Origin of the sequence: Pseudomonas sp., assembly GCF_049653025.1 — a bacterium.
Classification (GTDB): Bacteria; Pseudomonadota; Gammaproteobacteria; order Pseudomonadales; family Pseudomonadaceae; genus Aquipseudomonas.
The window spans coordinates 57,672-154,825 of record NZ_JBASFM010000023.1; the positions used below are offsets into that span (position 1 = coordinate 57,672).

General features: G+C 62.0%; 101 protein-coding genes and 2 tRNA genes (1 of these 103 only partly in view). 32 read left to right on the forward strand and 71 right to left on the reverse strand.

Translation table 11 applies throughout. The features are described from left to right. From WBK23_RS18430 to WBK23_RS18450, 5 genes are all read left to right on the forward strand, one after another. Positions 1-305, forward strand: the end of a protein-coding gene (locus WBK23_RS18430) for an amino acid aminotransferase (protein WP_424485380.1). It extends 892 nt beyond the left edge of the window; only the last 305 of its 1,197 coding nucleotides appear in the window; the start codon falls outside the window, past its left edge; its stop codon occupies positions 303-305. A 64-nt stretch (positions 306-369) separates the two neighbouring features. Beyond that, positions 370-445: transfer RNA gene (locus WBK23_RS18435), tRNA-Asn, on the forward strand. A 9-nt stretch (positions 446-454) separates the two neighbouring features. Beyond that, a tRNA-Pro gene (locus WBK23_RS18440) sits at positions 455-531 on the forward strand. A 355-nt stretch (positions 532-886) separates the two neighbouring features. Beyond that, positions 887-1,111, forward strand: a complete 225-nt coding sequence (locus WBK23_RS18445) for a DUF2061 domain-containing protein (RefSeq protein WP_424485381.1) — start codon at positions 887-889, stop codon at positions 1,109-1,111. A 95-nt stretch (positions 1,112-1,206) separates the two neighbouring features. Beyond that, complete coding sequence (locus WBK23_RS18450; RefSeq protein ID WP_424485382.1) at positions 1,207-2,766, forward strand: beta (1-6) glucans synthase; 1,560 nt, start codon at positions 1,207-1,209, stop codon at positions 2,764-2,766. Here the strand turns inward: WBK23_RS18450 and WBK23_RS18455 are convergent, their stop codons facing one another. After that, positions 2,767-3,135, reverse strand: coding sequence for a hypothetical protein (locus WBK23_RS18455; RefSeq protein WP_424485383.1), 369 nt, complete (start codon positions 3,133-3,135; stop codon positions 2,767-2,769). A 103-nt stretch (positions 3,136-3,238) separates the two neighbouring features. Between WBK23_RS18455 and WBK23_RS18460 the strand changes: the two genes are divergently transcribed. From WBK23_RS18460 to WBK23_RS18475, 4 genes are all read left to right on the forward strand, one after another. Beyond that, positions 3,239-3,811, forward strand: a complete 573-nt coding sequence (locus tag WBK23_RS18460) for a hypothetical protein (RefSeq protein ID WP_424485384.1) — start codon at positions 3,239-3,241, stop codon at positions 3,809-3,811. A 168-nt stretch (positions 3,812-3,979) separates the two neighbouring features. Next, complete coding sequence (locus tag WBK23_RS18465; protein WP_424485385.1) at positions 3,980-5,278, forward strand: serine/threonine protein kinase; 1,299 nt, start codon at positions 3,980-3,982, stop codon at positions 5,276-5,278. Positions 5,279-5,288: 10 nt separating this feature from the next. After that, complete coding sequence (locus WBK23_RS18470) at positions 5,289-6,047, forward strand: MlaA family lipoprotein (protein WP_424485475.1); 759 nt, start codon at positions 5,289-5,291, stop codon at positions 6,045-6,047. Positions 6,048-6,121: 74 nt separating this feature from the next. Beyond that, a complete protein-coding gene (locus WBK23_RS18475; protein ID WP_424485386.1) occupies positions 6,122-6,565 on the forward strand; it encodes a MerR family DNA-binding protein in 444 nt (147 codons plus the stop codon). Between the two features lie 6 nt (positions 6,566-6,571). Here the strand turns inward: WBK23_RS18475 and WBK23_RS18480 are convergent, their stop codons facing one another. The 10 genes from WBK23_RS18480 to ccmA all read right to left on the reverse strand — a co-directional run bounded on the left by WBK23_RS18480 (position 6,572) and on the right by ccmA (position 13,899). Continuing rightward, a complete protein-coding gene (locus WBK23_RS18480; RefSeq protein ID WP_424485387.1) occupies positions 6,572-6,895 on the reverse strand; it encodes a hypothetical protein in 324 nt (107 codons plus the stop codon). Beyond that, entirely contained in the window at positions 6,892-8,097 is a 1,206-nt protein-coding gene (gene ccmI / locus WBK23_RS18485; protein WP_424485388.1) for a c-type cytochrome biogenesis protein CcmI, read from the reverse strand. Before ccmI ends, WBK23_RS18480 begins: the two co-directional genes overlap by 4 nt. Continuing rightward, positions 8,097-8,594, reverse strand: a complete 498-nt coding sequence (locus tag WBK23_RS18490; protein ID WP_424485389.1) for a cytochrome c-type biogenesis protein — start codon at positions 8,592-8,594, stop codon at positions 8,097-8,099. Before WBK23_RS18490 ends, ccmI begins: the two co-directional genes overlap by 1 nt. Next, positions 8,591-9,127, reverse strand: coding sequence for a DsbE family thiol:disulfide interchange protein (locus WBK23_RS18495; protein WP_424485390.1), 537 nt, complete (start codon positions 9,125-9,127; stop codon positions 8,591-8,593). Before WBK23_RS18495 ends, WBK23_RS18490 begins: the two co-directional genes overlap by 4 nt. After that, positions 9,124-11,097 (reverse strand): heme lyase CcmF/NrfE family subunit, encoded by a 1,974-nt coding sequence (locus WBK23_RS18500; protein ID WP_424485391.1) that lies wholly within the window; start codon positions 11,095-11,097, stop codon positions 9,124-9,126. Before WBK23_RS18500 ends, WBK23_RS18495 begins: the two co-directional genes overlap by 4 nt. Continuing rightward, positions 11,094-11,582: a cytochrome c maturation protein CcmE gene (ccmE, locus tag WBK23_RS18505; protein WP_424485392.1), complete on the reverse strand. Its 489-nt coding sequence runs from the start codon at positions 11,580-11,582 to the stop codon at positions 11,094-11,096. The genes WBK23_RS18500 and ccmE overlap by 4 nt, the downstream gene beginning before the upstream one ends. After that, positions 11,579-11,755 carry a heme exporter protein CcmD gene (gene ccmD, locus WBK23_RS18510; protein ID WP_424485393.1) on the reverse strand — a complete coding sequence of 59 codons (177 nt, stop codon included), beginning with the start codon at positions 11,753-11,755 and terminating at the stop codon, positions 11,579-11,581. Before ccmD ends, ccmE begins: the two co-directional genes overlap by 4 nt. Continuing rightward, positions 11,755-12,522, reverse strand: a complete 768-nt coding sequence (locus tag WBK23_RS18515; RefSeq protein ID WP_424485476.1) for a heme ABC transporter permease — start codon at positions 12,520-12,522, stop codon at positions 11,755-11,757. The genes ccmD and WBK23_RS18515 overlap by 1 nt, the downstream gene beginning before the upstream one ends. Before the next feature lie 73 nt (positions 12,523-12,595). Beyond that, the gene (ccmB, locus tag WBK23_RS18520) at positions 12,596-13,267 is read right to left on the reverse strand and encodes a heme exporter protein CcmB (protein WP_424485394.1); all 672 of its coding nucleotides are present in this window, start codon (positions 13,265-13,267) and stop codon (positions 12,596-12,598) included. Continuing rightward, a complete protein-coding gene (gene ccmA / locus WBK23_RS18525) occupies positions 13,264-13,899 on the reverse strand; it encodes a cytochrome c biogenesis heme-transporting ATPase CcmA (protein ID WP_424485395.1) in 636 nt (211 codons plus the stop codon). Before ccmA ends, ccmB begins: the two co-directional genes overlap by 4 nt. A gap of 163 nt (positions 13,900-14,062) precedes the next feature. Here ccmA and WBK23_RS18530 point away from each other — a divergent pair, with 163 nt between their 5' ends. Together WBK23_RS18530 and WBK23_RS18535 are read left to right on the forward strand one after the other, a co-directional pair. Further along, positions 14,063-15,610, forward strand: coding sequence for a flagellar hook-length control protein FliK (locus WBK23_RS18530; RefSeq protein ID WP_424485396.1), 1,548 nt, complete (start codon positions 14,063-14,065; stop codon positions 15,608-15,610). Next, entirely contained in the window at positions 15,607-15,933 is a 327-nt protein-coding gene (locus tag WBK23_RS18535) for an EscU/YscU/HrcU family type III secretion system export apparatus switch protein (RefSeq protein WP_424485397.1), read from the forward strand. The genes WBK23_RS18530 and WBK23_RS18535 overlap by 4 nt, the downstream gene beginning before the upstream one ends. A gap of 24 nt (positions 15,934-15,957) precedes the next feature. Here WBK23_RS18535 and WBK23_RS18540 read toward each other — a convergent pair whose 3' ends face one another. The 34 genes from WBK23_RS18540 to putP form a co-directional block, all read right to left on the reverse strand. Then, entirely contained in the window at positions 15,958-16,362 is a 405-nt protein-coding gene (locus WBK23_RS18540; protein ID WP_424485398.1) for a DUF2802 domain-containing protein, read from the reverse strand. A gap of 3 nt (positions 16,363-16,365) precedes the next feature. Further along, a complete protein-coding gene (locus WBK23_RS18545) occupies positions 16,366-16,845 on the reverse strand; it encodes a chemotaxis protein CheW (protein WP_090252131.1) in 480 nt (159 codons plus the stop codon). A gap of 105 nt (positions 16,846-16,950) precedes the next feature. Further along, positions 16,951-17,784: a CheW domain-containing protein gene (locus tag WBK23_RS18550; RefSeq protein WP_424485399.1), complete on the reverse strand. Its 834-nt coding sequence runs from the start codon at positions 17,782-17,784 to the stop codon at positions 16,951-16,953. Between the two features lie 99 nt (positions 17,785-17,883). Continuing rightward, entirely contained in the window at positions 17,884-18,672 is a 789-nt protein-coding gene (locus WBK23_RS18555) for a ParA family protein (RefSeq protein ID WP_424485400.1), read from the reverse strand. A 51-nt stretch (positions 18,673-18,723) separates the two neighbouring features. Next, positions 18,724-19,593: a flagellar motor protein MotD gene (motD, locus tag WBK23_RS18560; RefSeq protein WP_424485401.1), complete on the reverse strand. Its 870-nt coding sequence runs from the start codon at positions 19,591-19,593 to the stop codon at positions 18,724-18,726. Between the two features lie 11 nt (positions 19,594-19,604). Then, entirely contained in the window at positions 19,605-20,345 is a 741-nt protein-coding gene (locus WBK23_RS18565; protein WP_424485402.1) for a flagellar motor protein, read from the reverse strand. Beyond that, positions 20,345-21,454, reverse strand: a complete 1,110-nt coding sequence (locus WBK23_RS18570) for a protein-glutamate methylesterase/protein-glutamine glutaminase (RefSeq protein ID WP_424485403.1) — start codon at positions 21,452-21,454, stop codon at positions 20,345-20,347. Before WBK23_RS18570 ends, WBK23_RS18565 begins: the two co-directional genes overlap by 1 nt. A gap of 43 nt (positions 21,455-21,497) precedes the next feature. Next, the gene (locus tag WBK23_RS18575) at positions 21,498-23,687 is read right to left on the reverse strand and encodes a chemotaxis protein CheA (RefSeq protein WP_424485404.1); all 2,190 of its coding nucleotides are present in this window, start codon (positions 23,685-23,687) and stop codon (positions 21,498-21,500) included. Positions 23,688-23,697: 10 nt separating this feature from the next. Continuing rightward, complete coding sequence (locus WBK23_RS18580; protein ID WP_424485405.1) at positions 23,698-24,486, reverse strand: protein phosphatase CheZ; 789 nt, start codon at positions 24,484-24,486, stop codon at positions 23,698-23,700. A 19-nt stretch (positions 24,487-24,505) separates the two neighbouring features. Then, positions 24,506-24,880 carry a chemotaxis response regulator CheY gene (locus WBK23_RS18585; protein ID WP_090254048.1) on the reverse strand — a complete coding sequence of 125 codons (375 nt, stop codon included), beginning with the start codon at positions 24,878-24,880 and terminating at the stop codon, positions 24,506-24,508. 115 nt (positions 24,881-24,995) lie between these two features. Then, positions 24,996-25,742, reverse strand: a complete 747-nt coding sequence (fliA, locus tag WBK23_RS18590; protein WP_424485406.1) for an RNA polymerase sigma factor FliA — start codon at positions 25,740-25,742, stop codon at positions 24,996-24,998. Then, entirely contained in the window at positions 25,739-26,569 is an 831-nt protein-coding gene (fleN, locus tag WBK23_RS18595; protein WP_424485407.1) for a flagellar synthesis regulator FleN, read from the reverse strand. Before fleN ends, fliA begins: the two co-directional genes overlap by 4 nt. A 78-nt stretch (positions 26,570-26,647) precedes the next feature. Then, on the reverse strand, positions 26,648-27,949 hold the full coding sequence (gene flhF / locus WBK23_RS18600) for a flagellar biosynthesis protein FlhF (protein WP_424485408.1): 1,302 nt from the start codon (positions 27,947-27,949) through the stop codon (positions 26,648-26,650). Between the two features lie 15 nt (positions 27,950-27,964). After that, complete coding sequence (gene flhA, locus WBK23_RS18605) at positions 27,965-30,073, reverse strand: flagellar biosynthesis protein FlhA (RefSeq protein WP_424485409.1); 2,109 nt, start codon at positions 30,071-30,073, stop codon at positions 27,965-27,967. A 136-nt stretch (positions 30,074-30,209) separates the two neighbouring features. After that, entirely contained in the window at positions 30,210-31,346 is a 1,137-nt protein-coding gene (gene flhB / locus WBK23_RS18610; protein ID WP_424485410.1) for a flagellar biosynthesis protein FlhB, read from the reverse strand. Positions 31,347-31,355: 9 nt separating this feature from the next. Beyond that, the gene (gene fliR / locus WBK23_RS18615) at positions 31,356-32,132 is read right to left on the reverse strand and encodes a flagellar biosynthetic protein FliR (protein WP_424485411.1); all 777 of its coding nucleotides are present in this window, start codon (positions 32,130-32,132) and stop codon (positions 31,356-31,358) included. A 1-nt stretch (position 32,133) separates the two neighbouring features. Beyond that, entirely contained in the window at positions 32,134-32,403 is a 270-nt protein-coding gene (gene fliQ / locus WBK23_RS18620; RefSeq protein WP_424485412.1) for a flagellar biosynthesis protein FliQ, read from the reverse strand. A gap of 2 nt (positions 32,404-32,405) precedes the next feature. Continuing rightward, the gene (gene fliP / locus WBK23_RS18625) at positions 32,406-33,191 is read right to left on the reverse strand and encodes a flagellar type III secretion system pore protein FliP (protein WP_424485413.1); all 786 of its coding nucleotides are present in this window, start codon (positions 33,189-33,191) and stop codon (positions 32,406-32,408) included. Beyond that, positions 33,191-33,619 (reverse strand): flagellar biosynthetic protein FliO, encoded by a 429-nt coding sequence (gene fliO / locus WBK23_RS18630; protein ID WP_424485414.1) that lies wholly within the window; start codon positions 33,617-33,619, stop codon positions 33,191-33,193. The genes fliP and fliO overlap by 1 nt, the downstream gene beginning before the upstream one ends. Before the next feature lie 2 nt (positions 33,620-33,621). Beyond that, positions 33,622-34,095 (reverse strand): flagellar motor switch protein FliN, encoded by a 474-nt coding sequence (gene fliN, locus WBK23_RS18635; RefSeq protein WP_424485415.1) that lies wholly within the window; start codon positions 34,093-34,095, stop codon positions 33,622-33,624. 32 nt (positions 34,096-34,127) lie between these two features. Continuing rightward, positions 34,128-35,099, reverse strand: a complete 972-nt coding sequence (fliM, locus tag WBK23_RS18640; RefSeq protein WP_424485416.1) for a flagellar motor switch protein FliM — start codon at positions 35,097-35,099, stop codon at positions 34,128-34,130. 13 nt (positions 35,100-35,112) lie between these two features. Next, the gene (gene fliL / locus WBK23_RS18645; RefSeq protein ID WP_424485417.1) at positions 35,113-35,643 is read right to left on the reverse strand and encodes a flagellar basal body-associated protein FliL; all 531 of its coding nucleotides are present in this window, start codon (positions 35,641-35,643) and stop codon (positions 35,113-35,115) included. A 291-nt stretch (positions 35,644-35,934) separates the two neighbouring features. Beyond that, positions 35,935-37,215 (reverse strand): flagellar hook-length control protein FliK, encoded by a 1,281-nt coding sequence (locus tag WBK23_RS18650; RefSeq protein WP_424485418.1) that lies wholly within the window; start codon positions 37,213-37,215, stop codon positions 35,935-35,937. A gap of 113 nt (positions 37,216-37,328) precedes the next feature. After that, entirely contained in the window at positions 37,329-37,682 is a 354-nt protein-coding gene (locus tag WBK23_RS18655; RefSeq protein WP_424485419.1) for an Hpt domain-containing protein, read from the reverse strand. A gap of 30 nt (positions 37,683-37,712) precedes the next feature. Next, on the reverse strand, positions 37,713-39,407 hold the full coding sequence (locus tag WBK23_RS18660) for a SpoIIE family protein phosphatase (RefSeq protein WP_424485420.1): 1,695 nt from the start codon (positions 39,405-39,407) through the stop codon (positions 37,713-37,715). 16 nt (positions 39,408-39,423) lie between these two features. After that, on the reverse strand, positions 39,424-39,729 hold the full coding sequence (locus WBK23_RS18665) for an STAS domain-containing protein (RefSeq protein ID WP_424485421.1): 306 nt from the start codon (positions 39,727-39,729) through the stop codon (positions 39,424-39,426). A gap of 177 nt (positions 39,730-39,906) precedes the next feature. Further along, a complete protein-coding gene (gene fliJ / locus WBK23_RS18670) occupies positions 39,907-40,359 on the reverse strand; it encodes a flagellar export protein FliJ (RefSeq protein ID WP_424485422.1) in 453 nt (150 codons plus the stop codon). Positions 40,360-40,362: 3 nt separating this feature from the next. Further along, the gene (fliI, locus tag WBK23_RS18675; RefSeq protein WP_424485423.1) at positions 40,363-41,724 is read right to left on the reverse strand and encodes a flagellar protein export ATPase FliI; all 1,362 of its coding nucleotides are present in this window, start codon (positions 41,722-41,724) and stop codon (positions 40,363-40,365) included. Continuing rightward, positions 41,714-42,532: a flagellar assembly protein FliH gene (gene fliH, locus WBK23_RS18680; protein ID WP_424485424.1), complete on the reverse strand. Its 819-nt coding sequence runs from the start codon at positions 42,530-42,532 to the stop codon at positions 41,714-41,716. Before fliH ends, fliI begins: the two co-directional genes overlap by 11 nt. Positions 42,533-42,535: 3 nt before the next feature. Continuing rightward, a complete protein-coding gene (gene fliG, locus WBK23_RS18685) occupies positions 42,536-43,552 on the reverse strand; it encodes a flagellar motor switch protein FliG (RefSeq protein WP_424485425.1) in 1,017 nt (338 codons plus the stop codon). After that, positions 43,545-45,344: a flagellar basal-body MS-ring/collar protein FliF gene (fliF, locus tag WBK23_RS18690; RefSeq protein ID WP_424485426.1), complete on the reverse strand. Its 1,800-nt coding sequence runs from the start codon at positions 45,342-45,344 to the stop codon at positions 43,545-43,547. The genes fliG and fliF overlap by 8 nt, the downstream gene beginning before the upstream one ends. 15 nt (positions 45,345-45,359) lie before the next feature. Beyond that, positions 45,360-45,689 (reverse strand): flagellar hook-basal body complex protein FliE, encoded by a 330-nt coding sequence (gene fliE, locus WBK23_RS18695; RefSeq protein ID WP_424485427.1) that lies wholly within the window; start codon positions 45,687-45,689, stop codon positions 45,360-45,362. A gap of 169 nt (positions 45,690-45,858) precedes the next feature. After that, the gene (locus WBK23_RS18700; protein WP_424485428.1) at positions 45,859-46,080 is read right to left on the reverse strand and encodes a VF530 family DNA-binding protein; all 222 of its coding nucleotides are present in this window, start codon (positions 46,078-46,080) and stop codon (positions 45,859-45,861) included. Between the two features lie 233 nt (positions 46,081-46,313). After that, positions 46,314-47,801 carry a sodium/proline symporter PutP gene (gene putP, locus WBK23_RS18705; RefSeq protein WP_424485429.1) on the reverse strand — a complete coding sequence of 496 codons (1,488 nt, stop codon included), beginning with the start codon at positions 47,799-47,801 and terminating at the stop codon, positions 46,314-46,316. Between the two features lie 489 nt (positions 47,802-48,290). On the opposite strand from putP, the gene WBK23_RS18710 reads away from it, so the two are divergent. Beyond that, positions 48,291-49,151, forward strand: a complete 861-nt coding sequence (locus tag WBK23_RS18710; RefSeq protein ID WP_424485430.1) for an HDOD domain-containing protein — start codon at positions 48,291-48,293, stop codon at positions 49,149-49,151. Here the strand turns inward: WBK23_RS18710 and WBK23_RS18715 are convergent. From WBK23_RS18715 to WBK23_RS18735, 5 genes are all read right to left on the reverse strand, one after another. Then, entirely contained in the window at positions 49,148-49,567 is a 420-nt protein-coding gene (locus WBK23_RS18715; protein ID WP_424485431.1) for a group I truncated hemoglobin, read from the reverse strand. The two genes, WBK23_RS18710 and WBK23_RS18715, sit on opposite strands and share 4 nt — an antisense overlap. Before the next feature lie 2 nt (positions 49,568-49,569). Continuing rightward, on the reverse strand, positions 49,570-50,427 hold the full coding sequence (locus WBK23_RS18720; RefSeq protein ID WP_424485432.1) for a DUF3034 family protein: 858 nt from the start codon (positions 50,425-50,427) through the stop codon (positions 49,570-49,572). Positions 50,428-50,431: 4 nt separating this feature from the next. Further along, the gene (locus WBK23_RS18725; protein WP_424485433.1) at positions 50,432-52,768 is read right to left on the reverse strand and encodes a putative bifunctional diguanylate cyclase/phosphodiesterase; all 2,337 of its coding nucleotides are present in this window, start codon (positions 52,766-52,768) and stop codon (positions 50,432-50,434) included. After that, positions 52,755-53,447 carry a methylamine utilization protein gene (locus WBK23_RS18730; RefSeq protein ID WP_424485434.1) on the reverse strand — a complete coding sequence of 231 codons (693 nt, stop codon included), beginning with the start codon at positions 53,445-53,447 and terminating at the stop codon, positions 52,755-52,757. Before WBK23_RS18730 ends, WBK23_RS18725 begins: the two co-directional genes overlap by 14 nt. Before the next feature lie 176 nt (positions 53,448-53,623). Continuing rightward, positions 53,624-54,376 (reverse strand): AraC family transcriptional regulator, encoded by a 753-nt coding sequence (locus WBK23_RS18735; RefSeq protein WP_424485435.1) that lies wholly within the window; start codon positions 54,374-54,376, stop codon positions 53,624-53,626. 195 nt (positions 54,377-54,571) lie between these two features. Here WBK23_RS18735 and WBK23_RS18740 point away from each other — a divergent pair, with 195 nt between their 5' ends. The 5 genes from WBK23_RS18740 (at position 54,572) to cmoB (ending at position 58,128) form a co-directional block, all read left to right on the forward strand. After that, on the forward strand, positions 54,572-54,967 hold the full coding sequence (locus WBK23_RS18740; protein ID WP_424485436.1) for a protease inhibitor I42 family protein: 396 nt from the start codon (positions 54,572-54,574) through the stop codon (positions 54,965-54,967). 96 nt (positions 54,968-55,063) lie between these two features. After that, positions 55,064-55,705, forward strand: a complete 642-nt coding sequence (locus WBK23_RS18745) for a lysoplasmalogenase (protein ID WP_424485437.1) — start codon at positions 55,064-55,066, stop codon at positions 55,703-55,705. Positions 55,706-55,780: 75 nt separating this feature from the next. Continuing rightward, positions 55,781-56,353, forward strand: a complete 573-nt coding sequence (locus tag WBK23_RS18750; protein ID WP_424485438.1) for a hypothetical protein — start codon at positions 55,781-55,783, stop codon at positions 56,351-56,353. Positions 56,354-56,386: 33 nt separating this feature from the next. Further along, on the forward strand, positions 56,387-57,163 hold the full coding sequence (gene cmoA / locus WBK23_RS18755; RefSeq protein ID WP_424485477.1) for a carboxy-S-adenosyl-L-methionine synthase CmoA: 777 nt from the start codon (positions 56,387-56,389) through the stop codon (positions 57,161-57,163). After that, complete coding sequence (gene cmoB / locus WBK23_RS18760) at positions 57,160-58,128, forward strand: tRNA 5-methoxyuridine(34)/uridine 5-oxyacetic acid(34) synthase CmoB (RefSeq protein WP_424485439.1); 969 nt, start codon at positions 57,160-57,162, stop codon at positions 58,126-58,128. Before cmoA ends, cmoB begins: the two co-directional genes overlap by 4 nt. A gap of 83 nt (positions 58,129-58,211) precedes the next feature. Here the strand turns inward: cmoB and pdxJ are convergent, their stop codons facing one another. The 11 genes from pdxJ to rpoE all read right to left on the reverse strand — a co-directional run bounded on the left by pdxJ (position 58,212) and on the right by rpoE (position 68,278). Continuing rightward, positions 58,212-58,958 carry a pyridoxine 5'-phosphate synthase gene (pdxJ, locus tag WBK23_RS18765; protein ID WP_424485440.1) on the reverse strand — a complete coding sequence of 249 codons (747 nt, stop codon included), beginning with the start codon at positions 58,956-58,958 and terminating at the stop codon, positions 58,212-58,214. Beyond that, a complete protein-coding gene (gene recO / locus WBK23_RS18770; protein WP_424485441.1) occupies positions 58,951-59,649 on the reverse strand; it encodes a DNA repair protein RecO in 699 nt (232 codons plus the stop codon). Before recO ends, pdxJ begins: the two co-directional genes overlap by 8 nt. 62 nt (positions 59,650-59,711) lie before the next feature. Then, positions 59,712-60,614 (reverse strand): GTPase Era, encoded by a 903-nt coding sequence (era, locus tag WBK23_RS18775; protein ID WP_090252025.1) that lies wholly within the window; start codon positions 60,612-60,614, stop codon positions 59,712-59,714. After that, positions 60,607-61,296, reverse strand: a complete 690-nt coding sequence (gene rnc, locus WBK23_RS18780; RefSeq protein WP_424485442.1) for a ribonuclease III — start codon at positions 61,294-61,296, stop codon at positions 60,607-60,609. Before rnc ends, era begins: the two co-directional genes overlap by 8 nt. Then, positions 61,293-61,670: a DUF4845 domain-containing protein gene (locus WBK23_RS18785; protein WP_424485443.1), complete on the reverse strand. Its 378-nt coding sequence runs from the start codon at positions 61,668-61,670 to the stop codon at positions 61,293-61,295. Before WBK23_RS18785 ends, rnc begins: the two co-directional genes overlap by 4 nt. A gap of 104 nt (positions 61,671-61,774) precedes the next feature. Then, positions 61,775-62,629 (reverse strand): signal peptidase I, encoded by an 855-nt coding sequence (gene lepB / locus WBK23_RS18790; protein ID WP_424485444.1) that lies wholly within the window; start codon positions 62,627-62,629, stop codon positions 61,775-61,777. A 6-nt stretch (positions 62,630-62,635) separates the two neighbouring features. Continuing rightward, positions 62,636-64,435 carry a translation elongation factor 4 gene (gene lepA / locus WBK23_RS18795; RefSeq protein ID WP_424485445.1) on the reverse strand — a complete coding sequence of 600 codons (1,800 nt, stop codon included), beginning with the start codon at positions 64,433-64,435 and terminating at the stop codon, positions 62,636-62,638. Positions 64,436-64,583: 148 nt separating this feature from the next. Next, on the reverse strand, positions 64,584-66,014 hold the full coding sequence (locus tag WBK23_RS18800) for a DegQ family serine endoprotease (protein ID WP_424485478.1): 1,431 nt from the start codon (positions 66,012-66,014) through the stop codon (positions 64,584-64,586). 110 nt (positions 66,015-66,124) lie between these two features. Next, positions 66,125-67,063 (reverse strand): MucB/RseB C-terminal domain-containing protein, encoded by a 939-nt coding sequence (locus WBK23_RS18805; RefSeq protein WP_424485446.1) that lies wholly within the window; start codon positions 67,061-67,063, stop codon positions 66,125-66,127. Between the two features lie 8 nt (positions 67,064-67,071). Continuing rightward, complete coding sequence (locus WBK23_RS18810; RefSeq protein WP_424485447.1) at positions 67,072-67,665, reverse strand: sigma-E factor negative regulatory protein; 594 nt, start codon at positions 67,663-67,665, stop codon at positions 67,072-67,074. A gap of 31 nt (positions 67,666-67,696) precedes the next feature. Next, positions 67,697-68,278 (reverse strand): RNA polymerase sigma factor RpoE, encoded by a 582-nt coding sequence (gene rpoE, locus WBK23_RS18815; RefSeq protein ID WP_424485448.1) that lies wholly within the window; start codon positions 68,276-68,278, stop codon positions 67,697-67,699. 369 nt (positions 68,279-68,647) lie between these two features. Here rpoE and nadB point away from each other — a divergent pair, with 369 nt between their 5' ends. Continuing rightward, positions 68,648-70,264: an L-aspartate oxidase gene (nadB, locus tag WBK23_RS18820; protein WP_424485449.1), complete on the forward strand. Its 1,617-nt coding sequence runs from the start codon at positions 68,648-68,650 to the stop codon at positions 70,262-70,264. On the opposite strand, the gene WBK23_RS18825 is transcribed toward nadB, so the two are convergent. After that, positions 70,233-70,685, reverse strand: coding sequence for a protein YgfX (locus WBK23_RS18825; RefSeq protein ID WP_424485450.1), 453 nt, complete (start codon positions 70,683-70,685; stop codon positions 70,233-70,235). The two genes, nadB and WBK23_RS18825, sit on opposite strands and share 32 nt — an antisense overlap. Continuing rightward, a complete protein-coding gene (locus WBK23_RS18830; protein ID WP_424485451.1) occupies positions 70,669-70,923 on the reverse strand; it encodes a succinate dehydrogenase assembly factor 2 in 255 nt (84 codons plus the stop codon). Before WBK23_RS18830 ends, WBK23_RS18825 begins: the two co-directional genes overlap by 17 nt. A 314-nt stretch (positions 70,924-71,237) precedes the next feature. Here WBK23_RS18830 and WBK23_RS18835 point away from each other — a divergent pair, with 314 nt between their 5' ends. The 3 genes from WBK23_RS18835 (at position 71,238) to WBK23_RS18845 (ending at position 74,046) form a co-directional block, all read left to right on the forward strand. Further along, positions 71,238-72,179, forward strand: coding sequence for a YgfZ/GcvT domain-containing protein (locus WBK23_RS18835; protein ID WP_424485452.1), 942 nt, complete (start codon positions 71,238-71,240; stop codon positions 72,177-72,179). 57 nt (positions 72,180-72,236) lie between these two features. After that, the gene (locus WBK23_RS18840) at positions 72,237-73,073 is read left to right on the forward strand and encodes an HDOD domain-containing protein (RefSeq protein WP_424485453.1); all 837 of its coding nucleotides are present in this window, start codon (positions 72,237-72,239) and stop codon (positions 73,071-73,073) included. Between the two features lie 211 nt (positions 73,074-73,284). Then, entirely contained in the window at positions 73,285-74,046 is a 762-nt protein-coding gene (locus WBK23_RS18845) for a substrate-binding periplasmic protein (RefSeq protein WP_424485454.1), read from the forward strand. A gap of 1 nt (position 74,047) precedes the next feature. On the opposite strand, the gene WBK23_RS18850 is transcribed toward WBK23_RS18845, so the two are convergent. Then, complete coding sequence (locus tag WBK23_RS18850) at positions 74,048-75,460, reverse strand: sensor histidine kinase (protein WP_424485479.1); 1,413 nt, start codon at positions 75,458-75,460, stop codon at positions 74,048-74,050. Next, a complete protein-coding gene (locus WBK23_RS18855) occupies positions 75,456-76,127 on the reverse strand; it encodes a response regulator (RefSeq protein ID WP_424485455.1) in 672 nt (223 codons plus the stop codon). Before WBK23_RS18855 ends, WBK23_RS18850 begins: the two co-directional genes overlap by 5 nt. 206 nt (positions 76,128-76,333) lie before the next feature. Between WBK23_RS18855 and WBK23_RS18860 the strand changes: the two genes are divergently transcribed. From WBK23_RS18860 to WBK23_RS18880, 5 genes are all read left to right on the forward strand, one after another. Further along, positions 76,334-77,599 (forward strand): OprD family porin, encoded by a 1,266-nt coding sequence (locus tag WBK23_RS18860; RefSeq protein WP_424485456.1) that lies wholly within the window; start codon positions 76,334-76,336, stop codon positions 77,597-77,599. A 29-nt stretch (positions 77,600-77,628) separates the two neighbouring features. Next, positions 77,629-78,606 carry a Bug family tripartite tricarboxylate transporter substrate binding protein gene (locus tag WBK23_RS18865; RefSeq protein WP_424485457.1) on the forward strand — a complete coding sequence of 326 codons (978 nt, stop codon included), beginning with the start codon at positions 77,629-77,631 and terminating at the stop codon, positions 78,604-78,606. 136 nt (positions 78,607-78,742) lie between these two features. Further along, a complete protein-coding gene (locus WBK23_RS18870) occupies positions 78,743-79,186 on the forward strand; it encodes a tripartite tricarboxylate transporter TctB family protein (RefSeq protein WP_424485458.1) in 444 nt (147 codons plus the stop codon). A gap of 2 nt (positions 79,187-79,188) precedes the next feature. Beyond that, positions 79,189-80,697, forward strand: a complete 1,509-nt coding sequence (locus tag WBK23_RS18875; protein ID WP_424485459.1) for a tripartite tricarboxylate transporter permease — start codon at positions 79,189-79,191, stop codon at positions 80,695-80,697. Further along, a complete protein-coding gene (locus tag WBK23_RS18880) occupies positions 80,690-81,721 on the forward strand; it encodes an AbrB family transcriptional regulator (RefSeq protein ID WP_424485460.1) in 1,032 nt (343 codons plus the stop codon). Before WBK23_RS18875 ends, WBK23_RS18880 begins: the two co-directional genes overlap by 8 nt. A gap of 65 nt (positions 81,722-81,786) precedes the next feature. Here WBK23_RS18880 and ung read toward each other — a convergent pair whose 3' ends face one another. The 3 genes from ung to WBK23_RS18895 form a co-directional block, all read right to left on the reverse strand. Further along, positions 81,787-82,479, reverse strand: coding sequence for a uracil-DNA glycosylase (ung, locus tag WBK23_RS18885; protein WP_424485461.1), 693 nt, complete (start codon positions 82,477-82,479; stop codon positions 81,787-81,789). 252 nt (positions 82,480-82,731) lie between these two features. Continuing rightward, positions 82,732-83,634: a hypothetical protein gene (locus tag WBK23_RS18890; protein WP_424485462.1), complete on the reverse strand. Its 903-nt coding sequence runs from the start codon at positions 83,632-83,634 to the stop codon at positions 82,732-82,734. Between the two features lie 211 nt (positions 83,635-83,845). Further along, entirely contained in the window at positions 83,846-84,727 is an 882-nt protein-coding gene (locus tag WBK23_RS18895) for an AraC family ligand binding domain-containing protein (RefSeq protein WP_424485463.1), read from the reverse strand. 125 nt (positions 84,728-84,852) lie between these two features. Here WBK23_RS18895 and WBK23_RS18900 point away from each other — a divergent pair, with 125 nt between their 5' ends. The 5 genes from WBK23_RS18900 to mmsB all read left to right on the forward strand — a co-directional run bounded on the left by WBK23_RS18900 (position 84,853) and on the right by mmsB (position 90,567). Continuing rightward, positions 84,853-86,346, forward strand: coding sequence for a CoA-acylating methylmalonate-semialdehyde dehydrogenase (locus tag WBK23_RS18900; RefSeq protein ID WP_424485464.1), 1,494 nt, complete (start codon positions 84,853-84,855; stop codon positions 86,344-86,346). Between the two features lie 73 nt (positions 86,347-86,419). Next, entirely contained in the window at positions 86,420-87,586 is a 1,167-nt protein-coding gene (locus WBK23_RS18905) for an isobutyryl-CoA dehydrogenase (RefSeq protein ID WP_424485465.1), read from the forward strand. Between the two features lie 54 nt (positions 87,587-87,640). Next, entirely contained in the window at positions 87,641-88,459 is an 819-nt protein-coding gene (locus WBK23_RS18910) for an enoyl-CoA hydratase (RefSeq protein WP_424485466.1), read from the forward strand. A 61-nt stretch (positions 88,460-88,520) separates the two neighbouring features. Further along, positions 88,521-89,624, forward strand: a complete 1,104-nt coding sequence (locus WBK23_RS18915; protein ID WP_424485467.1) for an enoyl-CoA hydratase/isomerase family protein — start codon at positions 88,521-88,523, stop codon at positions 89,622-89,624. Further along, a complete protein-coding gene (gene mmsB, locus WBK23_RS18920; protein WP_424485480.1) occupies positions 89,605-90,567 on the forward strand; it encodes a 3-hydroxyisobutyrate dehydrogenase in 963 nt (320 codons plus the stop codon). Before WBK23_RS18915 ends, mmsB begins: the two co-directional genes overlap by 20 nt. 60 nt (positions 90,568-90,627) lie before the next feature. Here mmsB and WBK23_RS18925 read toward each other — a convergent pair whose 3' ends face one another. From WBK23_RS18925 to WBK23_RS18935, 3 genes are read right to left on the reverse strand one after another with little or no spacing between them, the layout of a single operon-like run. Then, the gene (locus WBK23_RS18925) at positions 90,628-91,962 is read right to left on the reverse strand and encodes an HlyD family type I secretion periplasmic adaptor subunit (RefSeq protein WP_424485481.1); all 1,335 of its coding nucleotides are present in this window, start codon (positions 91,960-91,962) and stop codon (positions 90,628-90,630) included. Positions 91,963-91,993: 31 nt separating this feature from the next. After that, positions 91,994-94,150, reverse strand: coding sequence for a type I secretion system permease/ATPase (locus tag WBK23_RS18930; protein ID WP_424485468.1), 2,157 nt, complete (start codon positions 94,148-94,150; stop codon positions 91,994-91,996). 33 nt (positions 94,151-94,183) lie between these two features. Then, the gene (locus WBK23_RS18935; protein WP_424485469.1) at positions 94,184-95,527 is read right to left on the reverse strand and encodes a TolC family outer membrane protein; all 1,344 of its coding nucleotides are present in this window, start codon (positions 95,525-95,527) and stop codon (positions 94,184-94,186) included. 312 nt (positions 95,528-95,839) lie between these two features. Between WBK23_RS18935 and WBK23_RS18940 the strand changes: the two genes are divergently transcribed. Further along, positions 95,840-97,154 (forward strand): retention module-containing protein (locus tag WBK23_RS18940; RefSeq protein WP_424485470.1); only part of this gene is annotated, 1,315 nt, incomplete at its 3' end.

Sequence of the window (97,154 nt, forward strand, 5' to 3'; positions counted from 1 at the left end):
GCGTACTTAACAGCCCTGAGCTGCGCGCCATGTGGGAAGCCGAGCTGGGCGAAATGCGCGAGCGCATTCGCGGTATGCGCATGGCCATGGTCGAGCAACTGGCGGCGCTGAACTGCAAACGTGACTTCGGCTTCGTCGCCCAGCAGCGCGGCATGTTCTCCTACTCCGGCCTGACTGCCGAGCAGGTCGAGCGACTGAAGAACGAGTTCGCCATCTATGCCGTCAGCACCGGGCGCATCTGCGTCGCCGCGCTCAATCAGCGCAACCTGCCAGCCGTCACGCAGGCGATTGCAGCCGTCCTCTGAAGCATTGGGGGAGTCGATCAGGTATTGACTTCCCCTTTCTAATCAGTAGGATACGCGCCATCGTTCCGCGATAGCTCAGTCGGTAGAGCAAATGACTGTTAATCATTGGGTCCCTGGTTCGAGTCCAGGTCGCGGAGCCAGTAGTACATCGGGGTATAGCGCAGTCCGGTAGCGCGCCTGCTTTGGGAGCAGGATGTCGGGAGTTCGAATCCCCCTACCCCGACCATTTTTGGTCATTCGTTCAGTGAGTAGAGCAGTTGGTTTTTGAGCCATTGCTCGTAGGTTCGAATACCGCACGCCACACCCTTTCAAGCTCGCTTGAAAGTAAAAAACCCGCCTAGTGCGGGTTTTTTATTGGCTTGCCATCCATGGCAGCAACCCTTCTGGCCATCGCGACGCAACGTTAAAGACTGTTCCAGACAGTTTTTATTGGCTATTTACCCGTTAGCTGCGGCATGGGATCGGCCCACCGCATCAATCATCAAAAGCTATCGAAGCCATTCAAACACAACATTTCGCCAATAACGCTTGAGCGACTAGCCTGCACCTCAATGAAGAACAATTCTCACTCGAGGTGCGCCATGCTCAAGACTGTGACCTTCACCCTGATGCACTTCTGCATCGCCTTCGGCGTCACTTACGCGTTGACCGGCAGCATCGCGGCCAGCGGTCTGGTGGCCGCCATCGAGCCGCTGTGCAACTCGGTGGGTTTCTACTTCCATGAAAAGGTCTGGCAGCGCATTGAAGGCCGCTCGGCATCCGCCGCTGCACGCCCCAAACATGCCTGGCTGCATCACCAAGCATGACGGCTTGATACGCCTGAGCAGGGCGTAAAAACAGCCAGCAGTGTGGCGGGGCAATCCGCTACTATGCGCGGCTCAGCCACCATACGCGTCCGATCATGCCCGCTACTTCTCGCTTCCCTGTTGCCCCTTACGTCTTTGCCTGCCTGCTCGGCCTGCTGGCACTGTTCGGTCTCTGGTATGGCATTGGCCAGCCGGTCGAACTGGCGGATGCCGCCACGCCAACGCACAAGCTGCAGTGCGCGTCCTACACGCCCTTCGACAAGGACCAATCGCCCTTCGACCTGCCGATGCAGCTGCGCCCCGAGCGCATGGAAGCTGACCTCGCGCTGCTCGCCGAGCGCTTCGAGTGCCTGCGCACCTATTCGGTGACCGGCCTGGAAGACCTGCCGAACATGGCCCGCAAGCATGGCCTGAAACTGATAGTCGGGGCCTGGGTCAGCCGCAATCCGGCCGACACGGCGGTTGAGATTGCCGGCCTGGTGAAGATTGCCAACGCCCACCCGGATGTGGTCCAGGCAGTGATCGTCGGCAACGAGGCGCTGCTGCGCAAGGAAGTCACCCCGCAGCAACTGGTGGCCTTGATCGAACAGGTCAAGGCGCAGATCGAGCAGCCGGTGACCTACGCCGATGTCTGGGAGTTCTGGCTCAAACACCCGGAAGTCGCCCCGGCGGTGGACTTCTTGACCATCCACCTGCTGCCCTACTGGGAAGACAACCCTGCCGGCATCGAGACGGCCCTGCATGAAGTCGCCGAGGTGCGCCAGACCTTCGGCAATGCCTATGCGCCCAAGGACATCCTGATCGGCGAAACCGGCTGGCCCAGCGAAGGCCGCCAGCGTGAAACCGCGGTGCCGAGCCTGGTCAACCAAGCCAAGTTCATTCGCGGCTTCGTTGCCATGGCCGAGCAGAATGGCTGGCGTTACAACCTGATCGAAGCCTTCGATCAGCCGTGGAAGCGCGTCAGCGAAGGTGCCGTAGGCGGTTACTGGGGACTGTATGACGCCGACCGCCAGGACAAGTCGATTCTCGCCGGCCCCGTGTCCAATCTGCCGCAGTGGTCCGCCTGGCTGGCCTTCAGCCTGATCCTGGCGGCCGCCACCCTGCTGTTCGCCGGTCGTCCAGCATCCGCCCGCGCCGCCCTCTTGCTGCCGCTGCTGGCGGCGCTGGAGGCTGCCTGTATCGGCCTGTTCAGCGAGCTGAGCCTGGTTACCAGCCGTTTCCTCGGCGAATGGCTATGGGCTGCCGCGCTGCTGGCGTTGAACCTACTGGTGCTGAGTCATGCGGCGTTGTGGCTGAGCAGCCGGAATGGCTGGCGCGCCCGCCTGTTCAACTGGCTGCATAGCCGTGGCGCACTGTGGCTGGCGCTGAGCGGCTTTGCCGGCGCGGTGATGATGCTCGCCCTGGTGGTGGATGCGCGCTACCGCAGCTTCCCCAGCGCCGCCCTGCTGCTGCCAGCGCTGGTCTACCTGTGTCGCCCGGTGGGCGGTTATCGCCGTGAAGTCGCCCTGCTCGCCCTACTGATCGGCGCGTGCATTGCGCCGCAGCTGTACCAGGAAACCCTGAACAACTGGCAGGCCCTGGGTTGGGCGCTGACCAGCGCATTGCTGGTCGCGGCGCTGTGGCGCAGCCTGCGAGTTAAAACGCAGACCGCCTGATCAGGCAGTTTGCGGCGCGCGTACCCAGCGCAGCAGCGCCAGCACCACGGCGAATACGCCCAGGCTGGCGCTGTACAACACCAGCGCCGGCAGACCGAGCAGCAATGCCGGTACCGCCAGGCGCTTGCCCCAGGCACCTGGCAGCACAAACGCCAGCAGTGCACAGATCAAGGAACCCCAAGCCAATACCCGGAAGTGGACCAACCAGCCGAGGCCCGCGCGCACCTGGCAAGCCAGTTGCTCCGGAGCATCGACGCACAGGCCGACCCACTGCGCGCCTTCCATCAACTGGTAACGCAGCGCAAAGCTCAAGGCCAGACACAGGGCGGCGGCGATCAACAGGGCAGTCAGAGGCAGATAGCGGGACATAAGCAGCTCAGGCAGATAAAAAGGCTGCGTAGGATAAGCCGCCCCGCCACGGATAACACCCCCCGAGTCGCCAGCCATAGCCGCTACGGCTAGAATCCCCCGCATGCTTATCCGCCGCCTGATCCTGATCAGCGCGAGCCTGCTCGGCCTCTGGCTGCTGTGGGTGATCGTGCAACCCGTGCCCAGCAGCCTGCCGCCCAGCACACCGCTATCGACCGGCAGCTGGCGCGTGGCCGAGCACAATCTCAGTGCCCTGCAGGATTTTCAGCTGGAAGCGCGGATTCTCGCCCGCGAAGACTACTACCTCGATCGCGGTGCCAAGCTGTCGCCGACCGACCTGGCGCTGGGCTGGGGGCCGATGGCCAACCCCGAGGTGCTGCGTCATATCAGCATCAGCCAGCGCAACCGCTGGTACTTCTGGCGCGCCGAGCAACTGCCCATCGAGCGCCGGCAGATTGAAACCCACAGCGCCAACATGCACCTGATTCCGGCCACCCCTGCAGTGGCACAGACCCTGGCGCAACTCAAGCCTGGCCAGCAGATTCGCCTGCAGGGGCAACTGGTCAGCGTTGAGGGCGACGACGGCTATCGCTGGATCAGCTCGCTCAGCCGCGAAGACACGGGCGACGGCGCCTGCGAGCTGATCTGGGTCGAGCAGCTGGCTGTTATTCCTTAAGCTTGTAAGCAGCCGCCCTGATCAGGCATTCTCACCACAGTTCCATCTTCTCGACGCATTCCGCGAGCCTCAGCGCAAGAGCAATCTTGAGCACTCCAGCCAGGCTGCGTGGTCGAACAGTGCCGCTGAAAACCACCACAGTCCGCTAGCTTCCCAAGAGACATAGCCATGCCGCGCCTCTCCCACCTGCTCGCCCTGTTCAGTTGCTTAGCCATGGCCACACCGCTGAGCGCCGCTGATATCGATGCCAGTAGCTACGGCTACCCATTGAGCAACCCGTTCGAAGCCACCCTGGCGACCACCCCGCCCGAGCTGCGCCCTGAACTGCCGGCTAACGACGCTATCGACCAGGACGATTACCAGATCCGCCTGCGCCCAGACCGCGAATTCAAGCTGCCGGACAACTTCTGGTCGGTGAGCAAGATGCGCTACCGCCTGGCCCAGCAGCCGGGTGAGGCACCGCTGATCTTTATCATCGCCGGCACCGGCGCGCATTACGCCAGCAGCACCCCGGAATACCTGAAGAAGCTGTTCTACGGCGCGGGTTACCACGTGGTGCAGCTGTCTTCGCCGACCAGCTATGACTTCATGGCATCGGCCTCGCGTTTTGCCACCCCCGGCATCAGCCGCGACGACGCCGATGATCTGTACCGCGCCATGCAGGCCGTGCGCGCCCAGCACCCGAAGCTGAAAGTCAGCGAATACCACCTGACCGGCTACAGCCTCGGCGGCTTGCATGCCGCCTTCGTCAGCGAGCTGGACGAAACCCGCCGCAGCTTCAACTTCAAGCGCGTGCTGCTGCTCAACCCGCCAGTCAACCTCTACACCTCGGTCAGCAACCTCGACCGCCTGGTGCAGACCAAGGTCAAGGGCATCGACAACAGCACCACTTTCTATGAGCTGGTGCTGGGCAAGCTGACCCGCTACTTCCAGGAAAAGGGCTACGTCGACATCAATGACGCCCTGCTCTATGACTTCCAGAACTCTGGCGAGCAGCTCAGCGATGAGCAGATGGCCATGCTGATCGGCGCAGCCTTCCGTTTTTCCTCGGCGGATATCGCCTTCACCTCGGACCTGATCAACCGCCGCGGCCTGCTCACCCCGGTGAGCTTCCCGATCAGCGAAAGCACCAGCCTTACGCCCTTCTTCAAGCGCGCCCTGCAGTGCGACTTCGACTGCTACATGAGCGAACAACTGATCCCCATGTGGCGGGCCCGCTATGACGGCGGCAGCCTGGCTCAGCTGATCGACCAGGTCAGCCTGTATGCCCTGGCCGACTACATGAAAAACAGCAGCAAGATCGCCGTGATGCACAACGCCGACGACGTGATCCTCGGCCCAGGCGACCTCGGTTTCCTGCGCCGCACCCTCGGTGACCGCCTGACCGTCTACCCACTCGGTGGCCATTGCGGCAACCTCAATTACCGCGTCAATAGCGACGCCATGCTGGAGTTCTTCCGTGGTTAAGACTTCTCGCATTGCCTTACTACTGGCCCTGGCGCTCGGCAGCAACCTGGCGCAGGCAGAACATGCAACGGATCCCGACGGCTTCAAGCAGCCGTTGCAGCATCTGCAATTCAACCCCGGGCTGGATCAGCGCGAGTTCGAGCGCTCAACCCTCAGCGCGCTGCAGGTCTATGACCCGCTGGAGTCGTGGAACCGACGGGTCTACCACTTCAACTACCGCGCCGATGAATGGGTGTTGTTGCCGATTGTCGATGGCTACCGCTATATCACCCCGAACCTGGTGCAAAGCGGCGTCAGCAATTTCTTCAGCAACCTGGGTGATGTACCCAACCTGGTCAACAGCCTGCTGCAATTCAAGGGCAAGCGCTCGATGCAGACCACTGCGCGCCTGCTACTCAACACCACCATCGGTGTTGCCGGCCTGTGGGACCCGGCTACGCGCATGGGCCTGCCCAAGCAGAAGGAAGACTTCGGCCAGACCCTGGGCTTCTACGGCACCCCGGCCGGGCCTTACCTGATGTTGCCGCTGCTCGGCCCCTCCAACCTGCGCGATACCGGCGGGCTGGTGGTCGATACTGCAGTCAAAAGCCAGGTCAACCTGCTGAACGTTGCCGAAGTCAGCCGCAACCACCCGGAAATCATTCTGCTGGAAGTGGTCGACCAACGCTCCACGGTGAACTTCCGCTACGGCCAGCTCAACACGCCGTTCGAGTACGAGAAGATCCGCTTCGTCTACCACGAGGCGCGCAAGTTGCAGATCGCCGAGTAAACCGACGAGCTTGACCCAAGGGCCGCCCCCAGGTTTTAACCTGGCGCGGCCCTTGTCGATTCTGGAGATGGAATATGCGCGTTGCCCAACTGGCCAAAGCCGCCGCTGTCAGCCCTGAAACCGTGCGTCATTACACCGACCTGGGTTTGCTGCGACCGACCCGCGACCCGGCCAACGGCTATCAGCAATACGCCAGCCGTGACCTGCAACGCCTGCGCTTTATCGCCCGCGCCCGCCGCCTGGGCTTTAGCCTGAAAGACAGCCAACAGATTCTGGCCAGCGCCGACAATGGCCACGCGCCCTGCGGCGAAGTGCGCGACCTGCTGAGCGAGCGTCTGGCCGCTTTACAGGCGCATATCGAGGAATGTCAACGCCTGGCGCTGGTGATGCAAAACGCCTTCGACGACTGGGCCGGCAAGGGCGAATGCGCCCCTGATGGCCAGGCCATCTGCCGTTTGATCGAGGATTTCGAACCGGATATCGAGCGCCGCCCGGCAACGCCCTGCCCCGCTCACTGACAAGTTTTACTGCGCGTAGCGGTGATACAGACCTGGCGGCACGCCGCTGCTGTCCGTCGGCAGCCAGGGCCCGTTCGGGTTGCTGGCCCAACTCCAGCCACTGTTCCAGCGGTAGTAGGTGCGCTCGCGGTAATACAGATCACGCGCACCACCCACCACATAGACGCCCAGCTGGCCGTCCCAGCGGCTTTGCGCTCCAGGCGGCGGGGCAAAGCGTGGATGATTGCTGCTACCGCTCGGCGTGCTGCTCGGCACGCTTAGCGGAGCCTGGGAACAAGCGGCCAGCAGCAACACAGCGCCCAGCAGCAACGGCTTCAGTAGCAGGCTCATTGGGCCTGGCCGTCTGCGCTGTCGATGATCAGTTGCTGCGTCTCGGCCGTATTGCTGGCCAACGGCTGGCTGCTGCCAATCCACTCACCGGTCTTGGCATTGCCACTGCGCGAGATGCGCGCCACCAGTTGCACCTGCTTGAAGCCGGAGATTTTCAGCTGCGGCATCATCGCATCGCTGTCCGACAGGCTGACCTGCGCCGGCAAGTCGGCCACGCTCAAGCGCTTGACCGCCAGCGGCATGGGCGGACCGGACACCGCGCGGGCGAAGATGAATACCGAGTCGCCCGGCTGCACCTTGCCTTGCAACGCCGCCGCCAGCTCGACCTTGACCGTCAGGCCCTGGGCCGTCGCAGCGACCGCTGCCAGGCTGTCAGTCGGCGAGCCGAGGCTGCTGCGCGCCCGGTCGATGCCACTCTGGATCGCCGCACGCGAAGGGTCCTGCTCCGGCAGGAGCGCCACCAGTTGCTCCCAGTGCGCGATGGCCTGAGCAAAGCGGCCATCCTCATAGGCGGCGATACCCAACAGGCCGAGGCTGGTGACTTCCGCCGGATCGGCTTTCAACGCCTCGTCGGTCAGTGCCTGCAACTGCGCGTTCCACTGTTTGTTGCCGGCGAAATACAGCGCCTGCGCCCACTGCCCAAGCAGTTCCGGCTCACGCCCGACGATGCCGACCGCGCGCTCAAAGGCCTGCGCAGCCTCCGGTGCACGCTCCTGCGCCATATAGGTACGGCCGAGGAAGTACCAGCCTTCGGCCGAATCCGGATTGGTCTTGAGCGAAGCTTCCAGGCGCGCCGTCATCTCTTCGATGGTTTTCGGCTGCCCGGCGCTCGCCTGCGCACGCTCGATATCATCCAGCGCGCCCCAGTGCAGGTACAGGCCGCCACCCAGCACGGGCATCAACAGGGCGATCAGCAACGGAATCTTGCTGCCCAGCACTCGCTGCTTTTGACTCTGCGCGCCTTCGGTATCGGCCAGCAGCTCACGGGCGGCCTCATCGCGACCATCCTGCAGCTGCTGCGCGTCCAGCGCACCGGCCGCGTGCTGGCTTTGCAGCTCTTGCAAGCGCTCCTGATACAGGGTGACGTTGAGTGCAGTACGGTCCTCTTCGGCCTGCACCTTGCGCGCACGCAGCACCGGGATCAGCAGAAAAGCCAGGGCTGTCAGCAACAGCAGGCCGGCGCATAACCAGAATTCGATCATCAGTCTTTCTTATCCACAGGCGATTGGTTAGCTGGTTGTTGATCGAGCAGAGCAGCCAGACGCTGCTGTTCATCCGCAGACAGGCCACTGGAGGCAACACTCTGCTTGCCACGACGGCGCAGCACGATGACCCCGAGCATCACGAAACCACCGACCAGCAAGCCAGCCGGGCCGTACCACAGCAACAGGGTGCGCGCCGTGACCGGCGGCTTGTACAGCACGAAATCGCCATAGCGGCTGACCAGAAAATCGATGATCTGCTGGTTGCTTTGCCCTTCTTCCAGCATGCGGAAGATCTGTGCACGCAGGTCCATGGCAATCGGCGCATCGGAATCGGCGATATTCTGGTTCTGGCACTTGGGGCAGCGCAGCTCTTCCACCAGATTGCGATAACGCTCGCGCTCGGCCTCAGTGGAAAACTCGTAGGTGTCGATAGCGGCCTGGGCGGTGCCAAGCACGGCCAGGCCCAATACGGTAGCAATCAGCAGGCGCTTCATGGCTGCACCTCATCGACCAGCTCCTGGTAGCGCGGAGCAAGCTCTTCGCGCCAGACACGCTCATCAATCACGCCGACAAACTTGTGGCGAATGATGCCGTCCTTGTCGATCAGGAAGGTTTCCGGCGCGCCGTACACACCGAGGTCCAAGCCCAGGGTGCCGCGAGCATCATTGATATTCAGCTGGTAAGGGTTATGGAACTCCGTCAGCCACTTCTGCGCGGCGGCGTTGTCGTCCTTGTAGTTGACCCCGTGAATGGTCACGCCGAGCTTGGCCAACTGGTTCAGCACCGGATGCTCGACGCGGCACGCCACGCACCAGGTTGCCCAGACGTTGACCAAGGCCGGCTTGCCCTTGAGGTCCGCGGTGCTGATGGCCTTGCCATCGGCCACCGCCGGCAGGGAAAACTGCGGGAAGGGTTTGCCGATCAGCGCCGAAGGTAATTCCGTCGGATCAAGGAACAGGCCGCGGTAGAGAAACACCGCCACACCGAGAAACAGCACCAGCGGCAATAACAGCAGTAGACGCTTCATGCTTGTGCTCCGGCCATGCCCAGCGCATCACGTACGCGGGTGCGCACCTTCATCCGGTAGCGCTTGTCGGACGCGGAGAGCACGCCGCCCAGGCCCATCAGAATCGCGCCGAACCAGATCCAGCGCACGAACGGTTTGATATGCACACGCACCGCCCAGGCACCGTTTTCCAGCGGCTCGCCGAGGGCGACGAACAGGTCACGGGTCAGCCCGGCATCGATGCCCGCCTCGGTCATCACCGATTGCTGCACGGTGTACAGACGTTTTTCCGGGTGCAGCAGGGCAATCTGCTGACCGTCTTCGAGAATGCGCACGGTGCCTTTGTCCGAGGTGAAGTTCGGCCCTTCGAAGTGTTCCGCGCCTTCGAAGATAAATTGATAACCGCCGATCTCCACCGACTCACCGGGGGCCATGCGCATATCGCGCTCGAAGCTGCCCATGCTGGTAAGAATCACGCCCAAGGCGCACACCGCCATGCCCAGGTGCGCGGTCTGCATGCCCCAGTAGCTGCGGGTAAGACTCGGCAGGCCGCGGAAAAAGCCTTTGTGACGGGTCTTCTCGACGATATCGCGCGCACCGGCCAACACCACCCAAGCCGCCAGCAAGCAAACGCCGAGCACCGCCCAGTTGAAGTCGTCGGCGAGCAGGCTGGCCAGCACGGCCAATACCACACTGCCGATCAACACCGGGGTCAGCATGCGCAGCAACCACTGCACGGGCGTGTCCTTCCAGCGCACGATCACGCCGACCGCGATCATCGCCATCAGCAGGCCCATCAACGGCACAAACAGGGCGTTAAAGTACGGCGGGCCGACTGACAGCTTGGCCCCGGTCATGGCGTCCAACACCAGCGGGTAGAGGGTGCCGAGCAGAATCATCGCCGCCGCCACTACCAGAATCAGGTTGTTCACCAGCAGCAGGGTTTCCCGCGACCACAGGGCAAAGCCGACCTGGCTTTTAACCACCGGCGCGCGAACAGCAAACAGCGCCAGCGAGCTACCGACCACCAGCAACAGGAAGGCCAGGATAAATACGCCGCGCTCAGGGTCGCTGGCGAAGGCATGCACCGAAGTCAGCACGCCGGAACGTACCAGGAAGGTCCCCAGCAGGCTCAGGGAAAACGCGGCAATCGCCAACAACACGGTCCAGCTCTTGAACACGCCACGCTTTTCCGTGACGGCCAGGGAGTGGATCAGCGCGGTGCCGACCAGCCAAGGCATAAAGGAAGCGTTTTCCACCGGGTCCCAGAACCACCAGCCGCCCCAGCCGAGTTCGTAGTAGGCCCACCAGGAGCCCAGCGCGATACCGACACCGAGGAACGCCCAGGCAATGATGGTCCACGGCCGCGACCAGCGCGCCCAGGCAGCATCCAGCTTGCCGCCAAGCAGCGCGGCGATGGCGAAGGCGAAGGCCACGGAGAAGCCGACATAGCCCATATAGAGCATCGGCGGATGAATGATCAGGCCAAAATCCTGCAACAGCGGATTGAGGTCACGGCCATTGGCCGGGGTATCGAACAGCAGGCGCTCGAACGGGTTGGAGGTGATGATCAGAAACAGCAGAAAACCGATGCTGATAATCCCCATCACGCCCAGCACGCGGGCCAGCATCTCTTCCGGCAGCTGGCGCGAGAAGATCGACACGGCAAAAGTCCAGCCGGCCAGAATCAGGCCCCAGAGCAGCAGCGAGCCTTCGTGTGCGCCCCATACGGCGCTGAATTTGAAGTACCAGGGCAGCGCTGTGTTGGAGTTGTTGGCGACATAGGCGACGGTGAAATCGTCGACCATAAAGGCGTAGGTCAGGCAGACAAAGGCGAACAGCATAAAGCTGAACTGGCCCCAGGCCGCCGGCTGCGCCAGGCTCATCCACTGGCGATCGCCGCGCCAGGCACCGATCAGCGGCAGGGTGGCCTGCACCAGCGCCATGCACAGGGCCAGGATCATCGCCAAATGGCCAAGCTCGGGAATCATTGCGCGCTCTCCAGTTTGGACGCCTGCTTGGCCGCTTGGGCGGCGTCGTGTTGCTGCTTCATGCCGCTCTTTTCCAGGGCCTGCATGACTTCCGGCGGCATATAGTTTTCGTCGTGCTTGGCCAGTACTTCATCGGCAATCAGCACGCCGCTGCCATCGAGCTTGCCCATGGCGACGATGCCCTGCCCTTCGCGAAACAGGTCCGGGAGGATGCCGCTGTAGCGGATGGTCACATTCTTGGCACCGTCGGTGACCACGAAATCGGTGTCCAGCGAATCGCTGGAACGCTTTACCGAGCCCTCCACCACCAGGCCACCGGCGCGGATGCGGGTGTCCTGCGGCGCATCGCCATTGGCGATCTGCGTCGGGGTGTAGAACAGGTTGATGTTCTGTTGCAGCGCGCTCAGGGCCAAGGCCACGGCGATACCGACACCCGCGATGATGGCCAGGACGATAAACAGACGCTTTTTGCGCACGGGGTTCACTTCGACTCCTCCCGGCGCAAACGACGCGCCTCGTCTTGCAGATAACGGCGACGCGCCAGGATTGGCAGCGCCACATTCAGCCCCAATACCGCCAGGCTGATGGCATAGCAGGACCACACATAAGGGCCATGCGTGCCCATGGCGAGAAACTCGCTGAACGAGGAAAAACTCATTACGCCTTCTCCCCCTGCGCCTTGACTGCAGCCTTGATCTCGGCCTTGGCCCAGCTGCTGCGGGCCTCGCGCTTGAGCACATCCAGGCGCATGCGCATCAGCAGCACGGCACCAAAGAAGCAGTAGAAGCCCAGCACCATGATCAACAGCGGCATCCACATCTCGAACGGCATGGCCGGTTTCTCAACCACGCTGAAAGTGGCCGGCTGGTGCAGGGTGTTCCACCACTCCACCGAGTATTTGATGATCGGGATATTCACCACGCCAACAATCGCCAGCACCGCGCAGGCCTTGGCGGCGCTGTCGCGGTTAGTGATGGCATTACCCAGGGCAATCACGCCGAAATACAGAAACAGCAGGATCAGCATCGAGGTCAGCCGCGCATCCCACACCCAGTAGGTGCCCCAGGTCGGCTTGCCCCAAACCGCACCGGTGACCAGGGCGATCACGGTCATCCAGGCGCCGATGGGCGCAGCCTGCTGCAGGGCGACATCGGCCAGTTTCATCTTCCACACCAGGCCCACGGTGCCGGCCACCGCCAGCATCACGTAGATCGACTGAGCGAGGAAGGCGGCCGGCACATGGATATAGATGATGCGAAAGCTGTTGCCCTGCTGGTAATCCGGCGGCGCGAACGCCAGGCCCCAAACCAGGCCAATGCTGAGCAACAGCACGGCAGCCGCCGCCAGCCAGGGCAGCCAACGTGTGCTGATCTCATAAAACCACTTGGGCGAGCCCAATTTGTGAAACCACATCCAGTTCATCAGGTTACTCATCAGTGCTAGGGCTGATCCGGGCGCAGGCAGGCACTCGGATCAACCGGCCATTCAGGCTTATTGTCTACTCAGCGACGCTGATCTTCAGACCGGCGGCGATGGCAAAAGGTGTCAAGGTCACCGCCAGTGCGGCGAGGCTGGCCAGCCATAACAGGTGGCCGACCGCCGGCAATCCTTGCAGGCTGGCTTGCAGCGCACCGCTGCCGAGAATCAGCACCGGGATATACAGCGGCAGAATCAGCAGCGCCAGCAGCAGGCCGCCGCGTTTGAGGCCAACGGTCAGCGCCGCGCCCACCGCGCCCAGCAGGCTTAGCACTGGGGTACCGAGCAGCAGCGAGAGCAGCAGCACCGGCAGGCAGCGCCCCGGCAAACCAAGCATCAGCGCCAGCAGCGGGGCCAATAGTACCAAGGCCAGGCCAGAGAACAGCCAGTGTGCCAGCACCTTGGCCAAAACCAGAAGAGCCAGGGGGTGCGGCGAAAGGACCCACTGCTCCAGCGAGCCGTCCTCGAAATCACTGCGAAACAGCCCGTCCAGCGAGAGCAATACGGCCAATAGCGCCGCCACCCACACCAGCCCAGGCGAAAGGCTTTGTAACAACTGCGTCTGCGGACCGACGGCCAGCGGGAACAGCGCAATCACGATGGCGAAGAACACCAGCGGGTTGGCCAATTCGGCCGGGCGACGAAACAGCAGCCGCGCCTCACGGGCCAGCAGCAGGCTAAAGACATTGCTCATGACGGACGCTGCCCCAGATCAAGCTCACGGTAACCGGCCGGTTTGACCGTCAACGTATGGTGGGTGGTCAGCACCACCAGGCCGCCCTGCTCACAGTGCGCCGCCAGATGTTGTTCCAGCTGCGCCACGGCATCTTTATCAAGGGCGGTGAAGGGTTCATCGAGTACCCACAGCTGCGGCCCCGGCAGGTACAAGCGGGCCAACGCCACGCGGCGCTGCTGGCCAGCGGACAGGGTGTGACACGGCACATCCTCGAAACCGCGCAGACCTACCGCTTCCAGCGCCTGCCAGATGGCCGCGCGTTCGGCAGGTTGATGCAAGGCGCAAAGCCAGGTGAGGTTTTCCTCGGCTGTCAGCAAGCCCTTGATGCCGGCAGCGTGACCCATCCATAACAGGGTGCGTGCCAGTTCGGCGCGCTGGGTGGCCAACGGCTGGCCATTGAGGCGAATTTCGCCGGCGCTGGGCTGCATCAACCCGGCGAGCAAACGCAGCAGGCTGGTCTTGCCGCTGCCATTGGGGCCGGCCACCTGCAACATCTCGCCGGGAACCAGACGCAGCTCCAGGCGCTCGAAGAGCATGCGCCAGTCCCGCTCACAGGCGAGCGCCACGGCTTCGAGAAGAGGGCTGGTCAAGGCATCGGCACCTAAGATGGCTGGCAAAAGCTGTTCAAGTCGGCAGAGTCTTGGCCGCTATACTGACGCAAGTGGAATGCGCAGCCGAACCAGACGGGGCGCGATTATACATGCCCAGCCCCGCCTCCCGCAGTGGGCATTTTCGACAGGGTGTAACCCGCCAATGAGCGAAATCAGCAGCCCACGGCCGCTCCCACCGACGCCCTCCAGCAGCCGCCCCAATGCCATGGCGGCCGATCTGGCGGTGAAACTGCTGCAGCCCATGCAAGGCCTGCTGGCCAGTGGCGAAACAGCCAAAGCCGAAGTTATCGCCCTGAAGGAAGTAGCGCAAAGCTTTCAGATGCTGCTCAAAATCACTCTGGATAACGGCCGTCAGACCACCCTTGAAGCCAGCAGCCCACGCCCGCTGGCCCAAGGCACCGCGTTGGCTGTGACCGCGCTCTCGGAAACCCGCCTGGCCCTCGCCGTGCTGGCCGGCGGCGACAAGGCACTAACCAGCCTGGATCTGGAGCAATTGCCTATCGGCACCCTGCTGCAAGGCAAAGTGGTGGCGCGCGAACAACTGGTGCAAGGCAAGGCCCAGCAGCTGATCTACAAGGTCGTGCTGAGCCTGCTCAATACGCCCCTGGCCGGCAGCAAGCTGGCGCTGGAAACCCCGCTGCCCCTACCCCTCGGCAGCCTGCTTAGCGCCCAGGTGCAAGGCAGCCAGGCCTTGAATTTCCTGCCACTGAGCGGCCGCCTCGACCAGCTCGCACTGAGCCAGCAGCTGGGCAGCCAAAGCAACCGCCAAGGCTCGCTGGAGGGCCTGTTCAGCAGCTTGCAGGGCTTACGCAGCGCCCCGGGGGTGAGCGAAGGCCTGCGCACCAGCATCGACAAGCTGTTCAATGCCCTGCCCGACGCAGCCCAGCTGACTACCAGCAAAGGCGTGGCGCAGGCCTTGGAGAACAGCGGCATCCTGCTGGAGAGCAAACTGCTCGGCGGCCAGGGCCATGCCCTGCCCAACGATTTGAAAGCCAACCTGCTGCGCCTGATCACCCAGCTGCTGCCGAACCTGCCCCCAGGCACCCCACTGGCCGCGGCAAGCACGGCCAGCTCGGCACTGGCTCAGGCCATGCCCGCCCTGGCGCGCGACCTGCTTGGCAGCATTGGCAAAGCCAGTAGCCGCCAGCAGGCCTTGAACTTCCCGCTGCCCTCCCGCTTGCTGCAGGCGATGGAAGGCGAAGCCGATCTGGAAGCTCTGCTGAAACTCGCCGCGGCGGCCATCTCGCGCCTACAAACCCATCAGCTCTCCAGCCTGGCACAGAGCCAGGTCGGCCCAGACGGCAACCTGCTGACCACCTGGCAGCTGGAGCTGCCGATGCGCAACCAGCAGGAACTGGTGCCCTTGCAGGTGAAAATCCAGCGCGACGAAAGCAACAAGCCGGGCAAGCAGGAGAAAAAAGAGGTCCTGTGGAAAGTCGAACTGGCCTTCGACCTCGACCCGCTAGGGCCTTTGCAGGTGCAGGCGCAGCTGGCCCACGGCCGTCTGTCGAGCCAGCTGTGGGCCGAACGCAGCAGCACTGTCAGCCTGATCGATGCCGAGCTGGACAACCTGCGCCAACGCCTAAATTCGGCCGGGGTGCAGGTCGGCGACATCAGCTGCAGTCAAGGCACGCCACCGCGCGGCCCGCGTACCAACCTGGAACAACGCTGGGTAGATGAAACCGCATGAAGAAGACCACGCCGCGCCAAGCCATTGCCCTGACCTACGACGGCCAGAGCGCGCCGATACTCAGCGCCAAGGGTGACGACGAACTGGCCGAAGCCATCCTGGCCATCGCCCGCGAATACGAAGTGCCGATCTACGAGAATGCCGAACTGGTGCGCCTGCTGGCGCGGCTGGAGCTGGGCGACGCGATTCCCGAGCAGCTGTATCGCTGCATCGCGGAAATAATTGCCTTTGCCTGGTACCTAAAGGGCAAGTGCCCGGCAGGCAGTGAGCGCGACAACGACATCACGCCACCGCTGCGCCTGCTGGAAGGTCCGGCGCGCTGAGTACTGTTTGAAGGTTTGGGGGAATCAGGAACGCTGCAGCTTGCCCTGCTGCATCTTGCTGACCAGCTCGGCCTCGGCCTTGCTCAGACCACAGGACTGGGTCAGATCATCAACACTTGCGCCCATCCCGGCCAAACGTGCGGCCTGGGTAAACGACAGGCTGCTAGGGTCGCGCTGCTCGATCTGGCTGAGCTTGTCTGGCAGAGGTGCCACCACGCGACGCAGCTCGTGCAGCTCCTCGCCCATCTGCACGCTACCGGTCAGGTAGGCATCCAGACGCCGGCTGAGTTCCTTGAGCCGGCGATCACGCACCGCGTCACGCTCGCCCTGCGCTTGCACGGCATTGCGCAGTTGCCGGGTCAACCAGACACATGTGCCGACCAGCCCCAGACAGACCAGGGCCAGCGCGATCAGCAGCACGTCGAGCATGGCTTAGATGCTCTCCAGATCGGACCACTCTTCTTCGCTCATCATCTTGTCCAGCTCGACCAGAATCAGCAGCTCGCCGTTCTTGTTGCAGACGCCCTGGATAAACTTGGCAGACTCGTCGTTGCCCACGTTCGGCGCGGTTTCAACTTCCGATTGGCGCAGATAAACCACCTCAGCCACGCTGTCGACCAAGATACCCACCACTTGCTTGTCAGCTTCGATAATCACGATACGGGTGTTATCGGTCACCTCAGTGGAGTCCAAACCAAAACGCTGACGCGTGTCGATCACGGTCACCACGTTGCCGCGCAGGTTGATGATGCCCAGCACATAGCTCGGAGCACCCGGCACAGGGGCAATCTCGGTATAACGCAGGACTTCCTGAACCTGCATCACATTGATGCCATAGGTTTCGTTGTCCAGGCGGAACGTTACCCACTGCAGAATCGGATCATCAGAACCTTGTGCAGAACTTTTCTTCATGTCCCTAGCCTCGTCATAAACCGCTCGCGGCGGCGATCGCGGGTGTATACCCCGCTGTCGTTACTATAGTTGCAAAGCCGCACTCATCGCGCCGCTCGGCATTATTCAGTGCACGCGGTTGGCCGCCATGCGTTTTGCCGCGCCGCTGGCGATCAGCTCAGCCAGGGATGCGATATCCAGCAGGGCACACATATGCTCGATAACCGTGCCCGCCAGCCATGGCCGCTGAGTACGCTGGCTGCGCCACTTGACCTCGTTCGGGTCGAGGCGGATCGAGCGACTGACCTGATGCACCGCCAGCCCCCACTCATAGCCCTCAACGGAAATCACATACTGCAGCCCTTCGCGAAAATCATCGCGATAACGATCAGGCATGACCCAGCGCGCGGTATCCAGCACCTTCAGGTTGCCCGCCTGGCACGGCAGTATGCCGAGAAACCAGTCCGGCTGGCCAAATAATGGCGTCAGTTCCTGGCCTTCCAGTGGGTAGATAGAACCCAGGCAAACCAGCGGCACGGCCAGGGTCAGCCCAGCCACATCAAACAGCAGGCACTCGAACGGCCCCTGCGCCCACTCCGGCCGACCCTGCAGCACCGGCTCCGGCACCACCAATACCTGGGGAGCGACGTGCACAGTCTCGACCGGCACCTCGGCTTCGGCCACGTGCACCGGCATCTCGACGCTAACGGCAATATCGGCCAGCGGCATTTCAATAGTCGGCAGCACCAGCGGGCGTGGCGCCAGCTCAATCACCGGTTTTGGTGCGATCGGTGCTGGAATGCTACGGGCATCGCGCACCTGCTCCTCGAGCACGGCGGCCTCGAATTCATCCAGGCTGATGCTATCGGCCAATTCGATTGCAGCATCCTGCAGCAAGCCATCCAGATAGGACTGCAAGGCCAGCTGCGGACGTGTAGCGGTGGCAAGGGGACGACTCATGGACTAATCCGTAAAAACAACCCGTAAAAACAATCTGTACAGACTATCGGCCGCGCCTGCGACAGACTTGAGCCGATATATTCAGCATAGCTGCTCATCTCACGCGACCTGCGCGGCAATCTGTTGCGACAGCAGGTGTTTGAGCAGCGCCCGGTAGGCAATCACCCCACGGCTGTTGTTATCAAACTGTGACGGGGTCAGACCGGCCCGGCTGGCATCGCGCAAACGTGTATCGACCGGAATGTAAGCCGGCCACAGGTGTTCCGGATAGCTGTTGCGCAGCACCCGCAGCGTGCCCATGGACGCCTGCGTACGGCGGTCGAACAGGGTCGGCACGATGGTGTACGGCAGCGCTTGCTGGCGCGAGCGGTTGATCATCGCCAGGGTGTTGACCATGCGCTCAAGGCCTTTGACTGCGAGGAACTCGGTCTGCACCGGAATCACCAGCTGCTGACTGGCCGCCAGGGCATTGACCATCAGCACGCCGAGCAAAGGGGGACTGTCGATCACCGCGTGATCGAAATCCTGCCACAGCTGCGCCAGGCTCTTGGCGATCACCAGACCCAGGCCGCTCTGCCCAGGCGACTGGCGCTCCAGCGTGGCCAATGCCGTGCTGGATGGCAGCAGGGAGATCCGCTCGTTACTGGTCGGCAGCAGTAACTGCTGCGGCAGGCCGCGGGGCACATTGCCCTTGTGCTGAAACAGGTCAAAGCTGCTATGTTCCAGGCTATCCGGGTCATGCCCGAAATAACTGGTCATCGAACCGTGGGGGTCCAGGTCGACCACCACCACACGCTTACCGGCGTCGGCCAGAAGCCCCGCCAACGCGATTGATGTGGTGGTCTTGCCGACTCCACCTTTTTGATTGGCTACTGCCCAGACTCTCATCGTTATCATCCTCCCGGAACAGCTGCAGTCTGACCGAGAATGAGGCCACCCTTATGGGGCTGGCGACGGGGGATTGACGGCACCCGCTTGCGGGACCGGCGCTGTGGGTGCCGGTGCAGGTTGCGTGCCAGCCCTCTGCAAGGCGGCATCCGGTTTGGCATTGGCACTGCCCACACCACTGACGCTGCGACGCACATCGAGATTGCGGGAAATCACCAACACCACCCGGCGATTGCGACCGCGGCCTTCTGCGGTGGCGTTATCGGCAACCGGTTGGAACTCACCATAACCGACCGCCGCCAAACGACTGGGATTGACCCCATCCATGCTCAGCATACGCACGATACTGGCAGCCCGCGCGGTGGACAGCTCCCAGTTGGTCGGGAACTGCGCGGTCTGGATCGGCAGGTTGTCGGTAAAGCCCTCGACGTGAACCGGGTTCTCGTAAGGTGCCAGAATTTTGGCAATCTTTTCGATGATGTCGAAAGCGGCATTGTTGGGGATTGCATCGCCGCTGGTGAACAGCAGGCTGGAGCTGAGCTCAATCTCGATCCACAGCTCATTGCCGCTGACCTTGAGCTGCTCGGACTGAATCAGCCCACCAAACGCCTCGCGCACACTGTTGCCGATGTTCTGCAGTTCACTGGCAGACGACTGCGCACTTTCCTCATCAACCAGCGAACGGTCCGGCTCGGTGGTGCGGGGCCGCTCCTCGCCCAGCGGAATCGGCTTGATGGCACGATCCGGCTGGTTGAACACGCCCGTCAGGCTGTCCGAAAGAATCTTGTACTTGCCTTCGTTGATCGAGGAAATCGAGTACATCACCACAAAGAAGGCAAACAGCAAGGTGATGAAGTCGGCGTAGGAAACCAGCCAGCGCTCGTGATTCTCGTGCTCTTCATGGTGACGACGACGGGCCATGGCTCACTCCATCAGTCCATGAAGCCTTGCAGCTTCAATTCGATGGAGCGTGGGTTCTCACCCTCGGCGATCGACAGGATGCCTTCCAGCAGCATTTCGCGGTAACGCGATTGGCGCTGGGCAATAGCCTTGAGCTTGTTGCCAATCGGCAGCAACAACAGGTTGGCAAAGCCGACCCCGTAAATGGTGGCGACAAACGCCACGGCAATCCCGGCACCCAGCTTGCTCGGGTCGGCCAGGTTACCCATCACATGGATCAAGCCCATCACCGCACCGATGATGCCGATGGTCGGCGCATAACCGCCCATGCTTTCGAACACCTTGGCGGCCTGAATATCGCGGCCTTCCTGGGTATAGAGGTCAACTTCGAGGATGCTGCGAATCGCCTCGGGCTCCGCGCCATCGACCAACAGCTGCAAGCCTTTACGGGCATAGGGATCGGTTTCGACATCGGCCACGGCTTCCAGGCCAAGCAGACCTTCCTTGCGCGCGGTCATGCTCCAGCCGACCACCCGGTTGATGCCACCGGCCAGGTCAACCCGCGGCGGAAAGAAGATCCAGCTGATGATCGCCAGAGCGCGCTTGAATACGCTCATCGGAGCCTGCAAGAACGCCGCGCCCAGGGTGCCGCCGATCACGATCAGCGCCGCAGGGCCATTGAGCAAAGCCGCAGCGTGGCCACCTTCCAGGTAGTTGCCGCCCAGAATGGCGACAAAAGCCAGGATGACCCCAATAAGGCTCAGTACATCCATTAAATGCAGGTCTCCGCCAGGTGCCTGCCAATGTCATCCAGCGGGTAGATGGCGTCAGCCAGGTTGGCTTTGACGATGGCCATCGGCATGCCATAGATCACGCAACTGGCTTCGTCCTGCGCCCACACCTGGCTGCCGCCCTGCTTGAGCAGGCGTGCACCCTCGCGGCCATCAGCGCCCATGCCGGTCAGCACCACGGCCAGCACCTTGTCCGCATAGGACTTGGCGACCGAACCAAAGGTGATATCGACGCAGGGTTTGTAGTTCAGACGCTCATCGCCCGGAAGAATTTTGATCACGCCACGGCCATCGACCATCATCTGCTTGCCGCCAGGGGCCAGCAGCGCCCAGCCAGGACGCAGGACATCGCCATCTTCCGCTTCCTTGACGTTGATCCGACAGAGCTTGTCGAGGCGCTCGGCGAAGGCCTTGGTAAAGGCTGCCGGCATATGCTGAATCAGCACGATGGGCGCGGGGAAATTGGCCGGCAACTGGGTCAATACCCGCTGCAGCGCCACCGGCCCACCGGTCGAGGTGCCAATCGCCACCAGCTTGTATGCCTTGCGCTTGGGTGCGGCCGCCGCTGGAGCAGGCGCAGCAGTAGCCGGACGGCCCAAAGGGCTGCCGACAGCTGGGCGTACGGCAGGTTTGGCTTGCGCGGCGGGTACAGCCGTCGGCGCTGCAACCGGTGGCGGGCTCAGGCTGCGGCGGTTACTGCGGGCGATGGTATGAATCTTCTCGCAGAGCAGCTGCTTGACCCGCTCGGGGTTGCGCGAAATGTCTTCGAAGTTTTTCGGCAGGAAGTCGACCGCGCCGGCCTCAAGCGCATCCAGGGTGACCCGGGCACCTTCGTGCGTCAGCGAGGAGAACATCAACACCGGGGTCGGGCAGCGCTGCATGATATTCCGCACGGCCGTGATGCCATCCATCATCGGCATCTCGTAATCCATGGTGATCACATCTGGCTTGAGCGCTTGCGCCTGCTCGATGGCTTCACGGCCGTTAGTGGCTGTGCCGATCACCTGAATATTCGGATCGGCTGAAAGAATTTCCGACACGCGCCGGCGAAAAAAGCCGGAGTCATCTACCACCAACACCTTAACAGCCATAAACACTCCTAAACGGCGCGACTGAAACCTGCGCCGCTAACGATCAGATACGCCGTGCGTAGCGCTTGAGCATGCTCGGCACATCAAGAATAAGGGCAATGCGGCCATCACCGGTGATGGTCGCGCCCGACATGCCGGGAGTGCCTTGCAACATTTTGCCCAGGGGCTTGATCACGACCTCTTCCTGCCCCACCAACTGGTCGACCACAAAGCCGATGCGCTGACTGCCAACCGTAAGAATAACCACATGCCCTTCACCCTGCTCGACATGGGCGGCGCTGCCGACCAGCCAGCGTTTGAGGTAGAACAGTGGCAGCGCTTTGTCACGCACGATCACCACTTCCTGGCCATCGACCACATTGGTGCGCGACAGATCGAGGTGGAAGATCTCGTTGACGTTGACCAGCGGGAAGGCAAACGCCTGATTGCCCAGCATCACCATCAGGGTCGGCATGATCGCCAGGGTCAGCGGTACCTTGATGACGATCTTCGAGCCCTGGCCCTTGACCGAGAACACGTTGACCGTGCCATTGAGCTGATTGATCTTGGTTTTCACCACGTCCATGCCCACACCGCGGCCGGACACATCGGAAATCTCGGTCTTGGTCGAGAAACCCGGGGCGAAAATCAGGTTGTAGCATTCGAATTCGTTGAGGCGGTCGGCCGCGTCTTTATCCAGCAGGCCTTTCTCCACCGCCTTGGCGCGCAATATCTCGGCGTCCATGCCCTTGCCGTCATCGGAGATCGACAAGAGGATGTGGTCGCCTTCCTGCTCAGCTGACAACACCACCTTGCCGCCGCGCTGCTTACCTGAAGCTTCACGCTCTTCCGGGGTTTCAATACCGTGATCAACCGCGTTGCGCACCAAGTGGACCAGGGGATCGGCTAGTGCTTCAACCAGGTTCTTGTCGAGGTCGGTTTCTTCACCGACCAGCTCCAGATTGATCTCTTTCTTGAGCTGGCGCGCCAGATCACGAACCAGACGCGGGAAGCGGCCGAAGACCTTCTTGATCGGCTGCATACGGGTCTTCATCACCGCTGTTTGCAGGTCTGCGGTGACCACATCGAGGTTGGATACGGCCTTCGACATGGCCTCATCGGCGCTGCTGGCACCCAGGCGCACCAAGCGGTTACGCACCAGCACCAGTTCGCCGACCATGTTCATGATCTCGTCCAGGCGCGCAGTATCGACGCGCACCGTGGTTTCCGCTTCGCTGGCTGGTGCGGCTTTGTCTGCTGGCGCAGCGGCCGCTGGAGCCGGAGCTGGAGCCGCCTTGGCCGGTTCGGCTTTGGCTACCGGCTTGGCCGCAGGTTTGGCCACCGGCTTGGGCGCTTCAGCTGGCTTGGCCGGCGCAACGGCAGCGGCCTGGATCGCCTCTGGCTCGACAAACTTGCCTTTGCCATGCAACTGATCCAGCAATGCTTCAAATTCATCGTCGGTGATATCACCGCTCGCCGGTGCCGGTGCTACCGGCTCAGCTTTCGCTGGCGGCGCAGCAGCGGCTGGCGGCGGAACGAACTGGCCCTTGCCATGCAGCTGGTCGAGCAGTGACTCGAACTCGTCGTCGGTAATTTCATCGCCGCTCGCCGCTGTTGCGGCAGGCGCGACTGAGGCTGCTGGTGTGCTGGTCGCCTCAGACGCAGCAAACTGACCCTTGCCATGCAATTGGTCGAGCAATGACTCGAATTCGTCGTCGGTAATTTCATCGCCGCTCGCCGCGGCCGCAACGGGAGCACTGGGTGCCTCATCCAGCGCGCCGAGCAGTTGCTCGAATTCGCTATCGGTAATATCGCCAGCAGCTTCTGGCTCAGGTTCGGCCTCTTGCACCACCTCGTCGGCACCGGCCGGTTCCGCCAGGCGCGCCAAAGCAGCCAAGAGCTCAGGCGTTGCCGGAGTCAGGTCGGTACGCTCGCGCACCTCGGTAAACATACTGTTGACGGAGTCCAGTGCCTCAAGCACCACATCCATCAACGCGGAGTCGACGCGCCGCTCACCCTTGCGCAGGATGTCGAAGACGTTTTCTGCGATATGGCAGCATTCCACCAGCTCGTTGAGCTGGAGAAAACCGGCACCACCTTTGACGGTATGGAAACCGCGAAAGATGGCGTTGAGCAGATTCATGTCGTCCGGGCGGCTCTCCAGCTCTACAAGCTGCTCGGACAGTAGTTCAAGAATCTCGCCGGCCTCTACCAGGAAGTCCTGGAGGATTTCTTCATCGGCGCCGAAGCTCATAGACGTGCTCCTAAAATCCCAGGCTGGAAAGCAGGTCGTCGACATCATCCTGATTGGATGCGACGTCTTCACGCTTATCGGCATGAATCTGCGGACCTTCACCGTGGGAAGGCTCTTTTAATTGTTCTTGTTCGGCACGCAGCAGTTCGTGGTTATGTTCAATGCCCGCGAACTGATCCACCTGGCTGGCCATCAGCACCAGTTTCAACAGGTTGCTTTCGACTTCGGTCACCAGCTGCGTGACGCGTTTGATCACCTGCCCAGTCAGATCCTGGAAGTCCTGAGCCAGCAGAATATCGTTGAGGTGGCCGGACAACTTGGCCCCATCACGCTCACTGCGGGCGAGAAACAATTCGACGCGTTTGGCCAGCTCACGGAAACCATCGGCGCTCATTTCACGGCGCATAAAGCGCCCCCAGTCGACACTGAGGCTCTGCGCTTCATCACTGATGCCATTGACCAGCGGCGCGCTCTGCTCGACCAGATCCATGGTGCGATTGGCCGCTTTCTCGGTCATGGTCACAACATAATTGAGGCGCTCGGTGGCGTCGGTAATCTGCGACACCTCTGTGGCGTGCGGCACCCGCGGGTCCAGCTGGAAATTGACGATGGCGTTATGCAGCTCACGGGTCAGCTTGCCGACTTCATGGTACAGACCGCGATCACGTGCTTTGTTCAACTCATGTATAAGCTGTACGGCTTCACCAAAATTGCCTTTTTCCAGGCTGTCGACCAATTGGCGAGCGTTGTGTTTCAGAGTCGACTCGAGATCACCCTGAGCGGAATCGTTATGTTCCATAGCACCCTCGTGGCAAACATCAGCCGTTGACCCGCTCGAAGATCTTTTCAATCTTCTCTTTCAGCACCTGGGCAGTGAACGGCTTAACCACATAACCGTTTACCCCAGCCTGAGCTGCCTCGATGATCTGGTCGCGCTTGGCCTCTGCCGTCACCATCAACACCGGCAGGGTTTTCAGGCGATCATCCGCACGCACCGCACGCAGCAGGTCGATCCCGGTCATGCCTGGCATGTTCCAGTCAGTCACCAGGAAGTCGAAACTGCCGCTCTGCAGCATGGGCAGCGCGGTGACGCCATCATCGGCTTCCGCGGTGTTGGTGAACCCCAAGTCACGCAGGAGGTTCTTGATGATCCGTCGCATCGTTGAAAAGTCATCAACGATGAGGATTTTCATGTTCTTGTCCAAGTCGACCTCCGTACAGTCCCAAACGCGCCCAGCAACCTGGGTACGCCTTTAATCGTGAAACCGGCCCTGTGTCAGCGCAAACAGCCCGTTGCCTGCAACTCGCTCAATGTGCGCGCCACTCGCCCAAACGAGCGCGCAAGCGGGCGGCACACTGGCTGTGTAACTGGCTAACGCGCGATTCGCTAACCCCCAGTACTTCGCCGATTTCCTTAAGATTTAATTCTTCATCGTAATATAGCGCTAACACCAAGCGCTCGCGCTCCGGCAGGTTGCCGATGGCATCCGCCAGGGCCGCCTGAAAGCGTTCTTCTTCCAGATCACGAGAAGGTTCGAGGTGGTTGCTGCCAGCGTCTTCACCCAGCCCACCATGCTCGCCGTCCTGCAACAGGTCGTCGAAACTGAACAGGCGGCTGCCTAAAGTGTCGCCAAGAATGCCGTAGTAATCCTCGAGACTCAATTGGAGTTCGGCCGCAACCTCTTGATCTTTAGCGTCTCTACCCGTTCTGGCCTCAATTACTCGAATTGCGTCGCTGACCATGCGGCTGTTGCGGTGCACCGAACGCGGGGCCCAATCACCTTTGCGCACCTCATCGAGCATGGAGCCACGGATGCGAATACCGGCAAATGTCTCGAAACTGGCACCTTTGCTGGAGTCGTATTTCTTTGACGCTTCGAGCAGGCCGATCATCCCGGCCTGAATCAAGTCATCGACCTGAACGTTGGCCGGCAGACGGGCTAACAAGTGATAGGCAATGCGCTTGACCAGGGGCGCATAGCGCTCGATCAACTGGTGCTGGGAATCCTGCGCCTGCGCCTTGCTATACATACGAAGTCCAGAGGCTGCTGTCATATGGCCGTGTCTGCGATCGGTTGCTGCACCAGACGCTCAACGAAGAATTCCAGATGACCGCGCGGGTTGGCCGGTAACGGCCAGGCATCGACTTTCTGGGCTATCGCTTTGAACGCCAGCGCGCATTTCGAGCGCGGGAAGGCTTCGTAGACCGCGCGCTGCTTCTGCACGGCCTTGCGCACCGACTCGTCGTAAGGCACTGCACCCACGTACTGCAGGGCAACGTCGAGAAAACGGTCAGTGACTTTAGTCAGCTTAGCAAAGAGGTTGCGACCTTCCTGCGGGCTGTGGGCCATATTGGCCAATACACGGAAGCGGTTCATGCCGTGATCACGGTTGAGCAGCTTGATCAGGGCGTAGGCGTCAGTAATCGAGGTCGGCTCGTCGCACACCACCACCAGCACTTCCTGGGCAGCGCGGACAAAGCTGACCACACCATCGCCAATGCCGGCGGCGGTGTCGATAATCAACACATCGAGGTTGTCGCTGATATCGCTGAACGCCTGGATCAACCCGGCATGCTGCATGGGGCTCAGTTGCACCATGCTCTGGATGCCCGAAGCCGCCGGGACGATGCGAATACCGCCCGGCCCCTGCAGCAGCACATCGCGCAGGTCGCACTCGCCACTGATGACGTTTTCCAGGGTGCGCTTGGCGCTCAGGCCCAGCAGCACGTCGACGTTGGCCAAACCCAGGTCGGCGTCCATCAACATGACGCGACGGCCCAGATCGGCCAACGCCAATGCCAGGTTTACCGAGACGTTGGTCTTACCGACGCCACCTTTGCCGCCGGTCACCGCAATCACCTGTACGGGATGCATACCCATGTTTTCTACACACCTTGTCTAACTACGACTGGAGCCATTTGGCCGGTTATGCGCGGTTCAACCCTTGCAGCGCGACGCTTAACTGGCGCGCTGCGTCGGCTGCTGATAGAGCCCGGCAAACATCTCCGCCATCGTGTCCTCGCTTGGGTCTTGCGCGGCCTGCAGGCCTACGGCCCGGCTGACCAACTGATGACTGCGGGGAACCTGCAAATCATCGGGAATTCGTGGTCCATCAGCGAGATAGGCTACCGGTAGACGCTGGCTAATAGCCAGCCCTAAAACCTCGCCCAGGCTGGTGGCTTCATCCGTCTTGGTGAGGATGCAGCCCGACAAACCACAACGCTTATAACTATGGTAGGCGGCTTTCAGCACTTGGCCCTGGCTGGTGGCTGCCATCACCAGATAATTTCTGGCATTCACGCCGCGGCTAGCGAGGGTTTCCAGCTGCATGCGCAGCGCCGGATCATTGGCCGGCAAACCGGCGGTATCGATCAGCACCACACGCTTGCGCGCCAATGGTGCCAAGGCCTGAGTCAGCGACTGGCCGGGGTCGACCAGGGTCACCGGGACGTTGAGGATGCGCCCCAGGGTCTTCAGCTGTTCCTGGGCACCGATGCGGTAGCTGTCCAGGCTGACCAGGCCAATGTGCTGCGCGCCGTACTTGAGCACGTAGCGCGCTGCCAGCTTGGCCAGGGTGGTGGTCTTGCCCATGCCAGCCGGACCGACCAGGGCGATCACCCCGCCCTCTTCCATCGGCTCCTGCTTCGGCGTCTTGATCGCATGCGCCAGGTGCGCCAGCAGCATGCGCCAGGCCTGACGCGGCTCGGCGACATTGGCAACGCGCTCAAGCAAGGCTTTCGACAATTCGGCGGACAGGCCCATGCGCTGCAAGCGGCGCCACAGGTTGGCCTGCTGCGGACGGCGGTTCTGCAACTGGCCCCAGGCAATCGAGCCCAGTTGCACTTCGATCAATTCACGCAGGCCGTGCAGTTCGAAACGCATGGCATCCAGCGCACGCTGATCGGTTGCCGCAGCAGGCGCGGCCTGAGATTTGCGCATCACGGCCGCCAGGCTGTCAGCAGGCTGGCTCGTAGCCGCGCCAAACAGTTGGCGATCCTTGCCCGCATCGACGTGCGTGCGGGTGGTCAGCTCGGCCTGGGCCGTGGCGATTTTGGCCTGGGTCTTGCGCAGCTCGGCTTCCAGCGCCGGGTTGGGCTGACGGGCCGGTGCGGCAGGCACCTGATAATCCAGCGCGGCGGTGAGTTCGACACCGCCGGCGACCCGGCGATTGCCAATGATCGAGGCATCGGCACCCAGCTCATCACGCACCAGCTTCATGGCGGTACGCATATCGGCGGCGAAAAAGCGTTTGACCTGCATGGCCTGTAACCTCGGTTAGTTCTGCCCCACCGTCGCAACGATGGTGACCTGCTTGTTATCCGGAATTTCCTGGTATGCCAGTACATGGATACTCGGAACCGCCAGCCGCGCGAATCGCGAGAGCATCGCCCGGACCGGACCGGCCACCAGCAGTATCACTGGCTTGCCGAGCATCTCCTGGCGCTGCGCCGCTTCCACCAGGGAACGCTGCAGCTTCTCGGCCATGCCAGGCTCCAGAAGGATGCCCTCCTCGGAGCCTTGACCGGCCTTCTGAATACTGTTGAGCAATATCTGTTCCAACCTGGGTTCCAAGGTGATCACAGGCAGCTCCAGCTCTAGCCCCACAATGCTTTGCACGATTGCCCGGGCCAACGCGACGCGCACCGCCGCCACCATCGCGGCGGGATCTTGACTCTTCACCGCGACATTGGCGATGGCCTCGGCGATGGTGCGGATATCGCGTACCGGCACCTGCTCCTGGAGCAAGGTCTGCAACACCTTGAGCAGGGTCGATAGGGAAATCATCCCCGGCACCAGCTCTTCAGCCAGCTTCGGCGAGCTCTTGGCCAGCAGCTGCATCAACTGCTGCACTTCCTCATGCCCGAGCAGCTCGTGGGCATGTTTGTGCAGCACTTGGTTGAGATGGGTGGCGACCACCGTGCTGGCGTCCACCACGGTGTAACCCAGGGATTGCGCCTGGTCGCGCTGGCTCGGGTCGATCCACACCGCCTCCAGGCCAAATGCCGGGTCTTTGGCGGCGATGCCGTTGAGCGGGCCGAACACCTGCCCCGGGTTGATCGCCAGCTCGCGGTCCGGATACACCTCGGCCTCGGCCACGCTGACGCCCATCAAAGTCAGGCGATAGGCATTGGGCTGCAGATCGAGGTTGTCGCGGATATGCACCGAGGGCATCAGAAAGCCCATTTCCTGGGACAGCTTCTTGCGCACGCCCTTGATCCGCGCCAGCAATTGTCCACCCTGGTTGCGGTCGACCAGCGGAATCAGGCGGTAGCCCACTTCCAGGCCGACCATGTCCACCGGCGTCACGTCGTCCCAACCCAGTTCCTTGACCTCTTGCGCCTTCTGCGCGGGTAGCAGCTCCTGTTGGCGCTGCACCTCCTTGATCTCATCTTCCTTGACCGCACGCCGCTTGTTGGCGATCCAGTAGGCCGCGCCGGCGGCCACCAGGCCCAGGCTGATAAAGGAGAAATGCGGCATACCGGGCACCAGGCCCATGGCGATCATGATTGCGGCGGTCACCGCCAAGGCGCGCGGCGAGGCGAACATCTGCCGATTGACCTGCGCACCCATGTCCTCGGAGCTGGAAACCCGTGTCACCATGATGGCGGCGGCGGTGGACAGCAACAGCGACGGAATCTGCGCCACCAGGCCGTCACCGATGGTTAGCAGGGTGTAGATACGCCCGGCATCGGCAAAGCCCAGGTCATGCTGGAGGATGCCGATCGCCATGCCACCAATCAGGTTGATAAACAGAATCAACAGGCCGGCGACGGCGTCACCGCGGACGAACTTGCTGGCACCGTCCATCGAGCCATAAAAGTCGGCTTCCTGCGACACCTCGGAGCGACGCCTCTTGGCTTCGGGCTGGTCGATCAGGCCGGCGTTGAGGTCAGCGTCGATGGCCATCTGCTTGCCAGGCATGGCATCCAGGGTAAAACGCGCACTGACTTCGGAGATACGCCCGGCACCTTTGGTCACCACCACGAAGTTGATGATCATCAAAATGGCGAACACCACGATACCGACCACGTAGTTGCCGCCGATCACCACCTCACCGAACGCCTGGATCACCTTACCCGCGGCGTCATGGCCGTCCTGGCCGTGCAACAACACCACCCGCGTCGAGGCCACGTTGAGCGCCAGGCGCAGCAAGGTGGCCGCCAGCAGAATGGTCGGGAATACGGCGAAATCCAGCGGACGCAGGGCATAGATCGCCACCAGCAGCACGACGATGGACAGGGCAATACTGAAGGTAAACAGCACATCGAGGAGAAACGGCGGAATCGGCAGCATGACCATGCCGAGCATGACCAGCAGCAACAACGGGATGCCCAGATTGCCCTGGCGCAACCCCGAGAGGTTGCTGCGCGCATCGGTGAGCATTTGCGAGCGATCTATTGCCACTTCCCTACCCCAGCCAATTCAAACTTTTGACGCTAAACGCGCCTTTGCTGGGGTTTTGCAAGAAGCTGTCCAACTTTGCCGGGCCGGGCAATATCCTTGGGCCGCAAGCCACTGGCTACTCGTCGCGGCGTAAATCCGGCGGAATCGGCAAGTTGTTCAACGGTGCAGGCCGCTTGCCCTTGCCCGCCTGGTACTGGCGCAGCTGGTAGACGTAAGCCAGCACCTGGGCGATAGCCAGATACAGGCCTGCGGGGATTTCCTGATCGAGCTCGGTGGAATAAAACACCGCCCGCGCCAGGGCTGGCGATTCCAGCACCATGACCTTGTGCTCGTTGGCGATTTCGCGAATCTTCAAGGCGGTGAAGTCGCCGCCCTTGGCCAGCAGTACCGGCGCATTGCCCTTGGCCGGATCGTATTTCAGCGCCACGGCGAAGTGCGTCGGGTTGGTGATGACCACATCGGCATCCGGCACCGACTGCATCATGCGCCGCTCGGCCATTTCACGCTGCAACTGACGGATGCGCTGCTTGACCTCGGGCTTGCCCTCGCTGTCCTTATACTCGTCGCGCACTTCCTGCTTGGTCATCATCAGCTTCTGTTTGTTGCTCCAGAGCTGGAACGGCACATCGACCGCCGCAATCAGGATCAACCCGCAGGACATCCACAACGCACTCCAGCCCACCACATTCATGGCGTGCAGGATCGCCGACTCGATCGGCTCATGGACGATGGCCATCAAATCGTCCTGCCAGGCTGAAAGCACCGAGATGCCCACCAGCAGAATCACCATGAACTTGGCCAAAGCCTTGAGCAACTCGACCAGGGCCTGGGTGGAAAACATCCGCTTGAGCCCCGCCAGCGGATTCATCCGGCTGAATTTCGGGGCCATGGCCTCAAACGAGAACAACCAGCCACCCAGCGAAATTGGCCCGACGATCGAGACGATCAGCAGCAACACCAGCAAGGGAAACAGCGCTTCCAAGGCGATCTGCCCGGACGCCGCCAGCCACAGGCCCATGCTGCGTTCATCCATGATCACCTCACGCGACAGGGCGAAATTGCCACGCATGATGCCCAGCATGGCATTGCCAATGCTGCCGCCAAAACTCAGCAAACCGCCGAAGCCGCCCAGGGTCACGGCCAGGGTGTTGAGCTCTCTGGAGCGCGCGATCTGGCCCTTCTCACGGGACTCGCGCAGGCGTTTGTCCGTGGGCTCTTCACTTTTATCGGCACCGCTTTCTGACTCAGCCATGCTCGCCCCTTACCGTGCCCGGACCATTTCACGCAGCCACTGCAGGGCTTCGCTGGCGAAAACCTGGTACTGCGCGAGGATATCGGCCATGCCGATCCAGACGATGAATAGACCCAGCACCAGGGTCAGTGGAAATCCGATGGAGAAGATATTCAGCTGCGGCGCGGCGCGGGTCATCACCCCGAACGCCAGGTTGATCACCAGCAGCGCAGTGATTGCTGGCAGCACCAGCAACAGGGCCGAACCCAGCACCCAGCCGAGTTTATTGGCGATATCCCAGTAGCTGTCGACCAGAAAGCCGCTGCCCACTGGCAGGGTGAAGAAGCTTTCGGCCAGCACCTCGAACACCACCAGATGGCCATTCATGGCGAGAAACAGCAGGGTCACCAGGATCATAAACACCTGACCGATCACCGGCACCGAGATGCCGTTGGCCGGGTCGACCATGGAGGCGAAGCCCAGGCCCATCTGCATCGCGACGATCTGCCCGGCAATCGCAAAAATCTGGAAGAACAGCTGCAGGATAAAGCCCATCATCAGGCCGATGAGGATTTCCTGGGAGACCCAGATAAACGCCTGCAGGTTGAGCGCATCGACCACCGGCATCGGCGGCAGGGTCGGCATGATCGCGATGCAGATGGCCAAGGCCAGGTACAGCCGCACCCGAGCCGACACCAGCTGGGTACCGACGATCGGCATAAACATCAGCAGCGCAGTGATGCGGAACAGCGGTAAGACAAAACTGCCGACCCAGGCCCCGATCTGCGCGTCGCTTAGCTCGAGCATGTCAGCCGATCAACAGCGGAATATTCATGATCAGGTTCTCGGTGTACTCCATCAGCTCGCGCACCAGCCAGGGGCCGGCAAAGATCAGCACCAATAGAATCACCAGCAGCCTCGGCAGAAAGCTCAGGGTCTGTTCGTTGATCTGGGTGGCGGCCTGAAACATCGCCACCAGCAGGCCCACAATCAGGCTCGGCACCACCAGAATCGCCACAATCATCGCGGTCAGCCAGAGGGCATCACGCACCAGATCGACCGCTACCTCAGGCGTCATCGCTAGGTGCCTCCGAAGCTGGCGGCCAGGGTGCCCATGATCAGCGCCCAGCCATCAATCAATACAAACAGCATGATCTTGAACGGCAGGGAAATGATCAGCGGCGAGAGCATCATCATGCCCATGGCCATCAGGATGCTCGCCACCACCATGTCGATGATCAGGAACGGGATAAAGATCATAAAGCCGATCTGGAACGCGGTTTTCAGCTCGGAGGTGACAAACGCCGGCACCAGAATGGTCAGCGGCGCATCCTCCGGGCTAGCGATGTCGGTACGCTTGGACAGCCGCACGAACAACTCCAGATCGCTTTCACGGGTCTGCGACAGCATAAAGTTCTTGATCGGCCCCTCGGCCTTGACGATGGCATCCTGCGCCGTCATCTGCTCATTCAGATAGGGCTGCAGCGCCTCGCGGTTAATCTGGTCGAACACCGGAGCCATGATAAACATGGTCAGGAACAGGGCCATGCCGACCAGGATCTGGTTCGAGGGCGTCTGCTGCAGGCCTAGGGCCTGACGCAGAATCGAGAAGACGATAATGATCCGGGTGAAGCTGGTCATCAGCATGACAAACGCCGGGATAAAGCTCAGCGCGGTCATGATCAGCAGAATCTGCAGGCTGACCGAATACTCCTGCTGCCCGGCCGTATCGGTGCTCAGGGTGATCGCAGGAATCGACAGCGGGTTGCTGCCCGACTGAATCAAGGTGCTGGCAGTCGGCGGATCGGCGGCGAACGCAAGCGAAGCACCCAGGCTAAAAACCAATACCAGCAACACACGCAACATCACGATTTGTCCTTCTGATCCTTGCCCAACAGTTCCATCAGGCGCTGGGCAAACTCGCCGGAGGCCGGCTCCGCATCGGGCAGATGCACCGGTTCTTTCAGTACATGCAAGGGCGTGATCGCGCCTGGGGTCAGCCCCAGCAGCACTTGCTCTGCACCCACCTGCACCAGCACCAGGCGATCACGCGGCCCCAGGGCCTGGGTCGCCAGCACCTTGATCACCTGGCCGCCCCGCGGGACGATCTGCTGCACCCGGCGCATCAGCCAGGCCAGCAGGAAGATCAGGCCGATCACCAGCAGCAGGCCCAGCAACAGCTGCACCAGCTGCCCGCCCATGCCGGTGTCGCTCAGCGGTGCAGCCGCCTGCGTCGCAGGGGCCGCAGCCGCCGCGAAGGGTAATGCCAGGCCCAGCAGAAGGAAGCGACGCATGTTCAACGCAGCTTCTTGATGCGTTCACTCGGGCTGATCACGTCGGTGAGGCGGATGCCGAACTTCTCGTTCACCACCACCACTTCGCCGTGAGCAATCAGGGTGCCGTTGACCAGCACATCCAGCGGCTCGCCGGCCAGGCGATCGAGCTCGATCACCGAACCCTGGTTGAGCTGCAGCAGGTTACGGATGGTGATATCGGTGTTGCCCACTTCCATCGAGATCGACACCGGAATGTCCAGAATCACATCCAGGTTCGGCCCCTCCAGATTAACCGGCAGGTTGGCCTTGGGCATGCTGTCGAATTCTTCCATCGGCGCACGCGGCGCTGCCGGTGCAACCGAGTCACTGGCCGCCAGCATGGCATCGATGTCGTCCTGACCGGCATCACCGGCTTCGGACAACGCGGCCGCCCACTCATCGGCGAGCGCCTGTTCTTCAGGGGAGGTGGCTTCGTTTTCGTTTTCGTCTGCCATCGTAGATCCTCGGCTGGCGTTAAATGGGGGGATTAGCGGGTACGCTCAATGGGGCCGAGCACCTGCAAAGCCAGCTTGCCTTTGTGCGCCCCCATCTTGACCTTGAATGAGGGCACGCCGTTGGCGCACAGCACCACGTTTTCCGGCAGCTCCACCGGTATCACATCACCGGGTTGCATATGCAGAATGTCGCGCAGTTTGAGCTGACGACGAGCAACAGTCGCGCCCAGGGGCACGCTGACGCCGAGAATGTCTTCACGCAGCGCCTTGATCCAGCGCTCATCCTGATCGTCGACATCGGACTGGAAGCCGGCGTCGAGCATCTCGCGAATCGGCTCAATCATCGAATAGGGCATGGTGATGTGCAGGTCGCCGCCGCCACCGTCCAGCTCGATATGGAAGGTGGAGACCACAATCACTTCACTGGGGCTGACGATGTTGGCCAGCGCCGGGTTCACCTCCGAGTTGACGTACTCGAAGTTGATATCCATCACCGCATGCCAGGCTTCCTTGAGGTCGATAAAGGCCTGGTCCAGCACCATGCGCACCACGCGCAGCTCGGTTGGGGTGAATTCGCGGCCTTCGATCTTGGCGTGGCGGCCATCGCCGCCGAAAAAGTTGTCGACCAGCTTGAACACCAGCTTGGCGTCGAGAATAAACAGACCGGTGCCGCGCAGCGGCTTCATCTTCACCAGGTTGAGACTGGTCGGCACGTACAGCGAATGCACGTACTCGCCGAACTTCATCACCTGCACCCCGCCCACAGCCACATCGGCGGAGCGGCGCAGCAGGTTGAACATGCTGATACGGGTGTAACGGGCGAAGCGCTCGTTGATCATTTCCAGCGTCGGCATGCGCCCGCGGACGATGCGGTCCTGGCTGGTCAGGTCATATTGCTTGACGCTTCCCGGTTCGGCTTCCTCCTCGGTATCAACCAGGCCGTCATCAACGCCATGCAGCAGCGCATCGATCTCGTCCTGGGAAAGTAGGTCTTGCACAGCCATATGCCGCTCCTGATTACTGCAACACGAGGTTGGTGAACAGCACTTGCTCGACCGTAACCTTGCCGGTTTCTTTCTCGGCCAGTTCCTGCACGCTGGCGGTCGCTTGCTGACGCAACATTTCCTTGCCCACCGGGGTGATCAAGGACGCAAAGTCCTGACCGGAAAACAGCATCACCAAACGGTTGCGCAGCACCGGCATATGCACCTTGAGAGCATCCAGCGCCGCCTGATCGCGGGTCATCAGGGCCACGCTGACCTGCATATAGCGTGGACGCCCCTGATGAGTAAAATTCACCACAAAGGCCGGCGACAGCTCTTCATAGATCGCCGCCTGCTTGACTGGCACCGCAGGCTCAGCGGCTGCATCGGTCTTGGCTTCGTCGGCGGCATCGCCACCTTTCTTGCTCAGAAAGAACCAGGTGCCACCCACGGACAGGCCCACGGCCAGAATCACGGTGAGGGCAATGATGATGATCAACTTCATTTTGCCGGCTGGTTTCGCCTCGGCATTTGCCGGTGCTTGCGCTGCTTCTTTCTTAGCCATGCCAATAATCCGTCGCTATTCGGAGTTCTATCCGTTTTCAAAGGGTTAAGAGCAAGTGTTATGCCAGTTTGTCAGCAAACTTGCTCGATGCGGGTTGCCCAGCACCGCAAGGAGCACGGCCGGCATATGCAGCGTCGTTCAATCACCCCAAACAAAATCGCCCGGCTCCCACGAATGGGAGCCGGGCGAAATGCAGTTTAGATCAGTGCGCTCGGCAACTACAGCAGCACGCGCGCTGGCAGGCCGTCTTTAATCGCGCAGCGGCAACGCCAGTGGATTTATAACAACCGGCTAGGCGTAGTAATCGACCAGGCCACGGGCGCTACTCACACCTGCACTGGGCAATTCGACACCGCCTGCACGCAGCTCGTCATCGCCACCCAGCAGCTCGCCATCGGCACCGCCACGCCCCTTGCCGTCACTTTCCTGACCTTGCCAGCCGCGTCCCAGGGATTGGTCGGAGACGTTCACATCCATCAGGTTCATGCCCTGCTGGGCAAACATCTCACGCAAGCGGTGCATCTGCGCATCCAACGCATCACGCACCCCGGCATGCGGGCTGGCGAAGGTCACCTGGCTTTGTTCCTGGTTGACACTGATGCGCACCTCCAGTCGCCCCAGTTCAGCCGGGTCGAGCTGAATCTCGGCCGATTTCAGGTTCTGGCTGGACATCACCATCACCCGATCGACCACCGCCTCACTCCAGCCTCCCTGCTGCATGGGTATCGGCTGACCGCCCAGCAACGGCGCGCGCGCGACTTGAGTCGTCTGTTGGGTTATCGCCTGAGTCAGGGCGTTGAGCTTGCTGACGAAGTTTTCTGCCGTGTTATTGGCCGTCCCCTCCTTCAGTGCCTCCAGGCCTTTACCGGTCAAGGCTTCCAACTGCAGCTCCGGCAGCTCCAGGGTTTCGCCTTCGGTCGGCACCTCATCCGTGACCAGCTGGCTCGCCAGCATACTCTGACCAACGCTTTGCGTCGCCAGATTAGCCTGCGCCAGCGGCGCTGTTACGACCTGTTCGGCTTGCGCCTTGTCCTTCGCACCTATTTCCAGCGCCATACGCACGGCAGGCAACTGGTTGAGCGCATCCAGTTCAGGGTCGAAACTGGCCTCAGTCATGCTCGCCGGTCCCGAGCTGGTCAGGTTGCCCGAGGTCACCAGCAATGGCTCGACTTCGCTCGTCACCTCCGGCTCGTCAATCAGCTCGACAGTCTCTTCCGTCACCGGCAGCTCACCGGTAATCCCCAGCAACAGCAGAGGGTCGAGGACTGCACCCTCGATTGCCGGGTCACTCGGCAAAGGCTTGCCGCTATCGGCAAGCTCAGGCTGGCCGACGGCATTCGCCGCCTGCGGGTCTTCGCTGTCTTCGTCGCAGGTTTTGCTCTCGCGAGCAGGCTTGGCGGGTGCTTCGGCGCGCTCGGCAGCCTTGGCCTGACGCTCCTTGGCGTACACCTGGGAAAAGCTGGAAGCCTCGTTCTTATTGGGCTCAGCCGGTTTTTCCGGCGCTTTCGCGGGAGCAGCCCGAGATTTTACTTCAGGTGCCGACTTGAGCAGCAGATCGGGGGCAACGGACATGGATACTCTCCGTTCGGGGTTGGTCGTGCGGAGGGTTTTGCAAGGGCCGGGCCAACTTGCTGGCGGGCAGGATCAACAGGTGTGAAGCGCAGGGTTGCTCGTACCCAGCAGGATCAGTGCCGATAACGCTGGCGCTCGGACTTCAGCAGAATCCGCACGATGGCAAACTCGCGTTCGATCTGTTCAACCAGCTCCGGGGCCTGTTCCAGCTGCTCACGCCGCCCGGCCTCCTCCAACTGCTTGCACAGGCTGGCCAGCAGCAGCGCACCCATATTGCTGCAACTGCCCTTGAAGCTATGCGCGGCCAGGCGCAGGGTCTGGGCATCCGCGGCCTGCTCAGCCTGACGCAACACCAGTAGACGCTCTTCCGAATCGACCAGAAAGGTATCCAGCAGCACCGGATATTCGTCTTCCATGACATCCTGCAAAGCCGCCAATACAGCGCTATCAAGGTGAATATCTGACAACGGCTCGCTCCCTTCGCGTGGTACGCCGGATTATGCCCCAGGCAACCAGGAAAACTCCACGCGCACCCCCGGTTCGCCATCGCCCCAGCTGCAACGCTCGCTCAATTGCCTGACCAGTGCCAGGCCGCGGCCACTCAGGCTGTGCGCATCACGCGGCTGAACCGGCAGCCGCCGTGCATCGAAGCCCGAACCGCTGTCCTCGACTCGCACAATCAAACGACCACCGCCGGCCTCGGGTAGCAACTGCAGGTGAAAACGCACAAACCCATCGGTCAGCGCGGCCAACCGCACACTGCGCTGCCGGTAGTACTCGGCAAAGCCTTCGGCATTCGCCTTGAGCGCCGAGTCCAGCCCCAGTACGCCATGCTCGAGGGCATTTGAATACAGCTCGGCCAGCACACTGAACAACGCGCCGCCCTGGGGCCGCAGCCCTTGCACCTCCAGCAGCAGCTGCAAAAGGAACGGCAGCGGATTGAAGTGACGCAGGGTTTCCCCGCGAAACTCGAAGCTGGCCGACCAGTCCAGCGAATGGCTCTGGCCATTGTCGGCAAAGGCCAGCGGCGGCCGGTTCAGGTCGCCATCCTCGACCAGGCTGACTTCCAGCAGGCTGACGTCATCCTGCTGCTCGCCACTGAACAGGGTCAGCGCCTGCTGGATCTCGGCAAACAGCGCCAGGGGCTGCTGATTGGACTCGAACACCTCAAGCAAGCGGCCTTCACCGAACAGCTCAGCCTGCTTGTTACAGGCCTCCAGCACACCATCGGAGAGCAGAAACACCCGATCGCCCAACGCCAGCGGGTAGACCTCGTATTTGTCATTGAACGCGGTAGGCTCCAGCACCCCCAGCGGCAGATGGCGCGAGACCAGCGGCAAGCGCTCGCCGTTGCCGCGTAGCAGGTAACCGTCCGGCAAACCGCCGTTCCACACTTCGACCACTTGGCGCTGGAAGCTGATATTAAGCACGCTGGCGCAGCAGAACACCCCGACCGGGAGAATGCGCTTGAGCTTGGCATTGATCTCGCGCAGCACTTCGGCCAGCGAATAGCCCTTGGCCGTCATGCCGTAGAACACCTCGGCCAGCGGCATCGCACCGATGGCGGCGGGCAAACCGTGACCAGTGAAGTCGCCCAGCAGCACATGCATACCGCCGGAAGGCTTGAAGGCGGCCAGCAGCAGATCGCCGTTAAACACCGCGTAAGGCGATTGCAGGTAACGGATATTCGGCGCATCCAGGCAGCCCGAATGGGTCACCTTGTCGAACACCGCCTTGGCCACGCGCTGCTCGTTGAGCAGGTGCTCGTTGTGCTTGGCAATCAGGTCACGCTGCTGCAGCACGGTGTCCTGCAGACGGCGCAGGCGATCCATGGCCTTGATCTTGGCTTCGAGAATGACCCGGTTGTAGGGCTTGGCGAGAAAGTCGTCGCCGCCGGCCTCCAGGCAGCGCACCAGGGCTTCGCCTTCGGTCAGCGAGGTCAGGAAGATGATCGGCACCAGCTCTTCGCCGGCGCTTTGCTTGATCCGCCGCGCCGCCTCGAAGCCATCCATGATCGGCATCAAGGCGTCCATCAGCACCAGCTGCGGGCGCTCTGCCTCGAACAGCGAGACTGCCTCCAGGCCGTTGCTGGCGGTCAATACGCGGTGCCCCTGGCGGCTGACGATGGTTGACAACAACATGCGGTCGGCCGCGTTGTCCTCGGCGATCAGGATGGACAGACGTTCAGGCATGACTGGGTGCCTCGCCTCAGGCGATTTTGAACAACTGCTCGAAATTCGAGATCGCCAGGATCTTGCGCACATCGGGGTTGCAGTTGAGCAGGCGGATCTGCGCACTGTCGCCACCGGCATGGTCGCGCAGCAGCAACAGCATGCCCAGCGCGGAGCTATCCAGGTAGGTGGTGTCCTTGAGGTCTACGACGTAACTCTTGGGCGTACTGTTGACGCGCTCGTAGGCGTTGCGAAATTCCTGGTGAGCGCCGAAATCAAAGCGTCCCTGTATCAAGATGGTCAGCTCTTGCCCGTCGGTCGAGGGCAGCGAGGTGATTGCCATGAATTACTCCTATCAACGAAAAGGCCAGCGCGCACCCGCGGGTGCGTCTGGCTGCATGTTATGCATGATCAAGATGTAGCATCGCAATGCGCATGCGGCAACTCTCGCATGGCCAGTGCAGCCCGCCAATCGGCGCTGTTTTGCCCAATTATCTGAGTGCCGCCGCCGCACAGGCCGCTAGAACTGGGAGTCGCGCCCGGACAAGCGCTGCGACAGCTCATCAAGAAGTTTCTGCTCGCGCTTGTCCTCGGCCATGCGCGCCTCATCCTGATAGCGTTTGACCAGCTTGCGCAGCCCCTCCAGACGGGCGTAGCGCTGCTGCCAGACGTCACGCACCCTGTCCATATTGGCGCGATGCCAATCAACGCTGCCGCGCTGCTGGCCGATGGCGGTTTCCAGCTGAGTGAGGAAGCGCTGATAGTTCATCAGCCACTGCCCGGATACCCCGCGCTGGCCTTCGTTGATCCACTGCTGCTGGTAGTCGCCGCGGTAACGTTCGAGGTCGCCAAGCTGCACTTCGGCCTGGCGCAGCAAACCCTGAGCATGGCCCAACTGCATGGCGGCCTCACGCTCGGCACGCTCGGCCATGTCGATGACCGGAGCCAGGCGCGCGGCGCGGCTTTGCGCCATGGCTTACGCGCCTGCTGCAGCAGGGTTGAAGGTCGCGGCCAACTGCGCGCTACTGTTTTCCAGGCTTTCGTTATCCTGCAGGTTCTGCCGCAGGTACTTGACCATGGCCGGCTGGCGGGCGATGGCCAGGTCGGTGTCGGCATCGCCGCCCGGCACATAGGCACCGACACTGATCAGGTCGCGGCTCTGCTGATAACGCGACCACAGTTGCTTGAAGCGCTGGGCCAGGCGCATGTGTTCGGCGCTGACCACCTGCGGCATCACCCGGCTGATCGAGGCTTCGATGTCGATGGCCGGGTAATGACCTTCCTCGGCCAGCCGCCGCGACAGCACGATATGGCCGTCGAGCACGCCACGGGCGGCGTCGGCGATCGGGTCCTGCTGGTCGTCGCCTTCGCTGAGCACGGTATAGAACGCGGTAATCGAACCACCGCCCTTCTCGGCATTGCCGGCGCGCTCGACCAGCTTGGGCAAGCGGGCAAATACCGACGGCGGATAACCCTTGGTCGCCGGTGGCTCGCCAATGGCCAGGGCAATCTCGCGCTGAGCCTGGGCGAAACGGGTCAAGGAATCCATCAGCAACAAGACGTTCTTGCCCTTGTCGCGGAAGTATTCGGCGATGCGCGTGCAGTACATGGCCGCGCGCAGACGCATCAGCGGCGCATCATCGGCCGGCGAGGCCACCACCACCGAGCGCTTGAGGCCCTCGTGGCCGAGGATCTCGTCGATAAATTCTTTTACTTCGCGGCCCCGCTCGCCGATCAGCCCGACCACGATGATGTCGGCCTCGGTAAAGCGCGTCATCATGCCGAGCAGCACCGACTTACCCACACCGGTACCGGCAAACAGGCCGAGACGCTGACCACGGCCAACGGTCAGCAGGCCGTTGATCGAACGGATGCCGACATCCAGCGGTTCGCTGATCGGGTGGCGGTTGAGCGGATTGATCGCCGGACCATCCATCGGCACCCAATCCTCGGCCTTCATCCCGCCCTTGCCATCCAGGGCGCGGCCGGTACCGTCGAGCACCCGGCCGAGCATCGACATGCCCATGGGCAAGCGCCCGGTGTCTGGCAGCGGCACCACGCGGGCTCCCGGGGCAATGCCGGCCAGGCTGCCGACTGGCATGAGGAAGATCTTGCCGTTGGAAAAACCCATTACCTCGGCCTCGACCTGCACTGGGTGATAGCTGTCGTCGTTGATTACCAGGCAGCGGCTGCCCAGTGCGGCGCGCAGGCCTTCGGCTTCCAGGGTGAGGCCGACCATGCGCAGCAAGCGCCCTTCGACCTGCGGCTGGCTGGGTAGCTGTACGGCGTCGGTATAGCCGGCCAGGCGCTTGGCGAAGCTGACGCGATCAAGGCGCATCAGGGCTCGCCTGACTATCTAACTGGGGAGCATCCAGATCAGTGTGCAAATCGGCTTCCAGCGGGTGTACCGACTGCTCGCGCTGTTGCTCGAACAACTGCTTGATCGCCTGATTCAGGCGGGTTTCCACGGTAGCGTCGATGCGGCTGAGTTCACTTTCCACCCGGCAACCGCCTGGCAACAAGGACGCGTCTTCAAGAATCCGCCAGCTTTCCTCGTGGCGCTCACGCAGGGCCTTGATCATCTCGAAATCTTGCGGATTGAGGTGAATGCGAATGTTGCCAGTGCCCATCGGCAGCAGCTTGAGCGCCTCGCTGAGCACCTGACGAATCTGGCTGGAATCGCTGACCAGCTCGCGCTGGATCACCTGACGCACCATCTGCCCGAGCAGGCCGACCATGGCTTCTTCGAGCTGCTGGTCTTGCTCGGCAATCGGCTCGAATAGCTGCGTCATCAGTTGCTCAAGCCCGGCCAGCTTGGCGGCCAAGGCCATGTCAGCTTCCTGCTTGGCCTTCAACTGGCCGGCGTGGAAGCCGTCTTTCTCGCCGGTGGCAAAACCTTCGTTGTAGGCGTCCTGACGGATCGCCTCCAGCTCGTCCAACGTCAAAGGCTTGACGTCTTCCAGCGCAACCTCTTCGCTCTCGCTGTGCGCCTGCTCAGCCGCTTCGGCCTGCTGTGCGGCGCTCTGCGTTTCGGGCGACGGCTCTGGTTCGGGGACTTCCGGGTCGAAGCTGGGCAGCGTCCACAGGTCGACGTCCTTGAGATCCTTGGCGCGAATCAGCTCGCTGGGCGCTTCCTTGGTCGACATGGCTTAGACCATCTCCTCGCCGCCTTTGCCACCGAGGACAATTTCCCCGGCCTCGGCCATGCGCCGGGCAATGGTGAGGATTTCCTTCTGCGCGGTTTCCACGTCGCTGACGCGCACTGGGCCCTTGGCTTCGAGGTCGTCGCGCAGCAGTTCGGCGGCACGTTTGGACATGTTCTTGAAGACCTTTTCCTTGATCGCTTCGTCCGCGCCCTTGAGCGCCAGCACCAGCACGTCCGACGACACCTCGCGCAGCAGCGCCTGGATGCCACGGTCGTCGACATCGGCGAGGTTGTCGAAGACGAACATCAGGTCTTCGATCTGGCTGGACAGGTCTTCGTCGACTTCGCGGATGGAGTCCATCAGCTGGCCTTCGACCGAGCTGTCGAGGAAGTTCATGATATCGGCGGCACGCTTGACCCCGCCAAGTGCCGCGCGGGTGGTATTGGAGCTGCCAGAGAACTGCTTCTCGAGAATCAGGTTGAGTTCTTTGAGCGCCGCCGGCTGCACGGTATTCAGCGAGGACACGCGCAAGACGATATCCAGGCGCACCTTGTGGTCGAAATGACCAAGCACTTCACCGGCCTGGTCGGGGTCGAGGTAGGCCACGACGATGGCCTGAATCTGCGGGTGCTCGTAGCGGATCACATCGGCCACGGCGCGCGGCTCCATCCACTTCAGGCTGTCCAGGCCGCTGGTGCTGCCGCCTAGAAGGATACGGTCGATCAGGTTGCCGGCTTTGTCTTCGCCCAGGGCGGCGGTGAGCATCTTGCGGATATAGCCGTCGGCACCGACGCCCACGCTGGTCTGATCGCCGACGATGTCGACGAACTCGCCCATCACCTGCTCGACCTGCTCGCGCTGCACGTTGCGCATGCCGGCCATGGCCACGCCGACCCGCTGCACTTCCTTCGGTCCGAGGTGACGCAGCACCTGGGCCGCATCGGTTTCGCCAAGCGACAGCAGGAGAATCGCAGCCTTGTCGACCTTGCTCAATTTAGCGGGGGTTCGATTCTCACTCATCGGCGTTAATCCACTCTTTCACAACCTGGGCTACGCGGCCCGGGTCTTCGGCGACCAGGCCCTTGATGGCGTTCAATTGTGCATCATACCCCTCACTCGGGCTGGGCAGGAGGATGCTTTGCGGGCCGCCCAGGCTGACCCGGTCTTCGGCCAGATCACCGCCCAGAGCGCCCATTTCACCCAGTTCGACATCGCCGTCGCGGCCACCACCCTGGCCCCTGCCGCCACCGGTAATGTTCTTCATCACCGGGCGCAACACGAACCACACCAGAATAAAGATCAGCAGCGCCGGCAGCAGTTGCTTCAACCCGCCCATGGCCATCAAGAACAGCTCATGCTGGTACCAGGGCAGCGCTACCAGCTCTTCGCCCAGCTCATCGGAGAACGGCGTATTGATCACGCTGACACTGTCGCCACGGCTGGCGTCGAAGCCCACCGAGTCCTGCACCAGACGGGTAAAGCGCGCCAGGTCATCACTGCTCCACGGCACGCGGGTGGTTTCACCGCTGGCCGCATCGACCTTAACCTGATCGTCCACCACCACCGCCACCGACAACCGACGCAGACGGCCCTGTTGCTGCTTGGTGTAGCTGATGGAGCGGTCCAGCTCAAAGTTGCGGGTGGATTGTTCGCGCTTGTCCGCCGGATAAGGTGCGAGCATGGCCAGGCCAGTGGCCGGGTCGATGATCTGCGCGCCGTTGGCATCCAGCAGCGGCTGTCCCGGAGCCACTGGCCCCGCTACTTCTGCGCCAGCCGCGCCGCCGGCCTGCTCAGGAGCGCTGGCCGCACCGGGTGGCTGGTTGCTCAGCGCGCCCGGCACGCCTTGCGGTGGCAGGCTGCTGCTGCGTTGTTCGTTGACCGACTGCTCGCTGCGCAGTGCCGGTTGATCCGGGTTGAACATTTCCGAGGTGGATTCCACCGCGCTGAAATCCACATCCGCCGACACTTCGGCCTTGTAGCGACCGGAGCCCAGCACCGGTTGCAGAATATTGTGCACGCGCTGGGTAAACAGGCTTTCCATGCGGCGGCTGTAATCGAACTGCTTGCCGGCCATGGTCAGTTCGGACATTTCCTGAATATCCGAGAGCAGGTTGCCCTTCTGGTCGACCACGGTGACCTGGGCCTTGTCCATTTCCGGCACGCTGCTGGCCACCAGATTGACGATCGCCATCACCTGGCTCGGCTCCAGGCCACGCCCCGAGTACAGCTCGACCAGCACCGAGGCGCTGGGCTTGCGTTCATCACGGACAAATACCGAACTCTTCGGAATGGCCAGGTGCACCCGTGCGGACTTGACGTTGTTCAGGCTGGAAACCGTGCGCGCCAGCTCGCCTTCCAGGCCGCGGCGGTAGCGTGTGGCTTCCATAAACTGGCTGGTGCCCAGGCCTTGCTCCTGATCGAGAATCTCGAAGCCGACGCTGTTGTCCGTCGGCGACACGCCAGCGGCAGCCAGGCGCATGCGCGCGCGGGCCAGGTCATCGGCCTTGACCAGCAGGGCACCGGAATTAGGCTCTACGGTGTATTTGATGTCGGCGGCGGACAGCGTCTCCATCACCTGGGACGCATCCATGCCGTCGAGGCTGCCATACAGCGGCTGATAATCCGGCTGCTGCGACCACAGCACCACAGCGAAACCCAAGGCGACACTGGCCGCCAAACCGACCAGCAGGCCGATCTGGCGCAGCATCGACATGTCGGCGAGGTTTTCCAGAAAACTCAGGCCGAACAGCGGTTTCTTCGAATCATCACCGCCGGTGGTGGCGGGTACGTTTGCAACGACGGCTTCAGCCATGATTCAGCCCTACCCTTAAACCGGCATCTGCATGATGTCTTGATAAGCCTGAACCAGCTTGTTGCGCACCTGGGTCATGGCTTGAAAGGACACACTGGCTTTCTGCGAAGCGATCATCACGTCAGTCAAATCCACGCCGCTATTGCCCATTTCAAAGGCTGTAGCCAGCTGATTGGAGGCCTGTTGGGTTTCGTTGACCTTGCCCACCGCCTGGCCGAGCATCTCGGAAAAGCTTGGCGCGCCGGCCTCGGCCGGGGCAGCGACAGGCTTTTGACGCGCCATGGCATCGGCCTGCATGGAGCGCATTTCCAACATCAAGCGATTGAATTCAATACCCTGGCTCATCACATCCTCCGCTGGCCGCGTTTTTTTGTGGCGTGCTGTCCGTAGCGGCCACCCTTCGGGTCGTCGCTACGCGACGGCAAAAATGGCTCCCGGCCATTTTTTGACGCTTCGCGGCGTTTGCAGAGGTATTGCAACAAGGGTGCCAGCTTATCGGGCTGGCTCTCAGCGCCTATTTACGCGCTTGCGAGCGGATATACAGCGCTTCGACCTTCTCCCGCGCCCAGGGCGTCTTGCGCAGGAAGGTCAGGCTGGACTTGATGCTCGGGTCGCTCTTGAAACAGCGGATATCGATCCGCTCGGCCAGGCCGTCCCAGCCGTACTGCGCAACCAGGGCAGTGAGGATGGCTTCGAGCGTAACGCCATGCAGCGGATTTTTCGGTGATTGGGTCATGCAGAACCTGTACGGACAACAGTAGGGAGAAAACTGCCGCCACCTTAGCCAAACCCGCGGCCAATCGAAAGCGCGGCAAAGTGCCTGAGGTTTTACGACTGAAATAAAAAAGCCGGCCCAACACCTGAAGGTGGGGCCGGCGAAGCACTATCGGGTCGCACGCACACAGCTGCGGAGCAGGTCCGCGCGGCAACTGAGCGACCAGTCAGCTGCCGTCAAGCATCAGGTGCAGCTCAGGCTGCCTGATATTCCTTCTCGGCCTCGTCGAAACGCTTGAGCATGCTGGCCGACGGTGCCGGGCCAAGCAGGCTGAACACCACGATACCGATGGTGGCGAAGATAAAGCCCGGGATGATTTCGTACAGGCCCAGGTGACCGAGGAAGTTCTTCCACAGGATCACGGTGAACGCGCCGATCAGCATGCCAGCCAGCGCGCCGTTGCGGCTCATGCGCTTCCATACCAGCGAGAGGATCACCACCGGGCCGAAGGCGGCACCGAAGCCTGCCCAGGCATAGGACACCAGGCCCAGTACGCGGTTTTCCGGATTGGACGCCAACAGGATGGCGACAACTGCAATCAGCAGCACCATGCCACGGCCGACCCAAACCAGTTCAAGCTGGCTGGCGTTCTTGCGCAGGAAGGCTTTGTAGAAGTCTTCGGTCAGGGCGCTGGAGCATACCAGCAGCTGGCAGCTCAGGGTGCTCATCACCGCGGCGAGAATGGCAGACAGCAGGATGCCGGCGATCCATGGGTTGAACAGCAGCTTGGACAGCTCGATAAACACCCGCTCCGGGTTCTCGGTAACCGGGCCAGCGAGGTCCGGGTTAGCCGAGAAGTAGGCAATGCCGAAGAAGCCGACAGCCACCGCGCCGCCCAGGCACAGGATCATCCAGGTCATGGAGATACGACGGGCCGCCGGGATCGACTTCACCGAATCAGCCGCCATAAAGCGCGCCAGGATGTGCGGCTGACCGAAGTAGCCCAGACCCCAGGCCATCAGCGAGATCACGCCAACAAAGGTCGCGCCCTTGAGCATGTCGAAGTTGGTGGCGTCTTTCAGCTCGATGGCAGCGAAGGTGGTATCGGCACCGCCGGTGGCAATCATCACGATCACTGGCGTGAGGATCAGGGCGAAGATCATCAGCGTGGCCTGCACCGTGTCAGTCCAGCTCACCGCGAGGAAGCCACCGATAAAGGTGTAGGCGATGGTCGCTGCGGCACCGGCCCACAGGGCGGTTTCGTAGGACAGACCGAAGGTGCTTTCGAACAAACGGGCACCGGCCACCACGCCCGAAGCGCAGTAGATGGTGAAGAACACCAGGATCACCAGGGCGGAGAAGATACGCAGCACGCGGCTGCTGTCTTCGAAGCGGTTGGTGAAGTAATCCGGCAGGGTCAGGGCGTTGCCGTTGTGCTCGGTCTGCACACGCAGACGGCCGGCGACGAACAGCCAGTTGAGGTAGGCACCGACGATCAGGCCGATGGCAATCCAGCCCTCGGACAGGCCGGACATATAGACCGCACCTGGCAGGCCCATCAGCAACCAGCCGCTCATGTCGGACGCGCCAGCAGACAGCGCGGTGACGAAGCTGCCGAGGCTGCGACCGCCAAGGATGTAATCGGAAAGGTTCTTGGTGCGCATGTAGGCGAACAGGCCGATCAACACCATGGCTGCGATGTACACCACGAAGGTGACAAGCATTGGAGTACTAGCTGTCATTGGGGAACTCCCCTCTCGTTTGTTGTTATACGGCAACGGGGATAGACCCGCGCCCTGTTTGGCAAACCACGCCCGCTTATGGCGAACGTTTATATGGCAATGCGCCTCTCTGAATACCCGCCAGGCAAGCCGCAATACCCCTTGCAGCGCCCACTTCAGCCGAGCCGCATTACCACTTTCGGGGTTTCAAACACCCCAATTTCGGCAGCTGTTAGTAATAGGTCTAGCTCAACTACGCCAGCCTGCCGCGACAACCTGCGGACGAAAACCGGCGCACTGCGCGAGTGAAGGACGGAATTTAGTGGCAGAGGCATGACAGCTTCTTGCGAAAAGCTCTGGAGTTTTTGCAAAAACCTCCAGCCACGGGAACTTCCCGTAAACAATCGTTTAAGCCCACACCCCGATCACGCGGCGCACGGCCATCCATCATCGGCAACGCGTAATGCCTGGCGGCGACCTAGACTGCAGACAAACAAGCTGGAGGTGTGTGTGTTACAGAGCGAGGCATCCGATTACTCAATCTACCGCCGCGTCGTCTCGCAGTTGATGCAGGGCCAGGAGCAACTGCCCAGCCTGCCGACCATCACCCTGGATATTCGCCGCGCCCTGGGCAACCCTGACGTTTCGCTCGGTGCTCTGGTGCGCCTGATCGGCCGCGACCCGGCGCTCAGCGCGATGCTGATGAAACACGCCTCCAGCGCGCTGTACCGGCACACCTGCGCGCCGAAGACCCTGCATGAAGTGATCAGCCTGCTCGGCATGGCCGAGGTCGACCGCATCACCATGCTGCACAGCATCAAGAGCCTGTTCACCCTGCACAGCCCGGCGCACAAGCGCCTGTTTATCGAGGCCTGGGAACGCCTGGTGGTCAAGGCCAGCACCTGCGCCATGCTGGCGCGCTTGCTCGGCCAGGTGACGCCTGAGCATGCACTGCTGGCCAGCCTGCTCAGCGAGGTCGGCACCCTCGCCGTGCTGTCAGCGTTCAAGGACGAAAGCGTGATCCCCTCCAGCGATCTGTATTACAAGCTGTGCCGCGAATACAGCAAATCACTCGGCGTCATCGTGCTGAAGAAGTGGTCGGTGGATAACGAGTACATCGACATCATTCGCGACACCGGCAACTGGCAGTGCAGCCCGGGCGCGCGCCTGCAGTTGCTGGACCTGGTCAACCTGGCGCTCTACCACGCCCTCAAGGAACGCAACCCGCTGGCCGACCTGCCGCCGTTACAGGAGCTCGCGGCCTACCAGAAGCTGCTGCCTCCACAGGACTTTATCGGCGAAAACGGCGAGCTCAGCCTGGTGATCACCCATCGCGCCGACATCCTCGCGATTGCCCAGACCTTGCGTTAACGGTCAATCACCTGCGCGCGCATCGGCGCAAGGCGCGCCAGCAGGCGGTTCTGCGCGGGGATGGCAACGCCTTCGGTGGTCATCGCATCCTGCAGGTTTTCCACCAGGGCATTGAAGTCGCTGGGGGTCAGGTGCTGGCCCTTGTGGCTTTCTTCCATGCTGTCGCCGGTGTAGGTACACGGGCCGCCAGCCTCGACGCAGATCTGCTCCACCAGCTTGTCGCGCAGACGCACGATGTCGATTTTCTCGAAATGCCGAACGATGCGCGGGTCGGCGGCGATGTTCAGCAACATGCCTTCGACGATCCGGGTAATCCCCGCTTGCTCACCCAGGTCGCGGTACAGGCTGTCATTTTTCGGCGGCTGCTGGGCGCAAGCAGCCAGGGTCAAAACTACAGCCAGCAACAGACTGCGCATGCCTAGAAACTCCCCTGCACGGACAGGTAGACACCGTCCTGATTATCCAGCGTGGCGATCTCGCCGAGGCGCGCATAGGCCAACACCACGGCCAGATGCTTGTTGGGGAAATAACCGAGAAACAGATCAGCCCAGTCGCTTTCACCGGCGAAGCTGAGGTTGTCCGGCTTCTCGCGGTACTCCACCCCCAGCGCCCAGCGCGGGTTGAACAGCACGGCCACGGAGCCTTCCTTGAGTACCGAGTGGCGATCGCGGCGATCACCGCCAAAGCCGAGCAACCCCAACTCGTTGGCGCGGCTATAACGCAGGCCGCCATTGAGCAGTAGGTTGTAGCCAAACGCGCCGCCAAGAATCAGCCGGCTGGCGTTGATATAGCCCTCGGTGTCTTCACTGCGCTGCGCGCCCACCAAGCTGGGGATGAGGAAATCCTTCTGCCGTTTGTGCTGAATACCCAATGACACCTGCGGCAACTGGTCGTAGATCAGGTCACCAAACAGGCGCACCTTGAGGCCGAAAACATCCTGGCTCAGGCTGTTTTCCGGCAAGTTCAGGCCGCGCGCCAGGTTGCCCAGATCAAAGCGCTGGCGCGCATAGGACAGCTCCACACGGTTATCGAAAGACGCCGCCAGCCCAGCCACATCCAGGCGGTAGTCGCCGGTTTCCACCCGCGTGGCAAATGCACTCGCGCCCCACTCGCCGCGCTCGCCATAACCGGCCAGCACCGCCCAGGGGGTAATCCCGCCACCGGCGGCCCCTTCGAGGCTGCTGGCACCACCAGTGGCCAACAAGCGGCCGTCGGCACAGGCCAGGTTTGCCAGCAGCGCCAGCGGCAGAACGACAAGGCGTGACAGAGAGCTCATAGGCTTAATGCACCAAAGGTTGTGGCGACAGGTTGCGTTGCGCCATCCAGGCCTCGAAGGCCTTGGCCGCCAGCGGCCGGCTGATCAGGTAACCCTGCGCGGTGTCGCAGTGCCAATGGCCGAGCAACTGCAGGCTGCGCTCGAACTCGACACCCTCGGCTACCACCTTGAGACCTAGGCTGTGGCTCATCTCGATGGTCGAACGGACGATCACCGAATCCTCGCTGGCGTCGTCCAGGTCGCGGATAAACGACTGATCGATCTTCAATTCCTGCACCGGCATGCGTTTGAGCTGGGTCAGTGAAGAATAGCCGGTGCCGAAATCGTCCACCGACAGACTGATGCCATGCGCACGCAGGTCGTGCAGAACTTGCAGGGCAACCTCGGGATTGAGCATCACCCCGCTCTCGGTGATCTCGAAGATCAGCTGCTCAGGCGGTACCTGGTACTCAGTCAGCAGCTTGCCGACCCGCACCGGCAACTGCGGGTCGATCAGGTCCTCGGTGGAGATATTCAGCGACACCTGCACACGCAGGCCGCGTCCGGCCCACTCGCGTAACTGGCGCAACACCTCTTCGATCACCCAGGCGGTCAGCAACTGGATACTGCCGGTGCGCTCGGCCAGGGGAATAAATTCACCCGGCGAGACCATGCCCAATTCTGGGTGCTGCCAGCGCAACAGGGCTTCCGCCTGGCGCACCTGGCCGCCGGCGATATCCAGTTTGGGTTGATAGTGCAGCAGCAACTCGGCCTTGCTAGGGGCATGGCGCAGGTCACGAATCAGCCGTACCTGGCGCTGGCGGGCATCGTCGCGGCCGCGTTGGTAGATCTGCAGGCGGCTGGCCAGACCGGCGGCGTCCTGCATGGCAATCATCGCGCGGCGCAACAGCTCTTCCGGGGCATTGCCATCCACCGGGTAGGAGGCGATGCCGAAGCGGCAATCCAGGGCGATGTCCTGAACCCCCACGCGAAAGGGCTTGAACAGCAATTGCTGAACCTTGTCGGCAATGCCGACGCCGGTATCGCTGTCGGTGTTTTCCAGCACCAGGAGAAACTCATCAGCGATGATTCGCGCCAGCGTATCGCCCGGGCGCAACACCGCTTGCAGGCGGCGGCTGAGCTGCTGCATGGCCAAGTCGCCAGCGTCCGGGCCGTAGCTGTCATTGACCGCGCGGCAGTTGCCGATGCCCAGGTACAGCAAGGCCGTGGTGCGCCCCGCCGTGATCGCACTGCCCAGACGCTCCAGCGCCAATGTACGGTTGGGCAGACCGGTCAGGCCATCGTGCAGGGCGTTGTGTGCCAGCTGCTTCTCGCGCTCGGCAATCCCCTGCTGCATGGCCTTGAAGGCCTTGGCCAGTTGCCCTAATTCGTCAGTGCGCTCAAGCGTCAACGCCACCTGATAATCCCCTTGCCCTACCCGTTCGGCTACGGCGGCCAGTTGTTGCACCGGCTGCGACACCGTACGCGCCAGCAGCAATGCGCCGCCCAACGAGGCCGTAAGAGCCACCAGGGCGATCAGCAGAATGTCCCGGTCGAGCGGCGCAAACGCCTGCTGCGCCTGGCTCAGTGACTTATGCAACAACGCCTGCACCTGGAAGCCATCGCCGCTGGCGAGCACCAGGGTCTGCTCCAGATAACGCTCGCTGCCCACCATCCGCACGGCATCCGCCGCCGCTTCTGGCATGGCTTCTTGCAGCTGCGCGCGTTGAGCGGGCGCTAGGGTGCTGATCCAGATATCCGCCGCGCCCTCCTGGGCCGCCAGCAGGGTCAGGTCCAGGTGGGTCAGCTCACGCAATTCGGCGGCAAACGCATCGTCAACCTGAAAGCCCATCATCACCTGGGCAATCGGCAAGGGCGCGGTGACCGTGGCCTGCACCAGCAGGTAGATCGTGTCGGCAATCGGCATCAGGAAAATCTGCACACCCTCGCGCTGACGCAGCAGCGCGAGGGCACTCAAGCGCTGCGCGGTTGGCCCGCTGATCTGCCGGTCGGTACTGACTTTCAGGCTGCCGTCCAGCCCCAGCAGCATCACCGCACCGGCATTGATCCGCGCGCCGTGATTGGCCAGGGCCGAACGAATGGTCTCGGTGTCGCCACTGGCCACCGCATCCTTGAAGCCAAAATCCGCGGCCAGCACCTGCACCGCATCGTGCAACTGCCGTCCACGCACATCGAGCAACTGCTGAAACACCAGGCTGCCGACCTCCAGCTGCTCGCGCGCCTGGCTGCGCACTGCGGCGCTGGTGGCGGCCTGCACGGCGACATAGAGCGCACCGATGACCACCAATAGCAGCAGCACCAGGACCCCGGCGATACGCGCCTGAAAGCTATTGCGCAGCATCGCGGGCCTTCTTGAAGGCTTCACCGAAGGCGCTAACCGGGGCGCTGGGGGCCGTCGGCTGGTTCGCGCCCTGCATGGCGAGGGTGAAGCGCTGCTGCACGGCGGCCTCGCTCAGCTGCAACTCGCCAGCGGCTTGCGGCAGCATGTCCGGTGCCTGCGGGTGCCACAGGCTGACGCTGTATTTGCCTGCCGGCAGCTGCGCCAGGTTGATCCGGCCCTGCTCGTCGCTGACGGCAAACCAGGGGTCATCAGTGACGTAGATATAGCCCACCATCCAGTCATGAATATTGCAGCCAAGCACCACCACACCTGGGGTTTCGAAGGTCACCGGCTCGCTCGGCGTGCCTTGGTACAGGCGCAACTCGAAGCGCTTGGCCGGGGAAAAGGAGTAGACGTGATGGCGAATGTTGTCGCTGTTAGGGAAAGACACCGCCGTACCGCTGCGTACCACCAGCACATTGGGCGCGAACTGCTTGGCGCGCTGATCCATCAACGACAACTCGGGCGCGGGCGGCGGACCCGACGGGCCGCGCAGGCTGAGCACGGCATTGGCCAGGGGCCGGCCCTGGCTATCGAGTAATTCGGCTTGCAGGCTGGCCGCGCCGAGCGGCGCGCTGAACAGAGCTGCGCACGACAACAGCAGTGACCACACAACGGGTAGAGGCAGCAGCTGATTCATCAAGACAACTCACACTCAGGGCCACGCTGATTATGAACAGCATCCTTGCACGCGCAGACTTTAGCGCCGGGTGTGCCACAGCTTAGTCGGCCCGGTGGATAAGATCACGTTTCGAGCATTACGGCAGAAGCCGTTTTGCCGTCCGTACGATCTGCCAGATACAGCCGACTGAGGCGCTATTGCGCCCCACGCAAGCGTTTGGGGGTCAGGCCGAGATAGCGGCGCATGGCGGTGGTCAAGGCGCTCTGGCTGGAGAAGCCGCACTCTTCGGCAATCCGGATCAGCGGCAGTCCGCTTTCGCGCAATAGCCGCGCGGCACGATCGAGGCGGGTTTTCAGCAGGTACTGATGCGGCGTCAGGCCGACATGGTCCTTGAACTGCGCATGAAAATGGCTGGGGCTGAGGCAGGCGACCTGGGCCAGCTCGGCAACACTGATGCGCCGCGCCAGGTGTTCGATGATGTAGCGGTCGAGCCGCTCCAGGTTCAGCGCACCGAGCGCCCGGGCGTGCTGTTCACCGAACAGGCGCAGGTGCAAGGCCCGCAGCAGCACGCCACCGAGCGCCCGCGCCAGTAATGGATCGCTGCCATAGCGCTCGAGTTCGGCACCGGCATAGCTCAGCAGGTTCTGGAAGTCGGCATCGAGTTGCGGATAACGCGGGGTTTCAAACAGGCGGGTGAGCAGCGCCAGGTCTTCGCCGGAGGTGCCCTGCTCATTCAGGTCGATGATCAGCATGCGGTTGTCGCCCATGCCGGCGAACTGGTGATCGGCATCGCCCGGCACCAGGCAGGCACGCATGCGGCAGACCTCGCCACCCCGGCCATTGACCTCAAACTCGGCGCGCCCAGCCAGCGACAACACCAGCTGGTGATGGTCGTGGGTGTGTTCATGGGCTTGATCATCGAGACGAATCAGGCGCGCGGCGAGCATCGAAGGTGCAACCCCGAATAAGAAAGGTGCAACTTTACCCCTTTAGCCGCTAAAACTGCAGCCCGCACGACAAGTGGCCCAACTCATTCAAGCCACAAAGCGGTTGCACCCAAACAACTGCACCGCCCCCCGGTTAGCCCGGCTTATCAGGAACCGCTATGCTGGCATAGCCTTGATCATTGCCAGGAACTCACCATGCATGCCCCCCGCCTGATACTCGCTCTCAGCCTGGCCCTGCTCAGTGCCTGCGCGCAAAAACCCACCAGCGTGACCCTGCTGCAGAACCAGCAGAGCAAATGCCCACTGGAGCTGAGCACCGGCCAGCAATTTATTCTGCGTCTGCCCAGCAACCCCACCACCGGTTTCCGCTGGCTGTTGCGCGACAGCGCCCCGCAAGTGCTGCAAAGCCTTGGCCCGGAGGTCTACACCAATCCGGAAGACGCCGGCGTGGTCGGCAGCGCGGGCATTTCCACCTGGCGCTTCCAGGTTGCGCAAGCCGGTGAAGGCCGCCTGGCCCTGACCTACGAACGGCCCTGGGAAGTCGGCGTGGCTCCGGCGCAGCGCTTCGACTGCCTGGTCAAGGCCCACTAACACGGCGCGAAATGCTGCCTGAACTGGCACCGCCGGCTTAGTCAATCCGCTTCAGGCACGCCATAGTGCGGCCATTCGAACCTGAGGATTGATCTGATGCGCTATTTGCTGCTGGGGCTGTGCGGGGCTGCGGTGTTTCTCTACGCACGGATCAATGGCCTGAGCGAGTTGGGCCTGCTCAGCAAAGGCATTCCGGTCATCGCCATGCTGCTGTGGCTGCGCCAGGCACCGGCCGATCAGTACCGCCGCTGGATCAGCCTCGGTCTACTCGCCTCGCTCGCTGGCGACATCCTGCTGGACTGGCCGGGTGACCTGTTTGTATTCGGCCTGGGGGCTTTCCTGCTGGCCCATCTGGCCTACTTGCGCGCCTACTTCAGCGATTGCCAGCAACCCGCCTGGCTGGCGTTGCTGCTGGCGGCGGCGACTGGCGGGGCCATGTTCGCCGTACTCGCCAGCGCCGGCCTGGGGCCCTTGCTGCTACCGGTGGCCTGCTACGCCCTGGCCATCAGCGCCATGCTCTGGCGCGCCCTCGCCCGCCTCGGCCGGGCTGAACTGACGAGCCGTTCAAGCTATCTGGCCGCCGGTGGCGCGGCGCTATTCGTGCTCTCCGACAGCCTGATCGGGGTCAACCGCTTCGTCGCCCCCTTCGACGCCGCCCCTGTAGCCATCATGCTCAGCTACTGGCTGGGGCAATGGGCAATCGCCGCGTCGACCTTCAACCGCTCACGCCGTGCATAAGATTATTTTTAGGCCGGCACACCCGCGATAAATCGACTATAGGAAATAGACAAAAAACAATTTAGGGGAAATAGCATGGCGCTCACCGGGCGGGTATTTAGCCTTTTCCTGCTACTGGCAGGGCTCTGCGGTTGTAGCAGCCTACTGCCCAGTGAGCGTGCCGAAGCGCAGTCACCCTTCGAGGATTACCTGGACGCGGAGATGCGCTACTCCAAGGTGGTCCCCGGCGTCACCAGCCGTTCCGAACTGTTCGCCCTGGGCTTCGACCCGCTGGCCGAGGGCAACGGCAAGATGCTGTCGTTTATCGATATCCGCCTGATGTTCGTGCAGCCCAACGTGCCCATCACCTACCTGCCCGACGGTCTGGTGCAATGCTTGCAGGCCAAGGACCGCTGCATTGGTTATTCCTTCGAGTTCAACAAAACCGACACCCAGCGCGTTGGCAGCTTCTGGGCCGATGTACTGAATTTCCGCAAGAAGCGCGAACTGCAAGGCTGGGCATTCCGCGCGGTGTTCGTGCTGGTGGATGATCAGCTGGTGCACAAGGTCACCAATGGCGAACCAAACATCCGCCGCCTAGAAGTCAAACGCAACCCGCTGGGGCCGTTGCAGGGTGCGGGCGAGTTCTTTTCCGATCAATTGAAGTAATCGCGGTTTGGTTAGCCGGCGTACTTGGCTAAAATGCCCGGCTTTATCGACCAGTGCGCAGCCAACGTGAGCAAACAGCCCGACCGTCTTTTCGCCCAACCCCTGGCCCAGGTCCCGGACTTCGCCTTTAACGAAGACGTGGTGCGGGTCTTTCCGGACATGATCAAGCGCTCGGTGCCGGGCTACCCGACCATTGTCGAGAATATCGGCGTGCTGGCCGGCCAGTTCGCCCAGCCGCACAGCGTGCTATACGACCTCGGCAGCTCGCTCGGCGCGGTGACCCAGGCCCTGCGCCGGCATGTACAGATTGACGACTGCCGAGTGATCGCGGTGGACAACTCCAGCGCAATGGTCGAACGCTGCCGCGAGTACCTGCACGCGCAGGACTCGATGTTTCAGGAGCTGCTGCCGGTCGAAGTGATCGAGGCCGACATCCTCAGCCTGGAGTTGCAGCCAACCTCGCTGGTGGCGCTGAACTTCACCCTGCAATTTATCCAGCCCGAGCAGCGCCTCGCGCTGCTGACCAGGATTCGCCAGGCCTTGCTGCCCGGCGGCGCGCTGATTCTCTCGGAGAAGCTGCGTTTCGAGGACTCAGAACAGCACGAACTACTGAGCGAGCTGCATATCGCCTTTAAGCGGGCCAACGGCTACAGCGAACTGGAAATCGCTCAGAAGCGCAGCGCCATCGAGAAAGTCATGTTGCCCGACAGCCTCGAGCAGCACCGCGAACGCCTGCTGGCCGCCGGTTTCAGCCAGGTGGTGCCGTGGTTCCAGTGCCTTAACTTCGCCTCCTTGATAGCCCTGCCATGATCAGCCGCCTCGACCTTGACGCCCTGCAAGCCCAACTGGCGGGCACCCCGTTGCAAGACTGGTCGGCCGACCTGCCGGGGCAGATCGACGCCAAGCTAGCGATAGGTCACGGTGACCTGCAACGCTGGTACGGCGCGGTACAGGCCTTGCCTGCGCTCGACATCGAGCAACTGGAACTGCTGAACGCCTTCAGCTTCAACGGTGCCTGCGACGACGCCACCCGTGACGAGCTGAAAACTGCCTTGCAGGGTTTGATCCCCTGGCGCAAAGGCCCTTTCCATCTATTCGGCGTGCATGTCGACACCGAATGGCGTTCGGACTGGAAATGGCAACGCGTCGCACCCTACCTCGATCTCAAGGGCAAGCGCGTGCTGGATGTAGGCTGCGGCAACGGCTACTACATGTGGCGCATGCTCGGTGCCGGCGCAGAGAGCGTGGTTGGCATCGACCCCAACTGGCTGTTCCTCTGCCAGTTCCTGGCGATGAAGAACTACCTGCCTTATCTACCGGCCTGGCACCTGCCGCTGGCGTTCGAGGAGTTACCGGGCAAGCTGCAAGGCTTTGACACGGTGTTTTCCATGGGCGTGCTGTATCACCGCCGCTCGCCTATCGATCACCTGATCGACCTCAAGGATTGCCTGGTCAAGGACGGCGAACTGGTGCTGGAAACCCTGGTGGTCGAAGGCGATGTGCAGCAGGTGCTGGTCCCCGAAGACCGTTACGCGCAGATGCGCAACGTCTGGTTCCTGCCCTCGGTGCCGGCGCTGGAGCTGTGGCTACGCCGCGCCGGCTTCGTCGATGTGCGCTGCGTGGATGTCAGCACCACCAGCGTGGACGAACAACGCTCGACCGAATGGATGCGTTTTCAGTCGCTGCCGGAGTTTCTCGATCCAGCCGACCATAGCCGCACGGTGGAAGGCCTGCCGGCACCGAGCCGCGCGGTATTGATCGCGCGCAAGCCGTAGGATGGGTTAGCCGCAGGCGTAACCCATCACCGCAATATGGGTATCGCTACGCTCAACCCATCCTACAGGCTGGTCTCGTCTCCTCAGCCGCGGCCTGACGCCGCAATAATCAGCTGCTTCATCTCCACCACCGCCTGCTTGAGTCCGACAAACAGCGCGTGGGCGACCAGGGCGTGGCCGATGTTCAATTCGTTGATCCCGGCAATCGCCGCCACTGGCTCGACGTTGTGGTAATGCAGGCCGTGGCCGGCATTAACGATCAGGCCATGGGCCAGGCCGCAGGCTACGCCGTCGCGAATTCGCGCCAACTCACGCGCGGCTTCTTCCGGGGTATGGGCATCGGCGTAGCGGCCGGTATGCAGCTCAATGGCAGGCGCGCCAACGCGCTTGGAGGCGGCGATCTGTTGCTCGTCCGGGTCAATAAACAACGACACTTCGCAGCCGATCTTGCTTAAGCGCTCCACTGCGGCGCGAATCCGCGCCTCCTGCCCGGCGACATCCAGACCGCCTTCTGTGGTCAACTCCTGACGGGTTTCCGGTACCAGGCAGACGTGCTCGGGACGAATGCTTTCGGCGAAGGCGAGCATTTCCTCGGTAACGCCCATCTCGAAGTTCATCCGCGTTTGCATGACCTCCTTGAGCAGGCGCACATCGCGTTCCTGGATATGCCGGCGGTCCTCACGCAGGTGCACGGTAATGCCATCGGCACCCGCCTCTTCGGCGTCCAGCGCGGCCTTCACCGGGTCGGGATAGCGAGTACCACGGGCTTGGCGCAGGGTGGCCACATGGTCGATGTTTACTCCCAGCAGAATACGATTGGCATCAGTCACGGTTCGGCTCCTTGAGCGTCATAAACAGTTCGCGGCTGACCAGAGGCCTGCCGCCTAAATGGGGGGCCAGCGCCTGACGCATCAGACGCTTGGCGGCAGCCAGGGCACCCGGTGCCGTCCAGTCGGCTTCGGCCATGGCCAGCAGTTCGGCGCCTTGAAACACGCCAGGCTGCAAATGACCAACGGGCACCAGCCCGGTTTCGGTCTGCAGTCGATATAAGCCAGCCTCGGCGATAGGCTCGCCTTCGCTGTCCAAATCCAGGGCGAAACCATAGCCCAGCTCATCCAGCAGACGCCATTCAAAAGAGCGCAACAAGGGTTCCAAGGCACGGCCTTCAGCCAGGGCGAGCACAGTCATGGCGTAATGTTCAAAAACGGCGGGATGAGGGTCTTCGGCTGGCAACAAGCGGATCAGCAACTCATTCAGGTAAAGGCCGCTGAACAGCGCTTCGCCCATCAGCAGATTGGGGATTCCAGCAGGGTCGAGGCGGCCGACGTTCTTTAGCTCACCACGCCCGCGAAACTCGGCTTCCAGCGGAATAAACGGCCGGGCCAAACTACCGGCTTTACCCCGTGCGCCGCGTAGCACGGCACGCAAACGGCCTTGCGGGGTGAGAAAATCCACCAGCGCGCTGCTTTCGCGGTAAGCGCGGCTGTGCAGAACGTAGGCAGGCTGACTGTCTGCAAGCATGGCCGATGGCGACTCGAAGTGACGGGACGCAGAAACGGGCGAAAGGGCGCACCCGTGCGGTGCTAGATGTTGTCGTAACCCAGGGAGCGCAACGCGCGCTCATCGTCCGACCAGCCACTTTTGACCTTGACCCAGAGGTTGAGCATGATCTTGGAGTCGAACATCACTTCCATATCCTTGCGCGCTTCCTGGCCAATGCGCTTGATGCGCTCACCCTTGTCACCAATGATGATTTTCTTCTGGCCATCACGCTCGACCAGAATCAGCGCATGGATATGCAGGATGCGCCCGTCGCGCTTGAATTCCTCGATTTCCACGGTGATCTGGTAAGGCAGCTCGGCCCCCAGCTGACGCATGATCTTCTCGCGCACCAGTTCTGCGGCGAAGAAGCGGCTGGAGCGGTCAGTAACCTGATCTTCCGGGAAGAAGTGCACGCCTTCCGGCAAATGCTCGCCCACCAGTTTTTCCAGGGTGTCGAGGTTATGCCCATGCTGCGCGGAGACCGGCACAATCTCGGCCTTCGGCAGCTGGGTGGCCAGCCACTCCAGGTGCGGCATCAGCTCGGCCTTGTCTTCGATGCGATCCGTCTTGTTGATCGCCAGAATCACCGGGCCTTCGACGTACTGGATACGCTCAAGCACCATCTGGTCTTCATCGGTCCAGCGGGTGCGGTCAACCACGAAGATCACCACGTCGACGTCCTTCAGCGCCGACGAGGCGTTCTTGTTCATATAACGGTTGAGGGCTTTCTCGTTGTTCTTGTGCAGGCCCGGGGTGTCGACATAGATCGCCTGCACCTCGCCCTCGGTCTTGATCCCGAGCATATTGTGCCGCGTGGTCTGCGGCTTGCGCGAGGTGATCGCGAGCTTTTGCCCGAGGATGTGGTTAAGCAGCGTCGACTTGCCCACGTTGGGCCGGCCGACGATGGCGACATAGCCACAGCGTGTAACAGGTGTATCAGTCATTGCCATTCTCCACACCCAGGGCGATCAGCGCGGCAGCGGCCGCCACCTGCTCGGCGATACGCCGGCTGGCACCCTGCCCCAGGGTTTTGTCATTGAGTAAGGTGATCTGACATTCGACCACGAATGTCCGGCAATGCGGGTCGCCCTGGATATCTGCCACGTCATAGCGCGGCAGCTCACAGCCACGTGACTGCAGAAACTCCTGCAGGCGGGTTTTGGGATCCTTGTTGGTGTCGACCAGAGTCAGGCTGTCCAACTCCGTAGTCAGCCAGGCCAACACCCGCTCACGGGCCGCATCCATACCGGTGTCCAGGTAGATGGCACCGATAAGCGCTTCCAGAGCGTCAGCCAGAATCGACTCGCGACGAAAACCACCGCTTTTCAACTCGCCGGAACCGAGGCGCAGGTACTCGCCGAGATCAAAGCCACGAGCCAAGATCGCCAGTGTCTCACCCTTGACCAGGCGCGCACGCAAACGCGACAGCTGACCCTCACGCGCCAACGGAAAGCGCTGGAACAGTGCCTCGCCTGCGACGAAGTTGAGGATGGCGTCACCGAGAAACTCCAGACGCTCATTATTGCGCCCGGCAAAACTGCGGTGCGTAAGGGCCAGGATCATCAGCTCCTGGTCCTTGAAGGTGTAACCGAGCTGCCGCTCGAGACGGGCTAACGATGCACTCACGGCATGCGCACGCGGAATTCTTTATCGAAGCGCACGACCAGATCGATGTTTTCGATCAAAGGCTCGCGTTTCTCGTACTTCAAATGGGCGCGGAATTCGTTGTTTTCGAGTTTGAGTTTCAGCGCATCTTGCATATTGAAACCACGAATACTGTTGACCTGCAGCCCTTTACTAACATGGTTATAGAAATCGTTAACGCTACGAACATCAGCGGCCTTGTCGGTCTCTACAGACGTAATAATCTTCTCCAACGACATATAGTCAAAGTAGTGAGGTAATACCTTGAAAGCAGCACTGGCAAAAAATGCCACCACGCTGAGCAGCATCAGCCAACTGACAACCGACATTCCCTTCTGTGAATGCGCAGATTTCATATTTGTCCCCAAATTCGAGTTATGTGAAAGCCATTACGGCTGGAGGCAAGACTATATATAGCCTGCGCCGCTGCATTTAACAGCGGCGCAAATCTGTCAGCGGGTCAGTGAATCAGACCTACGCGGGAAAAGTTCGGCAAGTTGCGCGACTTCGGATCAGGCCAGCTCATCCAGATGGCGAAGGCTTTGCCGACAATATTCTGGTCCGGCACCATGCCCAGCAATGGTTTTGGAATGGCGGGATCATTCCAGTAACGGCTGTCGTTGGAGTTGTCGCGGTTGTCGCCCATCATAAAGTAATGCCCTTGTGGCACCCTCCACTCGCGGCCCGGCTCCATGCGATAGCGCTGCATTTCCTTGCGGATCTGATGCTCTACCTCGCCCAATTTCTCGTTGTAGAGCACTGCACTGCCCAGGCTGCCAGGCTCATCGCCAATCAACTGCTGAGCCACCGACTGACCATTGATGGTCAGGCGCTTGTCACTGCTGTAGGCAATTCGATCGCCCGCCAAACCCACCACACGCTTGATGTAGTTGATATTCGGGTCGCTGGGGTAACGGAACACCATTACATCGCCGCGTTGCGGATCACCCACTTCAATCACCTTGGTGTCCAGCACCGGCAGGCGAATGCCATAAGCAAACTTGTTGACCAGGATGAAATCGCCCACTTCCAGGGTCGGCTTCATCGAGCCGGACGGAATCTGGAACGGCTCGACCAGAAACGAGCGCAGCACCAGCACAATCGCCAGCACCGGGAAGAACGATTTGCCGTACTCCACCAGCAGAGGCTCTTTATTCAGGCGGTCAACCACCACCTCGTCAGGCTGGCTGACCTGATCATGGTAGGTCGCGATAGCCGTGCGCCGGCGCGGAGCCAGGAAGACCAGGTCAAACAACACCAATGCGCCACAGACGGCGACGGCGATAACCAGTAACAGCGGAAAATTGATCGACATAGGACCTTAACTATCCAACCTGAGCACGGCGAGGAAGGCTTCCTGTGGAATTTCCACGTTACCGACCTGCTTCATGCGTTTTTTACCGGCCTTCTGCTTTTCCAGCAGCTTGCGTTTACGGCTGACGTCACCGCCGTAGCATTTAGCCAGTACGTTCTTGCGCAGCGCCTTGACCGTAGTCCGCGCAACGATCTGCCCACCAATTGCAGCCTGGATCGCCACGTCGAACATCTGCCGTGGAATCAGCTCTTTCATCTTCTCGGTCAACGCACGGCCTTTGTAGTGGGCGTTGTCCTTATGCACGATCAGGGCAAGCGCATCAACCTTGTCGCCATTGATCAGCACATCTAGCTTGACCAGGTTGGCCGACTGGTAGCGATCGAAATGGTAATCCAGCGAGGCATAACCGCGGCTGGTGGATTTCAGGCGATCGAAGAAGTCGAGCACCACTTCGTTCATCGGCAGGTCATAGCGAACCTGAACCTGAGAACCGAGGAACTGCATGTCACGCTGCACGCCGCGCTTCTCGATGCACAGGGTGATGACGTTACCCAGATGCTCCTGCGGCACCAGGATGGTGGCCTGCACGATTGGCTCACGGAAGTCCTCGACCGAGGAGACATCCGGCAGCTTGGACGGGTTATCGACGTAGATCGTCTCACCGGTCTTGAGCACGACTTCGAAGATTACGCTCGGAGCGGTGGTGATCAGATCCAGGTCGTATTCGCGCTCCAGGCGCTCCTGAATGATCTCCATGTGCAGCATGCCGAGGAAGCCACAACGGAAGCCGAATCCCAATGCATCGGAGCTTTCCGGCGAATATTGCAGCGACGAGTCGTTCAGGGTCAGCTTCTGCAACGCATCACGGAAATCTTCAAAGTCGTCGGAGCTGACCGGGAACAGGCCGGCATAGACTTGCGGCTGGATACGCTTGAAACCGGGCAGCACTTCGACGTCTGGCGTCGTGCTCAGGGTCAGGGTATCGCCCACTGGCGCGCCGTGAATGTCCTTGATGCTGCCGATGATAAAGCCAACTTCACCGGCCTTGAGGTCGACGGTGGCGGTGTGCTTGGGGTTGAACACACCCACGCTGTCGACCAGGTGCACCTTGCCGGTGGATTTGACCAGAATCTTGTCGCCCTTCTTCACGCGGCCCTGACGTACGCGCACCAGCGAGACCACGCCCAGGTAGTTGTCGAACCAGGAGTCGATGATCAACGCTTGCAGCGGTGCCTCGATATCGCCGGTCGGTGCCGGAATGGTCTGCACCAGGCGCTCGAGCACTTCGTCGACGCCCAGGCCGGTCTTGGCGCTGCAGGTCACGGCGTCGGTGGCATCGATGCCGATGATTTTCTCGATCTCTTCCTTGACCCGGTCAGGATCGGCCTGCGGCAGGTCGATCTTGTTCAACACCGGCATGACCTCAAGGCCCTGCTCAATCGCGGTGTAGCAGTTGGCAACCGACTGCGCTTCGACGCCTTGACCGGCATCGACCACCAGCAGCGCACCTTCACAGGCAGCCAGCGAACGGCTGACTTCATAGGTGAAATCGACATGCCCGGGGGTATCGATAAAGTTCAGCTGGTAGGTCTTGCCGTCACGCGCCGTGTAATACAGGGTAACGCTGTGCGCCTTGATGGTGATCCCGCGCTCGCGCTCCAGATCCATGGAGTCCAGCACCTGGGCCTCCATTTCACGATCGGCCAAGCCGCCACACATCTGGATAAACCGGTCGGCCAGGGTCGACTTGCCGTGGTCAATGTGGGCGATGATGGAGAAATTGCGGATATGACTCAAATCACTCACGGATCAACACTCAAAAAGGTCGCAGGCGACTGCCCGCCGAAAATAGCCGCGAAGTGTACCCGAAAGCCACTAAGCGCGTCATCAAACCTGCCGAACGCCACCATGCAAAAGGGCGACCGAAGTCGCCCTTTTCATCTGCCTCGGCGCTTTAGTCCGCCAGTTTGAAGGTGATAAAGCTGGCGCGGCCTTGACGCAGCACACGCATCGACACCGAACGGTTCTTCGGCAGCGCCTGGGCCACCTCGGTAAAGGTCTTGGCCGAATCGATCGCCTGGTTGTTCAAATGCGTAACCACATCACCTGGACGCAGGCCAATCAGCGCCGCCGGGCCATCCTGCACCTCGGAGATCACCACGCCACCCTTGAGGTCGAGGCTTTTCTTCTGCTCGTCGGTCAATTCCACCACCTTGACCCCCAAGCGGTTGCTGCTGCGCTCGACACCCGGCACCGCAGCGCCAGCCAAGGCATCACCATCCTCAGGCAGCGCGCCGATGCTCAGCTGCAATTTCTTGCGCGAGCCATCCCGCACCACGTCTAGCTCGGCCGTGCTGCCCGGCTTGAGGGCTCCCACCAGGTGCGGCAAGTCGGCCGACATGATGATTGGCTGACCATCCAGGCTGAGAATCACATCACCGACCAACAGACCACCTTTGGCCGCAGGCCCCTCTTCCAACACTTGAGCCACCAGCGCGCCGGCGGGCTTTTCCAAGCCGAAAGACTCGGCCAGGTCCTTGTTCACCTCCTGGATCACCACCCCCAGCCAACCACGACTGACCTTGCCGTCGGCCTTGAGCTGATCAGCCACGTCCATGGCCACGCTCATGGGAATGGCGAACGACAGCCCCATAAAGCCGCCAGAGCGGGTAAAAATCTGCGAATTGATGCCAACCACTTCGCCGGCCAGGTTGAACAGCGGACCACCGGAGTTACCCGGATTGATCGCCACGTCGGTCTGAATAAACGGCACATAGCTCTCGTTCGGCAGGCTACGGCCCTTGGCGCTGACGATACCGGCGGTCACCGAATGATCGAAGCCGAATGGCGAGCCGATCGCCAACACCCACTCACCGACCTTGAGATCTTCCGACTTGCCCAGTTTGACGGTCGGCAGGCCCTTGCCCTCGACCTTGAGCAGCGCGACATCGCTGCGCGGATCGGCCCCGATCAGCTTGGCCTCCAGCTCGCTGCGATCCGATAGGCGCACGATGATCTCATCGGCATCGGCCACCACATGGTTGTTGGTCAGCACGTAGCCATCGGCGGAAATGATAAAGCCCGAGCCCAGCGACTGGGCTTCACGCTGGCGACCACCGCCTGGGTTGCGTGGCATCTGCGGAATGTTGCGCTCGAAGAACTCGCGAAACATCGGCGGCAGCCCTTCCAGGTCCGGCACATTCAGCTGGCCACTGCCGGCTACCGCGGTATCCGGCATTTTCTGCCGGGTACTGATGTTGACGACCGCAGGCGACGCCTGCTCAACCAGCTCGGTGAAGTCAGGCAGATTTGCCTGCGCCACCAGTGACTGCCCCATCAACAGCAGAGCAAAGAGTGCAGCAACAGAAGATTTCAGGCCGGGTATCGACATACAACTCCCCATCGAACAAGCAAAAGTCTCAAAACGCTGTCGCCATACCAGCACACAAGGTACGCCACAGCACTGACTGCAAAGCTGAATCAACGCGAGTACGGTTACGGCGTCGCCGCGCGCATCGACAGAGCCACCCGCTCGGCGGTGCCCAGAGGAATCTCGCCGACCACAGTGACCATGACATCGCCATCACTGGTCTTCAGGCGACGCGAAACCGCCACGGTCGGCCCCAGCTGAGTCCGCACATCCTCGACTGCAGCACCGCGCAACGGCTCCATAAAGACCGAAAAACGCGCCAGGCCATCGCCATACACCTGGCAGGCTACCGACTCATTCGAAGCCGGACTACGGCGTTGGGTGACCGAACTCAAGCTAAACCCCGGCGGCAACCAATCAGAACGCCAGGTTTCGGCAGCCGCAGCTTGCGCCTCCTGCAAACGCACCGGTGTACAGCCGGCACTTGGCTCAAGCTCGGCCGCGCTCGGCGCAGCAGTGTCCAGTTCGGTAAACTGGAACCGCTCAAGCAGATGCCCCTTGTCGTTCAGCAGCAAGGATTTAAGCGGCAAGCCGCTTTGTTGATCGAGGTGCAGCTCAATGCCGTAGCGGTGTTGATCGCGCGGCACCAGCGCCAGTACCTTGGCTGCACGCCCGGCAATCCGCGAATCACCGAGCATTCGCAGCTCATACCATTTGTTCAACTGCTCGGCATTCAGCTCACGCGCTGGCCACAGCTGACTGTCGACCAATTGATCGGCCAGCGCACCACTGGCGCACTGCACACGGCCATCGACCCGCAGCACTTCCTGAGCGGAGCCATCGAGTTGCAGCAGGCGTTCGCGCGAAGCCCCGCCGCTTTCAACCTGATGCCAGATGCCATGGGTAGAAAAGCTGCCATTGCGCTCGTAGACAAACGCGCCCTGGAAGCTCTGGCTGCGTTCGGCATCGACCAAACGCTGCAACCAGGCCTGCGCATCATCAGCCAGCGCCGGCAACGCCAGAGAGCCGCCCAGCAGCAAAACGCTAAAAGGAATAAAGCGCATGCGCCTCCTTAACGACCTTCCAGACTGGCCGCACGCGCATAAGGCAGCGCGCCGTCACTGCCGCTCATCGCCGCTTGCTGTGCATGCTGGCGCAGATAGGCCGGCAGGCGTTGCTCATGCCAGCCAGGCTGGCCTTCACCCACCGCACGAGCGGCCGGCGTAGCCTGCTGATCCGTGGTGTTGAAACCCGCCAGCATCGCCGGACCACTGACCTGTGGCATAGCCAGCGCAGGCTGGGCCGACTGCTGGGCCAGTTGCGCACCGGCAATGTCATCCTGGTTGTACAAACGCACACCTGCCAGCACCGCCACGGTGACCGAGGCGGCAACTGCCAGGCGGCCAACGGCGCGCCAAGGGCCACGCTGCGGCTTATCCGCAACCGGAACGGCCTCATCAGCCAAGGCAGCCGAAACGGCGGCGGCGATATCCAGACGCGGCTCCAGCAACTCCTTGTGCATCACTGCTCGCGCCAGCTGATAGCGCGACCAGGTGGCACGCACCTCGGCATCGTCACTGGCCGCCAGTACGCGCCTTAACTCCAATTCATCCGCTTGGTTATCCATTACCGCGGACAGCGATTCCTGCAGGGTTTCACGACTCATGGCGGTTCCTCTCTTGGCTAACGCCGCTGTCTCAGGCTTCCTGCAACAACGGCTGCAGGGATCTATCAATGGCTTCACGCGCGCGGAAAATTCGCGAACGCACAGTGCCAACCGGGCACTGCATGACGCTGGCAATGTCCTCGTAACTCAGACCATCAAATTCACGCAAGGTTAGCGCCGTGCGTAAATCTTCCGGCAGCTGCTCGATGCTGCGGTGCACAGTCGCCTCGATCTCATCGCGCAACAACACGCGCTCCGGCGACTCGATATCCTTGAGCGCATGGTCGCCGTCATAGAACTCGGCATCCTCGGCACTCACATCACTGTCTGGCGGCCTACGACCGCGCGACACCAGGTGATTCTTCGCCGTGTTGATGGCGATCCGGTACAGCCAGGTATAGAACGCGCTGTCGCCGCGAAAATTACCCAATGCGCGGTAGGCCTTGACGAAGGCCTCCTGCGCCACATCCTGTGCCTCATGGGTGTCATGCACGAAACGCACGATCAACCCGAGAATCTTGTGTTGGTACTTCAGCACCAACAGATCAAACGCACGCTTGTCGCCACGCTGTACGCGCTCGACCAGTTGCTGATCATCTTCCTGGGTTAGCATGAAAACTCCTCATTAGGTTCGAAGGAGCGCAACGCCAACCTGTGCATCGGTCTGCCAAAGTAGACTTGGACATTGCGCAAAAGTTCGCTCCTTCAAACAAGCTTCCTGCAGAACGCCTAAAAGTCCTGCACGGAATAGCGCAGTAAAGGGGCTCCAATACTGCGCGGGTAATCTGGCTCACCCGCAGGTCAGGTGAAAAACCGCGGGCCATTGTGAAAACGCCAACGCCTGGCGAACTTCCATTTAAACAACCGCCTATGGAACCCGGAACACTTAAAAAGTTCCCGAGTAACACGCTTGGTCATAAGCCGGCTATTGTGCCGCCCACCCCCTCTATATACTAGGGGCCGCTTTTTGCGGAATTCGGACATGAGCCAACACTACCAACACGACGTCCTGGTCATCGGCAGCGGCGCAGCCGGCCTGACCTTGGCCCTGACGCTGCCGGCCCATCTGCGCATTGCGGTGCTGAGCAAGGGCAACCTGTCCAATGGCTCCACCTACTGGGCGCAGGGTGGCGTAGCCGCCGTGCTGGACGACACCGACACCGTCGAGTCGCATGTCGCAGACACCCTCAATGCCGGCGGCGGGCTGTGCCGTGAAGACGCTGTGCGCTTTACCGTCGAGCACAGCCGCGAAGCCATCCAGTGGCTGATCGACCAGGGCGTACCCTTTACCCGCGACGACCAGACCGCCCGTGAAGATGGCGGTTTCGAATTCCACCTGACCCGCGAAGGCGGGCATAGCCACCGGCGCATCATTCATGCGGCCGACGCCACCGGTGCGGCGATTTTCAATACGCTGCTGGAACAAACCAAACAGCACGCCAATATCGAGTTGCTGGAGCAGCGCGTCGCGGTCGATCTGATCACCGAACGCAAGCTCGGCCTGGATGGCCAGCGCTGCCTGGGCGCGTACGTACTCAATCGTGCCAGCGGCGAAGTCGACACTTTCAGCGCGCGCTTCGTGATTCTCGCCACCGGCGGCGCGGCCAAGGTTTACCTGTACACCAGCAACCCCGACGGTGCCTGTGGCGACGGCATCGCAATGGCCTGGCGCGCCGGTTGCCGGGTCGGCAATCTGGAATTCAACCAGTTCCACCCGACCTGCCTGTACCACCCGCAAGCCAAGAGCTTTCTGGTCACCGAAGCCCTGCGTGGTGAAGGCGCGCTGCTCAAGCTGCCCAACGGCGAGCGTTTTATGCCGCGCTTTGATGAGCGCGCCGAACTGGCACCACGGGATATCGTCGCCCGCGCCATCGACCACGAGATGAAGCGCCTGGGGATCGACTGCGTGTTCCTGGACATCAGCCACAAGCCGGCCGACTTCGTCAAAACGCACTTCCCCACCGTGTATGAACGCTGCCTGGACTTCGGCATCGACATCACCCGCGAGCCGATCCCGGTGGTACCCGCCGCGCACTACACCTGCGGCGGTGTGCTGGTCGACCAGAACGGCCATAGCGACGTGCCAGGGCTGTATGCCATCGGCGAAACCAGTTTTACCGGCCTGCACGGGGCCAACCGCATGGCCAGCAACTCGCTGCTGGAATGCTTCGTCTACGCCCGTTCGGCAGCCGCCGATATCGTCAGCAAGCTGGAGCAGGTGCAAACACCCGCCGCGCTGCCCGGCTGGGATGCCAGCCAGGTCACCGATTCGGACGAGGACGTGATCATTGCGCACAACTGGGACGAACTGCGGCGCTTTATGTGGGACTACGTCGGCATCGTGCGTACCAACAAGCGCCTGCAGCGCGCCGAGCACCGGGTGCGTCTGCTACTTGATGAAATCGACGAGTTCTACAGCAACTACAAGGTCAGCCGCGACCTGATCGAGCTGCGCAACCTGGCCCAGGTCGCCGAACTGATGATCCGCTCAGCCATGCAACGCCACGAAAGCCGCGGCCTGCACTACACCCTGGACTACCCGGAGCTGCTGGCCGAGGCCAAAGACACTATTCTGCTGCCGCCCACCTATGGCGACTGAATTTCAGTCGCACCCGCAGGCGTCGATGTTGATCACGCGCCAGGCTGTCGCGGGCAATGCACACAGAATGCACACGGCGCTGCCCGGCGATGCGAAAGCGCAATAGCACAATCAGCGGTAGTGCCAAGCTGTCGGGATGCAACTCAATTGCCTGCCAGCCTTGCGCCCGGCTTTCCACCTGCCAACCATCAGCCGTACAACGCAATGCTCTATACGCCTGCGGCGTGCTCAGCAGCAGATGCCGCGGCAGCACCCAAACGGCATGGGCCAGACAGAAACCAATTCCGAGCAAAAGCGCCCACAGTGGAATATCCACCAGCACCAGGCTGAGCAGCGCCAAGCCCTGAATCAGCGCATAGAACGCCAGCAGCTGCCGCGAAGGCCGCCACGAGCATTCGAACACCTCACTGGGGCTGGACACGATCCAGAATCATCCGAACCATGCGTTTGAGGTCGGCGTCATCCGGCTCGGCTCGCTGCATAAACCAGCCGAACATGTCCTGGTCCTCACATTCGAGCAGCTTGCGATAGCGCTCGCGGTCATCGGCGTCAAGGTGGGGATACACCTCGCGAACGAACGGCACCAGCAGCACATCCAGCTCCAGCATGCCGCGTCGGCTGTGCCAAAAAAGACGATTGAGTTCTACCGAGTCGACCATGGGAATGCTCCTTGAAAAAATGGTATGGAACCATTTTTAACGTCGCGTAGTGACGGCCAGAACGGTGGCCGCCATGGATGGCAGGCCATAAAAAATGGCATGCAGCCATTTTTAACGTCGCGCGCGACGGCCCGAAGGGTGGCCGCAGGCCATAAATAAGGCGCGCAGTATACCGGCGAAACGCCCAGCTGTTGACCTCGCCCGTCAATCCGCCGGGCAATCCCATCGCCAGGCGCAACAGCAGCGCTGACAAGCCCCCCGGCCGCGCTCTATGATGAGCCCCCTAACTTTTATCCAGCGATTTTTAAGCAGCCATGGCCGATACCGCGTTTTTCTGCACCCTCAGCCACGAAGGCATCCTCGCCGTACGCGGCCCGGACGCCAACAAGTTCCTCCAGGGCCAAGTCACCTGCAACCTCAACTACCTGAGCGACAGCCACTCCAGCCTGGGCGCGCGCTGCACCCCCAAGGGCCGCATGCAGTCGAGCTTTCGCATCCTCAGCGTAAGCGACGGTTACTTGCTGGCGATGGCCAGCGAGTTGCTGGAAGCGCAACTGACTGACCTGAAGAAATACGCAGCATTCAGTAAGTCCAAGCTCAGCGATGAAAGCCAGAACTGGCTGCGTATCGGCCTGAGCGGCGGCGATGATGCCCTGCGCAGCCTTGGCCTGGAGCTCGCAGAGACCGCCGACAGCGTCGCGCGCAGCGATGAGCTGCTGGCCCTGCGCCTAAGCGATGGTCGCGCCGAACTCTGGCTGCCCGCCAGCCAGGCCGTAGCCGTACAGGCGCTATTGGCCAGCCAACTGCCTGAAGCGCCGCTCAACGACTGGCTATTGGCGCAGGTGCGCGCCGGTATCGGCCAGGTCATGGGCAGCACCCGCGAGCTGTTTATTCCGCAGATGATCAACCTGCAGGCCGTGGGCGGCGTCAGCTTCAAGAAAGGCTGCTACACCGGCCAGGAAATCGTCGCGCGCATGCAGTACCTGGGCAAACTCAAACGCCGCCTGTACCGCCTGGCTCTGCCTGGCGACCAGGTGCCAGAGCCCGCTACTGTGCTGTTTTGGCCCACGCACAGCTCCAGCGTCGGTGAAGTGGTACTGGCGGCGCGCGGCGCAACCGGCGTCGAACTGCTCGCCGTCTTGCAGGACGAAGCCGCGCTGAATGGCGTTATTCACCTGGGTTCTGCCGAAGGCAGCACGCTGAGCGTGCTCGATTTGCCGTATACACTGGACTCAGACCGCGAAATTCAGCGCTAAGCCCTACACAGCGCTTACTACACTTACTATTGCCTGACCGCCTAAAGAGAATTGCCCATGAGCAAGCTTGCCGAGAAAGTCCAAAAGGAACTGATCCAGGCCATCGACAGCGATGAGCTGGTGTTGCCGACCCTGCCAGAGGTCGCGCTGAAAGTTCGCGAGGCGGCAGAGAACCCGGATATCGGCATCCCGCAACTGAGCAAAGTGATCGGCAACGACGCCGCCCTGACCGCGCGCATCATCAAGGTGGTGAACAGCCCGCTGCTGCGCACCAACAAGGAAATCACCGACCTGCAGATGGCCGTTGGTCGCCTCGGCATCAACTACACCTGCAACCTGGCCACCGGCCTCGCAATGGAGCAGATGTTCCAGGCCACCTCGGATGTGGTTGACCGCAAAATGCGCGAAGTGTGGAACAAAAGCACGGAAATCGCCGGCATCTGCCACGTTCTGTGCAAGCACTACACCCGCCTGCTACCTGACCAGGCGACCCTCGCCGGCCTGGTGCATCAGATCGGTGTGCTGCCGATCCTCACCTACGCCGAAGAGCACAGCGAGCTGCTGGCCGACTCGATCAGCCTCAACCATGTGATCGAGCAGATCCACCCGATCATCGGCGACAAGATCCTGCGCACCTGGGAATTCCCCGAGCTGATCGCCATGGTGCCGAGCCAGTACCTGGACTTCACCCGCGACAGCGCCAAGGTCGACTATGTCGATATCGTTCAGGTCGCCACCCTGCAAAGCTACGCAGGCAGCGAACACCCCTTCACCCAGCTGGACTGGAGCCAGATCCCAGCCTTCCGCAAGCTCGGCCTGGACCCTAACCAGAACCTGAACGACGACGAAGATCTGTCGGCCGCCATGGAAGCCGCCATGAGCATGCTGCAGTAAGAACCTGCTGACGATCTGCTGCGCGTCGGCCATACGGCGTTAGAAACAGCCTCGGAATGCTCATTTACAGCCAGTAAACTGCGCTTCCTCGGCTGTTTCTGCCTTGCCTGGCTCTAGCTCGCGAGATCGTAAACAGGTTCTAACCCACCTCCCCGCGCATACTGCCGATTGCAACTAGACTGCAAACAGTCTCGCCACCGGCACCCGGCACATGCGCTCACTGCTCCTCTGCATCTTCCTCAACCTGCTCTGCCATGGCCTCGCCGTGGCGGAACCGGTGCGCCTGACCAACGGCGAATGGCCGCCCTACCTGGGCGAACACCTGCCACACAATGGCGTGGCGTCACGCATCGTCGCCGAAGCCTTTGCCCTGCAAGGCATCGAGGTCCGTTGGGAATTCCACCCCTGGGCGCGCTCGCTGCAACTGGCCGAACGCGGCCAGCGGGCTGGCAGCGCCGTGTGGCTGCGCAGCAATGAGCGCGCGGCGAAATTCTTTATTAGCGACCCGGTGGTAGAAAGCGGCTACTACCTGTTTCACCGCAAGGGTCTCAGCTTCGACTGGGCTGAGGTCGCCGACCTGCAAGGCCGGCGCATTGTCGGCACGCGCGGTTATGACTATGGCGAAGCCTTCCAGCAGGCCGAGAGCGCTGGGCAGCTGCGGGTCAACCGGGTGACCAGTGATGAAACCGCGTTTCGCCAGCTACTGGCCGGCCGGGTGGAGCTGTTTCCGATGGACAAGGTGGTCGGCTTCGACATGCTGCATCAGCATTTCAGCGCCGCCGAGCGCGCCCAGCTGAGCTTTCACCCCAAACCGCTGCGCGCCGACAGCCTGCATTTACTGCTGTCGCGGGAGGTGGCCGGCAACGCCGAACTGCTCGAACGCTTTAACCAGGGCCTGGCGCAGCTGCGCGACAGCGGCAAGGTTGCCCAGTACCTGCTGGAAGTGCAGCAGCCACTTAGCCTCGCTCCTTGACTCAGGTTTCTGCGCTGGCGAACTCGACGCGTACCAGCAAACCTTGCGGCTGGGCCTGGTGCAGGCTGATTTCGGCCTGATGGGCGCGGCAGATTTCCCCGACTATGGCCAACCCCAGGCCGGCACCGAAGCCCTTGTTACTGCGCCGGTAGAAGCGCGCAAACACCCGTTCGTGGTCGTCTGGCGGAATACCCGGGCCATCGTCTTCGACCTCCAGAACCGCCGCCGGCAGCACCCGCAGAATCACATTGCCGCCGGCCGGCGTATGCGCCAGGGCATTATCCAGGAGGTTGCACAGCAGCTCGTTGAGCAAGGTCGGCTCGCCGCTGACCCACACCGACTGCTCCGCTTCCAGAGCCAGGGCAATACCCCGTGCATGCGCCAGCGGTGCCAGCGCCATGCCCAGTTCACGGGCCAGTTGGCTTAGGTCCAGACGCTGTGCGCCGCCTTCGGCAATCGCCCGCGCGCCACTTTCGATACGCGCCAGCGAGAGCAGTTGATTAGCCAGATGAGTCAGCTTGTCGGTGTTTTGCGCCGCTTCCTCCAGGGTGCTGCGCCACACCGCCGGCTCCTGCGCGCGCAGGCCCAGTTCGACCCGCGCCTTGAGCGCCGCCAGCGGCGTGCGCAGTTCATGGGAGGCATCGGCGATAAATTGCGACTGGCGCTCGAACAGATTGCGCAGGCGCTCGTTGAACTGATTCAGCGCATCGATCAGCGGCCGTAATTCACCGGGCATCTGCGCATCCGGCAGCGGTTGCAGATCGTCGCTGGCCCGCGCTGCCACGCTGCGGCGCAAGGCTTCCAACGGGCGCAAGGCCACACTGACCGCCAGCCACACCAGCGCCAGCGCGCTCAAGGCCAGCACACCCATGCGCAGCAAGGTGCCCAGCAGCAACTCGCGGGCCATGCGTTCACGCGCGCCTTGGGTTTCCGCCACGCGAATCTCGGCCATGCCATTGAGCCCCGGCTCGCTGACCGGTTGCAGCAGGCTGACCACCCGCACGCCCTGCTGGCGGAACTCGCCATCATAGAAATGCGCCAGCGCCGGGTAATCCTCGGTGCGCCGCGTACCCGGCGGCGCAGCCGGCAAGCCTTCATAACCGGACACCAGCGCGCCGTGCAGATCGAGCACCTGGTAGTAGATACGCCCGGCGCTGTCGTAGGCGAAGGTGTCCAGGGCCACATAGGGCACATTGGCGTTGAGCTTGCCCTCAGCGCTGTAGAGGCCGTCAGCAATCGCCCGCGCCGATGCCAGCAGGGTGCGGTCATAGGCGGTGTCGGCCGCGCGACGCGCACTCCAGTAAGCACTCAGGCTGCTGACCAGCAGAATCAAACCGAGCAGCAGCGCCAGGCGGCGCAACAGCCGACCGCGCAGACTGCCAGGCTCCGCCGCTTGCGGCCGCACGCGTTCAATCACAGACGGCCTCCAGCAAATAGCCCAAGCCGCGGAAGGTGACGATTCTCACCCCGCCGCCTTCGAGCTTCTTACGCAGGCGATGCACGTAGATTTCGATGGCATCGCTGCTGGCCTCCTCGTCCAGGCCAAACACCTGGGCGGCCAGCTGTTCCTTGCTCATCACCCGCCCCGGTCGGGCGATCATCGCCTCCAGCACCGCCTGCTCACGCGAGGTCAGGGCCAACACGCCATCGCCCAGGCTGAAGCGCCGGGTGTCCAGGTCATACAGCAGGTTGCCGCAACGCTGCTGGCGTTCACCGCCCAACACCGTGCGGCGCAACAGCGCCTTGACCCGCGCCTCCAGCTCGGAAAGCTCGAAGGGTTTGGCCAGGTAATCGTCGGCACCCAGGTTAAGCCCGTGCACCCGGTCCTTGACCTCGCTGCGCGCGGTTAGCATCAGCACCGGCAGGGTGTTGCCGCGTTCGCGCAGGCGCGCCAGCACCTGAAAACCGTCCAGCCGCGGCAGGCCGATATCGAGAATCGCCAGGGCATAGTCCTCGCTGCTCAAAGCCAGATCGGCGGCCACGCCGTCATGCAGCATGTCCACGGTCAATCCGTTGCCACGTAGGGCCTGGGCCACGCTTTCAGCCAGGGGCAGATGGTCCTCGACCAGCAGGATTCGCACGGTAACAGCACTCCACAACATTGTTCTTGTACGCCCAGTGTAACGGCGCAAAGACCGCTGCGAACGCCCCTGCAACTTTCTTTCAAGCTGAAAGCCTGGTGAAAGCTTGACCTCATAGCATCGGTTCCAGGTGGCTCGATCCACCGATCTGAACGACTGACGCAGTGGTGCGCAGGCGTGACAAAAATAACAATGGAGACCACAGGATGCCGACTGCATCAAATCGGGCACTTTCGCCTGTACACCTGCTTAGCCTGGCCATCAGCACGGCCCTGCTCGCCCCCGCGGCCCACGCCGACTTTGTTGCCGACAGCAAGGCCAGCCTGACCACCACCAACATCTACCTCAACCGTGATTTCCGCGAAGGCGACGGCCAGAACAAGCGTGAAGAATGGGGCCAAGGCTTCTGGCTCGACGTCCAGTCCGGCTACACCGACGGCACTGTCGGTTTCGGCCTTGATGCCCTAGGCCTGGTTGGGGTCAAACTGGATTCCGGCGGCGGCCGTACCGGCACCGACCTGCTACCGGTGCAGGACGATGGCGGCACCCCGGATCAGTTCGGTCGCCTGGGCCTGACCGCCAAGGTCAAGGTCTCCAACACCGAGCTGCGCTATGGCTCGCATGTCCCTGAACTGCCAGTGGTCAAGGCCAGCGACAGCCGCCTGCTGCCGCAGGTGTTCGAAGGCGGCCTGCTGACCTCCAGCGAATTCGACGGCCTGAGCTTTACCGGCGGCCGCCTGGACAAAGTGATCGACCGCGCCTCGACCAACTCCGAGGACATGGTCCTCAACAGCAAGAACAAGCGTTTCAGCAGCGGCGTCACGGCCGAGCACATGGACCTGGCCGGCTTCGACTACCAGTTCGCCAAGGGCCTGACCGGCCGCTACTACTACGCCGACCTGCAGGACATCTACCGCCAGCACTTCTTCGGCCTGCTCGCCAGCCAGCCGCTAGGCGACGGCACCTTGAGCGCCGATCTGCGCCTTTCCGTCAGCACAGACAGTGGCGCAGCGAATGCCGGCAAGGTCGACAACCGCGCACTCAACGGCATGCTCAGCTACGCCATCAGCGGCCACAAGGTCGGCCTGGCCTACCAGGACATGAGCGGCGACACCGGCTTCGCCTATGTCGATGGCAGCGACCCGTTCCTGCTCAACTTCGTACAGATCAACGACTTCGCCAACGCTGACGAACGCTCCTGGCAGGCCCGCTACGACTACGACTTCGGCAAGCTCGGGGTGCCCGGCCTGAGCTTTATGACCCGCTATATCAAAGGCAGCGACGCGCAAATTGCCGGCTCGGACGACACCGGCGGCGAGTGGGAGCGCGACATCGAACTCAAGTACGTGGTGCAGAGCGGTGCGCTGAAAGATGTCTACGTGCGCCTGCGCAACGCCAGCTTCAAATCCGACTTCGCCCGCGATGCGGACGAGAACCGCGTCATCGTCGGCTACACGCTGCCGATCTGGTAAACAACAATAAGAGCTCAGAGGAATACGCCATGAAAACTGCCTTTACCCGCATCGCCCTGGCCAGCGCCTGCCTGGCCTTCGCCGGCCAGTTGCTGGCCGCCGAACCCAAGCGCCCGGAATGCATCGCTCCAGCCAAGCCCGGCGGCGGCTTCGACCTGACCTGCAAACTGGCGCAGAGCGGCCTGAAAGACCACGGCCTGCTGAAAGCGCCGATGCGCGTCACCTATATGCCCGGCGGCGTCGGCGCGGTGGCCTACAACGCGGTGATTGCCCAGCGCGCCGATGACGCAGGCACCATCACCGCATTCTCCAGCGGTTCCCTGCTCAACCTGGCGCAAGGCAAGTTCGGCCGTTACGACGAAACCGGTGTGCGCTGGCTGGCGGCGGTGGGCACCGACTACGGCGCAATCACCGTGCGCGCCGATTCGCCTTACCAGAACCTCGACCAGCTGGTGCAGGCGCTGAAAAAAGACCCTACCAGCATCGTCTTCGGTGCCGGCGCGACCATCGGCGGCCAGGACTGGATGCAGACCGCGCTGATTGCCCGCCTGGCCGGGATCGACCCGAAAAACCTGCGTTACGTGGCCTTCGAAGGCGGCGGCGAAACCCTCACCGCCATGCTCGGCGGCCATGTGCAGGTGACCAGCAGCGGCCTGGGCGAAGTCACCCCGCAACTGGCGGCGAAGAAGGTGCGCATCCTCGCCGTGCTCTCCGAAGAGCGCCTGCCGGGCAAACTGGCCGACCTGCCGACCGCTCGCGAGCAGGGTTATGACATCGTCTGGCCGGTGATCCGCGGTTTCTATATGGGCCCGGAAGTCAGCGACGAGCAGTTCAACTGGTGGAAGCAGCAGTTCGACACCCTGCTCGCCAGCGATGACTTCGCCAAGCTGCGTGAGCAACGCGACCTGCTGCCCCTGGCGGTCACCGGTGACGCGCTGCAAGCCTTGGTCTTCAAGCAAGTTGAAGAGTACAAGGCGCTGGCTGGCGAGTTCGGCCTGGTGCAGTAAGCGGCCACGCCGCAATTCGTAGGATGGGTTGAGCGCAGCGATACCCATCAATTGGGGCTGCGCGATGGGTATCGCGATGCTCAACCCATCCTACGGCTCCACGGTCTTTCCCTGACCCTCGACTAGGTAATCCGCCATGTACGTTCGCCTGTTCGCCGCGAGCTGGCTGCTGTTTTGCGCCGTTCTCGCCGTCATCGCCTGGGGCTTCCAGGCACCCTTCGCCTATGACCCGGTCGGGCCACGCGCCTATCCGCTGTTGCTGCTTAGCCTGATGGCCGCTGGCAGCCTGTGGCTGGTGTTCAAGCCCGGCCTGCTGGAGCAGACGCTGAATACCCGAGCAGCCGTGCGCGCTGTGCTGTGTGTACTGGCGCTGCTGGCCTATGCGTTGTTGTTTGAAGCGCTCGGCTTCGTCATCAGCACCGCGCTGGCCACCTTTGCCCTTGGCCTGTTGTTTACCGGTCGCCCGCTGCCCTGCGCCATCAGCGCCGTGCTGATGGGGGTGCTGCTGTACGGCCTGTTTGATTACCTGTTGGATGTGCCGCTGCCCCTCGGCCTGTTCGAAGCCTTCGTGGAGAGCTGAAAATGGAAACCCTGAATTTCTTGATGCAAGGCTTCGAAGTCGCCACGCGACCGGAAAACCTACTGGTAGCCTTGTTCGGTGCCTTTGTCGGCACCATCGTCGGCCTGTTGCCGGGCCTGGGTCCAATCAATGGCGTAGCCCTGCTGCTGCCGCTGGCCTTCGCCCTCGGCCTGTCGCCCGAAACCGCACTGATCCTGCTCGCCGCCGTGTACCTGGGCTGTGAATACGGCGGCCGTATCTCGGCGATTCTGCTCAACGTACCGGGTGACGCGGCGGCGGTGATGACCACCCTCGACGGTTACCCACTCGCCCGCCAGGGCAAGGCCGGGATCGCCCTGTCGCTGTCGGCCGTCAGCTCGTTTATCGGCAGCATGATCGCCACCTGCGGCGTGGTGCTGTTCGCGCCAATCCTGGCCAACTGGGCGGTGGCCTTTGGCCCGGCCGAGTACTTTGCGCTGATGATTTTCGCCATCGCCTGCCTCGGCGGCATGGTCGGCGACAAACCAGTTAAAACCCTGATGGCCGCCTTGATCGGCCTGGCCCTGGCCACCGTTGGCGTGGACTCGACCACCGGCGTGTATCGCTTCACCTTCGGCAGCGTCAGCCTGTCGGACGGTATCCAGTTCGTCATCGTGGTGATCGGCTTCTTCAGCGTCAGTGAAGTGCTGCTGATGCTGGAAAAAACCCACAACGGCCAGAAAGCGGTGAAGGCCAGCGGCCGTCTGCTGTTCAACTTCAAAGAGTTCTGCTTCACGTTCTGGACCATGGTGCGCAGCTCCCTGGCCGGCTTCGTCATCGGCGTGCTGCCAGGTGCCGGCGCGACCATCGCCAGCGCCATGACCTATATGACTGAAAAGCGCATGGCCGGTGCCAATGGCACGTTTGGCGACGGCGACCTGCGCGGCCTGGCGGCACCGGAAGCGGCCAACAACGCCTCGGCCTGCGGCTCGCTAATCCCCATGCTGACCCTCGGCGTACCGGGTTCTGGCACTACCGCAGTGATGATCGGCGCGCTGACGCTGTACAACATCACCCCTGGCCCACTGTTGTTTGAACAGCAACCAGACGTGGTCTGGGGGCTGATCGCCTCGCTGTTCATCGGCAACCTGATCCTGCTGGTGATGAACATTCCCCTGGTCGGCCTGTTCGCCCGCATGCTCAGCGTACCCAACTGGGTGCTGGTGCCGGCGATCACCGTGATCAGCATGGTCGGCGTCTACGCGGTGCACAGCACCACCTTCGACCTGGTGCTGATGATCGGCCTCGGCGTATTCGGCTATATCCTGCGCAAACTGGACTTCCCACTGTCGGCGCTGATCCTTGGCTTCGTTCTCGGCGAACTGATGGAAGACAACCTGCGCCGTGCCCTGTCGATCTCTGCTGGCGACCTGAGCATCCTCTGGAACAGCCCGATCAGCCTGTGCCTGTGGGCACTCACCGCGCTGATGCTGGCCATGCCAGGTCTGCGCTGGTGGCGCTCGCGGCGTGCGGCGCAACTGGCCAATGCCTAAGTTGTCTGCGCTCACCGGCTGGCAAAGCTGGTGGGCTACCCCCCTGGTCGGCTTGTTAGGCGGCTATCTGGCCAGCCTGATCGGCTGGCCGTTGCCGTGGATCATCGGCTCACTGCTGGCGGTTATCGCCGCCCGCTGCAGCGGCTGGCTGATCACGGAAATGCCAGGCGGGCGCAAGACCGGTCAATGGTTGGTGGCCAGCGCCATCGGCCTGCACTTCACCCAGGCCGTATTCGCCGAGTTGCTGGGCCACTTTACGGTGATTCTGCTGGGTGCCCTGCTCACCCTGCTGCTCAGCCTGATCGGCATTTTCGTCTTGCGCCGCGCTGGTCTCGATCGTGCCACCGCATTCTTCGCCAGCATGCCGGGCGGTGCCAGCGAGATGGTCAACCTCGCCCAGCGGCACAACGCCGAAACTGCCAAGGTGGCCGCCGCCCATAGCCTGCGCCTGCTGCTGGTGGTACTGCTGATTCCGGCGATCTTCACCTGGAGCCTACCGCCGATAGCCCCGCCGGTGCCGGCACCGGTCAGTTGGCCGTGGCTGGCGGTGCTGCTACCGGCTGGCGCGCTGCTGGCCTGGCTGTGGGGACGCTTGGGTCAACCCAACCCCTGGATGCTCGGTCCACTGACGGCCTGCGCGCTGGCCAGTGTCAGCTTCGATCTGCACCTGGGCCTGCCCGATGGCCTGGGCCAGGTCGGCCAGTGGCTGATCGGCTGCGCCCTGGGCTGTCATTTCGATCGCAGCTTCTTTCGCAGCGCGCCGGGCTTTCTCGCCCGCATCCTGCTGTTCACCCTGCTCGCCATGCTGGCTGCTGCCGGACTAGGCCAAGGCCTGGGCTGGCTGAGCGGGGAAAGCCAGAACGCGTTGATGCTCGGCATGATGCCCGGCGGCATCACCGAACTGTGCCTGACCGCCGAAGCCCTGCAGCTGTCGGTGGCGCTGGTCACCGCGTTGCAGGTGCTGCGCCTGTTTCTGGTGATGTTTCTCGCCGAGCCCTTGTTCAGGCTCTGGCAACGCAGCTGATGCCATTGCAACGACCACGTTTAGCCCGCCTTGTGCGGGCTCTTTTTTGCGCGCTGGCGCAGCCGCTAGACCACTGGCAAGCGCCAGTCGATCTGCGCCAGGCCCTGCTGCGCGAGAAACTTGTTGGTGCGGCCGAAATGGCCATTGCCGATAAAGCCGCGATGCGCCGACAACGGCGAAGGATGCACCGACTTGAGTACCAGGTGCTTGCTGGTATCGATCAGTTTTTCCTTGCTCTGCGCATGCGCGCCCCAGAGCAGAAACACCAGGTGCGCCTGCTGCTGGCTGACCACCTCGATCACCCTGTCGGTAAAGGTCTGCCAGCCGATCTTTGCATGAGAGCCGGCAATACCGTGCTCCACAGTCAACGAGGTGTTGAGCAGCAACACCCCCTGCTCCGCCCAATGCTGCAGGTTGCCGTGGCTGGGGATGTCGATATTCAGGTCGCGCTTGAGCTCTTTATAGATATTGACCAGCGACGGCGGCGTCTTCACCCCAGGCTGCACGGAGAAACACAGGCCGTGGGCCTGACCCGGACCGTGATAAGGGTCTTGGCCAATCACCACCACCTTGGTCTGCGCCAACGGCGTGGAATTGAGCGCATTGAAGATCAGCGAACCGGGCGGATAGATTTCTTTCCCCGCCGCCTTCTCGCTGCGCAGAAAATCCCCCAGCTCGCGCATATAGGGCTTATCGAACTCATCCTGCAGAGCGGCCTTCCAGCCGGCTTCGAGTTTGACGTTATCGGCGGCGCTCATGCCCAAATCCTGCTCGTATCAACGGAGACGGCACGCTAAGGAAGGCACCCGAGCAAGTCAAGGCTGGCGGCACGTGCCCGCGTAGGTTGTGGTTGAGCGCAGCGAAGCCCAACAATGGGGTTGCCCGGACTTGTGAAGAAAACAGGGGACAGACCACGATTAATGCTCCTGAAAATTGTGATCTGTCGCCTCTTGTTTCCTCTTCACAAAATTCATGCAGTTCGTGCCAGGAGACGATGGGTATAGATGCCGTCACTTCTGCTTGCGATGCCATAACCAGCGTTTCTTAGCCACCCCACTAAAATCCTCTTCCCACCCCCTCATCCATCCTTCATAAGCACTGTCGGGAGGGATCAAAACTGCATTCTCCTCAAGTGGATCTATGCGCCGAATTAGTCGCTTCTCTCCAGACAATTCCTTATACCGGTCACGGACTTTAACCCCTTGTGACGTGACACAGTCGGCGAGCTTACAAGCGAAGAAGATAACATCGTCGGTATAGGTTGCTATTCCCCGCACAGCAGAGCCGTATTCATTGTTGGTAACACCTCCAACTGGCTGTGCGAGGTAGCAGTGTTCTGGTGTAAAACCTGCCGGCAAGCCACCGTTTCTAAACATCCCTAAGAGCGCGTTATACGTGTCAAGCATGCCGTTAAGATTTCCGACGGCGTCCGCCAGGGCTATCATTGACTTCACCCCATTAGGCGACACGCTCATATCCTTAAGAACGAGGCCCTGTAGCTCAACAATTGGCGGTGCTATGGCTTGGAACCTCAAGTTGTCGATGATCAAATGGAAAGGACCCGCTCGCTTTTCGGCTGTTTTGTAAAGAGCGAACCTTGCTAAATCTGATTCGTACTTGCTCAGAAGTCCCAATACGTGCTGCTTTTTGAGAGCCCCAGCCACATCTATTACCGATGCGCACAGCGTTATTGCGACGTCGATACTGCGAAGCTCAGCCAATAGCTCATCCCTTAGCTTTGTGCGCCTGGCGATGCGAGCGGCCATCCATGCACCAATGCCAGCGCCGAACCCGGCACTAATCAGAGCGCTGCCCCATTGAACAGTGTCAACACTGGGGAGGCTGGCAACCCAGGGGATCAGCGATACCGTAGCGGTATAAACGCCATTAACCGGCTCCCACAAATCAGCCATTGCAATCCCTCACAGTCGGAGCCTCGACCATTCGAGGCAAATTAATCGGCATTTTAATGGGGTCACTGCCGGTCTGTCCCTGTGGTGGTGGGCAGGTAGTTAAAAGGAAGAGTTCTTCAGATTTACAGCTCGGCTCGTGAGGCGGAATCGCAGAATCAGCCAGCAGCTGCCTTGGGCCGAAAGCAGCCGCCTGCCCCTGCAAACTTCCGTCTCACCCCTGATGCAGCGCCCGGTAATGACTCGGCGCCATGCCGACCACTTTGCGAAACAGCCGCGAGAAGTAATACACATCGTCATAACCCAACTGCTCGGCCACCTGGCGGATGCCCTGCTCGCCCTCATCCAGCAGGCGGCAGGCGTGGGCCATTTTCAGTTGGATAAAGTCCTGAATCGGCGCATGCCCGGTCAGGGCGCGGTAGGTTTTGGCGAAGTGAAAGCGCGACAGCTTGAACTGCGCTGCCAGCTCGTCGAGGTTCAGCGCATCGTGCAGATGGGCGCGCATCACCGCCTGCACCGCATCCACATCCAGCACCCGCCCGGATTTCAGGGTGGTGCGCGCCGGCAGCACGGCTAGTGAGGTGAGCAGCACCTGCAACTGATGCGCGGCATGGACGAAGTGCGCCAGGTTGAGCCCCTGCTTGCGCAGGTTGAGCAGCCCGTCGAACTCGGCCAGCAGCCGTGGCTGCACGCCGATGCGCCACAGCGGCCCCTTGCCCAATGGACGGAGAAACTCGGTCACCAGCTCGCCGTCGAAATGCACCCAGTACAGCGTCCAGGGCTTGTGCGCGTCCGCGCCATAGGTGTGGGCGACGCCTTTTGGCAGCACTAACAGATCACCACCACTGACAGCTAATCGTCCATCCCCGCTCTCCAGCCAGCCCTGCCCCGCGCGGCAGTAGATCAGCAGGTGATCCTCCGGCTGCGGGCGGTGCATGCGGTGCCCCTGCGCCTCCGGGTAAAAACCCAGCGCCAGTGGATAGCAGCCCTGCCCTAGCGGGCTCTTGGCCAGCAGGCGGCGCAGCCGGGGCGGCGTGATAAAGCGCACGCCATTGGCCGGCAAGGGCCAGTTGGAGGTATCGACATAAGCACGCATCGGGGTATTCCGCTCACAGACCGAATCCCAAGATAGTCCATCTCAAGACCAAGATCGTCAATCCACAAAGCCGGCATGGGCGGCTATAACACTGACAAAACAACAATCGGACCGTGGAGAACACAATGGCCAAGGCAATCCCGCAGTTGATCGACGGTGAATGGCGCGAAAGCCGCACCCGCGAATTTATCGAAGTCACCGACCCGGCGACCCAGGAAGTTCTGGCCCTCGCGCCCAAGGCCACCGCCGAGGAAATCGAGGCGGCGATCGCCAGCGCCAAGGCAGCCTTCCTCACCTGGCGCGAAGTGCCGGTATCCGAGCGCGCGCGGGTGATGCTGCGTTATCAGCATCTGCTCAAGGAACACCACGACGAGCTGGCCGAGATACTCGCCGGCGAAACCGGCAAGACCCTGGCCGATGCCAAGGGTGATGTCTGGCGCGGCATCGAGGTGGTCGAGCAGGCCTGCAATATCGCCAGCCTGATGATGGGCGAAACCATGGAGAACGTCGCCCGCGACATCGACACCGCCAGCTGGATTCAGCCGCTGGGGGTGTGCGTGGGCGTCACCCCGTTCAACTTCCCGGCGATGATTCCGCTGTGGATGTTTCCCCTGGCCATCGCCGCTGGCAACACCTTTATTCTCAAGCCGTCCGAACAGGACCCACTGACGCCTAACCGCCTGGCCGAGCTGTTTATCGAAGCCGGCGCGCCCAAGGGCGTGTTGCAGGTGCTGCACGGTGCACGTGAAGTGGTCGACAGCCTGCTGACCCATCCGGATATCCGCGCCATCTCCTTCGTCGGCTCGGTGCCGGTTGGCCAGCACATCTACCGCACCGGCACCGCGCACCTCAAGCGCGTACAGGCCTTCGCCGGGGCGAAGAACCATATGGTGATCATGCCCGACGCGCACAAGGGCCAGGTGCTCAGTAACCTGGTCGGGGCCAGTTGCGGCGCAGCCGGGCAGCGCTGCATGGCGATCAGCGTGGCGGTATTTGTCGGCGAATCGAAGCAGTGGATCGACGAGCTGCAAGCGCAGATGGCCGACCTGCAACCCGGCTACTGGACCGATGGCCACGCCGCCTTCGGCCCACTGATCAGCCAGCAGGCCAAGCAGCGCGTGCTACGGCTGATCGCCGAGGGCAAAGCCGAAGGTGCCGAATGCCTGCTGGACGGCTCGCACTGCGCGGTCGAGGGCTACCCGAATGGCAACTGGCTGGGCGCGACCCTGTTCCGCGGCGTTACCGCCAAGATGAGCCTGTACCGCGAAGAGATCTTCGGCCCGGTGCTGGTGTGCATGGAGGTCGACACCCTGGAAGAAGCCATTGAACTGGTCAACGCCAGCCCCTACGGCAACGGCACCTCGATCTTCACCCGCTCCGGCGGCGCGGCGCGGCATTATCAGCACGCGGTGGAAGTCGGTCAGGTCGGCATCAACGTACCGGTGCCGGTGCCGCTGCCGTTCTTCTCCTTTACCGGCTGGAAGGGTTCGTTCTACGGTGACCTGCACGCCTACGGCAAACAGGGCGTGCGCTTCTTTACCGAAACCAAGACGGTCACCAGCCGCTGGTTCGATGACGCCGCCGTGGCCGGGCCGAACATGACCATCCAACTTAAATAACTGTATGTCAGGCTGATCACGAGTCGGCCTGGCCTTAACTGCTGGGGATTACCCATCCCGCTAAGGATCACCCATGGATTTTGAACTCAGCGAAGAACAACGCCTGCTGGTCGACAGCGCCCGCGCCTTTTCCGCCAAGGAGCTCGCGCCGCATGCCGCCGACTGGGACCGCGACCACCACTTCCCGGTGGACGTGATCAAGCGCGCCGCCGAGCAGGGCTACCTAGCGCTGTATATAAAGGAAGAAGACGGCGGCCTCGGCCTGTCACGACTGTCCGCCTCGTTGATCTTCGAACAACTGTCGGCCGGCTGCATCGCCACCACGGCGTTTCTCACCATCCACAATATGGCCAGCTGGATGCTTGCCTCCTTCGCCGATCAGGCGCTGAAGGATGCCTGGCTGCCGCGCCTGGTCAGCGGTGAACTGCTGGCCTCCTACTGCCTGACCGAACCGGATGCCGGCTCCGACGCCGCGCACCTGCGCACCCGCGCCAAGCGCGATGGCGACGACTACGTGCTGGACGGCAGCAAGTGCTTTATCTCCGGCGCGGGCAGCACCGATGTGCTGATCGTAATGGCGCGCACCGGCGAGGACAGTGGGGCCAAGGGCATTTCCTGCTTCCTGGTGCCGGCCGACGCTCCTGGCGTGCAGTACGGCCGCAATGAATTGAAGATGGGCTGGCGCGCCCAGCCGACCCGCTCCATCAGCTTCGAAGGCGTGCGTATCCCCGCCGGCAACCGCATCGGCCCGGAGGGCCAGGGTTTCGTCTACGCGATGAAGGGCCTGGACGGCGGGCGCATCAATATCGCCAGCTGCTCGCTGGGCGCGGCGCAGGCGGCGCTGGAGCAATCGCTGCGCTACGTCGAGGAGCGCAAGCAGTTCGGCAAGCCGTTGAGCGACTTCCAGTCCCTGCAATTCAAGCTCGCCGATATGCTCACCGATCTGACCGCCAGCCGGCAGATGGTGCGCCTGGCCGCGCACAAGCTGGACCACGGCCACAGCGAGGCCAGCCTGTATTGCGCCATGGCCAAGCGGTTTGCCACCGATCACTGCTTCACCCTGTGCAACGAGGCGCTGCAACTGCACGGCGGTTACGGCTATCTGAACGACTACCCGCTGGAGCGCTGGGTGCGCGACAGCCGCGTGCATCAGATTCTCGAAGGCACCAACGAGATCATGCGGGTGATCATCGCCCGCCGCCTGCTCGATCAAGGCGGCATGCTCGATCGCCTGCTGTAATCCTTTGCCCAGGGCGGGTGCAATCCGCCCTGTATGACCAAGATGAGGACGCTTATGAGCAACGCCATCGAACCCTACAACCCCGGCGTGTTTGACCTGACCCACAAGCTCACCGTGGAAAAGCACGGGCATACCGCGCTGATCACCATCAACCAGCCGCCGGCCAATACCTGGGACCGCGACTCGCTGATCGGCCTCAAGCAGCTGATCGAGCACCTCAACCACGACGATGACATCTACGCCCTGGTGATCACCGGCCAGGGTGGCAAGTTCTTCAGCGCCGGTGCCGACCTCAAGCTGTTTGCCGATGGTGACAAGGCCCGCGCCCGCGAAATGGCGCGACGCTTCGGCGAGGCCTTCGAGGCACTGCGCGATTTCCGCGGCGTATCGATTGCCGCGATCAACGGCTACGCCATGGGCGGCGGCCTGGAATGTGCGCTGGCCTGCGATATCCGCATCGCCGAGCGCCAGGCGCAACTGGCCCTGCCAGAAGCCACGGTGGGCCTGCTGCCCTGCGCCGGCGGCACGCAGAACCTGGCCTGGCTGGTCGGTGAAGGCTGGGCCAAGCGGATGATTCTGTGCGGCGAGCGCATCGATGCGGACACCGCGTTGCGCATCGGCCTGGTCGAGCAGGTGGTCGACAGCGGCGAAGCCCGCGGCCATGCCCTGCTACTGGCGGCCAAAGTCGCGCGGCAGAGCCCGGTGGCTGTGCGCACCATCAAACCGCTGATCCAGGGTGCGCGCGAACGCAGCCCGAACACCTGGCTGCCGGAGGAACGCGAGCGCTTTGTCGACCTGTTCGACGCCGACGACACCCGCGAAGGGGTGAATGCCTTCCTGGAAAAACGCGACCCGCAGTGGCGCAATAAATAATTCGTAGGGTGGATGACGCCTTGTACATCCACCAAGCATGCACACGACGACGGACAACCTAATGAACGTGCAATTCGAAGAACGCCCAGCCCAACACGGCATGCGCATCGGCATCGCCAGCCTGGATGCCGAGAAGAGCCTGAACGCCCTGTCGCTGCCGATGATCGAAGCGCTGGATGCCAAGCTCAAGGCCTGGGCGGACGACCCGAGCATCGCCTGCGTGATGCTGCGCGGCAACGGCCCCAAGGCGTTCTGCGCCGGCGGCGACGTGGTGCAGCTGGTGCATCAGTGCCGCGAGCACCCGGGCGAAATCCCGCCCCTGGCGCGACGCTTCTTTGCTGACGAATACCGCCTCGACCACCGCATCCACACCTACCCGAAACCCTTTATCTGCTGGGCCCACGGCCATGTGCTGGGCGGCGGCATGGGCCTGATGCAGGGCGCAGGTATTCGCATCGTCACCCCAGGCAGCCGCCTGGGCATGCCGGAAGTGAATATCGGTCTGTACCCGGATGTCGGCGGCAGCTGGTTCCTCGCCCGCCTGCCGGGCAAGCTCGGCCTGTTCCTCGGCCTGACCGCCAGCAGCATCAACGCCCGCGACGCGCTGGATCTGGACCTGGCCGACCGCGTGCTGCTCGACAGCCAGCAGGACGACCTGCTCAATGGCCTGGCCCAGCTCAATTGGCAAGACCAGAGCCCGCAGCAACTGCACAGCCTGCTCAAAGCCCTGGAAAACCAGGCCCTCGGCGAACTACCGGAAGCCCAGTGGCTGCCGCGCCGTGCGCGTATCGACGAACTGCTCGACAGCGCCGACCTGCCCCACGCCTGGCGTGCCATCAGCGCCCTGCAAGGCGACAGCGACCTGCTGCTGGCCCGCGCCGCCAAGACCCTGGCCGGCGGCTGCCCGCTGACCGGGCACCTGGTGTGGGAGCAGATCAAACGCGCCAAGCAGCTGTCGCTGGCCGAGGTATTCCGCATGGAATACGCCATCAGCCTGAACTGCTGCCGCCATCCGGAATTCCCCGAAGGCGTGCGCTCGCGGCTGATCGACAAGGACCACGTGCCACGCTGGCATTGGCCGGATGTGGCGAGCATCCCGGATGAGGTGATCGCCGCGCACTTCGCCCCGGCCTGGGACGGCGCTCATCCGTTGGCGGACTTGTAAGGCACATCGGTGTAGGCACCGCGCACAGGCACAATCAACTCAGGCAAGGAGAACAACAATGAACCAGATTGCCTTTATCGGCCTCGGCCACATGGGCCTGCCCATGGCGCGCAACCTGCTCAAGGCCGGTTTCAGCCTGCGGGTCTTCGACCTGCTGCAAGCGGCCGTCGAGGACCTGGCCAAGGACGGCGCGCATGCGGCCAGCAGCGCGCTGGATGCAGTGCAAGATGCCGACGTGGTCATCAGCATGCTGCCCGCCAGCCGCCATGTCGAAGGCCTGTACCTGGGTGATAGCGGCCTGCTGGCCGCGCTCAAGCCCGGCTGCCTGGTGCTGGAATGCTCGACCATCGCCCCGGAATCCGCGCGCAAGGTGCATCAAGCCGCTCGCGAGCGCGGCATCGAACTGCTCGACGCCCCGGTGTCCGGCGGCACTGCGGGCGCGGCAGCGGGCACCCTGACCTTTATGATCGGCGGCGCGGCCAGCACCCTGGAAAAAGCCCGCGCGATCTTCGCCGCCATGGGCAAGAACATCTTCCACGCCGGCCCCGACGGTGCCGGCCAGGTGGCCAAGGTGTGCAACAACCAGGTGCTGGCGGTGCAGATGATCGCCACCGCCGAGGCCATGGCCATGGGCGTGGCCAACGGCCTGGAGCCAGCGGTACTCGCTGAAATCATGCGGCAGAGTTCGGGCGGCAACTGGACCCTGGAGAAGTACAACCCCTGGCCCGGCGTCATGGAAAACGCCCCGGCGTCCAAAGGCTACAGCGGCGGTTTTATGGCCGAGCTGATGGCCAAGGACCTCGGCCTGGCCCAGGAAGCCGCCCAGGCCAGCGGCAGCAGCACACCGATGGGCGCGCTGGCGTTGCAGCTGTATCGCCTGCTGCTCAAACAGGGCAAGGGCAAACAGGACTTCTCGGTGGTGCAGCAATTGTTTGTCGAGTAATCCCGCAGACAGCAAAAAGCCGCAGCTCGCTGCGGCTTTTTTGTGGGCAACACCCGCGATCTAGCGCTCGCGCAGCGCCTCGGAACGAGCGCGGATAATCGGCTTGAGCAAGTAGCTGAGGATGCTCTTCTTGCCGGTGATGATATCCACCGAAGCGACCATGCCGGGGATGATCAGCAGCGGATTCTCCGCGGTGCCGAGGTGGCTCTTGTTGGTGCGCAGTTTGATCACGTAGAAGCTGTTGCCCTCATCATCGGTGACGGTATCCGCGCCGATCTGCTCCAGCTCGGCCTTGAGCCCACCATAGATGGTGTAGTCATAGGCGGTGAACTTGACCATGGCCTCCTGCCCCGGATGGAGGAAGGCAATGTCCTGCGGACGGATGCGCGCCTCGACCAGTAGGTTCTCGCCCAGCGGCACGATCTCCACCAGATCGCTGCCCGGCTGAATCACCCCGCCGATGGTAGTGACCAGCAGCTGCTTGACGATGCCGCGCACTGGCGAGGTAACCAGGGTGCGGTTGACCCGGTCTTCCAGCGCCTTGCCGGTCGACTGGATCTTGCTCAATTCGGTGCGTGCCTCGTTGAGCTCGGTCAACGCCTCGCTGCGAAAGCGCCCACGGGTTTCATCGATCTTGCGTTCGACTTCCTTGATCGCCGACTCGGCGCGCGGTATCGCCAGAGTAGTGGCCTCCAGCTGGCCACGGGCTTCCACTTCAGCGCGCTTGAGGCGCAGCACTTCCACCTGGGAAATCGCGCCCTCGGCCACCAGCGGCTCGGACATCTGGATTTCCTGGCGCAGCAGGCTGAGGCTGTTGCGGAACTGGCCCTGCTTGGAGGCAAACTCGCGCAGCTCCTGCTGACGCTGGATCAACTGCTCCTCCAGGCCCGCCACTTCATCGAGCAACTGCTGCTTGCGGCTGTTGAACAGCTGAATCTCGTTATCCGCCTGACCCGGTGCTTTCTCGCGCACCTCATCGGTCACCACCAGCTCACGGGCCTGCACCTCGGCGCTGAGGCGCTCCACGCGCAGCAGCAAGGCCAGGCGATCGGCTTCGGTTTCGCCGACGTTGGAGGCGAAGCGGGTGTCGTCCAGGCGCAACAAGGGGTCGCCTACCTCGACGATCTGCCCCTCACGCACGAACAGCTCGGCGACGATGCCACCTTCCAGGTTCTGGATTTTCTGCAACCGCGAAGACGGAATCGCCTTGCCATCGCCACGAGTGACTTCGTCGACCACGGCGAAGTTGGCCCACAGCAGGCAGAACAGCACAAAGGCGATCAGCCCCCAGATGGTCAGGCGCACCACTCGCGGCGCATCCTCGATCAGCGCCTTGCTGACTTCGGGCAGCGGTTCATCACCCATGCCATCCTGACTGCCAAAATAGGCGGCCATGGCCTGACGCAGGCTCTTCTTCTCAGGCGCTTTAGCTGACACTGATCTGCCCCTTCTTCAGCGCTTCCATCACGCTACCTTTTGGCCCGTCGGCGATGATCTGCCCGCGGTCGACGATGATCAGCCGGTCCACCAGGCTGAGCATCGAGGCGCGGTGCGTCACCAGCAGCAGGGTCTTGGTGCCGATCACCGCCGACAAGCGCTGCTTGAGGCGCTCTTCACCGGTGTTATCCATGGCGCTGGTCGGTTCATCCAGCAGCAGGATCGGCGGATCGAGCAGCAGCGCACGGGCCAGGGCGACGTTCTGCCGCTGGCCGCCGGAGAGGTTCTGCCCGCGCTCACCAACCTGCAGTTCATAGCCTTTCGGATGCAGGCGAACGAACTCGTGCACGCCGGCCAGTTCGGCAGCCTGCAACACCAGCTCGTCCTCGACATAACGCGCGCCGGACACCAGGTTGTCGCGCAGGGTGCCGCTGAACAGCTGAATGTCCTGCGGCACATAGCCGATGTTATGGCGCAGATCGCTGACATCCAGCTGACGCACATCGATGCCATCGACCAGCAGGCTGCCGGCGTCGGGCTGATACAGGCCGACGATCAGCTTGGCCAGCGAGCTCTTGCCGGAGCCACTGCGGCCGATGATGCCGATTTTCTCACCGGGCCTGACCACCAGGCTGACGCCCTGCAAGGCCGCCTGCTGCTGATCCGGGTAGTGGAAATCCAGCTGGCGGAATTCGATCGCGCCCTGCAGCGACTGACGCTTGAGCGGACGCTCATCGGCATGCCGCTCCTGCGGCAGTTCCATCATCTGGTTGACCGAATCGAGGGTCACCCGCGCCTGCTGGTAACGGGTCAACAGGCCGGATATCTGGGTCAGCGGCCCCAGCGCGCGGCTGCTGAGCATATAGCAGGCAATCAGCCCGCCCATGCTCAGGTTGCCATCGATGATCTGGTACACGCCGAGCACGATCACCACCACGCCCGCCAATTGCTGCAACAGCATGGTCGCGTTCATCGCCAGGCTGGAGAGCATGCGCGCGCGCAGTTCCAGGCGGCTGAGGGTGCCGATGGTCTGTTCCCACAGGTACTGGCGCTCGCTCTCGGCGTTGTTGACCTTGACCGCATCCAGCCCGGCCAGGCTCTCGATCAGGCTCGACTGGCGCTCGCCGGCCAGGGCCATGGTGCGCTGCATGGTCTCGGCCAGCGGGCGCTGCAAGGCCCAGCCGATCAAGGCCACCAGCGGAAAAGCGAGAATCGGGATCCACACCAGGTGCCCGCCGATCATCGCGATCACCGCCAGAATCAGCACGGTGAACGGCAGGTCGATCACGCTGGCCAAGGTCAGCGAGGCGAGGAAATCACGCAGGTTCTGAAACTCGTGAATGTTCTGCGCGAAGCTGCCGACCCGCGCCGGGCGGAACTTCATGGCCATGCCGGCGATGCGTTCGAACAGCGTGGCGGAGATGATCAGGTCAGTCTTCTTGCCGGCCAGATCCAGGCACAGGCCACGCAGGGTCTTCAACAGCAGGTCGAAGAAAAACACCCCGGTGATGCCAATCGCCATCACCCACAGGGTGGCTTCGGCCTGGTTCGGCACCACGCGGTCGTAGACGTTCATCACGAACAGCGGCGTGCCCAGGCCGATCAGGTTGATCAGGAAACTCGCCGCGATGGCATCGATATACAGCCAGCGCGAACGCTTGAGGGTGTCGCGAAACCAGGAGGTGGCGCGCGGAATCAGCTCGCCACGGTTGAAATCGAATTTGTGCAACGGCTGGGCGAAGAACACCTGACCGCTGTAATCCTCAGCCAATACCTCGACGCTGACCCGCATCTCCCCGCCTTCGCTTTCGCTCGGCATGATGCGCGCGTAACCGCGATCGTCCCAGCCCAGCAGCAAGGCGCTGCGGCCGTCATGCAACAGCAGCAGAGCCGGCATTGCCAGCGCTGGGATTTTCTCCAGGCTGCGGCGCAACCAGCGCCCTTGCAAACCGGCACGCGCCGCCGCACGCGGCAGCAAGTCGGCACTCAGGCGCTGCTCGGGCAGTGGCAGCCCCGCCGTCAACATGGCACGACTGACCGACTTCTGGTGCAGGCCGCACAACGCCAACAGGCTATCGAGCAGAGGGTCGTCGTAGCGATCACGCGGATCGCTACGGCTTTCTAACGGGCTGGGGTCTACTGCCACTGGGTTTTACTCATCAACGACGGGGCTCAGTGCTCAATTCAGGCCGGGCAAGTTTACCTGGGCCTTCACTTCATCCAACGGCGCAGCGGCCATCGGCGCAACCACACCCTGGCTCTTGAGCAGGGAGCCCATGGTGGCCTTGATCCGGTATTGAGTAAACACCTCGGTGAAACGCACTTCTTCAAGGCGACGCGAGGCGGTGAACAGTTCGTTTTCACTGTCGAGCAAATCCAGCAGAGTACGGTCGCCCAGGCTGAACTGCTTCTGGTAGGACTCACGCACGCGGCTGCTGTAGTCGACGTATTGCTGGGCAATCGGCAATTGCTGGCGGGCGTTCTGCAAGGCATTCCAGGCCAGGCCGAGGTCTTCATTCAAGACACGCAGAGCGTTGTTGCGAACATCCATGGCCTGGTTGATCTGGTGCGACTTGGACTGCAAATCAGCCTTGTTGCTGCCACCGGCGAACAGGTTGTAGCGCATGCGCAGCATGGCCTGCCACTCATTGCTGTGACCGCTGACGCCATCCACGTTGTTATCCATGCCACGCGACAGCTCGGCATCGAGGCGCGGGTAGAACGACGACTTGGCGGCTTCGTACTGCTGCTCGCTGGCCTGCACATCGGACTCGGCCGAGCTCAGGAACGGGTTGTTGGCAAGCATTTCCTGGCGCGCCGCCGGCAGGCTTTCCGGCAGTTGAGCAGCCAGACTGGACGGCTGAGTCAGCTCGCTGGGATCCGTGCCGACCACGCTGTAATAGTTGACTTGGGCATCGGCCAGGTTGGTTTGCTCGGTGATCAGATTGTTGCGGGCCTGGGCCAGGCGCGCTTCGGCCTGATCGAGGTCAGCCGAGCGGCCAACGCCACTCTGGCTGCGCAGGCTGATCTGGTCGTAGATCCGCTCGTGGCTGGCCAGGTTTTCCTCGGCCAGACGCACCAGTTCGCGGCGCGACAGCACATCCAGGTAAACCTGCGCCACGTTCAGGCCGGTACGCTCCGAGGTGCCCAGCAATTCATAGGCACGGGCATTGACCGTGGCGCGCTGACGACCCACTTCACTGCTGGTGGCAAAACCGTCGAAGACCATCTGCTGCACGCGCAGGCTCGACTCGCCGCGGGTCAGGGTTTCGGTGTTATGGCTGGTGCCGCGCGTGCCCGGGCTGTCAGTGCCTTCACGACCATAGCCGGCCAGCACATCAACCTGCGGCAAGTAGCCACCCTTGGCTGCTTTCATCTGTTCTTCAACAGACAAGCGCGCATTGATCCCCGCCTGGACTTCCGGATGTACCTCTAGGGCACTTTGCATGGCTTCATTGAGCGTCTGACCATGAGCGGCCAGAGATACCGCCAAAGCAAGGGGGACGAGTGCAAGAAAACGCATTAAATGAAATTCCTTATCAGGCAGGGCGAGCGACTTGAACCGCGAAGCGTCACGCGTTTGACGCAACGGCCGGCAGGATACATAAACAGCCCGCGGAGCGTGACGCGCATCACAGAATTTTTAACCAATATCAAAGTGACATCAGGCGCGGCATTGTTTAATATCGCGAGCAGTCGGTCAATAGTTTGGCATATAGCTAATTCCATAAAGTAATAAGCCAAAAACATGACGCACGAATAAGTCAAAACATTGTCACCACCTAGTTAGCTGTTCACCGAATTTCACCGCACGCCCACCCATGGAGCTTCATCTATGAGCAATATCATCGCCACCGTCAAAAGCCTTGTAGGACAAGTGTTTGCCGTTTCTCTCGACGGCCTCAAGCGGCAGATATTTGAAGGCGAGCGGTTGCTGATGGGTGAGCAGGTCTTGACCGGTCTGGGCGGTGAAGTGACCTTGCAACTGGCCAGCGGTGAACTGGTCAATGTCGCGCAAAGCAGCAACTGGCAAGCCCCTGCTGGCCGAGAGCAAGCCGAAGAAAGCGCAGCAGCGCCGGATGCCAATCTGGAACAAGCCCTGGCCGCCGGCTTCGACCCCACCACCGACCTCGAAGCCACCGCAGCCGGCGCTGGCGGCGGCAGTGGCGGCGGCGCAGGTGGCGGCCACAGCTTCGTGATGCTCGGCGAAACCGGCCAACAGCTTGAAGCCACAGTGGGCTTCGAAACTCAGGTGTTGGGCCAGGGTGGTGCAGGGCAGAATGAGTTGTTCGGTACGAGTGAACAAACAGACCAAACAACTGCCGCAAACGCCAACCTGGATACAACCGTACCTACCGCACCCAGCGTAAACCTGACTAACGACAGCGGTACCAGTGCCAATGACCTCATCAGCAATGACGGCACGCTGATAATTGGTGGAGTCGAGCCTGGTGCAGTGGTTGAATTCAGCACCGATGGCGGAGCGACGTGGAGCAATACATTCACACCAAACGAAGGCAACAACACCGTCTCGGTTCGCCAAACAGATACTGCTGGCAACACATCACCCTCAACATCGCTGACCTTTACCCTTGACACCCAGGTCGCAGCGCCGACCCTCACCCTCACCACCGACAGCGGTGTGGTCGGTGATCTGATCAGCAACGATGGTACCTACAGCGTCAGTGGCACTGAGCCGGGTGCCACTGTCGAATACAGCACCGACGGCACCACCTGGAGCACTACTGCACCGGTTGCAGTGGAAGGCAGCAACACCATTCAAGTACGTCAGACCGACGTCGCCGGCAACACCTCGGCACCGTCCAGCCTGACCTTTACCCTCGACACCCAGGCCGCTGCTCCGACCGTGACCATCAGCACCGATGCCAACGATGACGGCACCCTCAGCAACGCTGAACTGGGTGCGGCCACCACCGTCACCGTCAGCGTCGCGCTGCCCGCCGGGGCTGCCGTCGGCGACACCCTGAACGTCAGCCTTAACGGCGTGGCCCAGGCTCCGATCATCCTGACCCAGACGCAGATCACCAATGGCGTGACCTTTACTGTCGCCCGTCCGGCCGATGGCCAGACCGTCAGCGCCACCGCCACCGTCACCGACCAGGCCAACAACACCTCGGCGGCCGGCAGCG

Coding starts and splice junctions, on each gene's coding strand:
- WBK23_RS18880 (WP_424485460.1), top strand. CDS start 80,690: ATGCCTAAGTTGTCTGCGCTCACCGGCTGGCAAAGCTGGTGGGCTACC.
- WBK23_RS18580 (WP_424485405.1), bottom strand. CDS start 24,486: ATGGAACATAACGATTCCGCTCAGGGTGATCTCGAGTCGACTCTGAAA.
- WBK23_RS18570 (WP_424485403.1), bottom strand. CDS start 21,454: ATGGCTGTTAAGGTGTTGGTGGTAGATGACTCCGGCTTTTTTCGCCGG.
- putP (WP_424485429.1), bottom strand. CDS start 47,801: ATGACAGCTAGTACTCCAATGCTTGTCACCTTCGTGGTGTACATCGCA.
- nadB (WP_424485449.1), top strand. CDS start 68,648: ATGAGCCAACACTACCAACACGACGTCCTGGTCATCGGCAGCGGCGCA.
- WBK23_RS18490 (WP_424485389.1), bottom strand. CDS start 8,594: ATGAAGCGCCTGCTGATTGCTACCGTATTGGGCCTGGCCGTGCTTGGC.
- WBK23_RS18740 (WP_424485436.1), top strand. CDS start 54,572: ATGCATGCCCCCCGCCTGATACTCGCTCTCAGCCTGGCCCTGCTCAGT.
- WBK23_RS18555 (WP_424485400.1), bottom strand. CDS start 18,672: ATGAGAGTCTGGGCAGTAGCCAATCAAAAAGGTGGAGTCGGCAAGACC.
- fliI (WP_424485423.1), bottom strand. CDS start 41,724: ATGCGCCTTGATCGCGTCAGCTTCGCCAAGCGCCTGGCCGGCTATACC.
- WBK23_RS18870 (WP_424485458.1), top strand. CDS start 78,743: ATGTACGTTCGCCTGTTCGCCGCGAGCTGGCTGCTGTTTTGCGCCGTT.
- WBK23_RS18545 (WP_090252131.1), bottom strand. CDS start 16,845: ATGAAGAAAAGTTCTGCACAAGGTTCTGATGATCCGATTCTGCAGTGG.
- WBK23_RS18500 (WP_424485391.1), bottom strand. CDS start 11,097: ATGATTCCCGAGCTTGGCCATTTGGCGATGATCCTGGCCCTGTGCATG.
- fliN (WP_424485415.1), bottom strand. CDS start 34,095: ATGGCAGACGAAAACGAAAACGAAGCCACCTCCCCTGAAGAACAGGCG.
- WBK23_RS18845 (WP_424485454.1), top strand. CDS start 73,285: ATGCGCTCACTGCTCCTCTGCATCTTCCTCAACCTGCTCTGCCATGGC.
- WBK23_RS18535 (WP_424485397.1), top strand. CDS start 15,607: ATGAAGAAGACCACGCCGCGCCAAGCCATTGCCCTGACCTACGACGGC.
- fliA (WP_424485406.1), bottom strand. CDS start 25,742: ATGACAGCAGCCTCTGGACTTCGTATGTATAGCAAGGCGCAGGCGCAG.
- WBK23_RS18910 (WP_424485466.1), top strand. CDS start 87,641: ATGAGCAACGCCATCGAACCCTACAACCCCGGCGTGTTTGACCTGACC.
- WBK23_RS18715 (WP_424485431.1), bottom strand. CDS start 49,567: ATGCGCAGTCTGTTGCTGGCTGTAGTTTTGACCCTGGCTGCTTGCGCC.
- WBK23_RS18925 (WP_424485481.1), bottom strand. CDS start 91,962: ATGGCCGCCTATTTTGGCAGTCAGGATGGCATGGGTGATGAACCGCTG.
- WBK23_RS18460 (WP_424485384.1), top strand. CDS start 3,239: ATGCTTATCCGCCGCCTGATCCTGATCAGCGCGAGCCTGCTCGGCCTC.
- fliO (WP_424485414.1), bottom strand. CDS start 33,619: ATGCGTCGCTTCCTTCTGCTGGGCCTGGCATTACCCTTCGCGGCGGCT.
- era (WP_090252025.1), bottom strand. CDS start 60,614: ATGACTGATACACCTGTTACACGCTGTGGCTATGTCGCCATCGTCGGC.
- WBK23_RS18700 (WP_424485428.1), bottom strand. CDS start 46,080: ATGACCCAATCACCGAAAAATCCGCTGCATGGCGTTACGCTCGAAGCC.
- WBK23_RS18445 (WP_424485381.1), top strand. CDS start 887: ATGCTCAAGACTGTGACCTTCACCCTGATGCACTTCTGCATCGCCTTC.
- WBK23_RS18720 (WP_424485432.1), bottom strand. CDS start 50,427: ATGAGCTCTCTGTCACGCCTTGTCGTTCTGCCGCTGGCGCTGCTGGCA.
- fliH (WP_424485424.1), bottom strand. CDS start 42,532: ATGTCGACCAAGGAAGCGCCCAGCGAGCTGATTCGCGCCAAGGATCTC.
- WBK23_RS18540 (WP_424485398.1), bottom strand. CDS start 16,362: ATGCTCGACGTGCTGCTGATCGCGCTGGCCCTGGTCTGTCTGGGGCTG.
- fliQ (WP_424485412.1), bottom strand. CDS start 32,403: ATGACGCCTGAGGTAGCGGTCGATCTGGTGCGTGATGCCCTCTGGCTG.
- motD (WP_424485401.1), bottom strand. CDS start 19,593: ATGGCCCGTCGTCGTCACCATGAAGAGCACGAGAATCACGAGCGCTGG.
- WBK23_RS18730 (WP_424485434.1), bottom strand. CDS start 53,447: ATGAATCAGCTGCTGCCTCTACCCGTTGTGTGGTCACTGCTGTTGTCG.
- WBK23_RS18835 (WP_424485452.1), top strand. CDS start 71,238: ATGGCCGATACCGCGTTTTTCTGCACCCTCAGCCACGAAGGCATCCTC.
- ccmI (WP_424485388.1), bottom strand. CDS start 8,097: ATGATCGAATTCTGGTTATGCGCCGGCCTGCTGTTGCTGACAGCCCTG.
- ccmB (WP_424485394.1), bottom strand. CDS start 13,267: ATGAGCAATGTCTTTAGCCTGCTGCTGGCCCGTGAGGCGCGGCTGCTG.
- WBK23_RS18875 (WP_424485459.1), top strand. CDS start 79,189: ATGGAAACCCTGAATTTCTTGATGCAAGGCTTCGAAGTCGCCACGCGA.
- cmoB (WP_424485439.1), top strand. CDS start 57,160: ATGATCAGCCGCCTCGACCTTGACGCCCTGCAAGCCCAACTGGCGGGC.
- flhF (WP_424485408.1), bottom strand. CDS start 27,949: ATGCAGGTCAAACGCTTTTTCGCCGCCGATATGCGTACCGCCATGAAG.
- WBK23_RS18455 (WP_424485383.1), bottom strand. CDS start 3,135: ATGTCCCGCTATCTGCCTCTGACTGCCCTGTTGATCGCCGCCGCCCTG.
- WBK23_RS18915 (WP_424485467.1), top strand. CDS start 88,521: ATGAACGTGCAATTCGAAGAACGCCCAGCCCAACACGGCATGCGCATC.
- WBK23_RS18495 (WP_424485390.1), bottom strand. CDS start 9,127: ATGAAGCGTCTACTGCTGTTATTGCCGCTGGTGCTGTTTCTCGGTGTG.
- fliP (WP_424485413.1), bottom strand. CDS start 33,191: ATGTTGCGTGTGTTGCTGGTATTGGTTTTTAGCCTGGGTGCTTCGCTT.
- WBK23_RS18480 (WP_424485387.1), bottom strand. CDS start 6,895: ATGAGCCTGCTACTGAAGCCGTTGCTGCTGGGCGCTGTGTTGCTGCTG.
- WBK23_RS18725 (WP_424485433.1), bottom strand. CDS start 52,768: ATGCTGCGCAATAGCTTTCAGGCGCGTATCGCCGGGGTCCTGGTGCTG.
- WBK23_RS18465 (WP_424485385.1), top strand. CDS start 3,980: ATGCCGCGCCTCTCCCACCTGCTCGCCCTGTTCAGTTGCTTAGCCATG.
- WBK23_RS18650 (WP_424485418.1), bottom strand. CDS start 37,215: ATGTCCGTTGCCCCCGATCTGCTGCTCAAGTCGGCACCTGAAGTAAAA.
- fliE (WP_424485427.1), bottom strand. CDS start 45,689: ATGAGCCAGGGTATTGAATTCAATCGCTTGATGTTGGAAATGCGCTCC.
- WBK23_RS18745 (WP_424485437.1), top strand. CDS start 55,064: ATGCGCTATTTGCTGCTGGGGCTGTGCGGGGCTGCGGTGTTTCTCTAC.
- ung (WP_424485461.1), bottom strand. CDS start 82,479: ATGAGCGCCGCCGATAACGTCAAACTCGAAGCCGGCTGGAAGGCCGCT.
- WBK23_RS18935 (WP_424485469.1), bottom strand. CDS start 95,527: ATGCGTTTTCTTGCACTCGTCCCCCTTGCTTTGGCGGTATCTCTGGCC.
- fliM (WP_424485416.1), bottom strand. CDS start 35,099: ATGGCTGTGCAAGACCTACTTTCCCAGGACGAGATCGATGCGCTGCTG.
- WBK23_RS18805 (WP_424485446.1), bottom strand. CDS start 67,063: ATGCGCTTTATTCCTTTTAGCGTTTTGCTGCTGGGCGGCTCTCTGGCG.
- fleN (WP_424485407.1), bottom strand. CDS start 26,569: ATGGGTATGCATCCCGTACAGGTGATTGCGGTGACCGGCGGCAAAGGT.
- WBK23_RS18865 (WP_424485457.1), top strand. CDS start 77,629: ATGAAAACTGCCTTTACCCGCATCGCCCTGGCCAGCGCCTGCCTGGCC.
- recO (WP_424485441.1), bottom strand. CDS start 59,649: ATGCTTGCAGACAGTCAGCCTGCCTACGTTCTGCACAGCCGCGCTTAC.
- cmoA (WP_424485477.1), top strand. CDS start 56,387: ATGCCCGGCTTTATCGACCAGTGCGCAGCCAACGTGAGCAAACAGCCC.
- WBK23_RS18565 (WP_424485402.1), bottom strand. CDS start 20,345: ATGGATGTACTGAGCCTTATTGGGGTCATCCTGGCTTTTGTCGCCATT.
- WBK23_RS18860 (WP_424485456.1), top strand. CDS start 76,334: ATGCCGACTGCATCAAATCGGGCACTTTCGCCTGTACACCTGCTTAGC.
- flhB (WP_424485410.1), bottom strand. CDS start 31,346: ATGGCTGAGTCAGAAAGCGGTGCCGATAAAAGTGAAGAGCCCACGGAC.
- WBK23_RS18900 (WP_424485464.1), top strand. CDS start 84,853: ATGGCCAAGGCAATCCCGCAGTTGATCGACGGTGAATGGCGCGAAAGC.
- fliF (WP_424485426.1), bottom strand. CDS start 45,344: ATGGCTGAAGCCGTCGTTGCAAACGTACCCGCCACCACCGGCGGTGAT.
- fliG (WP_424485425.1), bottom strand. CDS start 43,552: ATGAGTGAGAATCGAACCCCCGCTAAATTGAGCAAGGTCGACAAGGCT.
- ccmD (WP_424485393.1), bottom strand. CDS start 11,755: ATGAGTTTTTCCTCGTTCAGCGAGTTTCTCGCCATGGGCACGCATGGC.
- WBK23_RS18450 (WP_424485382.1), top strand. CDS start 1,207: ATGCCCGCTACTTCTCGCTTCCCTGTTGCCCCTTACGTCTTTGCCTGC.
- WBK23_RS18750 (WP_424485438.1), top strand. CDS start 55,781: ATGGCGCTCACCGGGCGGGTATTTAGCCTTTTCCTGCTACTGGCAGGG.
- WBK23_RS18895 (WP_424485463.1), bottom strand. CDS start 84,727: ATGCGTGCTTATGTCGATACCTCCAACTGGCCCTTGCCGGCCAATGGC.
- WBK23_RS18585 (WP_090254048.1), bottom strand. CDS start 24,880: ATGAAAATCCTCATCGTTGATGACTTTTCAACGATGCGACGGATCATC.
- fliL (WP_424485417.1), bottom strand. CDS start 35,643: ATGGCTAAGAAAGAAGCAGCGCAAGCACCGGCAAATGCCGAGGCGAAA.
- WBK23_RS18530 (WP_424485396.1), top strand. CDS start 14,063: ATGAGCGAAATCAGCAGCCCACGGCCGCTCCCACCGACGCCCTCCAGC.
- rpoE (WP_424485448.1), bottom strand. CDS start 68,278: ATGCTAACCCAGGAAGATGATCAGCAACTGGTCGAGCGCGTACAGCGT.
- WBK23_RS18840 (WP_424485453.1), top strand. CDS start 72,237: ATGAGCAAGCTTGCCGAGAAAGTCCAAAAGGAACTGATCCAGGCCATC.
- WBK23_RS18830 (WP_424485451.1), bottom strand. CDS start 70,923: ATGGTCGACTCGGTAGAACTCAATCGTCTTTTTTGGCACAGCCGACGC.
- WBK23_RS18905 (WP_424485465.1), top strand. CDS start 86,420: ATGGATTTTGAACTCAGCGAAGAACAACGCCTGCTGGTCGACAGCGCC.
- WBK23_RS18575 (WP_424485404.1), bottom strand. CDS start 23,687: ATGAGCTTCGGCGCCGATGAAGAAATCCTCCAGGACTTCCTGGTAGAG.
- WBK23_RS18735 (WP_424485435.1), bottom strand. CDS start 54,376: ATGCTCGCCGCGCGCCTGATTCGTCTCGATGATCAAGCCCATGAACAC.
- WBK23_RS18475 (WP_424485386.1), top strand. CDS start 6,122: ATGCGCGTTGCCCAACTGGCCAAAGCCGCCGCTGTCAGCCCTGAAACC.
- WBK23_RS18550 (WP_424485399.1), bottom strand. CDS start 17,784: ATGAGTCGTCCCCTTGCCACCGCTACACGTCCGCAGCTGGCCTTGCAG.
- WBK23_RS18810 (WP_424485447.1), bottom strand. CDS start 67,665: ATGAGTCGTGAAACCCTGCAGGAATCGCTGTCCGCGGTAATGGATAAC.
- WBK23_RS18660 (WP_424485420.1), bottom strand. CDS start 39,407: ATGCCTGAACGTCTGTCCATCCTGATCGCCGAGGACAACGCGGCCGAC.
- WBK23_RS18785 (WP_424485443.1), bottom strand. CDS start 61,670: ATGAAATCTGCGCATTCACAGAAGGGAATGTCGGTTGTCAGTTGGCTG.
- WBK23_RS18665 (WP_424485421.1), bottom strand. CDS start 39,729: ATGGCAATCACCTCGCTGCCCTCGACCGACGGGCAAGAGCTGACCATC.
- fliR (WP_424485411.1), bottom strand. CDS start 32,132: ATGCTCGAGCTAAGCGACGCGCAGATCGGGGCCTGGGTCGGCAGTTTT.
- lepB (WP_424485444.1), bottom strand. CDS start 62,629: ATGTCGATCAATTTTCCGCTGTTACTGGTTATCGCCGTCGCCGTCTGT.
- flhA (WP_424485409.1), bottom strand. CDS start 30,073: ATGCTCACCGATGCGCGCAGCAACCTCTCGGGGTTGCGCCAGGGCAAT.
- fliJ (WP_424485422.1), bottom strand. CDS start 40,359: ATGGCGCAAAGCCGCGCCGCGCGCCTGGCTCCGGTCATCGACATGGCC.
- WBK23_RS18890 (WP_424485462.1), bottom strand. CDS start 83,634: ATGGCTGATTTGTGGGAGCCGGTTAATGGCGTTTATACCGCTACGGTA.